The organism is Paraburkholderia sp. ZP32-5 (assembly GCF_021390495.1).
In the GTDB taxonomy this organism is placed as follows: Bacteria; Pseudomonadota; Gammaproteobacteria; order Burkholderiales; family Burkholderiaceae; genus Paraburkholderia.
The window spans coordinates 2,528,836-2,644,178 of the sequence record NZ_JAJEJP010000002.1; the positions used below are offsets into that span (position 1 = coordinate 2,528,836).

At 60.7% G+C, this 115,343-nt stretch carries 107 protein-coding genes and 1 pseudogene (2 of these 108 only partly in view); 38 read left to right on the forward strand and 70 right to left on the reverse strand.

Features of this window, described 5'->3' with window-relative positions:
- Positions 1-575 carry the 5' portion of a Bug family tripartite tricarboxylate transporter substrate binding protein gene (locus L0U82_RS30065; protein WP_233836769.1) on the reverse strand. 469 nt of this gene lie to the left of the window's left edge, so only the first 575 of its 1,044 coding nucleotides appear in the window; its start codon is at positions 573-575; its stop codon lies beyond the left edge, outside the window.
- A gap of 541 nt (positions 576-1,116) precedes the next feature.
- Between L0U82_RS30065 and L0U82_RS30070 the strand changes: the two genes are divergently transcribed.
- Positions 1,117-2,196 (forward strand): porin, encoded by a 1,080-nt coding sequence (locus tag L0U82_RS30070; RefSeq protein WP_233836771.1) that lies wholly within the window; start codon positions 1,117-1,119, stop codon positions 2,194-2,196.
- Positions 2,197-2,276: 80 nt separating this feature from the next.
- Here the strand turns inward: L0U82_RS30070 and L0U82_RS30075 are convergent, their stop codons facing one another.
- Positions 2,277-3,170, reverse strand: coding sequence for a LysR family transcriptional regulator (locus tag L0U82_RS30075; RefSeq protein WP_233836773.1), 894 nt, complete (start codon positions 3,168-3,170; stop codon positions 2,277-2,279).
- A 168-nt stretch (positions 3,171-3,338) separates the two neighbouring features.
- On the opposite strand from L0U82_RS30075, the gene L0U82_RS30080 reads away from it, so the two are divergent.
- The gene (locus L0U82_RS30080) at positions 3,339-3,584 is read left to right on the forward strand and encodes a hypothetical protein (RefSeq protein ID WP_233836775.1); all 246 of its coding nucleotides are present in this window, start codon (positions 3,339-3,341) and stop codon (positions 3,582-3,584) included.
- A 259-nt stretch (positions 3,585-3,843) separates the two neighbouring features.
- On the opposite strand, the gene L0U82_RS30085 is transcribed toward L0U82_RS30080, so the two are convergent.
- From L0U82_RS30085 to L0U82_RS30105, 5 genes are all read right to left on the reverse strand, one after another.
- Positions 3,844-4,338 carry a bacteriohemerythrin gene (locus L0U82_RS30085; RefSeq protein WP_233836777.1) on the reverse strand — a complete coding sequence of 165 codons (495 nt, stop codon included), beginning with the start codon at positions 4,336-4,338 and terminating at the stop codon, positions 3,844-3,846.
- A 98-nt stretch (positions 4,339-4,436) separates the two neighbouring features.
- Complete coding sequence (locus L0U82_RS30090; protein ID WP_233836779.1) at positions 4,437-5,816, reverse strand: MFS transporter; 1,380 nt, start codon at positions 5,814-5,816, stop codon at positions 4,437-4,439.
- A gap of 65 nt (positions 5,817-5,881) precedes the next feature.
- Entirely contained in the window at positions 5,882-6,874 is a 993-nt protein-coding gene (locus tag L0U82_RS30095) for an ABC transporter substrate-binding protein (protein ID WP_233836781.1), read from the reverse strand.
- 29 nt (positions 6,875-6,903) lie between these two features.
- Positions 6,904-7,941: a 2Fe-2S iron-sulfur cluster-binding protein gene (locus tag L0U82_RS30100; RefSeq protein WP_233836787.1), complete on the reverse strand. Its 1,038-nt coding sequence runs from the start codon at positions 7,939-7,941 to the stop codon at positions 6,904-6,906.
- Positions 7,942-7,957: 16 nt separating this feature from the next.
- The gene (locus L0U82_RS30105) at positions 7,958-8,761 is read right to left on the reverse strand and encodes an IclR family transcriptional regulator (RefSeq protein WP_233836788.1); all 804 of its coding nucleotides are present in this window, start codon (positions 8,759-8,761) and stop codon (positions 7,958-7,960) included.
- A 320-nt stretch (positions 8,762-9,081) separates the two neighbouring features.
- On the opposite strand from L0U82_RS30105, the gene L0U82_RS30110 reads away from it, so the two are divergent.
- The 5 genes from L0U82_RS30110 to L0U82_RS30130 all read left to right on the forward strand — a co-directional run bounded on the left by L0U82_RS30110 (position 9,082) and on the right by L0U82_RS30130 (position 13,395).
- Positions 9,082-10,125: an ABC transporter substrate-binding protein gene (locus L0U82_RS30110; protein ID WP_233836789.1), complete on the forward strand. Its 1,044-nt coding sequence runs from the start codon at positions 9,082-9,084 to the stop codon at positions 10,123-10,125.
- 14 nt (positions 10,126-10,139) lie between these two features.
- On the forward strand, positions 10,140-10,967 hold the full coding sequence (locus L0U82_RS30115; protein WP_233836790.1) for an ABC transporter ATP-binding protein: 828 nt from the start codon (positions 10,140-10,142) through the stop codon (positions 10,965-10,967).
- A 116-nt stretch (positions 10,968-11,083) separates the two neighbouring features.
- Complete coding sequence (locus tag L0U82_RS30120) at positions 11,084-11,755, forward strand: ABC transporter permease (protein ID WP_233836791.1); 672 nt, start codon at positions 11,084-11,086, stop codon at positions 11,753-11,755.
- Positions 11,756-11,787: 32 nt separating this feature from the next.
- On the forward strand, positions 11,788-12,441 hold the full coding sequence (locus L0U82_RS30125; RefSeq protein ID WP_233836792.1) for a class II aldolase/adducin family protein: 654 nt from the start codon (positions 11,788-11,790) through the stop codon (positions 12,439-12,441).
- Between the two features lie 18 nt (positions 12,442-12,459).
- Positions 12,460-13,395, forward strand: coding sequence for a CobW family GTP-binding protein (locus L0U82_RS30130; RefSeq protein ID WP_233836793.1), 936 nt, complete (start codon positions 12,460-12,462; stop codon positions 13,393-13,395).
- Between the two features lie 86 nt (positions 13,396-13,481).
- Here L0U82_RS30130 and L0U82_RS30135 read toward each other — a convergent pair whose 3' ends face one another.
- Positions 13,482-13,808 carry a non-heme iron oxygenase ferredoxin subunit gene (locus L0U82_RS30135; RefSeq protein WP_233836795.1) on the reverse strand — a complete coding sequence of 109 codons (327 nt, stop codon included), beginning with the start codon at positions 13,806-13,808 and terminating at the stop codon, positions 13,482-13,484.
- A gap of 152 nt (positions 13,809-13,960) precedes the next feature.
- On the opposite strand from L0U82_RS30135, the gene L0U82_RS30140 reads away from it, so the two are divergent.
- The 3 genes from L0U82_RS30140 (at position 13,961) to L0U82_RS30150 (ending at position 16,560) form a co-directional block, all read left to right on the forward strand.
- Complete coding sequence (locus tag L0U82_RS30140; protein WP_233836797.1) at positions 13,961-15,250, forward strand: aromatic ring-hydroxylating dioxygenase subunit alpha; 1,290 nt, start codon at positions 13,961-13,963, stop codon at positions 15,248-15,250.
- 203 nt (positions 15,251-15,453) lie between these two features.
- The gene (locus L0U82_RS30145; protein ID WP_233836799.1) at positions 15,454-16,023 is read left to right on the forward strand and encodes a chromate transporter; all 570 of its coding nucleotides are present in this window, start codon (positions 15,454-15,456) and stop codon (positions 16,021-16,023) included.
- Positions 16,024-16,560, forward strand: coding sequence for a chromate transporter (locus L0U82_RS30150; RefSeq protein WP_233836801.1), 537 nt, complete (start codon positions 16,024-16,026; stop codon positions 16,558-16,560).
- Positions 16,561-16,650: 90 nt separating this feature from the next.
- Here L0U82_RS30150 and L0U82_RS30155 read toward each other — a convergent pair whose 3' ends face one another.
- Positions 16,651-17,772: a porin gene (locus L0U82_RS30155; protein WP_267929854.1), complete on the reverse strand. Its 1,122-nt coding sequence runs from the start codon at positions 17,770-17,772 to the stop codon at positions 16,651-16,653.
- Positions 17,773-17,777: 5 nt separating this feature from the next.
- Positions 17,778-18,827 carry a HoxN/HupN/NixA family nickel/cobalt transporter gene (locus L0U82_RS30160; RefSeq protein ID WP_233836803.1) on the reverse strand — a complete coding sequence of 350 codons (1,050 nt, stop codon included), beginning with the start codon at positions 18,825-18,827 and terminating at the stop codon, positions 17,778-17,780.
- A 197-nt stretch (positions 18,828-19,024) separates the two neighbouring features.
- Here L0U82_RS30160 and nikR point away from each other — a divergent pair, with 197 nt between their 5' ends.
- Positions 19,025-19,459, forward strand: coding sequence for a nickel-responsive transcriptional regulator NikR (nikR, locus tag L0U82_RS30165; protein WP_233836804.1), 435 nt, complete (start codon positions 19,025-19,027; stop codon positions 19,457-19,459).
- 22 nt (positions 19,460-19,481) lie between these two features.
- Here nikR and L0U82_RS30170 read toward each other — a convergent pair whose 3' ends face one another.
- Positions 19,482-21,281: an ethanolamine ammonia-lyase reactivating factor EutA gene (locus L0U82_RS30170; protein ID WP_233836805.1), complete on the reverse strand. Its 1,800-nt coding sequence runs from the start codon at positions 21,279-21,281 to the stop codon at positions 19,482-19,484.
- A 313-nt stretch (positions 21,282-21,594) separates the two neighbouring features.
- Here L0U82_RS30170 and L0U82_RS30175 point away from each other — a divergent pair, with 313 nt between their 5' ends.
- The 10 genes from L0U82_RS30175 to L0U82_RS30220 all read left to right on the forward strand — a co-directional run bounded on the left by L0U82_RS30175 (position 21,595) and on the right by L0U82_RS30220 (position 32,474).
- Positions 21,595-23,331 (forward strand): ABC transporter permease, encoded by a 1,737-nt coding sequence (locus tag L0U82_RS30175; RefSeq protein ID WP_233836806.1) that lies wholly within the window; start codon positions 21,595-21,597, stop codon positions 23,329-23,331.
- Positions 23,332-23,362: 31 nt separating this feature from the next.
- A complete protein-coding gene (locus tag L0U82_RS30180; protein ID WP_233836808.1) occupies positions 23,363-24,463 on the forward strand; it encodes an ABC transporter ATP-binding protein in 1,101 nt (366 codons plus the stop codon).
- 26 nt (positions 24,464-24,489) lie between these two features.
- On the forward strand, positions 24,490-25,110 hold the full coding sequence (locus L0U82_RS30185) for a cupin domain-containing protein (RefSeq protein WP_233836809.1): 621 nt from the start codon (positions 24,490-24,492) through the stop codon (positions 25,108-25,110).
- A gap of 2 nt (positions 25,111-25,112) precedes the next feature.
- Positions 25,113-25,721 carry a cupin domain-containing protein gene (locus tag L0U82_RS30190; RefSeq protein ID WP_233836810.1) on the forward strand — a complete coding sequence of 203 codons (609 nt, stop codon included), beginning with the start codon at positions 25,113-25,115 and terminating at the stop codon, positions 25,719-25,721.
- Positions 25,722-25,799: 78 nt separating this feature from the next.
- A complete protein-coding gene (locus L0U82_RS30195) occupies positions 25,800-26,918 on the forward strand; it encodes a cupin domain-containing protein (RefSeq protein ID WP_233836812.1) in 1,119 nt (372 codons plus the stop codon).
- 96 nt (positions 26,919-27,014) lie between these two features.
- Positions 27,015-28,079: an ABC transporter substrate-binding protein gene (locus tag L0U82_RS30200; protein ID WP_233836813.1), complete on the forward strand. Its 1,065-nt coding sequence runs from the start codon at positions 27,015-27,017 to the stop codon at positions 28,077-28,079.
- Between the two features lie 301 nt (positions 28,080-28,380).
- A complete protein-coding gene (locus L0U82_RS30205) occupies positions 28,381-29,541 on the forward strand; it encodes a porin (RefSeq protein ID WP_233836814.1) in 1,161 nt (386 codons plus the stop codon).
- 76 nt (positions 29,542-29,617) lie between these two features.
- Positions 29,618-30,748: a zinc-dependent alcohol dehydrogenase gene (locus tag L0U82_RS30210; RefSeq protein ID WP_233836815.1), complete on the forward strand. Its 1,131-nt coding sequence runs from the start codon at positions 29,618-29,620 to the stop codon at positions 30,746-30,748.
- A 165-nt stretch (positions 30,749-30,913) separates the two neighbouring features.
- Positions 30,914-31,207 (forward strand): hypothetical protein, encoded by a 294-nt coding sequence (locus L0U82_RS30215; RefSeq protein ID WP_233836816.1) that lies wholly within the window; start codon positions 30,914-30,916, stop codon positions 31,205-31,207.
- An 82-nt stretch (positions 31,208-31,289) separates the two neighbouring features.
- Positions 31,290-32,474 (forward strand): MFS transporter, encoded by a 1,185-nt coding sequence (locus tag L0U82_RS30220; protein WP_326489780.1) that lies wholly within the window; start codon positions 31,290-31,292, stop codon positions 32,472-32,474.
- 91 nt (positions 32,475-32,565) lie between these two features.
- On the opposite strand, the gene L0U82_RS30225 is transcribed toward L0U82_RS30220, so the two are convergent.
- Positions 32,566-32,820 (reverse strand): DUF4148 domain-containing protein, encoded by a 255-nt coding sequence (locus tag L0U82_RS30225; protein ID WP_233836817.1) that lies wholly within the window; start codon positions 32,818-32,820, stop codon positions 32,566-32,568.
- Positions 32,821-33,166: 346 nt separating this feature from the next.
- On the opposite strand from L0U82_RS30225, the gene L0U82_RS30230 reads away from it, so the two are divergent.
- Entirely contained in the window at positions 33,167-34,225 is a 1,059-nt protein-coding gene (locus L0U82_RS30230) for an ABC transporter substrate-binding protein (protein WP_233836818.1), read from the forward strand.
- A gap of 48 nt (positions 34,226-34,273) precedes the next feature.
- Here L0U82_RS30230 and L0U82_RS30235 read toward each other — a convergent pair whose 3' ends face one another.
- The 18 genes from L0U82_RS30235 to L0U82_RS30325 all read right to left on the reverse strand — a co-directional run bounded on the left by L0U82_RS30235 (position 34,274) and on the right by L0U82_RS30325 (position 53,918).
- Positions 34,274-34,546 (reverse strand): DUF4148 domain-containing protein, encoded by a 273-nt coding sequence (locus L0U82_RS30235; RefSeq protein ID WP_233836820.1) that lies wholly within the window; start codon positions 34,544-34,546, stop codon positions 34,274-34,276.
- A 316-nt stretch (positions 34,547-34,862) separates the two neighbouring features.
- Positions 34,863-36,533 carry a methyl-accepting chemotaxis protein gene (locus L0U82_RS39935; protein WP_326489767.1) on the reverse strand — a complete coding sequence of 557 codons (1,671 nt, stop codon included), beginning with the start codon at positions 36,531-36,533 and terminating at the stop codon, positions 34,863-34,865.
- A 109-nt stretch (positions 36,534-36,642) separates the two neighbouring features.
- The gene (locus tag L0U82_RS30250; protein ID WP_233836822.1) at positions 36,643-36,855 is read right to left on the reverse strand and encodes a hypothetical protein; all 213 of its coding nucleotides are present in this window, start codon (positions 36,853-36,855) and stop codon (positions 36,643-36,645) included.
- 501 nt (positions 36,856-37,356) lie between these two features.
- Positions 37,357-38,220, reverse strand: a complete 864-nt coding sequence (locus tag L0U82_RS30255) for an isocitrate lyase/PEP mutase family protein (protein ID WP_233836824.1) — start codon at positions 38,218-38,220, stop codon at positions 37,357-37,359.
- 34 nt (positions 38,221-38,254) lie between these two features.
- The gene (locus L0U82_RS30260; protein WP_233836826.1) at positions 38,255-39,652 is read right to left on the reverse strand and encodes an FAD-dependent oxidoreductase; all 1,398 of its coding nucleotides are present in this window, start codon (positions 39,650-39,652) and stop codon (positions 38,255-38,257) included.
- On the reverse strand, positions 39,649-40,269 hold the full coding sequence (locus L0U82_RS30265) for a cysteine hydrolase family protein (RefSeq protein ID WP_233836828.1): 621 nt from the start codon (positions 40,267-40,269) through the stop codon (positions 39,649-39,651). The genes L0U82_RS30260 and L0U82_RS30265 overlap by 4 nt, the downstream gene beginning before the upstream one ends.
- Before the next feature lie 10 nt (positions 40,270-40,279).
- Positions 40,280-42,394 (reverse strand): hydantoinase/oxoprolinase family protein, encoded by a 2,115-nt coding sequence (locus L0U82_RS30270; protein WP_233836829.1) that lies wholly within the window; start codon positions 42,392-42,394, stop codon positions 40,280-40,282.
- Positions 42,391-44,097, reverse strand: coding sequence for a hydantoinase B/oxoprolinase family protein (locus L0U82_RS30275; protein WP_233836830.1), 1,707 nt, complete (start codon positions 44,095-44,097; stop codon positions 42,391-42,393). The genes L0U82_RS30270 and L0U82_RS30275 overlap by 4 nt, the downstream gene beginning before the upstream one ends.
- Positions 44,091-44,642 carry a LeuD/DmdB family oxidoreductase small subunit gene (locus tag L0U82_RS30280; RefSeq protein ID WP_233836831.1) on the reverse strand — a complete coding sequence of 184 codons (552 nt, stop codon included), beginning with the start codon at positions 44,640-44,642 and terminating at the stop codon, positions 44,091-44,093. Before L0U82_RS30280 ends, L0U82_RS30275 begins: the two co-directional genes overlap by 7 nt.
- 4 nt (positions 44,643-44,646) lie before the next feature.
- A complete protein-coding gene (locus tag L0U82_RS30285; protein WP_233836832.1) occupies positions 44,647-45,924 on the reverse strand; it encodes a 3-isopropylmalate dehydratase large subunit in 1,278 nt (425 codons plus the stop codon).
- Positions 45,925-45,927: 3 nt separating this feature from the next.
- Positions 45,928-46,638 (reverse strand): ABC transporter ATP-binding protein, encoded by a 711-nt coding sequence (locus tag L0U82_RS30290; protein ID WP_233836833.1) that lies wholly within the window; start codon positions 46,636-46,638, stop codon positions 45,928-45,930.
- Positions 46,635-47,429 carry an ABC transporter ATP-binding protein gene (locus L0U82_RS30295; RefSeq protein ID WP_233836834.1) on the reverse strand — a complete coding sequence of 265 codons (795 nt, stop codon included), beginning with the start codon at positions 47,427-47,429 and terminating at the stop codon, positions 46,635-46,637. The genes L0U82_RS30290 and L0U82_RS30295 overlap by 4 nt, the downstream gene beginning before the upstream one ends.
- Positions 47,422-48,435 (reverse strand): branched-chain amino acid ABC transporter permease, encoded by a 1,014-nt coding sequence (locus tag L0U82_RS30300; protein WP_233836836.1) that lies wholly within the window; start codon positions 48,433-48,435, stop codon positions 47,422-47,424. The genes L0U82_RS30295 and L0U82_RS30300 overlap by 8 nt, the downstream gene beginning before the upstream one ends.
- A gap of 3 nt (positions 48,436-48,438) precedes the next feature.
- On the reverse strand, positions 48,439-49,311 hold the full coding sequence (locus tag L0U82_RS30305) for a branched-chain amino acid ABC transporter permease (protein ID WP_233836838.1): 873 nt from the start codon (positions 49,309-49,311) through the stop codon (positions 48,439-48,441).
- Between the two features lie 4 nt (positions 49,312-49,315).
- The gene (locus tag L0U82_RS30310; protein ID WP_233836840.1) at positions 49,316-50,524 is read right to left on the reverse strand and encodes an ABC transporter substrate-binding protein; all 1,209 of its coding nucleotides are present in this window, start codon (positions 50,522-50,524) and stop codon (positions 49,316-49,318) included.
- A gap of 20 nt (positions 50,525-50,544) precedes the next feature.
- A complete protein-coding gene (locus tag L0U82_RS30315) occupies positions 50,545-51,345 on the reverse strand; it encodes a GntR family transcriptional regulator (protein WP_233836842.1) in 801 nt (266 codons plus the stop codon).
- Between the two features lie 186 nt (positions 51,346-51,531).
- Positions 51,532-52,686, reverse strand: coding sequence for a porin (locus L0U82_RS30320; RefSeq protein WP_233836844.1), 1,155 nt, complete (start codon positions 52,684-52,686; stop codon positions 51,532-51,534).
- Between the two features lie 416 nt (positions 52,687-53,102).
- Positions 53,103-53,918 carry an ABC transporter ATP-binding protein gene (locus L0U82_RS30325; protein WP_233836846.1) on the reverse strand — a complete coding sequence of 272 codons (816 nt, stop codon included), beginning with the start codon at positions 53,916-53,918 and terminating at the stop codon, positions 53,103-53,105.
- A 258-nt stretch (positions 53,919-54,176) separates the two neighbouring features.
- Here L0U82_RS30325 and L0U82_RS30330 point away from each other — a divergent pair, with 258 nt between their 5' ends.
- Positions 54,177-54,863 carry a GntR family transcriptional regulator gene (locus L0U82_RS30330; protein WP_233836847.1) on the forward strand — a complete coding sequence of 229 codons (687 nt, stop codon included), beginning with the start codon at positions 54,177-54,179 and terminating at the stop codon, positions 54,861-54,863.
- A gap of 33 nt (positions 54,864-54,896) precedes the next feature.
- On the opposite strand, the gene L0U82_RS30335 is transcribed toward L0U82_RS30330, so the two are convergent.
- A complete protein-coding gene (locus L0U82_RS30335) occupies positions 54,897-55,922 on the reverse strand; it encodes a porin (RefSeq protein WP_233836848.1) in 1,026 nt (341 codons plus the stop codon).
- A 213-nt stretch (positions 55,923-56,135) separates the two neighbouring features.
- On the opposite strand from L0U82_RS30335, the gene L0U82_RS30340 reads away from it, so the two are divergent.
- Genes L0U82_RS30340 through L0U82_RS30355 form a run of 4 tightly spaced genes read left to right on the forward strand, consistent with a single transcriptional unit; the run spans position 56,136 to position 60,807 of the window.
- Positions 56,136-57,011 carry an aromatic ring-hydroxylating dioxygenase subunit alpha gene (locus L0U82_RS30340; protein WP_233836849.1) on the forward strand — a complete coding sequence of 292 codons (876 nt, stop codon included), beginning with the start codon at positions 56,136-56,138 and terminating at the stop codon, positions 57,009-57,011.
- Positions 57,008-58,723, forward strand: coding sequence for a Rieske 2Fe-2S domain-containing protein (locus L0U82_RS30345; protein WP_233836850.1), 1,716 nt, complete (start codon positions 57,008-57,010; stop codon positions 58,721-58,723). Before L0U82_RS30340 ends, L0U82_RS30345 begins: the two co-directional genes overlap by 4 nt.
- A 13-nt stretch (positions 58,724-58,736) precedes the next feature.
- Positions 58,737-59,372: a glutathione S-transferase family protein gene (locus L0U82_RS30350; RefSeq protein WP_233836851.1), complete on the forward strand. Its 636-nt coding sequence runs from the start codon at positions 58,737-58,739 to the stop codon at positions 59,370-59,372.
- Between the two features lie 55 nt (positions 59,373-59,427).
- A complete protein-coding gene (locus tag L0U82_RS30355; RefSeq protein WP_233836852.1) occupies positions 59,428-60,807 on the forward strand; it encodes a nucleobase:cation symporter-2 family protein in 1,380 nt (459 codons plus the stop codon).
- A gap of 360 nt (positions 60,808-61,167) precedes the next feature.
- Here the strand turns inward: L0U82_RS30355 and L0U82_RS30360 are convergent, their stop codons facing one another.
- The 15 genes from L0U82_RS30360 to L0U82_RS30430 all read right to left on the reverse strand — a co-directional run bounded on the left by L0U82_RS30360 (position 61,168) and on the right by L0U82_RS30430 (position 79,731).
- Complete coding sequence (locus tag L0U82_RS30360; RefSeq protein ID WP_233836854.1) at positions 61,168-62,331, reverse strand: porin; 1,164 nt, start codon at positions 62,329-62,331, stop codon at positions 61,168-61,170.
- Positions 62,332-62,584: 253 nt separating this feature from the next.
- Entirely contained in the window at positions 62,585-63,370 is a 786-nt protein-coding gene (locus L0U82_RS30365) for an SDR family oxidoreductase (RefSeq protein WP_233836856.1), read from the reverse strand.
- Positions 63,371-63,480: 110 nt separating this feature from the next.
- On the reverse strand, positions 63,481-64,452 hold the full coding sequence (locus L0U82_RS30370) for a LysR family transcriptional regulator (RefSeq protein WP_233836857.1): 972 nt from the start codon (positions 64,450-64,452) through the stop codon (positions 63,481-63,483).
- A gap of 29 nt (positions 64,453-64,481) precedes the next feature.
- Complete coding sequence (locus tag L0U82_RS30375) at positions 64,482-65,255, reverse strand: SDR family NAD(P)-dependent oxidoreductase (protein WP_233836858.1); 774 nt, start codon at positions 65,253-65,255, stop codon at positions 64,482-64,484.
- Positions 65,242-66,579: a dihydroorotase gene (locus L0U82_RS30380; protein WP_233836859.1), complete on the reverse strand. Its 1,338-nt coding sequence runs from the start codon at positions 66,577-66,579 to the stop codon at positions 65,242-65,244. The genes L0U82_RS30375 and L0U82_RS30380 overlap by 14 nt, the downstream gene beginning before the upstream one ends.
- On the reverse strand, positions 66,572-68,377 hold the full coding sequence (locus tag L0U82_RS30385; protein WP_267929724.1) for a thiamine pyrophosphate-requiring protein: 1,806 nt from the start codon (positions 68,375-68,377) through the stop codon (positions 66,572-66,574). The genes L0U82_RS30380 and L0U82_RS30385 overlap by 8 nt, the downstream gene beginning before the upstream one ends.
- The gene (locus L0U82_RS30390) at positions 68,295-69,227 is read right to left on the reverse strand and encodes a polysaccharide deacetylase family protein (RefSeq protein ID WP_233836861.1); all 933 of its coding nucleotides are present in this window, start codon (positions 69,225-69,227) and stop codon (positions 68,295-68,297) included. The genes L0U82_RS30385 and L0U82_RS30390 overlap by 83 nt, the downstream gene beginning before the upstream one ends.
- A gap of 17 nt (positions 69,228-69,244) precedes the next feature.
- On the reverse strand, positions 69,245-70,270 hold the full coding sequence (locus tag L0U82_RS30395; protein ID WP_233836862.1) for an NAD-dependent epimerase/dehydratase family protein: 1,026 nt from the start codon (positions 70,268-70,270) through the stop codon (positions 69,245-69,247).
- A 51-nt stretch (positions 70,271-70,321) separates the two neighbouring features.
- A complete protein-coding gene (locus tag L0U82_RS30400) occupies positions 70,322-71,083 on the reverse strand; it encodes an SDR family NAD(P)-dependent oxidoreductase (protein ID WP_233836863.1) in 762 nt (253 codons plus the stop codon).
- A complete protein-coding gene (gene hydA, locus L0U82_RS30405; protein WP_233836865.1) occupies positions 71,080-72,516 on the reverse strand; it encodes a dihydropyrimidinase in 1,437 nt (478 codons plus the stop codon). Before hydA ends, L0U82_RS30400 begins: the two co-directional genes overlap by 4 nt.
- Complete coding sequence (locus L0U82_RS30410; protein ID WP_326489781.1) at positions 72,513-74,627, reverse strand: ABC transporter ATP-binding protein; 2,115 nt, start codon at positions 74,625-74,627, stop codon at positions 72,513-72,515. The genes hydA and L0U82_RS30410 overlap by 4 nt, the downstream gene beginning before the upstream one ends.
- Positions 74,615-75,466 (reverse strand): ABC transporter permease, encoded by an 852-nt coding sequence (locus tag L0U82_RS30415; protein WP_233836867.1) that lies wholly within the window; start codon positions 75,464-75,466, stop codon positions 74,615-74,617. Before L0U82_RS30415 ends, L0U82_RS30410 begins: the two co-directional genes overlap by 13 nt.
- A gap of 28 nt (positions 75,467-75,494) precedes the next feature.
- Entirely contained in the window at positions 75,495-76,514 is a 1,020-nt protein-coding gene (locus L0U82_RS30420) for an ABC transporter permease (protein ID WP_233836869.1), read from the reverse strand.
- A 71-nt stretch (positions 76,515-76,585) separates the two neighbouring features.
- Positions 76,586-78,046, reverse strand: coding sequence for an ABC transporter substrate-binding protein (locus tag L0U82_RS30425; protein ID WP_233836871.1), 1,461 nt, complete (start codon positions 78,044-78,046; stop codon positions 76,586-76,588).
- 668 nt (positions 78,047-78,714) lie between these two features.
- A complete protein-coding gene (locus L0U82_RS30430) occupies positions 78,715-79,731 on the reverse strand; it encodes a GlxA family transcriptional regulator (RefSeq protein ID WP_233836872.1) in 1,017 nt (338 codons plus the stop codon).
- A 434-nt stretch (positions 79,732-80,165) separates the two neighbouring features.
- Here L0U82_RS30430 and L0U82_RS30435 point away from each other — a divergent pair, with 434 nt between their 5' ends.
- Entirely contained in the window at positions 80,166-80,567 is a 402-nt protein-coding gene (locus tag L0U82_RS30435; protein WP_233836873.1) for a hypothetical protein, read from the forward strand.
- 52 nt (positions 80,568-80,619) lie between these two features.
- On the opposite strand, the gene L0U82_RS30440 is transcribed toward L0U82_RS30435, so the two are convergent.
- Positions 80,620-80,994, reverse strand: a complete 375-nt coding sequence (locus L0U82_RS30440) for an alpha amylase C-terminal domain-containing protein (protein WP_326489782.1) — start codon at positions 80,992-80,994, stop codon at positions 80,620-80,622.
- A gap of 380 nt (positions 80,995-81,374) precedes the next feature.
- Between L0U82_RS30440 and L0U82_RS30445 the strand changes: the two genes are divergently transcribed.
- Positions 81,375-82,265 (forward strand): terpene synthase family protein, encoded by an 891-nt coding sequence (locus tag L0U82_RS30445; protein WP_233836874.1) that lies wholly within the window; start codon positions 81,375-81,377, stop codon positions 82,263-82,265.
- A complete protein-coding gene (locus L0U82_RS30450; protein ID WP_233836875.1) occupies positions 82,265-83,650 on the forward strand; it encodes a cytochrome P450 in 1,386 nt (461 codons plus the stop codon). The genes L0U82_RS30445 and L0U82_RS30450 overlap by 1 nt, the downstream gene beginning before the upstream one ends.
- Positions 83,651-84,648: 998 nt before the next feature.
- On the opposite strand, the pseudogene L0U82_RS30455 reads toward L0U82_RS30450, so the two are convergent.
- A pseudogene (locus L0U82_RS30455) lies at positions 84,649-84,903 on the reverse strand (2Fe-2S iron-sulfur cluster-binding protein); the annotation flags it as partial.
- Between L0U82_RS30455 and L0U82_RS30460 the strand changes: the two are divergent.
- Entirely contained in the window at positions 84,895-85,545 is a 651-nt protein-coding gene (locus L0U82_RS30460; RefSeq protein ID WP_233836876.1) for an H-NS histone family protein, read from the forward strand. The pseudogene L0U82_RS30455 and the gene L0U82_RS30460 overlap by 9 nt on opposite strands.
- Before the next feature lie 333 nt (positions 85,546-85,878).
- On the opposite strand, the gene L0U82_RS30465 is transcribed toward L0U82_RS30460, so the two are convergent.
- The 4 genes from L0U82_RS30465 to L0U82_RS30480 form a co-directional block, all read right to left on the reverse strand.
- Positions 85,879-86,781 carry a TauD/TfdA dioxygenase family protein gene (locus L0U82_RS30465; protein WP_233836877.1) on the reverse strand — a complete coding sequence of 301 codons (903 nt, stop codon included), beginning with the start codon at positions 86,779-86,781 and terminating at the stop codon, positions 85,879-85,881.
- Between the two features lie 50 nt (positions 86,782-86,831).
- Complete coding sequence (locus tag L0U82_RS30470) at positions 86,832-87,842, reverse strand: tripartite tricarboxylate transporter substrate binding protein (protein WP_233836878.1); 1,011 nt, start codon at positions 87,840-87,842, stop codon at positions 86,832-86,834.
- A 58-nt stretch (positions 87,843-87,900) separates the two neighbouring features.
- Entirely contained in the window at positions 87,901-88,773 is an 873-nt protein-coding gene (locus L0U82_RS30475) for an amidohydrolase family protein (protein WP_233836880.1), read from the reverse strand.
- Positions 88,774-88,847: 74 nt separating this feature from the next.
- Entirely contained in the window at positions 88,848-89,828 is a 981-nt protein-coding gene (locus L0U82_RS30480) for a tripartite tricarboxylate transporter substrate binding protein (RefSeq protein ID WP_233836881.1), read from the reverse strand.
- Positions 89,829-89,961: 133 nt separating this feature from the next.
- Here L0U82_RS30480 and gcvA point away from each other — a divergent pair, with 133 nt between their 5' ends.
- Entirely contained in the window at positions 89,962-90,855 is an 894-nt protein-coding gene (gcvA, locus tag L0U82_RS30485; protein WP_233836882.1) for a transcriptional regulator GcvA, read from the forward strand.
- Between the two features lie 21 nt (positions 90,856-90,876).
- Here the strand turns inward: gcvA and L0U82_RS30490 are convergent, their stop codons facing one another.
- The 4 genes from L0U82_RS30490 to L0U82_RS30505 all read right to left on the reverse strand — a co-directional run bounded on the left by L0U82_RS30490 (position 90,877) and on the right by L0U82_RS30505 (position 95,349).
- Positions 90,877-92,091 carry an NADP-dependent isocitrate dehydrogenase gene (locus L0U82_RS30490; RefSeq protein WP_233836883.1) on the reverse strand — a complete coding sequence of 405 codons (1,215 nt, stop codon included), beginning with the start codon at positions 92,089-92,091 and terminating at the stop codon, positions 90,877-90,879.
- Between the two features lie 16 nt (positions 92,092-92,107).
- Positions 92,108-93,691: a tripartite tricarboxylate transporter permease gene (locus L0U82_RS30495; RefSeq protein ID WP_233836884.1), complete on the reverse strand. Its 1,584-nt coding sequence runs from the start codon at positions 93,689-93,691 to the stop codon at positions 92,108-92,110.
- Between the two features lie 2 nt (positions 93,692-93,693).
- The gene (locus tag L0U82_RS30500) at positions 93,694-94,191 is read right to left on the reverse strand and encodes a tripartite tricarboxylate transporter TctB family protein (protein ID WP_233836885.1); all 498 of its coding nucleotides are present in this window, start codon (positions 94,189-94,191) and stop codon (positions 93,694-93,696) included.
- A 192-nt stretch (positions 94,192-94,383) separates the two neighbouring features.
- Positions 94,384-95,349, reverse strand: coding sequence for a Bug family tripartite tricarboxylate transporter substrate binding protein (locus tag L0U82_RS30505; protein WP_233836886.1), 966 nt, complete (start codon positions 95,347-95,349; stop codon positions 94,384-94,386).
- A 383-nt stretch (positions 95,350-95,732) separates the two neighbouring features.
- Here L0U82_RS30505 and L0U82_RS30510 point away from each other — a divergent pair, with 383 nt between their 5' ends.
- From L0U82_RS30510 to L0U82_RS30530, 5 genes are all read left to right on the forward strand, one after another.
- Positions 95,733-96,527, forward strand: a complete 795-nt coding sequence (locus L0U82_RS30510; protein WP_442793706.1) for a class II aldolase/adducin family protein — start codon at positions 95,733-95,735, stop codon at positions 96,525-96,527.
- Positions 96,528-96,599: 72 nt separating this feature from the next.
- Entirely contained in the window at positions 96,600-97,577 is a 978-nt protein-coding gene (locus L0U82_RS30515) for a Bug family tripartite tricarboxylate transporter substrate binding protein (protein ID WP_233836889.1), read from the forward strand.
- A 68-nt stretch (positions 97,578-97,645) separates the two neighbouring features.
- Positions 97,646-99,016 (forward strand): MmgE/PrpD family protein, encoded by a 1,371-nt coding sequence (locus L0U82_RS30520; protein ID WP_233836891.1) that lies wholly within the window; start codon positions 97,646-97,648, stop codon positions 99,014-99,016.
- 56 nt (positions 99,017-99,072) lie between these two features.
- Complete coding sequence (locus L0U82_RS30525) at positions 99,073-100,167, forward strand: isocitrate/isopropylmalate dehydrogenase family protein (protein WP_233836893.1); 1,095 nt, start codon at positions 99,073-99,075, stop codon at positions 100,165-100,167.
- Between the two features lie 135 nt (positions 100,168-100,302).
- Entirely contained in the window at positions 100,303-101,178 is an 876-nt protein-coding gene (locus tag L0U82_RS30530; RefSeq protein WP_233836895.1) for an amidohydrolase family protein, read from the forward strand.
- A gap of 684 nt (positions 101,179-101,862) precedes the next feature.
- Here L0U82_RS30530 and L0U82_RS30535 read toward each other — a convergent pair.
- The 3 genes from L0U82_RS30535 to L0U82_RS30545 all read right to left on the reverse strand — a co-directional run bounded on the left by L0U82_RS30535 (position 101,863) and on the right by L0U82_RS30545 (position 103,343).
- A complete protein-coding gene (locus L0U82_RS30535) occupies positions 101,863-102,408 on the reverse strand; it encodes a hypothetical protein (protein ID WP_233836897.1) in 546 nt (181 codons plus the stop codon).
- A gap of 76 nt (positions 102,409-102,484) precedes the next feature.
- The gene (locus tag L0U82_RS30540) at positions 102,485-102,787 is read right to left on the reverse strand and encodes a hypothetical protein (RefSeq protein ID WP_233836899.1); all 303 of its coding nucleotides are present in this window, start codon (positions 102,785-102,787) and stop codon (positions 102,485-102,487) included.
- Between the two features lie 148 nt (positions 102,788-102,935).
- On the reverse strand, positions 102,936-103,343 hold the full coding sequence (locus L0U82_RS30545) for a carboxymuconolactone decarboxylase family protein (RefSeq protein WP_233836901.1): 408 nt from the start codon (positions 103,341-103,343) through the stop codon (positions 102,936-102,938).
- A gap of 638 nt (positions 103,344-103,981) precedes the next feature.
- Between L0U82_RS30545 and L0U82_RS30550 the strand changes: the two genes are divergently transcribed.
- Positions 103,982-104,254, forward strand: a complete 273-nt coding sequence (locus L0U82_RS30550; protein WP_233836903.1) for a hypothetical protein — start codon at positions 103,982-103,984, stop codon at positions 104,252-104,254.
- Positions 104,255-104,438: 184 nt separating this feature from the next.
- Here L0U82_RS30550 and L0U82_RS30555 read toward each other — a convergent pair whose 3' ends face one another.
- The 11 genes from L0U82_RS30555 to pxpA all read right to left on the reverse strand — a co-directional run.
- Positions 104,439-104,870 (reverse strand): hypothetical protein, encoded by a 432-nt coding sequence (locus L0U82_RS30555; protein ID WP_233836904.1) that lies wholly within the window; start codon positions 104,868-104,870, stop codon positions 104,439-104,441.
- 718 nt (positions 104,871-105,588) lie between these two features.
- The gene (locus L0U82_RS30560; protein WP_233836905.1) at positions 105,589-106,950 is read right to left on the reverse strand and encodes an acetyl-CoA carboxylase biotin carboxylase subunit; all 1,362 of its coding nucleotides are present in this window, start codon (positions 106,948-106,950) and stop codon (positions 105,589-105,591) included.
- 8 nt (positions 106,951-106,958) lie between these two features.
- Positions 106,959-107,204: an acetyl-CoA carboxylase gene (locus L0U82_RS30565; RefSeq protein ID WP_233836906.1), complete on the reverse strand. Its 246-nt coding sequence runs from the start codon at positions 107,202-107,204 to the stop codon at positions 106,959-106,961.
- A gap of 15 nt (positions 107,205-107,219) precedes the next feature.
- Positions 107,220-108,233: a biotin-dependent carboxyltransferase family protein gene (locus tag L0U82_RS30570; protein WP_233836907.1), complete on the reverse strand. Its 1,014-nt coding sequence runs from the start codon at positions 108,231-108,233 to the stop codon at positions 107,220-107,222.
- A 4-nt stretch (positions 108,234-108,237) separates the two neighbouring features.
- The gene (locus L0U82_RS30575; protein ID WP_233836908.1) at positions 108,238-109,095 is read right to left on the reverse strand and encodes a 5-oxoprolinase subunit B family protein; all 858 of its coding nucleotides are present in this window, start codon (positions 109,093-109,095) and stop codon (positions 108,238-108,240) included.
- Between the two features lie 32 nt (positions 109,096-109,127).
- Complete coding sequence (locus L0U82_RS30580; protein ID WP_233836909.1) at positions 109,128-109,982, reverse strand: ABC transporter permease; 855 nt, start codon at positions 109,980-109,982, stop codon at positions 109,128-109,130.
- A complete protein-coding gene (locus L0U82_RS30585; protein ID WP_233836910.1) occupies positions 109,979-110,893 on the reverse strand; it encodes an ABC transporter permease in 915 nt (304 codons plus the stop codon). Before L0U82_RS30585 ends, L0U82_RS30580 begins: the two co-directional genes overlap by 4 nt.
- A gap of 33 nt (positions 110,894-110,926) precedes the next feature.
- Positions 110,927-112,132: a substrate-binding domain-containing protein gene (locus L0U82_RS30590; protein WP_233836912.1), complete on the reverse strand. Its 1,206-nt coding sequence runs from the start codon at positions 112,130-112,132 to the stop codon at positions 110,927-110,929.
- A gap of 31 nt (positions 112,133-112,163) precedes the next feature.
- Positions 112,164-113,360: an ABC transporter ATP-binding protein gene (locus tag L0U82_RS30595; protein ID WP_233836914.1), complete on the reverse strand. Its 1,197-nt coding sequence runs from the start codon at positions 113,358-113,360 to the stop codon at positions 112,164-112,166.
- Positions 113,354-114,853, reverse strand: a complete 1,500-nt coding sequence (locus L0U82_RS30600; RefSeq protein ID WP_233836916.1) for a TCP-1/cpn60 chaperonin family protein — start codon at positions 114,851-114,853, stop codon at positions 113,354-113,356. The genes L0U82_RS30595 and L0U82_RS30600 overlap by 7 nt, the downstream gene beginning before the upstream one ends.
- 19 nt (positions 114,854-114,872) lie before the next feature.
- Positions 114,873-115,343, reverse strand: the 3' portion of a protein-coding gene (pxpA, locus tag L0U82_RS30605; RefSeq protein WP_233836918.1) for a 5-oxoprolinase subunit PxpA. The gene runs 255 nt beyond the window's last position; only the last 471 of its 726 coding nucleotides appear in the window; its start codon lies beyond the right edge, outside the window; its stop codon occupies positions 114,873-114,875.

The following is a 115,343-nucleotide window of genomic DNA, read 5'->3' on the forward strand; positions in this document are numbered from 1 at the left end:
TAGCCGTTGACGATCTTCGAATGCAGGCCGGTGGCCGCCGACAATACGGCGACGACATCGCTGATGTTGTCGGCCGGACCCGTGGCGGACCACATCAGCTTCGGCGCGTGCAGCGCGTCGTCGAAGTTATGAATCTTGCTGTTGCGCGCGACGAACCAGACCTTCGGTTCCGTCGACACGCGCGCGAGCCAATTGAGCTTTTGCAGATCCCAGCGCGCGCCCGGACGGTCGGTGAGCTTGCTCATGATCGCGCCTTCGGCGCTCGCGTTCATCAGCGTCAGGCCATCGGGGCGCGACGAATTCAGCACGTTCAGCGCAAGCAGGCCGCTGCCGCCCGCGCGGTTCTCGATGATCACCTGCGCGTCGAGCTTCTTCGCCAGATACGGCGCGATCAGACGTGCGTACAGATCGTAGCCGCCGCCCGGCGGCGAGCCGACCAGGATCGTGACGGTCTTGCCTCGATAGAAATCAGCGGCGGACTGCTGCGCGAACGCCGATCCGGCAGGCAGCAGTAACGCGATGAAAAGCATCGCGAAGCCAGCGCAGGCGCGTACCGCGCGCAGCGACGCGAACACGCTGCGCCGCGTCGTTGATGTCCTCCGATTCCGACTCGACTTAACCTGCATTGCTCATCCTTTTTTATAAATAAACAGCACTGTCCGGGGCGTCAAACAGTCCGGATTCTACATTTTAAAAAATGACCGTCAAAGGATTTTTCATTTAAACAAATTTCATTCTTTAAATAGATATCGCGTATTCCCTTGAGGAATTGGATGATGAATACCGCCAGACGGAAAGATATGTCAGCGAATCTCCATCCCGTTATTCCGCAGCGGCATAACAGCGTGTGCCAGGCACCGCCGAAATGCCTGTCAGGAATGGCTGGATACGGCTTCCAGCCGAGTTATCACGTCAAGCATAGGTAAGCGGAGCAATTCACTACGATGTCCCGGCGGATATAGCAAATAGATTTTTTTCAAACTATCTCGGCAATTTACTCTCCCTTAGTATTCGACGCACACCGGATTGATTCGACATCGCTGCATTCCGGTTTCCCTCAAAACCGCAGACAAATATTTATTAGATTCAGCGATAATCCGAGATAAAAGGGATGAAATGAAACATCTGATAGCAGGCACGGCACTTCTCGCGGCGGGTTTCAGCGGCGCGGCATGCGCGCAGAGCAGCGTCACGCTCTACGGCAGCGTCGATTTTGGGCTGGGGTACAACAACAACATCGGCGGACACTCGCAGGTGCAGGCGGTCAGCGGCAATAGCCAGCCGGACCGCTGGGGCCTGATCGGCACCGAGGATCTCGGCGGCGGCAACAAGGCTTTTTTCAGGCTCGAAAACGGCTTCCAGGTGATCAATGGCGTATCGACGCGCAGCGGTTACATGTTCAACCGGTCCGCGTACGTGGGGCTCTCGTCGGATAAGCTCGGCACGATCACCGCCGGTCATATGACGCCGTTCTCACAGGCGTGGATCAACCCGCTCGATGCAGCCGTGGTGGCCTTCATCTATCAGGACTACCATCCGGGGAATATCGACGAGCTGTCCGACAACTCGAACACGCAGGTCGACAACACGGTCCGCTACGAAACGCCGAGGTTTTACGGCTTCAAGGCCGGCGCGCAGATCAGCCTCAGCAATTCGACGAACTTCGCCGCCGGGCGCAATACCAGCTTCGGTCTACGCTACGATCGCGGTCCGCTCAAGGCGGCGATCACCTACGCGGACGAAACGCAGCGGACCACCCAGATCGGCAGCGCGATCGGCTTTACGCATTTCCAGGGCTTGCCGCTGACATCACCTCTCGTGGCCGACCATCTGAGGAATATCGCGGCGGCGGCCAATTACAGGCTCGGCGACTTCCGGTTGCATGGCCTCTATACGAACGTGAAGATCACCTATGAGGGACGCTCGGACACGTTTCAGACCTATGAGGGCGGTGTAACGTGGTGGACTTCGCCGTTCAACTTCATCGATGCGACGGCGTTCACCAGCACGCTCGGTGACGTGCGTTGGAACCAGGCGAGCCTGATCGACATGTATTTCCTGTCGAAGGCAACGCAGGTCTATGCGGGGATCGTGGGCCAGCGCGCGATCGGCGGTGTCGCGGTGATCTTCTCGAACTCACCGTCTTCGACCAATAGTCAGGTCGCAATCCGGATTGGTCTGCACCACTCGTTCTAAGCGATGCCGGGCGATAACCGACTGCGATCTGTGCGCGCAGTCGGTCGCAATACAACGCAACGCAAACGCTAACGCAATGGTCAGCCGATCGCGAACGTATGCGTGAGTACTTCCTTGATCAGGCGTGTTGCTTTCGCCTGTAGCGGCATCGGCGCCTCGTCCTGGCGCGACGCGAGTGTCAGGCGAATCGAAAGATCAGGATCGACGATCTGCTGCACGCGGAGCGTCTTTATATAGCGCGTGCCTTGCAGGATGACCTTCGTCGCGACCGCGTAGCCGTAGCCGTTTTGCACCAGTTCGAGAATCGTATCGGTCGCGCCGATCTCCTGAGTCACATCCAGTTCGAGACCCGCGAGCGCGGCGGCACGCGCGGTGACTTCACGCACCGGATTGCGCGCATTCGGGAAAATCAACGGCAACTGCGCGACTTCCGCGAGCGTGATCGTGTCGGGCAACGGGTCGGCGGATTGTTTCGGCGATATCAGGCAGATCGACTCGTCCGCGATCGCCTCGTAAGTAAGGTCGTCGCACGCTTCCGGCAAATGCAGCAACGCGAGATCGACACCGCCATCCCGTACGCGCGAACGCAAGTTGCTGGAGCGGTCTTCGACGATGGTCAGCCTGGCCGGCGAGAAACGCGCTGCAAACGCCCGTGCCAATCTGACTGCCAGCATGCGCCCAAACGACGGCGGCACGCCGACCACAATGCGACCGCTATCGCTTTCGAGGCCGCCTTGAGCCGCCGTATCCAATTGATGCAGCACGTCGCGCGCAACACTCGCGAATCGCTCGCCGGCATCGGTCAGCACCACGCCGCGCCCATGCCGGTGCAGCAGATTGCGGTGGAGTTCAAGCTCGAGGCGCCTGATCTGCCGGCTGAGAGCCGGCTGATTGAGTCCGAGTGCAAGTGCCGCACGCGTGAAACTTCCGCGATCCGCCACCTCGATGAAATTTCTTAACTGTACGATCTCCACTACGCTCTCCGCCTGGTAGTGCCATCAATCTCGTCGGACCTGACTCGTCAAACCGGTGCGGTAGTGAACCTCAATCGTCGACGTGCCGTCACACTACTCGTCTTGACAAAGGAAAAACGGTCACTCACCGTATGCGCGACTCAATGCGTGTCGCATGCTCAGAAGCGCATGTCGTTCCGCATTAGGAACACCTGTCCGCATGTGGTCGATTATAGGATGATCTTTCTGGCGGTCGATATGTTTTTTGTCACGAATCCGGGAAATCTCCAGGGCGATGCGGAGGGTCTTGCTGCTGAGTCGCTGCCAACGTCGATCAGCGCCGAAGATGTTGGACAACCAAATAAATTCGCCTGCTTTCGGTTTACTAATAGTGAAAGCATGCGTGCGCGCGGCGCCGCTTCGCGTAAGCAGTAGCCGCAATCGCAGGTTGGTATTGACCGAATGATTTGCTGATTGGCGGTACGGAGTCTGGACGACTCGCGCATCGCGGCTACCCACGATGATCGATCAGGAAAGCCAATTCTTCAGCGGAGAGAGCGAATACAAGCTCGGCAAGATTCGTGTGCTGCGTCAGTTGCTCGCTGGAACTACGCGCTCGTGAATTGCAACACGGGATAGCTTAGTCGCGTGACGCAAGCGCGACGACATGACTCAGTAGCGAATACCTCGATACTCAAATCGTGCGCCGGAACACGACGGGCTTTCCGCCCATGGACTGCTTCGTCATCCATGCCGCCAGTGCCGAATCCAAATAATCCGCGTGTCCGGGAAACCAGCTGAACAGGTGCATACCGATACTGCACACCACGTCGGCTCCAGCCCGGCCCTGCTCGACGGCTTCCTTGACTTCACGCACGGACTTCAACACGGCGGAATGTTCATCGATATGGCAGTCGCGCGGCGGGAAATTCGTTGTGCGCATCCACTCGTCTTCCTGCTCGAAATGGCTGACCGCGTGCTTTTCGAATTCGTCGATCGCGGCCAGCGCATTGGCATCGGTACAAGTTACGAGTCGTAGCACGACCTCGTAAAACTCCTTGTGTACATCATCCATCGGCGTGAAACCTAGCAGCCGTGCGTCCGACCAGACCATGCTGGTGTCACTTTCCCGCACCGGCGCTTCGACGTCTTCCGTTACGGATGCGTGTGTCAAATTTTTCGCGTTCATCAATTTCTCTCAAAGCAACGCCAACAACAATAGTACGAAAATAAGGGTGCAAAACAACCCTTCAAAGACCTGTCAAAAAGCCTCTGTAACAATCTGGACTATATCAAACGAGTCAGACTGAGGCACGCTGCAACGGCGGCGAAACTTGCCCCCGTGATCAACGCGACGACGCCGGCATGATGAGGCTCGATCAGCAGGATGAACGCCGTCAGCACGGCCCCGAACGTTTGCCCAAGTACGCGCGCCACGCTAATCATGCCGCTCGCGTTGCCGGTGCGCCCCGGCGGAGCAAGCGCGAGAAGCGATTTGTTATTAGGCGTCTGGAACAGCCCGAAGCCAACTCCGCACATCGCCATGCGCCAGCTGATATCGAACGAGGCAGGATCCGGGGGCAGTAGCGCGAGCAATGTCAGACCCGCCGCAAGAATAGCCAGCCCGGCGCCGCCGAGCGCGCCCGCGTTGAAGCGGTTCGACAACGAACCCGCCAGCGGTGCGATGAAAAGGACCGCAATCGGCCACGGTGTAATGAGTGCGCCGGTTTCCATTGCATTGCGTCCGAACGCATCGTGCAACATGAACGGCAGCGATACGAACGCAAGCATTTGCGCGGTGAACGAACAGATGGATGTCAGAACGGCCAGCAGAAATGCCGGCGTAAGCAGCAAATCCACCGGCAATAGCGGCTTGGTTCGATGCCGCTCGCGACGCACCAGCAGCCACCCGCAGATCGCCGCCATCGATAACTGGATCACGACGCTCGCGCTGAGGCCATTACTGTGGCCCATTTGATCGACGCCGATCACGAGCAATCCGAACGTCGCCGCATTCAGTAGCGCGCTGAAATAGTCATAGGGCGCCTTCGACACAGGCGGCCGTGGTATCGCCTTGAAGCCGACGAAGAATGTGATAACGCCGAGGGGTACATTGATCGAAAACAGCCACGGCCATGTCGCGACGGAGAGAATTGCAGCCGCAATCGTCGGCCCGGCCGCGGTTGAAATGGACACGACCGATGCATGAATACTGACACCGCGCCCGAGTAGCCGCGATGGATAAATCATCTTAAGGACGGCGGTGTTCACGCTACTAATGCCCGCCGCGCCTAGTCCCTGCAAAGCACGTGACATGATCAGCATGTCGAGTGATTGCGACATCGCGCACATCAGCGACGCGAATGTAAAGAGTACGAGACCAACCATGAAGATGCGTGCATAGCCGACACGATCACCCAGTGACGACAGCGGCAATAACGCCATGATGATCGAAAACTGGTATGCGTTGACGATCCACACCGAATCCGAAGGACTGACCTTTAACGTCGTTGCAATGGTAGGCAACGCTATATTGGCAATCACGCTATCGAGCATGCTGAGCGTCGTAGCAAGCGATATTGCCAGCACCCCGAATACGAGCTTACTGCCGGTCAGTCCATCTTCTTTTGTCGCAAAACCGCCCTGCTCTACTGCGATCCGTTGCATGATGAGATTTGTACGCGATCTGAAACAAAAACGCCGGGGTTCTCCCGGCGTTTCCTGATGACCGATTAAATGCTGAAGCTTTCGAGGCTCGCCGGATGGAACAGATCCTTCGCTTCCAGCAGTCGGCTCGACAGCCCTTCCGCGTAATGCTGCGCGAGGAACCGGTTCAGCGTATGTTCGTTCGTGGCGAAACCGTACGGCCAGAAATCTTCGCCCATCAGCTCACGCGCGGCGCGAAGCTGGGTCTCGATGAACGGCAGCGTGACCTTCGTCGCCGACGTATCGGTCAGACGGTGAAGCGCGATCGCTTTCGATTTCTCGAAAGCCTTCATCACCGACATCGGCAGCCACGGATGCTGTTCGACAAGCGTGCGCCGGATGCCGAGCGTGTGCATGATCGGGAACAGCTTCGTTTTACGATACCAGGCAGCAGCTTCCGCCTGCGGATCATCGAACAGATACTTCACGTTCGGCGAACCACGATCGAAACATGACGGTGCGCGCGGGCCGATCAGCGCATCGATTTCGCCGGCTTCGAGCATGCCGGAAATCGTTTTGCCTTCCGGCGCATTCACCAGCTCCACATCTTTGGGCAGATTCAGGCTGATCTTTTCGACGCGCGTCGGGTCTTCGTAACCACCGCGCACCCACGTGACATCCGATGCCTTGACACCGTATTCCTCTTCGAGGAACAGGCGCACCCACACGTTTGCCGTCAGCTGGTACTCCGGCACGCCAATGCGCTTGCCTTTCAGATCTTCCGGTTTGTTGATACCCGCATTCACGTTCACATACACCGACGTGTGACGGAATGCGCGCGACGGAAATACCGGAATAGCAACGTAAGCCGACGTACCCGCTGCCGTCTTGACCGAATAGCTGCTCAGCGACAGTTCACAAATGTCGTAATCCGCATGGCGGAGCGCGCGAAAGAAGATTTCCTCCGGTTCCTGCAACATGAACGTCGGATCGACGCCCTCGATCTGCACTTCACCGTCAACCAGAGGCCGCATCCGGTCGTAGGGGCCGACCGCAACAGAAAGCTGCAACTTGCTCACACTGTCTCCTTAAAGGGAGTGAAGAAAAGTCAATAAAACTGATCGAAGTGCACCTGCCCGAACGACACCTTGCGCGCCAGCAGCATCTTCTGGATCGCCTGCCCCATCGCGGGCGGCCCTGCAAAATAGATCTCCATGTCGCGCAGGCCGTCACCGAATTTCGACTCGGCCAGTTCATGCACAAAGCCAGTGTGACCGCCCCATTGCTCGCCACTTGCATCCGAAACGGCCGCGTCGAAGTGAAGATGCGAGCCGAAATTCTCGAGCGCTTCGAGCATGTCACGTCCGCACACATCCCGTGGCGTACGGCCTCCGTACAGGAAGTGCAGTTTGACGCCTTGCATTTCAGGGGTTTGCGCAACACCGCGCGCGATTGAAATCATCGGGGCGAGGCCCGAGCCGCCAGCGAGACACAGAATGTCGCGCTTCACGTCACGACGCAGATAGGCCATGCCGTAGGGGCCGTCGATCTCGACCTGTTCGCCGGTCGCCAACCTGTCGAATAGCGCGTTGCTACCCTGACCGTTCGGTACGCGACGCACCTGGAAATCGAGCACTCGCGCTTGCGAGCCTTGCACGATGTTGCTCATCGAATAGGCGCGCTGACCGCTGACACCGGGCAGCGTTAATAGCGCGTATTGGCCGGGCTCGAATCGCATGTCATCCGAAAGCTCGAAACGGAACTCTTCGATGTCATGCGTAATCGAGCGGCGCGACGTGAACGTACCCGTCACACGTTTCGGCTGATGCAAAGGCGCGTAGTGCTGATTCGGCCGCAACTTGATCGTGCAATCGCCTCGCGGCATGCTCTGACAGCCAAGATAGCGACGCCGTTCGCGATCCTTCGCGGTCCAGCCAGGTGCTTCCGGCCACCTGGCATCAACGTCGCCCTCGATCAGTTCGAATTTGCAATTGCCGCACGCGCCTACGTTGCACTCGTACGGAAACGCGATGTCGTTACGAAGAGCCGATCGCAACAGCACATCATCGCTATCGCATTCGAAAGACTGATCAGTACCCGCGAGCGTGATGCGATGTTTCTGGTTATTCACAAGAGTCTCATCCATGTCCTGATCGGCTATCTCATGGGTGATAGCCAAGAGTTGCGGAAATACCGTCTGCCGCGGCGATCAGATGCGGTACCGCCGCGCGCAGTGCCTTCTTCGTGAGACGCTGTACAGGTCCACCGAAACCAATTGCCGCGACGACAGTACCCGTAGTGTCACGCACGGGTGCAGCAATACCGCGCATGCCTACTTCAGATTCCTCATCGTCGATCGCGTAACCGTCGCGACGCACTTCCTCCAGCATTTTCAGGAACACCTGCGTATCGGTGTTCGTCTTCGGTGTGCGTGCAACGAGCCCTTGCTTGATTGCGCGCGACACGACATCCGGCGTGCTCGACGCGAGCAGTACATGCCCTTCCGCGGTGTAGCTGGCGGGTTTCCGCACACCGATATACGAGCGCATACGGATCGCCTGCTGGCTTTCCAGGTTGAACATGTAGACGACGCTCGTATCGTCGAGAATCGCGAGCTGTACGGTTTCATCCGTCTGACTGCGCAATACATGCAGGAACGGCAGCGCCTGTTTCGTCACGTCGAAACGACGACGCACGAGCGCACCGAGTGTGAACAACTGGATGCCGAGGCGATAACGGCCGTTATCCGGGTTCTGTTCCAGCAATCCCTCGGCAAGCAACGCGGCGCACAGACGATGCACGGTGCTCTTTGCGACGCCCATGCGCTTTGACAATGCGCTAATGCCCAGTTCCGGTTCCTCTTCGGAAAATATCTTGAGTAGCCGCAATGCCGCCGTTACCGATGACAGCCTGCGCGGGCCCTCCTGTTCCTCTTCCGTTTCAATTTCCGTTTCGTTATTCCGCATGGTTTTCGCGTCCAGGTTTCCAAACTCGTTAAATTTAGCGCCCCGCAGTTGTGGAACGCAATTCTATTTATAGGCATGACCGAGCATATTCCGGTGGCTCATCCTCCCGACACATGCGGACTAACCCTAGGTCTCTCCCGTTTCACCTTGACTTTTGCATCTGATCAAAGGGAAACTTCAGTCGTTCCATTATACCATACATAGTTCCATATATAGGAACATTTTTTTGCGAGGCGGCCAAGGGCGGCACGACTTGCGCCGGATCCCAAAACTGATAGAGCGCGCGCAATAGCCGTGAAGTCAGATCAAGGAGACAGGCAGTGAAAGGCATCAGGATGATGGGCGCGGCGCTGGCCGTATGTTTCATGCTGGGTTCGGCCGCGGCAATGGCCGCGGGCTTGCAGACCGTTCACGTGGGTATCGCGGATGCGAGCAGTGACGTCGTGTTCTTTATTGCCGACAAGAAGGGCTACTTCCGCGCCGAAGGCATCGACGCGAAATTCATTCCGTTCGATTCCGGCGCAAAAATGGTTGCGCCGCTGGGCTCCGGGCAACTGGAGGTCGCGGGCGGTTCGCCATCCGCGGGGCTTTACAACGCAGTGACGCGCGGCATCGGCATCAAGATCGTCGCGGACAAAGGATCGACGCCGGCGGGATACGGCTATCAGCCGTTGCTGGTGCGCACGGATCTCGTCAAGAGCGGTCGCTACAAGACGCTCGCAGACCTGAAAGGCATGAAGGTTGCCGGCAGCGCGACCGGCAGTGCTTCTACATCCACGATGAATGAAGCGCTAAAAAAGGCAGGCCTTAAGCCGAGCGATGTCGAGCGCGTCTATCTGGGCTTTCCTCAGCACGTGATGGCACTCGAAAACAAGGCCGTCGATGCGTCTCTGACAACCGAGCCCTTTGCAACGCAGGCTGTTCGCCGTGGCGCGGCAATTCGGGTGATGGGCGATGACCAGATTTACCCGAATCATCAGCTTGCCGTGCTGCTCTATTCGGACACCTTCATCCACGATCATCCGGATACGGCCAAGGCGTTCATGCGCGCCTATCTGCGGGCAGCGCGCGATTACAACGATGCGCTGAAGGACGGCAAGATCGCGGGTCCGAACGCGGACGAAGTGATTTCGATCCTGACTCAGTACACCTCGATCAAGGATGCTTCGCTCTATCGCAACATCGTTCCTCAAGGCACGAATCCCGATGGCAAGCTCAACATCGCGAGCCTTGAAAATGATCTGGCGTACTTCAAGAGTCACGGCGATGTGAAGAGTGACATTACCGTTGCCCGGGTCGTTGATCCGTCTTTCGCGCAAGCAGCAGACGCAGCGCTTGGCCCGTACACGCCGCGCACGAAATAACAGGAACGTGGTTCATGGCAACGATCGATTCACCCGTGATGCAAGATGTATCCGCGAAAATCCGGCTCAGGAATCTGACGAAGTCGTTCGAGACAGCGGGCGGCACGGTCACCGCGCTCGACAATGTTTCGCTCGATATCTCGGCCGGCAAATTCTTCATGATCGTCGGGCCGTCCGGCTGCGGCAAAACCACGCTGCTGCGTATCCTCGCGAATCTCGAGACCCCTACCAGCGGAACGGTCGAAATCACGTCGCCCGCGCAGAATCGGCCGAGCAATTCGATGGTCTTTCAGGGCGATTCGCTGCTTCCGTGGATGACGGTGTTCGACAATGCCGCTTATGGATTGACGCTTCGCGGTGTACCGAAAGCGCGAATTCGCGAAACCGTCGACTACTACCTCGATCGCACCGGCCTCACGCGTTTTGCGAAGGCCTATCCTCATCAGTTGTCGGGCGGTATGCGGCAACGCGTTTCTATCGTCCGTGCGTTTGCGAACGATCCCGACATCCTGTTGATGGACGAACCATTCTCGGCGCTCGATGAACAGAACAAGCTTCTGTTGCAGGAAGAGTTGCTGCGCATTTGGGACGAAACACGCAAAACGGTGTTGTTCATCACACACAGTGTGGACGAAGCAGCGACGCTAGGCGATCACATCATGATCATGACCGCGCAGCCCGGCCGCGTCAAACGCATCATCGATGTTCCGTTCCAGCGCCCACGCTCGGTGCTCGAACTGCGCGCACAGCCGGAATACGGCGAATTTGTTTATTCCATCTGGGGCGAATTGCGCGAGGAAGTCGAGCGCGTGCGTTCCCGCGACCTCGGTGAGAAAGCATGAGTACCATCAGCGCAACACCGTCAAGAAGACGAAAGATAGGCAAAGGACAACGCGATCGGCTGATCAGTATCGCGTCACCCATTCTGTTACTGCTGCTCTGGCAGGCGGCGGCGCAAATGGGCCTCATCGACATACGCTTCTTTCCCGCACCTACGCATATTTTCAGCACCTTTATCGCGCTCGTCGAGGACGGCTCGCTGTGGGACAACACGTCGGCAACGCTGTTGCGTCTGTTGTGGGGCGGCTTGATCGGCGGCATTCCTGCCCTGCTGCTGGGCGTTGCAACGGGTCTTTCCAAGCCGCTGCGCGCCGTATTCGAGCCGCTGATTGCCGCGACCTATCCGGTTCCGAAGAGCGCCATTTTTCCGCTGCTGATGCTGATTTGCGGCCTCGGCGAAGCGTCGAAAATCGCGATGGTCGCTATCGGCGTCTTTTATCCGATGCTGATCAATACGACGACGGGTGTGCTCGAAATCAACAAGATCTATCTGGAGGTGGGCCGCAATTTCCGTGCGAACCCATGGCAGGTATTTCGCACGATCGCACTGCCCGGTGCCGTGCCGCACATCATGAGCGGCATCAAGCTCGGTTTCGGCTTGGGTCTGATGCTGATCGCCATCGCCGAAATGATCGGCTCGAAGAGCGGTCTGGGCTACATGATCTGGAATGCGTGGGAATTGCTGTCGGTCGAACAGATGTATGTCGGCCTGATCGTTATTGCCGTGCTTGGCTACGGCATTTCCCTGCTGCTGAATGAAATTGAACGCAAGCTGATTCCGTGGAAGTGAACATGATGAGTGGCTACATCCAACAGAAACAAATGCTCGTTGATGCAATCCTGATGCTCGAACGCGCGGAGGTGATCGACTTCAACGGTCACTTTAGCTGGCGTGTACCCGGTCGGGATCAGATGTTGATCAATTCAGGGGCCTCGGTGCGCAGCGCGCTTACCGCGGACGACATCGTAACGATCGACTTCGACGGCAACCTGATTGAAGGCGACGCAGTCCCGCCGATGGAATTCCATATCCACTCGGAAATCTATCGAAAGCGTGCCGACGTCAATTCGGTCGTGCATACGCACCCTACCTGGTCCACGCTGTTCAGTATGACCGGAAATGTCGTGCAACCCGTGATCATGCAGGCGTCGGTACTCGGTGAGATCCAGCAGTTCCCTAAAACGGCCTCGATCAACAAAAAGCCGCTCGGTGAAGAGCTCGCGGAATGTCTCGGCAGGCACCGCGTCGCAATGCTCAAATCGCACGGCGCAGTGATCGCGGCCGAAGGCATTCTGGAGACGTTCGTGCTCGCGTTTTATCTCGAGGAGAACGCGCATCGTCAGTATCTCGCGCAGCAGATCGGTGAACCGATGGTGCTGTCGCCTGAACAGGTCGAGACGATCAGTCGCAATCTGTGGAAGCCCAATCTGCTGCAAAAGGTGTGGGACTATCACGCCGGCAAGCTTCGCGCCTAACGGAATACAGCGTCAAACATGCATCACGAACGTATTCCAATCTATGTGATGACCGGGTTTCTCGGTAGCGGCAAGTCGACGCTGCTGGCACGCTGGATGAAGGAGACGCCGTTTTCCAATGCGGCGCTTATCGTCAATGAAATTGGTGAAGTTGGCCTCGATCACGCGACGCTTGGATTTGCGGGCGATACATCGACGCTGCTCGCGGACGCCTGTGTATGCTGCAACGGCCTGCCGGCGCTGAACGAAGCACTCGAAACGCTATTCTGGGCACGCCTGCATCGCAGCATCCCGCGTTTCGGCATGGTTGTGATCGAAACGACCGGGCTTGCCGATCCGGGTCCGCTTGTCGCGTCACTGAGTCTGAATTCGCTCGTGAAAGAGCGCTATTGCATCGCCGGTACGTTCACGACGATTGCCGCACATCATGCGGCCAATACGCTCGCACGCTTTGATGAAGCACGCGCGCAGCTGCAAGGCGCGGATGTGGTGGTCCTGACACATACGGATATTACGGCGCCATCGGAAGTCGATGCGGCGGAGTCGCTGATAGGAAAGTACTACGCGGGTTCGCACATCCTCCGCTCGGCGAACGGCAATCTCTGGCTACGCGAAGCACTGACGCAGCTTTCGCGACCCGTGCAGCGTGCTGAACGCGAGCCCATTCCTGACAAACCCCTTTCGCGATTGACTCGTAGTCACGGGGCTGTCACGCGTTTCATCGAATTGGACGACGTGCCGGATAGCAGCGCACTGTGCGCGCGTCTACACGAAATTACATCGCAGTACGGCGAGTCGCTTTTGCGGTTAAAGGGTTGCGTTCACCTGAAAAATGGACGTTCACCCGTCATCGTGCAATTCGTACTGGGCGACAGGTTCGCGCAGATTACCGAGGCGACATCGAACATGGCCGGCGTGAAAAGCGGGCTGACATTGATCGTGAAGAGAAACTAGAGGTTAGGTTGTGGACTAACAAGCTACCGAACGTAGTGGGAAAAATGTGCGCCGGGCGTTTCCTGAATACGCCCGGCGCATATTTTTCATTCGCCGTCCGTTTCGATGACAACTACGCCATCTTCAACGTGCGTCCTGTACGTCCGGAGCGGAATCATGCACGGCGGCGCGACCACCTCGCCGGTCTTGATATTGAACGAGCCATTGTGGAAATCGCATTCCACCGTGTCGCCATCGATATAGCCTTCCGACAGCGAACCCGGACCATGCGTACAGGTGTCGTCCGTTACGAAATACTCGCCCTGGATGTTGAAGACGGCGAGCGTCAGGCCGTTCTTTTCGACCTTGATCGCTTTACCTTCAGCGACATCTCCTGCGTGGCACAGGTGGGCAAATGCACAAGCGTGACTCATCGGGAATCTCCTTCGTTGACATGTTGTGGGCCCAATGATAACTTTGTTCTTACTCATTGAACAGCGTTCCTTATATCGGAACAAAAACAAGTAGATTGAAAACCGCACCGAACGGCATCGCGCAACAACAGCAACCCTGAGGCACACATACCATGTTGAGAAAAGAACAAAACGATCTCGTTACCCAAACCGGTCCCGGCACGCCGATGGGCGAACTGTTTCGTCGTTACTGGCTCCCGGCGCTTCTGTCGGAGGAGCTTGCGGAGCCTGGTGGCGAACCGGTTCGTCTGCAACTGCTGTCGGAACGCATGCTTGCGTTCCGCGACTCGGAAGGCAAGCTGGGCCTGATCGACGAATTCTGCGCACACCGTGGCGTGTCGTTGTGGTTCGGCCGCAATGAAGAAGGCGGTATTCGCTGCCCGTATCACGGCTGGAAATACGACGTGACCGGCCAGTGCGTCGACGTACCGTCCGAAGCAAAGGAAAGCGGCTACGCGGAAAGAATCAAGCTGAAGTCGTATCCACTCGTCGAGCAGGGCGGCGTCATCTGGGTGTACATGGGACCGGCCGACCAGACGCCGCCACTGCCGGCGTGGGAATTCTCGACCGTGCCCGCAAGCCAGTCGTTCATGAGCAAACGGATTCAGGAATGCAACTGGCTGCAGGCACTCGAGGGCGGCATCGATTCGAGCCACGTTTCGTTCCTGCACAGCGGCAGCCTCAACTCGGATCCGCTGTTCAAGGGCGCGAAGGGCAACCAGTACAACCTGAACGATCTGGCTCCCGTGTTCGAAGTCGTCGAAGCGTCGGGCGGTCTGGCGATCGGCGTGCGCCGTAATGCGGAGGACGATCAATATTACTGGCGTATTACGCCGTGGGTCATGCCCTGCTTCACGATGGTTCCGCCGCGCGGAGATCACCCGATACACGGCCACTTCTGGGTACCGATCGATGACCACAACTGCTGGGCGTGGAGCTTCGACTACCATCCGACGCGCGATCTGACCGAACACGAAGTGCAGGCGATGAACGACGGCAAGGGCATCCACGTGCGCTACGTGCCGGGCAGCAACTACGTTCCCGAGCAAAACAAGACGAACAACTATCTGATGGACCGTGCCGCGCAGAAGGCAGGCATCACGTACAGCGGTATCGACGGCATCGCGATGCAGGACGCCTCGCTTCAGGAAAGCATGGGGCCGATCCAGGATCGTACGAGAGAGAACCTGGTGGGCACCGACAACGGCATCATCATGATGCGCAGCCGGATCATGAAGTCCGCGCGTGCACTCGCCGAAAACGGCACGCTGCCGCCGGGGCGCGATCCGGAGTCGCAGAAGGTTCGTTCGGTCGCGATTCTGCTGAAGCGTGAAACGCCGTTCAGCGAAGGCGCGCGCGATGCGCTGATCGCGGAAAAAGGCAAGAAGCACCAATCGATCTAAGCCGTTGCAGCTCCGCTATTCAAAGCGCCGTGTCCTCACAGACACGGCGCTTTTTTATTTTGCGTAACACAACGGGCGTAGCGATCACGTAAAACCTGATTGCGTGGCATATAAACAGCGTGTTAAAAATATCAACTAAATAGGAATGACGTTCTGTTATATGGAACACACATAAACCCGCTAACTCCTGCTCATTTCGTGCCATGTCTACCATCGAAGAATCCACTGCCGCGCCCGTGACTCAAAAAGTCTCGTTATGGGACATATTCGCAACCTTCGTGCGCATCAGCGTGATGTCGTTCGGCGGTAGTACTTCCGCATGGTCCTATCGTGCCGTCGTGGAAGAACGCAAATGGATGGATAACGATGCGTTCGTCGCCGGTATGACGCTGTCGCAAATCTTGCCGGGCGCAAACCCGGTCAATGTCTCGCTTTATATCGGCCAGCGTCTGCGTGGGTCGCTCGGCGCGCTCGCCGGCGCGCTCGGCATGATCTCCCCTGCGCTGATCGTCGTGCTCGTGCTGGCGGTGCTCTATACGCGTCTGTCGGGCTATCCGCTCACGCACTTTCTGCTGTTCGGCATCGCCGCCGCCGGCGTAGGTGCGACGTTCTCGATGGGTGCCAAGGTGGCGGTGCGTATCGAACGCAAGCTGCTCCGCTATGCGTTCGCCATCGTCGCTTTCGTCGCGGTGGGCGTGCTGCATTGGCCTACCGTCCCCGTCGTGCTCGTGCTCGCGCCGCTCAGCATCCTTTGTGCCGCTATAGGAAACTAAATGGATAACGTCCTGCTAAGAATCATTCTTCTATTCGCACCGCTTTCCGCACTGTCGTTCGGCGGCGGCCAGACCATCATCGCCGATATCCAGCATCAGAGCGTGACGGTTTATCACTGGCTGTCGGGTCAGGAATTCGCTGACCTGTTCGCTATCTCTCGCGTATCTCCTGGGCCGACCACGCTGATTTCCGCGCTGATCGGCTGGCATATGGAGGGCCTCGTCGGTGCGCTCATTGCGACGCTCGCCATGTATATCCCGTCGTCGGTGGTATTCGTGACCGTGACGCTGTTCTGGCACAAGAGTGAAGGTACGCGCTGGCGTCGCGCCATCGAGCGCGGGCTGGCACCTGTTGCGGTTGGTCTGATTTTCGCCGGGGCCGTCGCCGTGATGGAATCGATGCACGCGACGATGTTCGCGTGGGTAACAACGGCTATTGCAGGTGGCATCGTCTACTTCACGAAGCTCAATCCGTACGTTCTGATGTCGGGCGTGGCGCTGATTTATGTGGCTGCGTTCTACGTGCCGCTTTTTTAGAGCGAAACGCGTCATAGAAAAACCCCAAGGCCGGATCTGCTTCCAGCTCTTGGGGTTCAGTTCAAATACAGCGCGCTTTGCGTTGAGATTTCAGAAATGGTGGCGAATGCCCGCCGCGAACAACAACTGGTTGCTGGTACTCGAAGGCATCATCGAATTGATGACGGCCGGCGCGCCAGCCGAAGCGTGCTGATAGATTGCTTCGATGTAGGTATCGGTGCGCTTTGACAGCGCATAGTCGGCTTGCACGGCGCCCTGATGCCAATGCGCGTCCGTACCCTTTGTGTACGTGTACATACCGCTCAGAGATAGCGTAGCGCACGCCTGCCATGTCCCGTTGATCTCGTAGTTATCGAAGGCTATGGATCGGGCAGGCAACCCCGTTTCCGTATCGGTTAGACCGCTGTAAATCGAGCGCGTCCAGGATGCCGCCAACGTGAATGGACCCAGCGCCTGACTCGCGCCGACACCGAAAGTGTTTTGTGTCTGCACTGAAGCATCGAACGTGTTGCGATTCGTGCCCGGCAACGTGACTGCATCGTAAGCGCCGCTTTCCGTGCTACCTCGGCCGTTCGCGTGCAGCCACGCCGCACCTGCGTTGAAATCGCCATTGCTATAGTTCGCGCCCATACTGTAGGCGCGATTTTTCGCAAACTGCCCTGCTGCGTTCGAGAATGCGTACATTCCACCAAAACTCAGCCCATCAAACGATGAACTGCTGTATTTGACCGAGTTGCGCGCGAGCCATGAGTTATTGGCGTTGTCGTTGTCGAATGGATGCGCGAATGCCGTGCCGCCATTGCCGCCGGTCAACGTGAACGGTGCCAGGTAGTCGTGGATCGAATCGTATTGGTGCCCGAGCGTCAGCGCGCCATATCGGTCATTCGCGAGACCCACGTAGTAGGGGTGATCGTTCTGATCCGCGCCCGTTGTGATGCTGAAACCACGCTCAAGACGAAAGATTGCGTGATTACCGCCGCCCAGGTCTTCGGAACCTTGCAGGCCCCAAAAACTACCGTCGATCAGACCTGAGGCCAGCTGAAATTGACGCCCGCCGCCGGCATCGTTCAACCAGACGGCACTCGCATCGATTTCACCGTATAGAGACACGCTGCTTTGAGCGAGTGCGTCCGAACCGCCCGCGGCAAGTGCTGCGATTAGACCGAGACGAGCGACGCTGCGAGGAAAGTGTTTATTCGGCTGTCTCGTCAACACGACTACACCTCTACTTCATCGAAACGCCGCCATTTGTAGAAGATTGTAGAGGCCAGCCAGATAAACGCGCACAAGCCGATAATTGCATACCCAACCATGCCGAAGTTATCGCCGATCGCACCGATTTCATCCCAGAACGCACCGTTCAGATGCAGCTTGTCCGCGATCAGCCCGAGTGCCTCTACGCCGCCCACGCCGATCGCGACAGCCGCCGACACCAGCGTAATCGTCATGTTGTAGTACAGCTTGCGGATCGGCTTCATGAACGCCCAGCCGTAGGCGCCCAACATCAGAATGCTGTCGGTCGCATCGATCAGCGACATGCCTGCCGTGAACAGTGCGGGAAACACCATGATCGACCAGATCGGCACGCCATGTGACGCCTGGGTCGTCGACACACCCAGCAAGCCGATTTCGGATGCCGTGTCGAAGCCAAGTCCGAACAACACGCCGAGCGGGTACATATGCCAGCCGCGCGTGATCAGTCGGAACATCGGTTTGAAAATTCGCGCGAGCAGGCCGCGATTTGCAAGCAGCAGATTGAAATCTTCCTCGTCGTAGCGCTCGCCCCGGCGCACGCGCCTGAAAGTAGCGACGACGGATTTCAGCACGATCAGATTGATTGCAGCGATCACGAACAGGAAGCCAGCCGATACCAGCGTGCCGATCACGCCACCGATTTCCCGAAATTCCTCGAAACGATGTTGCAATGCCATGGCCGTAGCGGCGATCGCGGCGGTCGCGGCGATGACGATGGTCGAATGCCCCAGCGAGAACATGAAACCCACCGTCACCGGCCGCTGCCCTTCCTGCATGAGCTTGCGCGTCGCGTTGTCGATGGCGGCGATATGGTCGGCGTCGACAGCGTGACGCAGCCCAAAGCTGTAGGCGAGAAAGGCGGTACCGAGCAGCACCGGCCGGCCCTGAAACGCGATAAATGCCCAAGCCCACGCACCGAGATTGAACACGGCCAGCAGCGCGTACATCGCGGCAATACGGCCTCGAATATTCGGGCCGGCATCGTTAAACAGAAACTTCAGGAATCGAATCATTCACGTCTCCACCGATAGATCGCCAATGTACGGATCGTACATCGCTCATACTTTTCTAAAAAATCCTCATACTCCTGACCGTATCACGTCGTTCCTTATAAAAGAACATCAAACCTTTATCTGGAACACTTTGAAAGAATAATGAGGGCTATGCTATGGTGGTGTCAAGACGCAATTACCGCGAATGGATAGCCGACATGCAACGCATCACGATTACGATCGACGATCACCTGCTCGCGACGCTCGACGACACGATGAAGCAGCACAGCTACAACAGCCGCTCGGAGGCTCTGCGCGACATCCTGCGCGCCCATCGTTCAAAGGAATTATTGGCTGACGCCCACGTGCAATGCGTCGGCACGTTGACGATCGTATTCGAGCACGGCGTACGCGAACTCGCGCAGCGTCTATCGGACGCGTATCACGAACAACACGCGCGAATTGTCAGCAGCAGTCGCATTTATCTCGACCACGACAATTGTCTGGAGATGATCGTGTTGCGTGGTGAAGTGGGTACGATCCAGCGATTCGCATGGTCGCTTGCGGCACAGCGTGGCGTGCGCAACAGCAACCTGCATCTGATGCCGTTGATGGAAGAGAGTGCGCCGCCACACGAGCATTTGCACGTGTGACGGCGGCTTTATGCTTTAGCGCTTAGTCGTGGCCATGCGAGTGGCCATGCGTGTGATCCGCATGGTGGTGATGCCCGTGATCAGCGCCGTGGCTATGGTCATGATCGTGATGATGGTGATGGCCGTGTGCGTGTGCATGATCGTGATGTGGGTGCTTGCCCGCGGTGACGTGATGGTGGTGACGATGTACGGTGCCATCCTCGTGTGCATGCCATTCCGACGCGTCGGATTTACCGTGCAAGCTCGGGTCTTCGCTGAACACGAGTGATTTGACTGTGACCGGAACGGTGCGTGACGGCATACGGATACGGCCCAGGTCGACATAATCGAGCCCTCGCAGCGACACGCCGTCGATCACGAACAGATCATTTCCATCCAATGTTTCGCGCAGCAGGTTGCCGAGCGAATGGGCAATGTCACCATCGGCGATAACGTATAGCGGCTTGCCGGCGGCAATCGTCAGCGGATTACCGTCGATCAGTCCGCGCGCGAGCGCAGCCAGACGCGAATATTCCGGCGGCCCTGCCCAGCGCACCACGATTGCCACGTCCTGATCGCCCTCCTTCAGATCGTAGCGTTGAAAGCTCTTGCGCAACGACTCAGCGATCGCCGCCGGATCGATCACTTCAGGCATGCGTTCTTCGATCGGCACGACCTGCATATTCTTGCGCGGCAGCAGATTGCGCGGATTCGAAATGAAAGTCGTGTTGCCGCTCAGCTGGATGCTGTATTCGGACGCACCGAGAACGGTCGCGCGAATGCATTCGATAGCAGGCAGCAGCGGCCACGACACCTCTTTCGCAAGCAGGCGCCGACGCACGGCGGAGCCGAAAAGTTTGCCGAGATCGAGAAAGTCGCGCGTTTCACGCTCATACACGTATTCGCCGACACCGCCCGAGAAGATCAGGCCATCGAGCTTGCCCAAATCGGCAATCGGATCGGTCAGGAACATTGAATTCAGATCGTCCGCGGTGAAGCGCTCGCCCAGTACGCGCATCAGCGTCTGCGCCATCCAGTCGGCCACCTGCTCGAGTTGCTCGCGTGTCGTCTGGCTGCCGATTTCCCAGACGAATCCCGCTGCCCGCGCGTGCTCCTTGCCCGCCGGATCGAGGCGCGTGATGCGGCCCTGCTGATCCGTCACGATCAAGCGTCCACCGAGGTGAACCGCGGCCGTGCCGATCACATTGCCGGAATCCACGAGGCCGAGCTTCGTCGTGCCGCCGCCGATATCGACATTGAGCACGCGCTTCTTGTGCTCGTGTGAATACTTTGCCGCGCCCGAACCATACACGGCCAGCATCGCTTCCATGTGATGCCCGGCGGTCGCGCAGACGAACTCGCCGCCCTGCTCCGCGAGCATATCCGCGATGCCTTCGCTGTTCTCGCGACGCAGCGCTTCACCGGTCAGAATCACGGCCCCCGTATCGATGTCGTCCGGACCGAGATTGGCTTCCTTATAGGCCGCGGCAACGATGCGTTGAAGCGCCTGCGTATCCATCTGCGTTTCGCTCAGATACGGCGTCAGCGAGATCGGGCTCTGATAAATCGGTTCGCGCCCCACGATGATGTAGCGGCTCGATAGTTCTTCGGCGATGCGCCGCATATGAATACGCGAGAACACCAGTTGAGTGCCCGACGAGCCGATGTCGATACCGACGCTGTTCAGAACGACGTTATCGAGTAGCCACACCGCCTCCTGATTCGTTTCGGACTCGGCGAAGTCATGGTCGTGATCATGATCGGCATCGTCACCGTGCTCATGGTCAGGATCGTAACCGTACAAGTGATCGTCAAGCGAATGAACGGTTGCATCGTTCGGCATAAGGCGTCTCCGGTTTGTATGGCGTATTGACATCGATCATACCGTAGCTTGCGGAACGGCAGTAGCTGAAAATGGAACGACTCTCCACATAAAAGAATTGCTTCCTCCGAAATATTGACGCCCTCCATGAGCAGCGCGGCTGCCAGGGCGGCCCAACAGTCAACGGAAGCCCTCATCCTAGGGCTAACCCGCACCCCTCAATGTCTTGACAAAAATCAAGCAGACGCGCCCAATACGGCAACTGCACCTGTAAATAGAAACGGTGTTCTATATACAGGAACACCCGAAATGAAGTTACGCAAGGAGACAGTTGGTGGAGCTTCAACTTGATGTCACCAATACGCCGCCTCGATTCTGGAAGCGGCTCGAATCAAAATGGCTGGTGATCGGCAGCGCAATCTTCATCGTCGCTGTGCTGGCGTTGATTCCGCTTTGTTTCCTGCTGTGGCAGAGCTTCATGACGCCGCAGGGCGCGGATACACCATCGGTATTCACGCTCGACAATTACCGGGTTGCGTTCGGTAGCGCGGACTCCTGGTCGGCTTTCGCGAATTCGGTGGAATTCGCGATTGGTGCGGCACTCGTTTCGTTCGTGATCGGTTCGGGCCTTGCGTGGATCAACGAGCGCACCAATACGCCATTGCGCCGTTTCTTTTCGGTTGTGACGGTCGTGCCGCTGATCAATCCCGCAATCCTCTTCACTATTGCGTGGATTCTGCTTGCCAGCCCGAAGATTGGCGTACTGAACGTCGCGCTGATGCACTGGTTCGGTCTTGCGCATCCGCCGTTCAACATCTACAGCATGGGCGGGATGATCTGGATTGACGGCTTGCAGTACTCGCCGATGGCTTTCCTGCTGATGTCGGCGGCGTTTCGCGGCATGGACCCGTCGCTGGAAGAGTCCGCCATCATGAGCGGCGCAAGCCTGTTCAGAACAACGTTCAGCATCACATTCCGCCTTGCGGTGCCTGCCATCGTTTCGACGGTGCTGATTCTGTTTGTGCGCGCGGTCGAATCGTTCGAGGTGCCCGCGCTGATCGGTCTGCCGGTAAAGATTCAGGTACTGACGTCATCGATTTACGAGGCGCTGCAGCAATATCCGACACCGACAGGGCTAGCCTCTTCGTATTCGACCATTCTGCTGCTCATTACCTCCGTCGGCATCTTTATCCAGAGCCGCCTGCTCGCCAAGGGCGGCAAGTTCACGACGGTTACCGGCAAGGCGTTCCGTGCACGCGCAATCGATCTTGGCGCGTGGCGCTATCTGACCGCGGCCATCTTCGTGCTGTATGCGCTCGTGATCGTGGTGTTGCCTCTGCTGGTGCTGCTGTGGTCGTCTTTCCAGAAGTTCTACGCGCCGCCGTCGATGGAAGCGCTGCGCCATCTGACGCTCGATTCGTACCGTTACATCTTCAGCTATCCGGAACTCAAGGAGGCGGTCGGTAACAGTCTGATTCTCGGGCTCTCGTGTGCGACTGCAGTGATGCTGCTTTCCACGCTCGTGTGCTGGATCGTGATCAAAACAAAGATTCGGGGCCGCTGGCTGCTCGATAACCTCGCTTCGCTTCCGATGGTATTTCCAGGCCTGGTGCTGGGTCTGGCATTCATGATCTTCTTCCTGAACGTGAACGTCGGCATCTACGGCACGCTGTGGATCCTGCTGATCGCCTACGTCACACGCTTCATGCCCTACGGGATGCGCTATACGCAGACCTCGATGGTTCAGTTGTCGAAGGAACTGGAAGAGTCGGCGGAAATGTGCGGCTCCGGCTGGGGCACGACTTTCTTCCGTATCGTTTTGCCGCTGCTCAAGCCGGGTCTGATGGGTGGCTGGATTTATGTGTTCATCGTATCGATCCGTGAACTGTCCGCTTCGATTCTGCTGTACAGCCCCGGTAGCGAAACGATTTCCGTCGTCGTGTGGGAGCTGTGGCAAAACGGGCAATACGTCGAGCTGTCGGCGTTAAGTGTGATGTTCGTGATTGGTCTGCTCGCGCTGGTGTCGCTCGCGCAGTGGGTGGGCAGCAAGTTCGGCGTGAAATCGGTCTGAACTCCCCATAACAGAAATTATTGAGACGGCAATGCTGAATATCCAGAATCTGAACACGGTGTATCTCGACAGTCACGGCGCGAAAGTCGCGGGCATCGAGAACGTGAGCTTCGAAGTTCCCGAAGGCAAGCTGTTCACGCTGCTCGGCCCGAGCGGCTGCGGCAAATCCACTACCCTGCGTTCGATCGCGGGTCTGGAAAAACCCGACGGCGGAAGAATCACGGCGAACGGCGTGACTGTGTTCGACGCGGCTCGCAAGACCTTCGTGCCGCCGAACAAACGTCAGTTCGGTATGGTGTTTCAGTCATACGCGATCTGGCCGCACATGACCGTCTTCAAGAATTGCAGCTTTCCGCTCGAAGTCGGCACGAAGAAATTCTCGAAGCAGCAGATCGCCGACAAGGTCATGCGCGCGCTCACCGCGGTCGGCCTCGATCATGCGGCGGATCGCGACGCGACGAAGATGTCCGGTGGTCAGCAGCAACGTCTGGCGCTCGCCCGCGCGATCGTGATGGAGCCGAAGCTGCTGCTGCTCGATGAGCCGCTGTCGAATCTCGACGCCAAGCTGCGCGACAAGATGCGCTTCGAACTGAAGCGCTTGCAACGCGAATTGAACGTCACGACGATCTACGTGACGCACGACCAGGAAGAAGCGCTCGCGATGTCGCACGAAATCGCGATCATGAAGGACGGCCATATCGTGCAGAAGGCGCGGCCTCGCGATATCTACGAGCAGCCTGCCAACCAGTTCGTCGCGGATTTCATCGGCACGACGAGCTTTGTCGACGGCACGGTCCGGGACACGAATGGCCAGACTTTGACCGTTAATTCGAGCATCGGCCCGATCACGGTGGCCCACAGTGAAGGCATGAATGTCGGTGCGAAAGCCGTCGTGTCGTTGCGCCCGGAGAACCTGGAAATCTTCGCCAGCAAGCCGACGACCGAGCACGGCAATGTATTCGAAGGCACCGTCTATTCCAAAGTATTCCTTGGCGAAACGCTTGATTTGCAGATCAAGGTCGGTGAACAGATCCTGCTCGCGCGCGCGCATCCGTCGCATCGCGAGCCGGTTGGCGCGAAGATCTGGGTCACCGTTGATCCAGCCCGTTGTATCGCGTTGAACCCGCAGTAATTTCGCTGTATCAACAAGGAGGCACTATGTCTGAAGCAAACATCGACACGAACGCGATGTATGAGGAAGATCAGCGCGCTGAAGAGTCGCATCACAGCACCGCTGGCAATGTGAAAAATCGCATATTCGTACGCGGCATCGAAGGCGCGTACAACCTGAACGCGGAACTGGAGCGTCTGCGTTCGGTTCCGCGCGTGCGCAAAGGCAAGGAAGTCAAGTTCAGCAAGGGACCGCAGACCTTCAGCCGTCACTATGTGCAGCCGAAGAACGGCATCACCCAGACGTTCCACATCCACCTCGAGGAATACTCGCCGGGCGGCCATTCGCAGAAGCACGGCCACGTGAACGAAGCGGCGTTCTACATTCTCGACGGCATCGGTTACGAAGTACACGACGGCGTGCGCTACGACTGGGAAGCCGGCGACATCGCGATCGTGCACAACAACTGCGTGCACCAGCACTTCAACCGCAGCCTGGACAAGCCGGCTCGCGCGCTCGTCATCAAGACGAAGCCGATGTTCATGTTCATGAACATGCTGTTCCAGAAGACCGTCGAACCTCGCCCCGACCAGCCGTCGCCGACAGGTGAAGGTTTCGTCGCACGCATGGAAGAAACTGATTTCAATCATCCGGAAGGAGGCTACTGATCATGGCATGGACCGAATCGGGAAACTGGCTGGCAGGCGAACAGAATCAGGCGCTTTACAAGGGCCTGCTGGAGAACGCTGAACAGGCCTCGGAGCGCAACGCCAAGCGCGCCAAGATCGTGCGGCCGGAGAACATGCCGTGGGAAATGTCGCGTCAAGGCCTGCTCAAGCATCTGCTGAACGAAGGCATGAATACGCGCATGGAGACGGTCGATGCGTACATGCAGATCATTCCGCCGGGCAGCAAGTCGGGTAAGCACCGTCACCTCGCGGAAGAGTGCCTGTACGTGCTCGAAGGCCGCGGCTATGACCTGCATCAGGACTACGACGTCGAAATCGTCGATCAGTACGCGTGGAAGCCGGTCGGTGAAGTCAAGCGCTTCGAGTGGGAAGCCGGCGACGTGATCTACATTCCGCCCGGCACCGCGCACCAGCATTTCAATGCGGACCCGGATCGTCCCGTGCGCCTGATCTCCGCGATCAACCGCATCTTCTGGAAGAGCGGCCTGAACGATCTGCAGCAACTCGAAGACGCACCGGAATACGATCCGGGCGTCACGCTCACGGCCGAGAAGATTCGCGAGTATCTGAAGAACACGGCAACCGTTTAACGAATGCCTGAAACAGTTAGCTCGCAGAGCTGCGAGCTACCGTGTTGTGTACGCAACGAGCATCGAATGGAGAAGTAAATGAGCAAGAATGCAGTTGTTTCCGAGGACATGGCGAAGAAATTCGCTACCGAGAAGGAAACGGCGTATACGCGCTGGATTGCCCAACAGGGTCTGGACATTATCGACGGGCACTACGTTCAGGACCTGCGTACGGTCGATCTGAAGGATTGGGCACGTCGTGGCGGCAAGGGTGTCTACATCAACCACGAAGCGTCGCGCACGTCGAACGACTGCTACGTCTGCGAAATTCCGCCGGGCAAGTCGCTCGCGCCGCAGCGCCAGTTGTTCGAAGAAATGATCTATGTGCTGAGCGGCCGGGGATCGACTACCGTGCGCAACGAAGCCGGCGCGGAAGTCACGTTCGAATGGCAAGCCGGTGCGCTGTTCGCTATTCCGCTGAATTGCTGGCACACGCACTACAACACGTCGGGCAAGGACGCCGCGCGTTTCGTCGCGGTCACGAACGGCCCGCCCACCATCAACGCACTCGAAGACATCGATTTCATCTTCGGCACGGCATACGACTTCAAGAACCGTTTCAACGGCGAGCCCGACTACTTCGCGAATGGCGGCGAACAGAAGGGTCTGCTGATGGAAACGAACTTCGTCGCCGATGCGGTGAATCTGCCGTTGATCAGCGCGGCTGAACGTGGTGCCGGCGGCGGTCACATTCGCTTCAACATGGCGCGCGGTTCGCAGAACAGCCACATTTCGCAGTTCCCGACCTCGACGTACAAGAAGGCTCACTCGCACGGCCCCGGCGCGCACGTGATCATCATGAGCGGCTCGGGTTACTCGATGATGTGGCGTGAAGGCGAAGAGCCGAAGCGTTACGACTGGCAAGCCGGCTCGCTGATCACGCCGGCTAACGGTGAATTCCACCAGCATTTCAACACCAACCCGAATCCGTCGCGTTACCTTGCGCTCAAGCATGAAGTCGTGTCGCAGCGTAATTCGCAAGGCGTGCCGAAGGCGTGGATTTCGCGTCGCATCGGCGGCTGCCAGATCGACTACGCGGATGAAAATCCGGTCATCCGTTCGACGTTCTCGTCTGAACTGGAAAAGATCGGCCTCTCGATGCAGATGGATGCCGCGTACGTGAAGGAACTGGAAACGCTGCCGGCGCTCGCGGGTTGAGCCGCCGCGACTGAACCGTCAATCCGGTCCGGCTGAAGGTGCGGGGTATATCAGACCGATGTACCCCGCCAAGAATAAACACATCAGAGACTCTTGATGAAAACGAAATTCCGCCTCGCAGCAATTGTTGGACTCCTCGGTGCCGCGCTGACCTTCGTGGATTCCAGTCCCGCCATCGCGGCCGGTTATGTATCGAGCGAATCCGTCGCGCAATACACCGGCGCGGATCGCATGCAAAAGCTGATCGCCGGGGCGAAGCAGGAAGGCACGCTGACGGTCTATGCATCACTGCCGCCTGATGATTTCAATCCGGTCGTACAGGCCTTCGAAAAGAAATACGGCGTGCACGTGACTGTCTGGCGTTCGAGCGCTTCGGGCATTCTGCAGCGCGCGATCTCGGAAGGCCGTGCCGGCCGCCACGAAGCGGATGTGTTCGAAACCAATGGACCGCAGCTCGAAGCGATGTACCGCGAAAAGCTGTTGCAGCCGATCAAATCGCCAGTCCAGAAATCGCTGATTCCGCAAGCAATCGAGGACAACAACGCGTGGACGGCGACGCGCCTCAATGTATTCACCGTCGCGTACAACACGAACCTGGTCAAGAAGGCAGATCTGCCGAAGACGTACAAGGACCTGCTCGACCCGAAATGGAAAGGCAAGCTGGGTGTAGAAGGCCAGGATTCGATCCCATGGTTCGCGGACACCGTGCAGAATCTCGGCGGTCAACCGGGTATCGATCTGTTCAAACAGATCGTTGCCAGAAACGGCGTATCGGTGCGCCGCGGCCACACGCTGCTGGCGAATCTGGTCGCATCGGGCGACGTGCCGATGGCTTTTGGCATCTACAACTACAAGGTCCAGTCCATGAAGGAGGCCGGTGCGCCCATCGACTGGTTTTCGATCGGACCGGCCATCACGCAGCCGAACGGCGTGGGTGTTGCGCACATGCTCAAGCATCCGAATGCAGCCGTACTGTTTTATGACTTCCTGCTGACCGAAGGTCAAGCGATGTATGCCGACCACGATATGGCCGTGACGAACACGGCGGTCAAGCACAAGCTGCCGGACGTGGCAATGCAGATCATTTCGAATAAAGACATCATCGACAATCAGGCGAAGAACCAGGCGCTTTTCGACAACGTATTTAATGGCATGAACTGATCTCCGATCAGAAAGAGGTGCGCCGGATCCACGCACCTCTGCTTCCACCGAAAGCTTCACCACTATACAGACTGCTTTCCACACGGCGAATTGTGAGCCGTTTGGAGTCGTATTCCCGTTGTTCTTTTAAAGCGGGACAGGCAGCACATGCGGCGCCGCATTCCACAAGAGGTTTGTTTTAAATCGCAGAGCGTGGTTTTTTCAATTAACCATACTATTTATTTTCTACAAATCGCGGCACTCCCGCATGTAAGCATCGGCCAATTCAGGTCGACGCTTATTAAATCAACATTGGAGACTCATGAAAAAGAGAACTCTCGCATTGATGACTTTCCCTGCTCTCGCAAGTTTTGCGAGCGTCGCTCACGCACAAAGCTCGGTTACGCTGTACGGCATTGTGAATGAGGGGATCAACTACATCAATAATCAGAGCGGCGGCTCAGTGGTCGGCCTCATCAAAGGGCAAACCAATGGCAGTCGCTGGGGTCTACGCGGTTCGGAAGATCTTGGCGGCGGTATGAAAGCCGTCTTTGATCTGGAAAACGGTTTCGATGGTTCTGCCGGCACGCTCTCGCAAGGCGGTCGTCTGTTCGGCCGCTCGGCCTACATGGGTCTGCAAACACCGTACGGCAGGCTCACGCTCGGTCGTCAGTACGACGCGATGCACGACGATGTCGGCGAACGTCTGTCCGCGACCGGCATATGGGCATGGGTCGGCAGCCACCAGGGCGACTTCGATAACCTGAACGCCAATTTCCGGATGGATAATTCGATCCGCTATATCTCGCCTACGTATGCAGGCGTGAAGCTCGATCTGTTATTCGCACCCGGCGGCGCACCCGGTAACTTCGCGACCAACCGTCGTTATCAGTTGGCGGCGACGTACGATTCCGGCCCGATTCTCGGCGCAATCGCGTACGAGAATATCAACAACCCCGCGGTTTCGGTTTACGACAGTGCTGCCGCACCGGGCACGTCGGCATTCTCGTCACCCGGCAAGTCGCCGTCGTTCAGCGGCTTCCTGTCCGCGGCCAATCAGGCCATTTTTGCGGCAGGTATCGGCTACAAGTTCGGCACCGGTGGTCAGGTCAGCTTCGTGTACACGCGAACCATCTTCGGCGACATGCTGCCAACGAAGACGACACCGAATACCGGAACGGCGACGCTCAGCAGCTACGAAGGCAACATTCGCTATCGCGTGATGCCGACGCTGCTGCTTGCGGCCGCGTATGACTACACGACAGTGCGTGCGCCGGGCAGAGCCGCGCACTATCAGCAGGTCAACGCCGGACCGGATTACTTCCTTTCCAAGCGAACCGATATTCAGCTGAGCGGCATCTGGCAACTCGCCTCGGGTATCGATTCGACTGGCAAGCCCGCGGTCGGAACGATCGGTTCGCTCGGCGCCTCGACGACGCCTACGCAGGTTGCAGTCAAACTCCTTCTCCGGCATCGCTTCTAAAGCCAGTTGATGGATGGGCGAGGTTCTGTAGCACGGAACCTCGCGTTTCTTCTGAAATTTCGCACGCGCACTACGTATGAACGCCACGACCCAATCTATCCCACGCACTTTCAAGGCGGCTGTTGCTGTCGAACCGTCACGCACGGAAATTCAGACGTTCGAACGCCCGGCCATTACATCGTCCACCGGATTGCTTCGTGTTGCGATAACGGGCGTATGTGGCAGCGATGGCCCTTACTACAAGCAACTGCCGCAAAGCCGTGGGCCGTTGATCCTCGGGCATGAGACAGTCGGCCATATCGAGGAAGTCGGTGAGCTTGCCAGTGCGCGTTGGGGCCTCAAGGAAGGCGATTACGTCGCGCTCGAAGAATACGTTCCGTGCGGTCACTGCGAGTACTGCCTGTCGAACGAATTCCGCCTGTGCAATGCGACGGATTGGCGATTGAATGGTCTGCGTTACGGCGCAACCGGTTTGAAAACTGCGCCCTCGTTCTGGGGCGGCTTTAGTCAATACCAGTACCTGCAACTGAATACCGTATTTCACCGCGTGCCCTCGACTGTCGCGCCGAAACACGCAGCACTTGCGCTGCCGCTTGGCAACGGTATCGAATGGGCTTATTTACAGGGCGGCGCGGGTCCGGGCCAGGCCGTTGTCATTCAGGGACCTGGGCAACAAGGCTTGTCATGCGTCGTGGCGGCACGTGAAGCAGGCGCCGAGAAAATCATCGTCACGGGGCTTTCGACGCACACCGACCGCGAACGTCTTGCGCTGGCCAAGCGACTCGGCGCGGATCACACGATCGAGGTCGATCAGGAAGACGTGCTCGAACGTGTCGCGGATCTCACGGGCGGCTCGATGGCCGACCTCGTGATCGATTGTGCGTCCGGTGGTCCAGCAACTGTTGTTTCGGCAATCCAGCTTGCACGCAAGCGCGGAACGGTCGTGCTCGGCGGACAAAAGCGCGTGCCGATTCCCGAATTCAACAGCGACATGATCATCGCGCGCTTTCTCACGGTGAAGGGCATGCGTGGTCACAGCTATCAGTCGGTCGAACTCGCGTTGCAGCTCATCGCCGCGAACCGCCACGACGTCACGCAGATGAGCACGCACACATTCGGTCTCGATGAGACCGACCTCGCGCTGCGCACGTTGCAGGGCGACGGTGTCGACGGCGCGATTCACATGACGATCGATCCGTGGAAGTAAGCCATGCCTGACTACCCGACTCCATCCGAAGTGCGTTACAGGATCAAGACGCCGAATTCTTCGCCTCGTCGCATTCGTGTGATCGCGTTGACGGATAACGATCCCGAAGTTGCAAGCTGCCGTACGTATGCCGATGTCGAATTTGCAATGGCGAGCGATTTCGCCATGCTTTGGAAAGACTCCAATGCAAACGAGAGTCTCGATTCCGATGCGTTGAACAAGTGGCTCGGCACGCCCGATACCGTCGTGATTTCTGGCCGTGATGGTGACGACGCTCGCGCGATTGCCGTCGCGGCAAAAACGTATCGGATGAATGGCGTCACCGTATCCGTCGTGATCAGCCCTTCCGACCGCGAAACGAACAGCACGGCCGATACGTTGCGTCCGTACAGCACGATGATGGTTCTTCCGAAGAAGGACGGTTACCTCGGCGATCTGCTTTCTGCACTCGGCGCGTAGCAAGGAGACTATTTTGAAGCGCGACATCAATCGATGGTGGACGGTATTCGGCGGCGCGGTCTGTGTTTCCGTCGGCGCCGGTGTGTTGTCGGCATTTATGTTCGGGATGTTTATCAAGGCGATCGCCGCGGAGAATCACTGGAGCCGCGCGCAGGTTTCGCTCGGCTTGACCGTCTTCGAATTTTCGATGGGACCGGGCACCATTCTTCTCGGCTCGCTCATCGACAAAATGGGTGTGCGACGCCCTACGCTGCTATTTCTGATTCTGTTCGCCGCATCCACGGCGCTCGTGGGCGTGTTGCCGGCGTCGCCATTTATATTCGCGCTGGCATTCGTGGCGGTCGGTCTGTTCGCGCCCAGCACGAACGCATTGCCTTATGCGAAGGTAATCTGTGCCCGCTTCGATCGCCAGCGAGGCCTGGCGTTGGGGTTGATGGTCGGCGGTACGGCAGTGGGCGCGATGTTCATGCCGCACTATGCGGGTTACCTGCTGAAGCACTTCGGCTGGCGTGCCGGTTATTTCGGAGTCGCCGCGTTGATGGCAACGTTTTCCGTTCCCGCGCTCTACTTCCTCGTCAAAATGCCACCAGGCGTCGATGAAGAACTGGTGCGCAAAGCGCGTGAGGCGAAACGCGAACTGCCGTCGCTGTGGTCGCTATTCCTCGGCGATCAGACATTCCGTCTGCTGGGCCTTTCGATCTTCTGTGTGTCCGGCGTGCTGCTCGCCTTGCTTTCGCAGCTCGTGCCGATGATGACCGATCGCGGCGAAACGGTATCGGCCGCGGCAACGATGCTGTCGATTGCAGGCTTAACCTCGGCGCTCGGCCGTCTGTTCGCTGGCTGGTTGATGGATCGCGTTCATGCACCCTATTGCGCAGCGATGTCGTTCTCGCTGACGCTCGTTGGCGTGCTGATTCTCGCAACAGGCGCAACCGGTTACACAGCAATGATCGCCGCCGCGCTGATCGGCGTTTCAATCGGCGCGGAAGCAGACATCATTACGTTCATCGTAAGCCGCTACTTTGACCTGCGCCTGTTTGGGCGAGTGAGTGGTGCGATGTGGATGGCGTGGGGATGGGGGGCCGGCATCATGATCTTCGCATCTGGCCTATCGTTCGACCTCACGCACTCTTACAGGACCGCCCTCTGGACATTCTCCGGCTTTGTTTCGATCGCCGTCATCTCGATCATGCGACTCGGGCCATACGTTTATCCGGAACAACGTGATCCCAAGCGCACCACACTCGAGGCGAGCGCATCGGCGTGATTCGTGTCACAGCCTTCCCACTGTCGAAACAATAGCCGTCTACTTGTACGCAGGTCAGTTCTGAAGCGGCTTCGCCTGCGCGAGGCCGCCTTTAATGACCTGATTGCGTGGTGCCTCGCGCATCGGAACCGTAGGACGTTGCTACGTTCTTGCGCTGCTGGAGAACTGCCTGTGCTTGCTCCAGGTTCTCCGGATAGCTGTCATCAGCAACACCGGGGTTGTAGCCCGCCGCTTCCAGCTGTTCCAGTTCCGCAATCACCTGCGCCCGCGTGACGGGCTCAGCCGCATTCGACAACATCGGAACAAGAATGACAGCAGCGCAAACAGCATTGATCAGGAGTTTCATGGTCTTACCTCTTGGTTGTGAATATTGGATTTGTCAAATCAGTATACACCCATTTACAAGACAGATTGGGGAAACCACTAATTTACACATTACAAGAACCATAGCCCTCAAATTGGAACGCGCCAATTCTGAATTCGAGTAGGGAGTTCCAAATGTCGGAACGGAGAACTTGAGTAGAAATTGCAGTGCTTCGCTCGATGCGCGGATGCGTGAAGTACGCCGAATTCATCGAGTGCGCTGATTAAACACGGCACACGATCGGGCACGACGTACGTGCATCACACGAGAAGACAGATCTCTGAACGAGGTTGCTTTCGGGACTTTTTATTTCAAGAATGGAGACAGGATGATTACCCGACGTACCATATTGAAAGCCGGTTTTGGACTCGCATCGAGTGCGGCATTCGTGCCATTGCATGCCAGATCGGCCGAGGAAAATTCGCCAAATCTTGCACTGGCGACCTATGCCGGAACGGATCGCGCAGCCCGGATTCTCGCAGCGGCAAAAAAAGAAGGGCAAGTCAATTTCTACACGACGATCGCAAAGTCGGACCTCGAACCATTGCTCAAACCATTCGAGAAAAAGTATGGCGTCAAGGTCAATACATGGCGCGCAGGGGATGAGCAAGTTGTGCAACGTGCCGTTTCAGAAGCGCGAGCCGGCCGCTATATGCCCGACAACGTACATGTCGGTTCTTCATTCCTCGATAATCTGCGGCAAGAGAACCTGTTGCAGCCTGTCATATCGCCGATGTTTGCAGACCTGATTTCAGGATCGGTGCCGGACCATCACATGTGGGCATCGACACTGCTGTCTGTCTGGGTTCAGTCTTACAACACGAATACCATCAAGAAAGAAGATTTGCCTTCTTCCTTTGCCGATCTACTACTGCCGAAATGGAAAGGCAAGCTCGGTATCGAGTCTAAGAGTTCCGACTGGTTTGCAACTGTTTGCCAGCAGATGGGCAACGAAAAAGGCATCGCCTTCTTCAAGGAATTGATTGCCACGAATGGCGTATCCGTTCGCAACGGCAACTCCCTACTGAACAATATGGTTGCCTCAGGCGAAGTGCCGCTTGCACTCGAGACATACAACTACATGCCGATGCAGGCAAAGCGCAACAACGCTCCTATCGACTGGTTCCTGTTGCAGCCAGCGGTGGCGCGAGCGAATGGCATTGCCCTGTTCAAACACGCACCCCATCCTGCCGCGGGTATGTTGCTCTACGACTACATGCTCTCAATCGACGCGCAAAAAATTCTCGCGAGCATGGACTATGTGCCGACGCACCGGAATATCCCGTCACCTTTCCAGAACAGCCAGATAACGCCTGTCGATCCCGCGATGTCAGCGGCTGATCGCAATAAATGGAACGACCTCTTTAACCACCTGTTTCTGGCTTAAAGCTCACGTTGCGGCAATGAAAAGCTGCCCTGGTTCAGGGCAGCTTTTTCACTTTTCACCGGCTTGCGTGATGCTGCCGGATTGCGATGCGCCGTTGATGTCCGAACCGTACGCGGTATTAGCTGCGTTCTGTTGCGCGACGATAGCCTGTGCGTGCTTCAGGTTCCGCGGGTAGTCGCTTTCATCGGCCGGGTTGTAGCCTGCGTTTTCCAATTGAATCAATTCCGCGCGGACCTGCGCGTGCGTAAGCGGCTGAGCAGCATGCGACAGCACCGGAGCGACAAGAGCAACTGCAAGGGCGATATTGATGAGCGATTTCATATGAGCTTCTGTAGTGGTTCGTGGGCGGCGCACCGAGGCAACCCATGGAAAGCATTATACGGGTTTTTACCTACTTTGTCGTTACTTATAAAAGAAAGTTGTTCCTATATGAGGAACGAATTCCAAGACCTGTTGCACGGGTTGCGATAACCGAGATCAATCTCAAGTCTGCACGCCACGCAAAAAAGCCCTGCCAGAAGTGGTCAGGGCTTCATCCAGAGCGGTCGCCGCCGTCGCTTTCTACCAAACAGGCGGTGCAACGGTGGTGCCTGGAGCGCCGGAATACAGCGTCCAGTGTCTCGCTATGTTTGACGTCTTACGCAAATTGCGCAGTGGTGGAACCAGATATCGGACCCTTCGCAATTGGGTTCTGCGAAGAGGTGTACCGTTCACTCACATGCAAGGTATCGCCGCCAGCGAGCGACGCACCATCGCTCGCATCGAGCCTGAAATTCGCCACCAGTTGCTGTAGCAATGCGGACTGCTCGCGCACGTTCTGAGCCGCCGCCGATGCCTGTTCGACCAGCGCCGCGTTGTGCTGCGTAACCTCGTCGATCTGGACGATTGCCTGGTTTACCTGAACGATGCCGGTGTGCTGCTCGTCGGAAGCAGCGGCGATTTCGCCCATCAATGCAGTTACGCGCCGCACCGCGTGCACGACTTCTCCGATCGTGCCACCCGCTTCACCCACTTGCCGCGACCCGGTATCCACGCGTCCGACGGATTGCCCGATCAGCTCCTTGATTTCCCGAGCCGCGCTCGCGCTGCGCTGTGCGAGGCTGCGCACCTCCGAGGCAACCACCGCGAATCCGCGCCCCTGCTCGCCCGCGCGCGCGGCCTCTACCGCAGCGTTCAGCGCCAGAATGTTGGTTTGAAAAGCGATGCCGTCGATCACGCCGATGATCTGCTCGACACGCTCCGAGCTGCTGGCGATGCCCTCCATCGTTGTTACGACGTCGCGCATCACGTCGCCGCCGCGCTGAGCGATATCCGCAGCGCTGTTCGCGAGCGTGTTGCCTTGCCGCGCGTTTTCGGCGTTCTGCTTCACGGTTGCGGTCAATTGCTCCATGCTCGCGGCCGTCTCTTCGAGCGAGGCCGCCTGCTCCTCGGTGCGCTGGCTGAGATCCGTGTTGCCCATCGCGATTTGCGCAGCGCCCGTCGCGACGCTCTCGCTACTCGCGCGCACCTGCGTCACGATATCGACGAGCCGTTCATTCATGTGCCGCAATGCGCCCAGCAATTGACTGAGTTCGTCCCTGCCGCGAACTTCGATATGGGAAGTCAGGTCGCCGCGTGCAACCGTCGCGGCGATGGTGACGGCCCGATCGATGGGCACGGTGATCGAACGCGTAATCGCGTAGGCGACCGCGATGCTCAGCACAATCGCCACCACGATCGCCGCTATCGCCAGTCGCAGTGCAAAGCGATACTCGTCGTTAGCTCGCGCGCTCGCCTGTGTTGCACCTTTACGGTTGAACTCCACGTGAGCGTCGACATTGTGGGCATACTCGCGATAGTCACGCGACGATTCAGCGGCCAGCGTGCGCACGGCGGCGAAATCGCTGTCGCCGGCCGTGGCGAGTTTCACCAGCTTGTCGTCGATCTTCTGATACTCGGCCCAGCCCGCGCGATCATGTTCTAGGAGTTCGCGTTCGGCGGGCGAATCGATCAGCTTGTCGTAGTCCGCGAATGCGCGGGTTATCTTCGACAACGCGTGGTTGCGCTCGCTAACCGCGTCCTGCTTGCCTTGCGGATTAACCTCCAGCACCACGCGCAGCGTCGCACGGCGCGCCGAATCCGTCGCCGAGCGCAGATCGCCCAGCACCTGGACACCCGGCAACCAGTTTCGCGCGAGATCCTGCGTACCCGCCTCGATTCGCGACGCCTGATACAACGCGATGGCGCAGGTCGCGCACAGCACGATCAACACAACGGCAAAACCCGTCAATAGTCGGGCGCCGACTTTCAGATTGCCTAGCGCAAGCATCGCATTTTGGTTGTTATACCCAGGCGCACCGTATCAACTGAATGCAGCGCAGCGGGTGGATTTGCAGGAAAGGCGTCGGTATCCAACCGGCACCGACGCGGCTGAAACTTCAGAAGGCGTTTGCCTTTGCCTCGCGGGCTACGCAACCAACGTGTACTGTGCGCTTCGAGTGTGGGATCGACACGCACTGAGCCGCGAACGCATCAACGATCGGAGAGACTTCTTCGGATTTCAGCGCGCGGGTATTGCCAAGCGCCTGAATGGTGGTCTTCAGCGGATGATGAAGCATGGCGATGTTGTCTCCGTGGGCCGTCGCTTGCATGTCGCGGCCTCGTTCTTGAATGGTTCACCTGCGGTCGTCGAAGCGTTCCGCGGCTTTTCTAACGATCCCTGCAGCGCATCTACATGCAAGATAACGCCATGACTCAAACGTTCTTATATACGGACCGTCGATCCTTAATTGTGAACACACGATAACACCTGCTCTTGAAAGGTGTCAACGCTTGAGGAACGTTGGTGCCAACCCTGTCCATAACGCAACGGGGAAATGTCGGCTTTATAGGACTATCGAGCGGTGTGTTGGGTACTTCTGCTGGTTGCGTGGGATTAACCAGACTTGATGCAAGCCACGAGAACCGGGCTAGACGATGGTTTGAACCCCGCCTGCACGCGGCAGTGAGGCTAAAGGCTTCTACAACCGTTATCGGTGAGAGATTGCCGTCAAATTTGCCATAGGGCACTCGGCATTGGCAAACTCGGCGGCATTGAGCATGCCGAGCCCGCAAAACCAAAGCGGCAGACCACGAGGCCTGCCGCCGTTCTACTACTCGTAGCGTTTGCCATCCTCCAACAATTCCGGCGTACCAATCACCGCATTCAAACGGTCGAAATCAAGCATGCGCTCGCGCCATCCGACAGTCGACCCCGACGCATGCAGCCCGGCATAGTAGCCCTGCAGCGTATGAGCAACCGCGCGTGCCGTACCGCCCGGAAAGATGACGATCCCGAACCCGAGCGCGCCCAGTTCCCGCGCGCTTTGTACCGGCGTCTTGCCGCCCTCGACCATGTTGGCTAGCAACGGTGCGCGGCCGGCAAAACGGCTGCACGCGGCCGACATCTGCTCGACGGACCGCAGCGCCTCGATAAAGAGTGCATCGGCGCCGGCCTCCAGGTAGCGTTCCGCGCGCTCGAGCGCAGCCTCCAGCCCTTCGACAGCCACCGCGTCGGTGCGCGCAAGGATCAGCGTATTCGCGTCGTGCCGCGCATCGACGGCCGCGCGCACCTTGCCCACCATTTCGGTCGTGCTGACCACCGTCTTGCCGTCGAGGTGTCCGCAACGCTTCGGAAACGCCTGGTCTTCGAGCTGAATCATCGCCGCGCCCGCGCGCTCGAAACCGCGCACCGTGCGCTTGACGTTGAGCGCATTGCCGAAGCCCGTATCGGCATCGACGATGACCGGCAATTCGACGCGCTCGGTAATGCGCGCGAGCGTGTCCTCGACTTCGGAATAAGTGGTCAGGCCCACGTCGGAACGGCCGAGTCGCGTATAGGCGATCGACGCGCCGGAAAGGTAGAGTGCGTCGAATCCCGCTTGCGCGGCGATCAGCGCGGAAAGCGCGTCATAGACGCCGGGCGCGAGCAGAACCCCTTCCGCGAGCCGCGCCTTCAGTGTCGGCGATGTCGTCATGCAGTTGTCTCCGGTCCCATATAAAAGATGGTTGCTAATTGATCGCCAAGGTACGTTGCGAAATCACCGTATGCGCCGCAATGTGACCGCCCGCGACCGCCGACAGCAGACCGTTGCCGGACAGATAGCCCCACACGGCGTTGCCCGACACACCGCGTGCGGCACCACCCGCCGCCAGCAGATTCGGCAGCGCTGTGCCGTCCTCGCGCAGCACGCGGCACTGTGCGTCGATGTCGAGACCGCCCTGCGTATGAAACAGCGCACCGGTGACCTTGATCGCGTACCACGGCGCGGCAAGCGAGCGCGTGAAGCGACGGCCATCCGGCGCGGTAACGTCGGGCGCGATCCCGTCGAGCGTGCCGCGCAGCGTCGCCGCATCGCAGCCGATCAGCGCGGCCAGCGCGTCGATGTCAGTCGCGGTCTTGATCGCGCCGGCGGACTCGGCTTCACAAAAGTCCGGGAACGTGCGCGCGAGCGCGAGCGTCTGCGCATCGAACACGGTCCAGGCAATCCCATCGGGTTGCGCGAGCACATGTACCGCCGCTTCCGAATATCCGTGCGTCTCGTCATGAAAGCGGCGGCCCGTGCGATTGATCTGCACACCGCCATCCATGATGACCGCCCACGTGATCAGGATGCCGTGCGGGCTCGCCCACGAGCCGTGCCCCTGGTAGCCGCCCAGATCCGCTTGCGCCGCGCCGAGCTGGCGGCCCCATAGCAGCGCACTGCCGTCGTTGCCTTCATGGCCGCCGTAGACGGCCTCGGCCATCTCCGGCAGCAAGGCCGCGCGCAACTCGGGGCTGCCACCGAAGCCATTGCACGCGAGCAGCACGGTGTCGCACCGCAGATATTCCATCACGCCATCGGGCCGCTCGCCGCCCACCGCGACGATGCGCTGGTTCTCGTCGACCCACAGTTCGCGCGCCAGCATGCGCGTCAGAATCGCGGCATCGGTTGCCGCGACCGCGCGTTCCAGCGCGGCCATCAGCGCGGCGCCGGTGCGCTCGGGCAGGCTATGCATGCGGCGCGCGGTATGACCGGGGTACAGGAAGCCGTCGAGAATTTCGAACGCGAGACCGTGGCGCGCAAGTGCGTCGATCGCCGCGCCCGACGCTTCGCTATAGGCGCGCACCAGGTGCGCCGCCGCCGTGCCCTCGGTCTTGCCGAATATGTCGGCGGCAAAGCGCTCGGGGCTGTCGTCGATACCCGCAGCGCGCTGCGCCGCACTGCCCGCCGCCGGAATAAAGCCGGAAGACAGCGCGGTCGAGCCGCTCGGCACTGCGTCGCGTTCGAGCAGTACGCAATCGATGCCCGCGTCCTGCAGCGCGAGCGCGGCGGTCAGCCCGCACGCGCCCGCGCCGACGATCACCACGCTGACGTGCGGCGCGTCATCGGCCGGCGGCAGCCCATGTTTGACGATCGGCGCGCTCATGATGCGAGCCGGCCCGCGAAGGCCTCGCAGGACATCACGTCGGCAACGCTGCGCAAGTCGGTCAGCGCGGCATCATGCGCGGCCTCCGTTGGCGCCGCGCAACCATCCGCGAGCACCAGCACGCGATAGTCGCGCATATGCGCATCGCGCACCGTACTGGCCACGCCGCCATTGGTGACGATCCCGCAGATGGCCACCGTATCGATGCCGGCGCGGCGCAGCAGCCAGTCGAGCTGGGTATTGAAGAACGCCGAGTAAGCGACCTTCGATACCGACGCATCGGCGTAACAGGCCAGCTCCGGAACGGTCGCATGGCCCGGCGAGCCGGCCACGAAATCGCCGCGCGCGAGGAACGGGCGCAACTGCTTCAGATGCGGCGAGATCATCGGCTCGCCATGCGCGTCGGGCCACAACGTGAACTGGCTGGTCGCGACGTAGCCGCCGCGCGCCTTCAGTTCACGGGCAAGCGGCGCGATGCGCGCAGGCAGCGCGCGCGCCGCGGGCGCGACCGCGCCGCCACGGTCGTACGCGCCGCCCGCGCCGATGAAGTCATGTTGCAGATCGACGATCACGAGCGCGGTGCGCCGCGTGTCGACAAAGAGGTCATGTGCGCTCATCGCGGGTTCCTCAGCAAGCGTCGCGGGTGATCAGCAGATTACCGAGCGCATCCACGCGCGCGGAGAATCCCGGCTCCAGCCAGATCGTCGTGTCCGATTGTTCGAGAATGGCCGGACCGCTTACGCGCGCATCGACCGGCAGCGCAAGCCGCTCGTAGCGCGTCGCCTGCCACCACTGTCCGGCGTGATAGACCTGCTGCGTGCCGAGCGGCGCCGGCATCTCGCGCGTCTGCGGCGCGAGCACCGCGAGATCGAACTTCGGACGCACGCCGATGCGTGCATAGCGCAGATTCATGATGCGGACCGGAATGCCGTCGAGCGTGCGGCCGAACGCGTCACGGTAGACGCTCTCGAACGCGCGCGCGATACCCGTGCGATCGAGCGCGTCGCGCACCACCGGCACACGCACGGTATGGCTTTGCCCCACGTACAGCATGTCGAGTTCGATCGCCTCGCGCACCGCGTCGAAGCGCACGCCCGCCGAGTCGAGACGCTGCTGGCACGCTTGCGCCATCGTATCGACGCGCGCGCGCAGATCGTCGATGTCGAGCGCGGCGAGCGGCTGGTTCAGCGTCTGCACGCTGTCGTGGCGCATGTCCGCGATCACGCAGCCGAGCGCCGAGGTCACGCCCGGATAGCGCGGCACGATGCCGGTGGTCGTGCCGACTTCGCGCATCATCGCGCACACGTGCAGCGCGCCGCCGCCGCCGAACGGCATATAGGCGAACTGGCGCGGATCGTGCCCGCGTTCGATCGACACGAGACGAATCGCGCCGGCCATGCGCGCGTTGGCCACCGTCAGAATCGCCTCGGCCGCCGCGAACGGATCGAGCCCGAGCGGCGCGGCCACGTGCTCGCGAATGGCCTCGGCGGCACGCTGCGTATCGAGCTTCGCGAGCAGGCCGCCACCGAGCGGACGGTCCGCGGCGATGCGGCCAAGCAGCACGTTCGCATCGGTGACGGTCGGGCGCGTATTGCCACGTCCGTAGCACGCGGGGCCCGGATTGCTGCCCGCCGATTCGGGGCCGACCTGCAGCAGCCCGCCCGCATCGACCGACGCGATCGAGCCGCCGCCGGCGCCGATGGTCTCGATCTGGATCATCGGCGAGCGCACCACCATGCCGAAGTCGATCGAAGTCTGCGCCGACAACGACGCTTCGCCGCCCGACACCAGCGACACGTCGAACGACGTGCCGCCCATATCGCCCGTCACGACGTTCGGAAAGCCCGCGGCGCGCGCGATCGCCGCGCAGGCGATCACGCCGGCCGCGGGTCCCGACAGCGCGGTGCGCACCGGCACGTCGCTCGCGGTCTGGCGGGACATGATGCCGCCGTTGCTCTGCACGACCAGCAGTTCGCCACCAAAGCCCTGTGCCTGCAGATCGCGTTCGAGGCGCGCGAGATAGCTGCCGACCACTGGCTGCAGCGCGGCGTTCAGCGTGGCCGTCGAGCAGCGTTCGAATTCGCGGATCTCGGGCAGCACTTCGGTGGCCGCCGTGACGTTCGCGTTCGGCCACAGCGCGCGTACGGCCGCGACCGCGCGCTGTTCATTCAGCGGATTGGCGTAGGCGTTCACGAAGAACACACAGACCGCTTCGCAGTCGGCATCGAGCAGCGCCTGCGCGGCCGCGCGCACCTGCTGCAGATCGACGTCGGTATGCATAGTGCCGTCGGCCAGCACCCGTTCATCGACCTCGATGCGCAGATTGCGCGGCACGACCGGCGTGAAGTCGCCGCGCAGTCCCCACGTGGCGGGACGGTCGCGGCGGCGCATTTCGAGCACGTCGCGAAAGCCCGCGGTGGTGATGATGCCGGTGCGCGCGATCTTGCGTTCGAGCAGCGCATTGGTGCCGACCGTGGTGCCATGCACGATCGTCGCGATGGCGCTGGCACCACGCGCGCCGCTACCTGCGCCCGCGTTCGTATCGCCGGCCACGCGTTCGATCCCGTGCATGAAGCCGCGCGCTTCCTCGCCGCGCGTCGACGGCACCTTGACGATGCGCGCCTGTCCGGCCGCTTCGTCGAGCACGAACAGATCGGTGAAAGTACCGCCGACATCCACACCGACGACGAGCGGCGCCGCATTATTCGCCGTGCCGTTGACCGCTTTGATCTCTGTACTCATGCCTGTTGCTCCTTGCTGCGCGGGGTGCTATCCGCACCACGGTCCGCGTTGTCCGGCTGGGTCACGTAGCCCATCGCGCGATCGTGCCGGCGGGCCGCTTCGCTGCGCCGTGCCGGATCGCCGTAACCGCCGCCGCCAGGTGTTTCGAGGCGCACGCGCTCGCCGCGCGCGAGCCGGATGCCGAGCATCTTCGACGCCATCGGCGGCGTATGCCATTCGCCCTCGTGCTGATAGCGGAACACGTTGGGCACCGAGGTGCCGCCGCCCGCGATGCCCTGCGGCGCGGAACGGCCCCGTTCACCGAACACGAACGCTTCGGCGTTTTCTTCAAGCAGCTCGATCTCGTAGATCGCACCGAGGCCGCCGCGATGCTCGCCGTCGCCAGCCGAGTCGGGGCGCAGCGCCCATTGCGTGAAGCGCACCGGATACGCGGCTTCGAGAATTTCCAGCGGCGGAATCGTCGCGGTCGAGATCGGCGCGTTACCGTGTGACAGACCATCGCCATCCGAATGACCGCCGTGGCCACCGCCGAAGAAGCTGAACATCACCCAGCGCTGCCCTTCGCGCCCCGGATCGCTGCGATAGCCGGCGATCGACAGTGCGTTGATCGTGCCGTACGCCTGCGCCATCGCACGCTCGGGCGCGGCCTGTGCCATCGCGCAGAAGATCACGTCGATCATGCGCAGGATCGTCTCGGTGTAGCCGCCCACCGGACGTGGCCGCTGCGCCGAGATCAGCAGGCCGTCGGGCAACGCGAAGTCGACCGCGTCGAGCACACCCGCGTTGGCCGGCACGTCCGGAAACAGATGTTTGAGCGCGACATAGCACGCGGCAATCGCGGTGGCGCGCGAGATGTTGACGGGCCCCCGGCACGCGGGCGACGTACCGGCGAAGTCGAGCGTCAGCGTGTCGCCGGCCACTCGCATCGACAGCGCGATGGTCAGCGGTTCGTCGCGCACGCCGTCGTTATCGAGCGTGTCGCGGTACGTGTATTCGCCATCGGGCAGCGCCGCGATATGCGCGCGCATCAGCTTCACCGCGCGCTCGCGCAGCAGCCCGAGCGCGTCCTGCACGGTCGCGTCGCCGTATTCGTCGAGCAGATCGGTGAGCCGCCGCGCGCCGAGTTCGAGCGCGGCGAGCTGGCCGTTCAGATCGCCCCACAGGCTGTCGGGCAAGCGCGTATTGGCCTTCAGGATCGCGAGCACGTCGGCTTCGAGTTCGCCGCCGCGTACGATGCGCACCGGCGGAATCTGCACCGCTTCCTGCCAGCACTCGGTCGCGGCCGGGTTGTAGTTGCCCGGCACCGCGCCGCCCACGTCGTGCCAGTGCGCGGCCGACGCGAGAAAGCAATACAGCTTGCCGTCGCGAAACACCGGGCGCACGAGCTTGAAATCGTTCGCGTGCGTGCCGCCGTCGTACGGATCGTTGAACAGCCACACGTCGCCGTCGCGCATGCCGCCGCGCTCGGCCGCCGCATGCGCGGCCGCCTGCACCGCGAACGCCATCGCGCCGACGAACACGGGCAGGCCGGATTTGCCCTGCACCAGCGTCGCGCCGCTCGCGGCGTCATAGATGCCGTGGCAGGCGTCGTGTGCCTCGGCGATGATCGGATTGAACGCGCTGCGATACAGCGTCGCGTCCATTTCGTCGGCGATCTGTTCAAGCCGGCCTTTCAGGACCGCCAGCGTGACGGGGTCTAGCATGAGGAAGCTCCGTGGTTGAGCGGATAGCGCTGTTTGAGCAGATTCAGCAGCCCGCCCGCGTCGGCCATGTCGAGAAGAAATCCCGGCACGCTTTCGCAGACGAGCCGGCTGCCGTCGGCGCGTTCGATATAGCCTTCGCGTGGCGCAAGCGCGAGCGATTCGCCCTCGGCAATGCGCTGCGCGTCGGCGCAGGTGAGCAGCAACAGCCCGACATTGAAGGCGTTGCGGAAATACAGACCGCTGAACGACGGCGCGATCACCGCGCGTACGCCCAGATGCACGAGCGCGGCGGCGGCCTGCTCGCGCGACGAGCCGATGCCGAAGTTCGCGCCGGCCACCAGCACGTCGCCCGCGCGCACACCGGCGGCGAATTCCGGACGCACGCGTTGCAGGCAATGACGCGCAATGTCATCGATACCGAACTTCATGTACGCGCCCGGCGCGAGCGCATCGGTGTCGATGTCGGCGCCGACACACCACGCGCGATGGCGCGGCGGAACGTGTTGCCTATCCGGCGAGGAAGAAGATGGGACTGCGATGGTCATGGTCTCAGGCAAGCAGGTCGCGCGGATCGGCGATGCGCCCGGTGAGCGCGGCGGCGGCGACGGAATAGGGAGAGCCCAGATACACCTGAGCCGTTTCGGCGCCCATGCGCCCTTTGAAATTGCGTGCCGTGCTCGACAGCACCGTCGCGCCCTCGGGAATCGAGCCGCCATAGCCCGCGCACGCGCCGCACGAATTGGCCAACACCTGCGCGCCCGCGTCGCGCAGCACGTCCATCACGCCTTCGCGCGCCGCCTGTGCCTCGTCGCGCGCCGAAGCGGGCGCCACCACGAAGCGCAGGCCGTCGGCCACGCGGTGTCCCTTCAGCACGCGCGCGGCGGCGCGCAGATCCTCCAGCTTTGCGCCGGTGCACGCACCCAGATAGGCGACCTGTACGGCCACGCCGTCGAATGCATCGATCGACTGCGTATTCGCGGGGCTATGCGGCGCGGCGATCTGCGGCGCGAGCGTGCGCGCGTCGAACTCGTGCAGTTCGGCGGCGGCGTCCGCGTCGCCGTGCCAGCGCGTCACGTCGCGCTCGCCGCTCGCGTCACTGATGCCGACCGAACGCAGATACTCGACCGTCAACGCATCGGGCGCAACGAGGCCGACCTGCGCGCCGAGTTCGGCGCTCATGTTCGACAACGTCATGCGTTCCTGCATCGACAGCGCGCGCACGGCCTCGCCGCAAAACTCGACGGCCTGGTAGCGGCCGCCGTTCATGCCGAAGCGGCCGATCATGTGCAGCATCATGTCCTTCGCGGTCACGCCGTCGGCGAGTTGCCCGTGCCAGCACATCTGGATCGTCTCGGGCACCTTCACCCAGATTTCGCCCGACACCGCGACGCCGAGCATTTCCGTCGCGCCGATGCCGAACATGTATGCGCCCAACGCGCCGCCAGTGGGCGAGTGCGAATCGCCGCCGACGCAGAACATGCCCGGACGCAGATGGCCATGCTCGGGCAACACGACGTGGCAGATACCCACCGAGTCGTAGACGTTCGGCAGCGCCTGCTGCGCGGCCCAGTCGCGCGCGATGCGCACGATACGGCGCGATTCGTCGTCTTGAGCCGGCACGTAGTGATCGAGCACCAGCACGATCTTCGACTTGTCCCACAGCGTCGCGCCGAGCGTCTCCAGCATCGGCTGCAGGCGGCGCGGGCCGCTCGAATCATGGAACATCGCCAGATCGACGCGGCAGGTGACGATTTCGCCAACAGCGACCGTGTCGCGGCCGCACGCGGCGGCCAGCAGTTTTTGTGTCAGCGTTTGTGCAACGGACATCGATTACATCCCCAGATAGGCGCGGCGCAATTCGTCGCTCGCGAGCAGTTCGGCGCAGGTGCCGCCGTGGCGGATCGCGCCGTTTTCCAGCACGTAGCCGCGCTGGCCGGTTTCGAGCGACTGGCCGACGTTCTGCTCGACGAGCAGGATCGACAGCCCGTCGCGTTGCAGCCGCGCGATCAGCGCGAACAGTTCCTCGACCATCAGCGGCGACAGACCGAGCGACGGTTCGTCGAGAATCAGCAGGCGCGGTTCGGCCATCAGACCGCGGCCGATCGCGAGCATCTGCTGTTCGCCGCCGGACATCGTGCCGGCCGGCTGCGCGATACGTTCGCGCAGGCGTGGAAACAGGTCGAGCACGCGTTCGAGGTTGCGCTCGCGCGCGGCACTTGCCCGCGCGAAGGCGCCGAGCGCGAGGTTTTCGCGCACGCTCAGGTTCGGGAAGATGCGCCGTCCTTCCGGTACGTGAATCAGACCCGCCTGCACGACCTCGCGATAGTGGCGTCCGGTGAGTTCGCGGCCGTCAAAGCGCACGTGGCCGCTCCATGCCGGCACGATCCCGGACAGCGTGTTGTTCAGCGTGGTCTTGCCCGCGCCGTTGCTGCCGAGCAGCACGACGATCTCGCCTTCGTCGACTTGCAGGTCGACGCCGCGCAGCACCTCGACGCGGCCATAGCCGGTGCGCAACCCTTCGACTTCGAGCAGCATGCTCATGGCGCACCTCCAACGCGCGCGGCGCCGGGCGCCATGTTTGTTGCGGTCGCATGCGCCGCGAGCCGCTGAGCGGTGCCATGGCCCAGATACGCTTCCACCACGGCCGGATCGGCGGTGACTTCGCGCGGCGCGCCCGCCGCGATCAGGCGGCCTTGCGCCAGCACCCACACATGCTCGGCAAGGCTCATCACCGCGCGCATCACATGCTCGATCATCAGCACGGTGACACCGCTCGCCGCGATCTCGCGCACCACCGGAATCATTTCGTCGATCTCGCTCGGATTGAGGCCGGCCAGCACTTCGTCGAGCAGCAGCAGACGCGGACGCGTCGCGAGCGCACGCGCGAGTTCGAGACGCTTGCGTCCGGCCACTGTCAGATCGGCAGCAGGTTTATCGAGTTGTGCATGCAGATGGACGCGCTCAGCGATCGCTTCCGCTTCGCGCAGCGCCGCGCGCCGCTCGCGCAGATGCAGATGCGCGCCGACTGCGATGTTCTCGCGCACTGTTTGCGCGCCGAACGGCTGCACGATCTGGAACGTGCGCGTGAGCCCCTGGCGCGCCGTCAGATGCGGCGCCTGACCGGTGATGTCGCGGCCGAGGAATTCGACGCGGCCCGCGGTGGGCCGGAGAAAACCGGATAGCAAGCCGAACAGCGTCGTCTTGCCCGCGCCGTTCGGACCGACCAGCGCGCCGAGCATGCCCGGCCTGATCGCGAGATCGACGTCCTGCACGGCCTTCAGGCCGCCGAATGTGACGGACAGCCCTTCGGCTTTCAATAGTGGCTCAGACACGGGCCTTCTCCTTCGCGGTGACGGACCGGGTAGCCGGATCCTCGGGCTCGTCGCGCCGGCCGGCAAAGATCCGCCGCACCGACGCGCCCGCGCCCGACAGACCGCGCGGCAGGAACATCACGATCACGACGAGCACCGCGCCGTAAATCACCATCGACAGACCGGGCAGTTCGCCGAACAGATTGCGCGTCGCTTCGCCGAGCAGATAGAGCACCGCGGCACCGAGCACCGGCCCCCACAACGTGCCGAGTCCGCCGACGATCGCGCCGACCAGCGCCTCGACCGAGATCGTCGCGCCGAACGCGATATCCGCGTCGATGTACTGGAACATCTGCACATAGCACGCGCCCGCCGCGCTCATGAAGAGCCCCGATAGCGCGATCGCGCCGAGCTTCACGCGCAGCGGGTCCACGCCTACCGCGCGCGCCGCGTGTTCGTTATCGCGGATCGCCTGAAGCCACGCGCCGTAGCGCGAGTGACGCAGCCAGGCGGTAACGGCGAGCGCGGCCGTCACGAACACCAGCAGCACGAGCGCATAGCCGCGCGGCGACGCGAATTGCAGATTGCCGAGGCGCTGATGCAGCGGCACCATCAAGCCGACGCCGGCGCCGGTGAACGACAGCGATACCGCGAGGATGCGAAACACTTCCGCGAACGCCAGCGTGACGAGCGCGAAATAGGAACCCTTGAGGCCGTAGCGGAATGTGATTGCGCCCATCGCGAGCGCCGTCACGACGCCGACCAATAGCGCGAACGGTATCGCGAGCCATGGATTCCAGCCCCACTGCAACTGCGCGATCGCTTGCGCATAGGCACCGACGCCGAAAAACAGCGCATGGCCGAACGACAACTGACCGCCGTAGCCGCCGAGAATGTTCCAGGCCTGCGACAGCAGCACCGAGTACAGCGTCATCATCACGAACGTCAGCGCGACGCCGGATTGCAGCATGAACAGCGCGGCCGTGACGACGACGGCGAACAGAACGATTGAACGAAGATCGCGCATCGCTTACGCCCTCGCGCCGAATAGGCCCTGCGGACGCAGGAGCACCACGATGATGAACAGCGCGAAGATGCCCATCTGTCCGAGCGAATCGCCGAGCCACAAACCGCCGAGCGACTCGACCACGCCGATCAGCAGACCGCCGAGCAACGCGCCGACGAAGCTGCCCATGCCGCCGAGCACGACGATCGTGAAAGCGATCAGCACGAAGCCATTGCCGACCTGCGGATTCACGTAGTAGGTCGGCAGCAGGAAGCACGCGGCCGCGCCCACGCAGGCCATGCCGATACCAAACGAGATCGCGTACACGCGCTCCACGTCGATGCCCATCAGCTTCGCGCCGTGCTTCTCGCGCGCCACCGCGCGGATCGCGCGGCCGAGACGGGTTGCGCGCATGATCCAGAACAGCAGCGCGGAGACGGCCAACGCGCCGCCGAGTGCGATCAGCTTGGGCACCGCGAGCATCACCGGACCGATATTGACGGTGGCGAGCGTGTAAGGCGTGTCGATCGTGTGCGTGTCCGAATGGAACACCACGAGCGCCAGGTTCTCCAGCACGATCGCGATGCCGAGCGTGACGAGCAGGATGTTCTCGTCCTTGCCGTGACTCGCGCGCTCGATCACGCAGCGCTGCAATGCATAGCCGAGCGCAAACATGCCGAGCGTGACGAACGGCAATGCCACATACGGGTCGATGCCGAGCTTCTCCCTGGCGAGCCAGACCGCGTAGAGCGCGACCATCAACGCTGCGCCGTGCGCGAAGTTGATGATGTGCAGCACGCCATACACGAGCGTGAGGCCGAGCGCGATCAACGCGTACACAGCACCTGTCGTCAGGCCGTTCAGCACGGCGGACAGCAGAATGACCGGGTCCAGCATGACCTCAGGCCTTCAGCGGAAAGACCGGCGCGACCTGCCGGTAGGTATCGGGCAGGATCACCTTGATATCGTTGCCGGACACCTGCGTGAGCAGCGGCTGCGCGCCGGTGTTCTGACCGTTGCTGAAGTGGGTCGGACCGTAGGGCATGAAATGGTTGCTGAACGTGCTCGCGGCGAGTGCCGCGGTGATCGCCGCGCGATCGGTCGAATGCGCGCGTTCGATCGCGTCGGCGAGCAGCATCATCGACGTGTAGGTCATGAAGACCTCGTAGCTGAAGAAGGCGCCCTTCGCATCGACGCGTTGCTTGAGCGGCGCGACGCGTGGATCTTTCGGATTGAACCAGTGATTGCAATCGATGATGCCGTCGGCGATATCCGGAAACTCCTTCAGAAACTTGTAGCTCGACGCCGCGCCGCCGAGTACCGAATAGATCGCTTTCGGGCGAACCTGCTGCTGCTTCATCGCGCGCAGCAGCAGCGCGTATTCGTTGTAGTAGTTCGCGGGAATCACGATATCGGGATTCACCGAGCGCATGCGCAGCACGATGTTGTTGAAGTCGCGTGTCGGGTTCGCGTGCTTGACCACTTCCTTGACTTCGAAGCCGTGCGCCGGCAGTTCCTTTTGCAGCAGTTGCGCGGTACCGGTGCCGAACAGCGATTCCTCGTGCACGATCATCACCGTCTTCGCAGGCTTGCCGGCGGCGGTATTGAGCGCGGCCAGACCCTCGACCGCCGCAGCCGAACAGATCCGGTAGCCCGGTCCGAAGCGGAACGTATTCGTGAGTCCGCGCTCGACGATCTGGTCGGCGACGCCGACATCGACCACATGCGGCAGCCCGTATTTCGCGGCGGTTTGTGTGGTCGCGAGACAGATGGCCGACGCATACGCGCCGAGCACCGCCGATACCCCCGCTTCGTTCATCCGCTCGACCTCGGCGGAGCCCGCTTCGGGACGCGATTGCGCGTCGCCGAGAACGGCCTCGATCGGCGCGCCGCCCAGCGACTTGATACCGCCCGCCGCGTTGATGTCCTCGATCGCGAGCAACGCGCCCAGCCGGCACTGCTGACCGGAATAGGCGAGCGCGCCGGTGACGGGATGCAGCACGCCGATACGTACGGGCTTGCCGGCGGCGCGCGCCGTCAGCGAGACACCCGAGGCGGTCATAACGGCGAGTGCAGTGGACTGGCGCAGGAACGCGCGACGCGAATTCATGGGCGATTCTCCAGGCGGGATCAAGAGGATTTCGTGGCCAGCTCATCGCTGACCGATACTTTGGCGTCGATGCCACCGACGCGTGAAAGCTGCATCTGATACTGATAGCGGTCCGGCCGGTAGAGGCCCTGCAGCAGTTGCACCGGGCGCTCGTTGACGTCGCGCACGAGCCGCGTGACGGCCAGCAGCGCGGAACCTACCGCGACTTCCAGATGCCGCGCGACCACCGCATCGGCAAGCCGCGCGCTGATGGTTTGCGTCGCCGCACCCAGTTCGACGCCGGCTTCTTCGAGCAGCACCAGCATCGGTTTGCGTTCGAGATCCTTGCGCGTGATCTGCGCGAGGCCTTCCGGCACGTGCGTCGTGATGTAGGAGATCGGCCCGGTCTGCGCGCTGCGTACGCGAATGCACTTGAGAACGGACGCACCGGAATCGAGCGCGAGTGCTTCCGCAATCGCCTCGGTTGCATTCACCACGGTGCTGTCGATCACGTGGACACGCGTGCGCAGACCCATCGTGACGATATTGCCGAGCAGGCCGTTCAGATGCGCCTTTTCGCGCGATATGCGGCTGCCCTTGCCGTCGCCGGTGGAGCGTCCCTGCTGCAACGGCCATGTGCCGAGACCCGGGCGGCGCACGATCAGGCCGTCGGCAACCAGCATTTCCATCGACTTGCGAATCGTGATGCGGCCGACACCGAACTGCTCGGCCAGTTGATGCTCACCAGGCACGCCATCGCGATCGAAACGTCCCTCCTGCAACTGTTCACGCAGGACGAGGTAGATCTGGTGATACTTCGGCAGGGGCAAGGACATATCCATGGCGACGATTCTCGAAGTGTCATAATGTCCCGTCAATGGAACAAACTAAGCGGCAAATGTTCTATCGGGGAAACACCTACGCGAAACGATCAGGCTTGCAAACAGGGATCGCGCACCGCGCTCGTGCCTTGAATCGGTGCACACGCAAGCGTGGTATCCGCGTACCGCGAGAACCGTCCTGCGTGCTCAGAAACGATGCCGCAGACCGACGTAATAGCTCATCTGATTGTCCGCGCCATTGAGCTTCACGCCTGAGCCGCCGGTCCAGTTGGTGGTCGTGGTGCCGAAGAGTCCGGACCAGTCACCGTCGACGCGCTCATAAGCAGCAGCGAAATAGAGGTCGGTGCGTTTGGACAGGAAATAGTCCACCACGCCATATAGCGTTTGCCGCTTGCCGCCGAAGTTGCTCGCGGTGGTGTTGTTGTACATGTACGCGCCGATCAGTTGCCAGGCCGGCGCGGGCAAGTAGCTCGCGGCGAGCGTGAAGAACTGGTCGCGCCGCGCGGCCGAGAACACCGAGCCGATCGCGGCGACCGTGGTCGGCGTGGCTGGCGTGCTCATGTTGGTGATCGAGGCGGAATCCACGCCGCCATTGGTGGCGTCGAAGCCGGCGTCGCGCTGGCTTTGCAGATAGTCCGCATGCAGCGTCACCGCACCCAGTCCAACTTTCGCACCCAGCGACCAGGTTTTCGCCGAGCGGCTCTGCGAATCTCGCGTCTGCTGCACTTGCGCGGTGGCCACGCTCTTGCCGTGCGTATACGACAGACCACCCGACGCCGATGAGCGCGCCGAGTTATGACCAGCGATGCCGCCGAACGCGTACTGCAGGTTCACGCCGAATTCGCCGAACTTTCTGGTCCACGTAATGGCATTGTCGTAACGCTGGCCGGTGAGGAAAACGAGCCACGAATTGGTCGGCGGCGCGCCGATAAAGATCGGATCGACCGATGAAATCGCGACCACCGCGCCGGTGTACTGGCGGCCCAGATCGACTTCGCCCCATATCCCCTGAAGCCCGACGAACGCCTGGCGGCCGAATAGCTGGCCTTGCTGATCGAAGGTGCCCTTGTCCGAATTGAAGCCGTTTTCGAGCACGAAATGCGCCTTCATGCCGCTACCGAGATCTTCGAAACCCTGCAGCCCGAAGCGGCTGGCGGAAAGAAAGCCCTCGCCGGCCTGGTTCATCGACACGACGTGGCCACCATTCGGATCCGCATGATTCTGGAATACAACGGCGCTTTCGATCACGCCATAAAGCGTGACGCTCGACTGGGCATGCGCAGGTACCGCCGCGGTAGCGAGAAGCGTGGCGGTGCAGGCCAGCACGGGTATTCTGTTCAATAACGTGTTCATGTTCTTTTACTTGTGGTTGGAGAAGAAGGCCATTGGTAACGAGCTGCGCTTTCGCCGCGCACGAGCGTGCTCCACCCTGGTGCGCGAAATCGCGCACCAATGGCAGGCGTCGGAAATAGATGGAAAATCACGCGGTGAAATGCGAGAACGCACCGCGTCAAATGAAATCAACCGTGCTTAATGCACGTCATTCGATCGATACGGGAATAGTCATGAGCGGCACCATGGGAGTCGGCTAGATGCGACTCTATGAGGCTCAATTTGTAGCGTCAATGGAACAAATGACGGGGAAAATGTCCTATCGGGCAAATCCCTAGCGGGTAGAAGAACTCGATTGTCTTTCGGAAAGTTAACTGAATACCTTCCGCTTTTGGCAATGAGTAGTCAGCAAAGAGGGCATTTCGCTAATCAAGCTCAATCCGCGGCACAGCCGCCACTAGCCTCTGCGTATACGGATGCTGCGGCGTCGTCAGTACGTCCTGAGCCGGACCGATTTCCACGAGCTCGCCTTTCATCATTACCGCGACGCGATCCGCAAATGCACGCGCGATCGAGATGTCATGCGTCGTCATCAGATACGCGACGTCGCGGCGACGCTGGATCTCAAGCAGCAGATTCAGCACCTGGCCGCGAATCGATACATCGGCGCCCGACAGCGGCTCGTCGGCGATGATCAGGCGCGGCTCCATCGCGAGCGACCGTGCGATCGATACGCGCTGACGCTGGCCGCCGCTCAACTCGTGTGGAAAGCGGTCGAGAAACCTGGCCGCCGGCAGCAAACCGACGTCTTCCAGCAGCGCGGTGCAACGCGCGTGCTCGTTGCCGGGCTGCTTCCACAACGCTTGCGTCAGCAACGCACGCACGGTCTTGCGCGGATTCAGCGACGCTGTCGAATCCTGAAAGATCGGCTGCATGTCGGTGCGCAGCCGGCGGAACGCGTCGGGGGTCAACGCGTTCAGGTCCTTCCCATCGAACATCACGCGGCCCGCATCCGGTTGCAACAGACCGAGCGCGATGCGGCCCAATGTCGATTTGCCCGAGCCGCTCTCGCCCACCAGCGCAACGATCTCGCCGACATGCAAGTCGAAGCCCGCTTCCACGCGCGCCACGTACTGCTGGCCGTTGAACTGACCCGACGCTGCCCCCTCGGCGCCTGGCACGCTGCTCACCTGGCGGGTCTCGTCGTAGTGCTGCTGGACAACAGCGCCCGACAGGTTCACGTACCACGGGCTGCCCGTATAGCCTGGAAGTGAGGGGGGCGGTTGTATTGTTTGACGCTTCGTGCTGTCAAGGGACGATCCACGCGATAGATGCTTTGGTCTTTATCGTTTGTCCTTCAGGATCGATTGATCTGCTTTGGTATACAGTTTAAGTACACGACTGGCTGCGTGTTCAGACATGATGGTTATCCGGCAATGCACATAGCACGCGTGGTACGCTTGTCGCCAGGTATTCAACGATGCAGACAACGAGACCCGATGAAGAGGATGACCAAGAGCGAAGCTATCGTCGACAGCATCAAGCAGGCCATCATTGGCCATCAACTCCAGCCCGGTACGAAGCTGCGAGAAGAACACCTGTCCCAGATTTTTGGTGTCAGCCGCACCTTGGTGCGGCCGGCGTTGCTCAAGTTGTCCCAGGATGGGCTGGTCACGCTCGAGCCGGGCAAGGTGGCGTCGGTATCTGAAATCACGCCGCGTGAAGCAAACGATATCTTCGAGGCGAGACTGATGCTCGAGAAGCAGGTCCTCGCCCGGTTGTGTACGCACGCTACGCCGCAAACCATTACAACGCTACGCGCCCATGTCGCGAAAGAACGATCGGCGCTCAAATCGGGGATACAGGAAGATATCGTTCGATTGGGCTCGGGTTTCCACCTGCTGATGGCGAAGGAGTGCGGAAACAGTCTTCTCGCCGAATGGCTCGAAGAAGTGTTGAATCGCGTCGCACTGATTTTCATGCTTTACCGTCACACCTACGCGGAACACACCGCGTGTCTGATCGACGAGCATGAAACGATGGTCAAGCACATCGAAAAACGTCAACTCGGCAAAGCCATCGAACTCGTCGAACCACACCTGAAAATCGTGCAAGGCAGTTTGATGAGTGACGACACACCGGCCGAGTTCGACGCGCTCAAGCATGCGCTGATTCGCGAGCGCTGACATCGACGTGCCGCGCTCGGTGCAATACCAGGCTCAAAATTGCTGGCGAATTCCGACGCCAAAGCCGCTTCCTGAACCGGCAGCCGATACCTTGTCGTAAAGGTATGTCGCATATACCGAAGTGCGCTTCGAAAGTGGCTGTACATACCCCAAAGCGCCGGTATTCCAGATCTTGCTGCCGACCGCAGCGCGCCTTCGGGTATACGACCATGAAACCAGCGCGCTGCCGCTGCCGATCGGGGCGCTAATGCCAAGCTGGCCCGTGTCGTCGTGCACGTCGTCGTTGTTGTCGACGTGCTGGTATTGCGCGTAAGCCTTTGCGTAGGTGAAGTCGTACGACACGCCCGCCTGATAGGCGTCCTGCCGCGACGCGCCGTTGAACAGCAGCGCGGTCTCCTTCACCGACTGGAATGCCGCGGTCGCCGCTAACCGGCCACCGAAATACAACAGGTTGCCGCCGAAATTCGCTTCGCCCGGGTGCCCGGCGATGCCCGCCGTTCCATAGATCAGGCTGCCGCTCAGGCCACCAAAGTTCGGCGTCGAATAGAGGACGGAGTTGTCCCAGCCCGTATCTCCTTGCACCGAGGCAGGGCCGATGCCCGAGTCGATATAGGTGTGCAACACCATCGGCGAGAAGTTAAATGAATCGACGAAGGGGTTGAACAGTATCGTCGATACGAATAACGGCACGGTGTTGCGGCCGAGCGTCAGCGTGCCTAGCGTCGATTGCAGGCCGACATAGGCATTGCGCGCGAAAAGCGATTGGCCATCGAACGATCCATAACGGCCATTGTTGATTCGAAAAAAGTCCTCGAGCGCGAAAACAGCCTTCAGGTTTCCACCCAGGTCCTCGCTGCCCTTCAACCCCCAGTACGAAGTGCTCATCCCGCCGCCCGAAACTGTCCAGGCCGTTCCCGGTGCACCGCTAGGGTGTACAGCCCCGGCAAACGCATCGACCAGCCCGTACAGCGAAACGCTCGACTGCGCCCTTGCGGCAGAGGCCATTCCGCCGACTGCCAACGTAATGGTCGCGGCTACGACGCTCATTCTTCTGCTCATTCCCGTCTCCTCAGTAAGGATGATGCCGGGGCATGCGATCTGCCAACCGGTGCGTCGAATCTAACCGGTCAAAATTCCGAATGAATACAATATCGGTATACACGATATACGACACTTTGCATACCAAACGGAGGTAGACTGCTTTCGTCGATGTCGGAATCCAATCGATGCAATGCTGGGCCGGCGCAAGGCCCGCCCACGAAGGAGACAACAATGCACATAGAAGCGATCACGCTTGACGAGTGGTATCCGGTCGCGCTGGAAGACGATCCGGTGCCGGGGCGGGACTATAGAACGCAGTTGCTGGGGACGGAGATTATTTACCGCCTGGATCAGCAGGGAAATCCCACGGTACGCGTGGCTGGCGACGGGCGCCCATGTCCTGTCGAACGTCGTTACCAGGCCTACTGGACATCGTTGGGGCAACCCGGCAATGCATTCTTCGATATTCCCGAATTCGCCGAGCCCGACCGCCGGATGATCTCGCTAGGGTCCATGCGCATCCATGTGGCGGGACTGCGTGCAGTCGAAAACTTCCTCGACATGGCGCACTTCCCGTTCGTACATGGCGGATTGCTGGGCGAGGTTCCGCACACACAGGTGCGTCCATACAAGGTCACGCACGATTCGCAAAGCGGCGACCTGTACGCGCTCGACTGCGCTTTTTACCAACCGATGGCAGCCGCATCCGCGAGTGGCGGCATTGACGCACAGTATGTGTACAGAGTTATGCGACCACTGTCAGCGATGCTTTACAAGACCTGTGCAGCCGATCCGCAGCGGCGCGACATCATCTGCCTGTTCACGCAACCGCTCGACGACGAATGGTGCATCGCTCATCTCGTCCTCGCGTGCATCGACGCAGAACACTCCGACAGCGAATTGCGGCTGTTTCAGCAAACCATCGTCGGTCAGGACGTCACGATTCTAAATAACCACTGGCCGCGCATGCTGCCGCTCGATCCAAGGTTCGAGGTGCCCGGGCGCGCGGACGCGATGTCCAGTGCGTACCGCCGATGGCTCGCCGACAAGGGCGTCGTCTACGGAACCTATCGCCCTGTATCGCAAGCGAGCGAGGTGAGCGCATGACGAACAGGCAGAACTGGTATCCGGTCGCGCGTTCGGGCGATCTCGCTCCGCGGCACATATTTCATGGCGAATTGCAGGGAGTCGAACTCGCACTGTGGCGCACCGACGCCGGCATCGTCAACGCGTGGGAGAACCGCTGTCCGCATCGTAGCGTGCGCTTCACGCTGGGCGTGAATACCGGCACGGCGCTGCAGTGTCAGTACCACGGTTGGCGCTACCGCCACGGCGACGGTCAATGCATCTACATGCCGGCAGCGACGAACGGCGTCGCGCCGCCGAATGCATGCGCACGTCCATTCGCGATCACGGAGGCGAGCGGCTACGTGTGGGCCAGTATCGACGCGGCACCCGATGCGCGGCCTCCGACGCTGCCATTCGTGCCTTTGGCAGTGGTGCTGCGCAGTGTCGTCGTGCACGCAGACGAGGAATCGGTGCGTGCCGCGCTCAAACGCTATGCCCAACTCGACGCCGGCTTTGTGCGCGGCACTGCGAGCATCGTCAATAACGGGGGGATGGTGGAAGCGGCCTGGCAGTCCCGCGATAACGGAGCACAGCGCGTGCGGTTCGCATTGCAGCCGGCCGCCCGTGGCAAAACTGTCATTCATGCGTCGACCGAGCGGTCGGTGGTCGGCAGCGAGTTGGCCACTCGCTGGCACAACCGGAATCTGATGATATTGCGCCGGCAAGTGGAAGAAACATGCCACGTCTTCAAGGACGAGCCGCGCTACATCCCGATCGCGCAGGTACACAACGGCACGCAGCGGCACACCACCGCGCTGTATACCGCGACCGTTTCCGCGCGGCGCCATACCAGCGAAGACATCGTCGAACTGCGGCTTGCGCTTCCGGCCGGCGTCGAACTGCCGTTCGAGCCCGGAGCACACATCGACGTGCATACGCCCGCGGGATTCGTCCGTCAGTATTCGCTGCTCAACGCGCCCCACGAGCGCCGTGAATTCGTGCTCGGCGTGAAGCGCGAACCGCAATCGCGCGGTGGATCCGCGTCGATCCATGATCAGGTGAAGCACGGCGATACCTTGACCGTATCGGCGCCAAAAAACCACTTCGGCTTGTCGCCCGCGAAGGGCGCTTGCCTGATCGCGGGAGGGATCGGAATTACTCCAATCCTCGCCATGGCGCAGTCGTTGCAGGCACAGAAACGTCCTTATCGGCTGCACTATTTCGCTCGGAGCACCGCACACGTCGCATTTAGCGACCGCCTCGACAAGCTCAACGCAGTCGAACACCATTGCGGATTCGATCCGGCACAGACGCGGCTCGCGTTAGCCCAATTATTCGTTGCGCTACCGGCCAATCACGATGTGTACGTATGCGGCCCTAAGCCGTTGATCGACTGCGCGATCGAACTCGCGCGCAACGCGGAGATTGCAGCGTCGCGCGTGCACGTCGAGCGCTTCGCGAACGATGTCGAAACGTCGAACGACCGGCCTTTTCGCGTCCGTCTTGCGAAGAGCGGCACGGAACTGAGCGTACCGGCAGGCGTGAGTGTCGCGACAATGCTGCGCACGCATGGCACACCGATCGACACGTCGTGTGAACAAGGTGTGTGCGGCACCTGCAAGATTGGCGTGCTCGACGGCGAGCCCGAGCATCGCGACGTTTATCTCACGGATGCGGAAAAGGCCAGCGGACGCTGCATGATGGCGTGCGTGTCGCGTAGCCAGTCGGCGCTGCTGGTGCTCGACCTGTAAAGGAACCCTGACGATGATTCTCTACGACTACGAGCTGTCGGGCAATTGCTACAAGCTTCGTCTTCTTCTGAACATTTTGAACGTGAAGTACGAGCGCCGCGGCGTCGAGTTCTATCCGCGCCGTGAACACAAGGAAGAGGCATTTCTGGCGATCAACCCCCTCGGTCAGCTGCCGGTACTCGACGACGACGGATTCGTGATCCGCGACGCACAAGCAATTCTGACCTATCTGGCAGCCCGATACGATCCGACCGGCTCGTGGTATCCGGTCCTTAATCCTCGCGTGCTCGGCGAAATCAATCAATGGTTGGCCTTTGCAGACGCAATCACGTCCACGGCGTCGGCAGCGCGCCTGCACGACCTGTTGCGATACGAACTCGATGTTGAGCGCGCTCGGGCCGGTGCGCATGCGCTGTTTCGCGTGCTCGACGAACATCTGTGGTTCTCCGAACGGGAATACGCCGGCTGGTTGTGCACGCCAGATCACCCAACGGTTGCCGACATTGCGTGCTTTCCGTACGTGATGCTCTCCGACGAGGGAGGTATCTCGCTGATCGACTATCCGGCAATCAGGCGCTGGACCGACCGCGTGAAGCAAATCCCCGGATTCATCGTGATGTCCGGCATTTTCGACACTTCGACTTGCTGAAGATATTTGACCGATTTATAAAGGCTCTCTCAAGGAGCCGCCACGGAGACAAAGCATGCCCTCTTATCGTTATCTTCCCGCGGCGTCACGCAGTCCTGCTGACCAGCTACTGCCGTTTGGCCGCCTCGCCCTGCTCGGGTTCCAACACGTGCTCGTGATGTACGCCGCGGCCATCGCCGTGCCGCTGATCATCGGCGGCGCGTTGAACCTGCCGAAGGATCAGACCGCTCACCTCATCAGTGCCGATCTTTTCGTATCCGGTCTGGTGACGATGGTGCAGACGATGGGTATTCCACTCTTCGGTGTGCGTTTGCCGATCATGATGGGCGTATCGTTTACCGGTATCGGCACGATGATTGCAATCGCAAGCAATGCGCAGCTCGGCTTGCCCGGAGTGTTTGGCTCGATGCTGGCCGCGGGCGCAATCGTCATCCTGCTTGCGCCGCTGATTGCAAGGATCCTGCGTTTCTTCCCGGCCGTGGTGGTCGGCACGATTCTGCTCGCAATAGGCGTGTCGTTGATGCAGGTCAGCGTGATATGGGCGGCCGGGGGATTCGGCGTGAAAGATTTCGGCAATCCGGTCTATATTGCCGTCGCTTTCGCGGTGATGCTATTCATCGTACTGATGGCCAAGTATTCGCGCGGGTTCATCAATAACGTTTCCGTACTGTTCGGTATCGGCTTTGGCATCGCGGCGAGCATGCTGCTCGGGAAAGTGGACTTCAGTGGTGTCGGCGAAGCGCCGTGGCTCGGCCTTGTTCTGCCCTTTCATTTCGGCGCGTTCCGCTTCGATCTGTGGTCCATCGTCAGCATGACAGTCGTGATGATGGTCAATGTGATCGAAACCGCGGGTGTATTCGTTGCGGTAAGCCGGATGGCGGACAAGCCGGTGAGCCAGGACGACCTCGTACGCGGTTTTCGTGCCGATGGACTCGGCTCGGTGCTCGGAGCGGTGTTCAATATTTTCCCGTATTCGTCATACTCGGAGAATGTCGGATTGCTCGAAGTGACTGGCGTGCGTAGCCGCTGGGTATGCGCGACGGGCGGCGCGATCCTCGTACTGCTTGCACTCGTGCCGAAGCTGTCGGCGGTGGTCGCTTCGGTGCCCGTGTTCGTTCTGGGTGGCGTCGGCATGATCATGTTCGGGATGATCAGCGTGACGGGCATCAAGATGCTGAGCAGGGTGGATTTCGTCAAACAGCCTTTGAACGGCTTTACCGTTGCGATCAGCATTGGCGTTGGTCTGACTCCGGCATTCGCGCAACATTTCTTCGACCGCTTCCCCGCCGAACTCGCACCGCTGCTGCAAAGCGGCATTGTGTTGGCGGCGATCTGCGCCGTGGGGTTGAACGTGCTGTTCAATGGCTTCGGCAGTAGCCGCGAAACGGTGGCAGACAATGCTTCGACTTCGGAGACAGCGCTCGTGAACAAGTGATGCACGTCACTATGTGCGACGAGTCACGACAACCTGGGCATGCCGCCGCGTTTTCGCTCGTCAGCAAGTACAGTTGCCAAGCGCGATCTGGTCATGCCGAGGTGGCCACACTCAATTGGCGTGCTTCTCGAAGCAAGCATGGTGCAGGCAGCGCTCAAGTCACGGGTCGCATTGGATATCGAGAGCATTGCGGCGATCCTCACTCTTGTGCGCGACGAGGAGCATGGTCCAGGATTGCTACTACCGCCCTTAGCGAAAATATCGCGTGTGTCTCGCGTCAGCTGAAGCGAGATGTCCAAACTCCGACGGCGTATCTCCGCGACCAGGCCGTCAGAGTCTGCATTCGCGCGACGATATCGCTTAGAACAGGTGCCTGAAAGATACGAGAACAGCGGTCTGATTCAGACTCGACGACGGTGCATCGGTACCAACCAGCACCGCCTGCCCGAGCGGAGCGGCAAAGTCAGGGGTATGCGAGGCACGCTGATAGGCGACCTGCATATAGACGTCGGTGCGCTTGGTCAGGTTGTAGTCGATCATCGCGCCGAAATTGCCCCAATGCGGGTGAGCCTGACCGGCAGCGCTGTCATAGCTGGCCATCGTGTACGTGTACATCAGACCGCCAAAGAACGTCGGCGTGAACTGATATTTGGCGTTGATCTCGAAGTTGTTGAACCGGAGTGAATCGGCCGGATTGGCAAGATTGCCAAAGTATTCGCTTCCAGTGACGTTCGTCAGGTTCGTGTGCGTGTAGATAAAGCCTACCGTGGCCGCGGACGTCAGCGCATAGTTGATACCGCCACCGAAGATCTGGTTGCGCTCGGCGCTGAAATTGGTGTCGGCGGAAGAGACCGCTCCGCCCGCATTCGTCGTGGCATTTCCATTGACCTGCAGATACGCGCCGACGACTGTGACGGCTCCGTTAGCGTACTGCCCGGCAAGTCCATACAGACGATTGTTGGCAAATTCACCAGCCGCGTTACTGAACGCGTACATGCCTTCAAACGTGAAGCCTGCATATTTGTTGCTGACGAACTTCACCGAGTTGCTCACGCGGATCGAGTTGTCGGTATTGTCATTGTCATACACGTGCGAGAGCAGACTGCCTGCCCAGTTTCCGTTGGCGGTCAGAGGACCCAGCATGTCAACCAGAGGATCGTACTGGCGCCCCATGGTCAAGGTTCCTAAATTGGCAGACTGAACTCCGACATACGCCTGACGTCCGAAGATCCGGCCGCCATTGTTGAGATTGCCGGTATTGAGGTTGAAGCCGTTCTCAATCTGGAACAGCGCCTTCAGACCTCCGCCGAGATCTTCCACGCCTTTCAGGCCCCACCGGTCTCCGGAATCCTGGCCCGACGTCGTTTGAATATTGCTCTTGCCTTTGACGTTACTCGTGTACTGCAGGCCTTCATCTATCGCACCGTAGAGTGTCACGGTGCTCTGCGCAAACGCCTGCATCGGCGTAGCGACAACACCGGTGGCCGCCAACGCAAATAGCACCTTCCTTGTCTTCTGTTTCATCTTCCTGATTCCCCTGCTAAAGGATTGATTTGGCTTCGTACCTGCCCCGGTTGATCGCATGATCCCGGCGACAACGAGAGACTAAGTTGGACGAAATAACGCCCCAATGAAAAACAGTTTTGATACAAATGCGTTGCTGACGCCCCACATCAAAACTGGCCAAATCAATCCACATCGCTGTTGGCTTTTTTTACTTTTCTATTTTCAGACCAACTGGATGCCACGAACCGCAGGTCGCCCTACGGTTCATGGATTACACGCTTGCGATCAGTCCGCCGTCCACCCGCACCACCGATCCAGTCACGTAAGATGCCGCTTCACTCGCGAGGAAAGCTGCGGCATGCGCGTATTCTTCCGGTCTCCCGTAACGCCCAAGAGGAATCGAGCCGGTACTTTCCGCCGATACTTCCTCAACGGTGCGGCCTTCCCGCGTGGCCTTGGCTTCATCGAGGAAGCGGATACGATCGGTCCCGATACGGCCCGGTATGATCAGGTTGGCCGTAATGCCGTCACGACCGACCTCCCTCGCGAGCGTTTTAGACCAGCCGACCAGAGACATGCGCAGCGCGTTCGAAATGGCAAGCCCCGGAATTGGTGCGACTACGCCGGAGGATGCGCTTGTTACTACGCGCCCCCACTTTTTTTCTTTCATACCCGGCAGTACACGATCCGTAATTCCGATGACCGAAAGGACCATGGAGCGGAAATGCTTTTCCCACAGATCCGCGGGCTGGCCGGAGGCCGGCGTGGGGGGCGGCCCACCTGTGTTGTTCACAAGGATGTCGACACTGCCGAATCGAGCCTCGATCGCACTGATTCGAGTATCGATAACAGACAGGTCGCCAAGATCCCATTCGACGGACATTTCTTCGCCGCCTTCCTTTCGGACGTTTTCGGCGACGCTCGCAAGCGCGGCAAGGTTAATGTCCGCCAGCACGACCTTGGCCCCTTCGCGGGCAAGAGCCAGCGCGATCGCGCCGCCGAGTCCACCACCCGCTCCAGTAACGAGCGCGACCTTGTTTTTAATTCCTAGATCCATGTTGTATCCATTCTGCCCAGCATTGCTGCCGAGCCGGGTTGAAAATGCGGCCTTACGGCCGGCCGTGTTAACGTGAAGTAGCCGTTTCCCGCCAACGAACCACCCGCTCTTCAGGAAGCGTCGACAGTCATCGAACCGGCATGGGAAGAATGCATCGCAGAGTTCAGCGACAGGTTCTCCAGATGCGGAACATCACGTCTGTAGTGAGTCACCGAAAAATCGATGAAGCGACGCACTCGCGGAGTCATATAGCGATGACCGGAGTACAGCATCCAGAGCGTACGTACACTGTTTTCCAGCTCGAAGCCTTCGAGAAGCGGTACGAGTGCCCCACCCTGAATCTCGGCCGAGATCAGTGACGCGGGTAGGCGCGCGATGCCAAGGCCGGCTTTGGCAGCACGAATCAGAGTCAGCAGATTCGACGAACTGAGAACCGGCCGTAGTAGTACGCGCTGAGTGCCATAGGCATCGCCGAACTCCCAGGAGCGCACGCACGGATCGGAAGTGACCAATACGTCGTGGGTCGTCAAATCCGATGGTTGCTCGGGCGCTCCTCTTCGCATCAGATAAGCAGGGGACGCCACGATGACATCCTGCACCGGAGTAAGTGGACGACACACCAGCGAAGAGTCTCGGAGTCGCCGCTCGGCGACGAAGCACACGTCGTACGTGCCGACGGCAAGATCCTGCGTCGACGCAAAAACGGTGAGCTCAAAATCGACACGAGGTTCGATCTCACGAAATCCGGCGATCAGGCCGCTCAGGTCGGCTGCCGCGAAGGACTCGTGCGCGGCCACCTTCAGAGACCCGCCGGCTTCGTGCGCGGACGAGCATACGTTGGCCTCCAGCGCATCCAGATGCCGTAGCAGTTCCCGGCAGCCGTGCCAGTACTCGTGTCCCGCTTTGGTGAGCGACACATTACGGGTAGTGCGGTTGAGCAATCGCAGGTTGAGATGCGTCTCCAAAGTCGCGACGCCGCGAGTCACCATTGCGGTTGAAACTCGCAATTCCTTGGCGGCGACGGTGAAGCTCAGCGACTCGGCGACCTTGGCGAACATGCGCATGGCGGAGAGTTGGTTCATGTTCCTGCGACCCCCAATAGAGCATCGATCTAGCCGGCCATCCAGCCACCATCGACCATCAGATTTATGCCGGTCACGAAACTCGCGAGAGGACTGGCGAGAAAGAGCGCGGCACCCGCGACGTCTTCCGGTCGTCCAAGCCGAGGCCACGGTGTACGCTGACGGGAATACTCGAGAGCGCGAGGATCATTGGCGGCACCAGGCTTGCCCGTTATTATTTTTCCGGGTGCGACCGCGTTGCAGACAATCAGGTCACGTGCGTGATCGACGGCCACCTGCCGGGTGAGCTGCACCGTGCCGCCTTTGGTCACGCCGTACGGAAAATCGCCTGGTGAGGCGACCATACCGTGCTGCGACGACACATTGACAATACGCCCGCGCACTTCGTCAATGGGCGCCTGCATGAGCATCTGTTGAACGGCCCGCTTGCAGCCATGGAACATGCCGGTGAGATTCACCCGTAGTACCTGTTCCCACTGTGCTTCGCTCGTTTCGACGAGATTGGTACTGGTATAGGTCGCGGCGTTATTGACCATCACATCGAGACGCCCAAAGCGCTCCACGGTCATGGCGACGAGCCGATCGACCTGCTCCCAGCCCGATACGTCAGTGGGAATACTGATCGCCGTCCCACCGGCGGATTCGATCACGACCTGCGTCGTCTCGCCCCCTTCGATCGGTGCCTCGCATAAATCCGCGAGCACGACACGCGCGCCTTCATTCGCATACCGGATAGCTATCGCCCGGCCCAGTCCGGAACTCGCACCAGTGACGACAGCAACCTTGCCCTCAAGCAATCCCATGATTCGCAGCTCCTATGATCTTCCCCGCCGGCGCAGGCGCGACCAGCTGTCCGTCCTGGTAAATAAGTTGGCCTCGCAGAAACACGGCGGTGAGCCTTCCCGATACCTGCATCCCGTCAAACGGCGTATAGCCTGCGCGCGAAAATTGCTCGGCATGACTGATACGTGTAGGGAGTCGCGGGTCCAGTACAAGAATGTCGGCGTCCCGTCCTCGGGACAGCGTGCCCTTGCGATCGCCAATTCCGAATCGCTGCGCGGGATTCGCCGAACACATGCGAACCAGCGCGGGCAGGTCGATGTCGCCCGTCTCTACAAAGTGCAACATCGTTGCCAGCAAGGTCTGCACGCCGGGCATCCCGCCGGGTATGTCCGCGAACGCGTCGTAGTGCGCTTTCTTCTCGATACGAGCGTGTGGCGCGTGGTCAGTCGCCACAATATCAATGAGCCCCTCACGCAAGGCAGCCAGCAACGCGTCGCGATCCTCCGCCGATCGCATGGGCGGCGATGCCTTGATATCGGCGCCGAGTTCCGCATAGTCGTCCGCGGTGAATAGCAGACACTGTGGAGTGGTTTCGATGCTGACATCCGCGAGGCTTCGCATGCGGCGGAAGATATCGATGCCGAGCCGCGAATTCGTCTGCCGTATGTGAACGCGAGTCCTTGCTTCGGCTGCCGCAAGGATCGCTCTCGCAATACCGCTCGCTTCGGCGAGAGGCGGCCGGCTCGCGAGAAACGCATCCACGCCGCCCTTTTCGACCGACTCCAGCAGAGACTGATCGCCGGGAGAAACACAAGCGAGAATGTCCAGCGATCTCCCCGTCTTCAATGCATGCACCAGAGAGAACTGAGTGTCATGCAAATAGGCTTCCGGCACATCGGCCGTGAATACTTCGACGGACACCGGCCTGAGCGACCGGAGTGTCTGCAATTCATCGGCGTCACGACGTAATGCAATCTGAAGCCCGACATCGACATGCAATCGCCCAGCGGCCATTCGCTGTTTGTCGATATACGATTCGACGCTATCAGTCCAGGGGTCATCGGTGGGCATGTCGAGCAGCGTCGTTACACCACCCGCTGCAGCCGCGCGCGTGCCGGACTCAAAGTCTTCCTTGTGAGTCAAGCCCGGTTCGCGAAGATGGACATGCGCATCGACCAGCCCCGGCAACAGATAGCACCCATCGACTCTGCGTTCGATCTTCGCGCTGGCCGGTGTCTCCGGATCGAGCAAAGCAGCCACGCGGCCGTCGCTTACGCACAGGTCCGCGCGCAAAGTCCCGCCTGCCTCTACTATCGTTGCACCACGCAACACCAGATCAAACATCTTGATTTTCCGTCAGGTGACTCATCATCCCGAGCCCCGCGAGACGCCCTTCTTCATGCGTCACGACTTCGAGCAAGGCCGCGCGACCGTTGCGCACCGTCGCGACGCAACGCTGCAACGCTTCGCGCAACTGTTCCGGATCGACGACGCATTCACCATGTCCGCCGAGAGCCTGGGCAATCGGCGCGTACTCGCCCGATACACGGTTCGCCTCGTACTTTTCCGTTGCCACCGGCATGCTCGCCGCGTAGCCACCGAGCACATGGTTGCGCAGCACGATGGCCAGAACCGGCAATTGACAACGAATGGCTGTCTCGAAGTCGATACCGACCATGCCGAACGCCGATTCGCCCATCACGGCAGCGACTATTGCGTCGGGCCGCGCGAGTTTCGCTCCCATGGCGAAACCGAGGCTGCTGCCGAGCTGAGTGGTTTTGCCCCAGCCGAGGTATCCCCGGGACTCAGTCACGTCGTAAAACGGAATGAATTGATCGCGCGGATTACCGGCATCGTGGGTAACGATGGCTTTTTCCCTATCGAGGACCTCCATGATTTCCCGCACTACGCGATAAGGAGAAATCGGACTGCCGCCGGCATTCATGAACGGCATCCACCGGGCCAGGAAATCTCGGCGACAAGCTGCGATTTCCTGCGCGAGTTCGTCGCCGCGTCCAGCGCGTTGCGCCAATGCTTTTGGATCCGCCTGGACGCGAGCCAGCATCTGACGCAGCACGGACCGGCAGTCGCCGACCACACCTAGCGCGACCGGATAATCCTTGCCGAGGTCATTCGGGTCGATGCTGACCTGCAGGACCTGTTTGCCCGGAGGCACAGGCCGGATGTAATACGAGCGGGTAAGACTGCTGCCCAACGCCAGAATGACGTCCGCCCGCTCGATGAATCTGTCCACAGTCGCCGGACGCGCCCGCCCTGCCGTACCGAGCGCAAGCGGATGCCTCTCTGACATCGCGCTCTTGGCATTCGGCGTAGTCATGACGGGGATATTGACGAGTTCCGCGAATTCAGCCAGTTCCTTAGAGGCATGCGCATTGAGAACCCCCTGGCCGGCGAGAATCACCGGGTGCCGGGCCCGCAGTAGCGCTTCCACGATCTCGTCGATTTCGGCTGCGTCAGCCTGCGGACGTGCACGGCGCACCCGCTGATAGCTCGGCAGATCCAGCTCGAATTGCTGCTCGAGCAAGTCCACCGGCAACTCCAGCAACACCGGCGCGGGCGGACCATTTCGTACGCGCGAAATGGCGCTGTAGAGCAATTGCGGCAGATCCTCGATACGTGTTACCGATTCGCACCACTTGGTGATGTGCCTGAAATTTCGACAGGCCTCGAAATTCGGAGCCACTGCTTCCGATCCACGCGGATAACCCGTCGGCAGAAAGAGAACTGGCGCACGGTCATTCCATGCCTGAGCAACACCAGCAAATGCACTCTCCGCGCCGGGACCGTACTGAACGGTCACGACCGACAGGTCGTCGCTCAGCGTCGTGCGAGCATGTCCTTCCGCGATATTGACCGCTACGCGCGGCGTACGGGCAATCACCGGCGGGATGTCCAGTTCTGCCGCCGCATCGAACAGGCCACTGCTCGGAAAGCCGATGATGTGTTTCATGCCTTGCTGCTTGAGGATTGCCGCTACGATTTGCGCTCCCGTCATTGCGCACTCCGCCGCGTCGACCACATGACTGACACGATCACGTTCATGCTCCTTTCCGAAACAGTTCGTGATTGGCAAGCCAATAGCGCGCAATGTCCTCACGCCGCATGAAAGCAGCGTTGCCATTCGATCGGCCGACGTGTTCGATGACTTCCCGCAGACCCGAGGCCCGATTCGGCTGGCCACTCCAGCGGGCATGCGCCGCGATGGTCAGCATCTTGCCGCCCGCGTCGTCCGCTTCGTCGATCAGGTAGTCGATCGCCGAGCGGCAGTCTTCCGCGAAATCTCTCGGGTTGCTATAGCCCGGCGCAATAAGGTACCGACTGTCGTTCAGCGTCTTCGAATACGGGACGACCAGCAATTCGCCATCGTCATGTTTGACGAAATACGGAATGTCATCATTGCAGGGATCGGAGTAGTAAAGAAAGCCACCCGATTCGATGATCAGCTCGCGAGTATTCACGCTGGGAAACGAACGGCAATTCCAGCCGGCTGGATGTACGCCGAGTACTTCACGATATAGGGTGATCGCCTCCCGCAATTGCCTGCGCTCCTCGTCGCGGCTCATGCCAGGATAGTCTGTCCACCGCAACCCGTGACCGAGCAGGTCGTGGCCTCGATCCTTCATCCACGCGGCGACATCGGGATTACGCTGTAGCGCGACAGCACACGCTGAGACCGTGACTGGAATCCTGTATCGGTCGAACAGTCTGGCCAGTCTCCAGACACCCGCGCGGCTACCGTACTCGAAATGAGTTTCGGTGCCGAGATCTCTCAGGTTCGGACTCGTGCTGAGGTTATATTCGCCCCAGTTATCGTTGCGGCCATCCTCGAGCCATGAATATTCCGAGCCCTCCTCGTAGATCAGTACGAGATTGATCGCAACCTTCGCACCGCCCGGCCACGTAACGAACGGCGGCGTACGGCCATAGCCAACAAAATCCCGTGCTGGGCCCTGCGTCTGAATATCGGTCATGAGTACATGTCTCTGGTTCAGGAACGACTGGCGACGAGCCAATCCATATAGTCGTGAAAAGCTTCGCGCCCCTCTCGTGGCCGCCAGCCTGTATCGCGTTCGAGACGGGAAATGTCATAGGCTCCCCACATCCCGGTAGCCATCGCGGGGTCCTGGATGATATTTGCGCCAGCTTCGCCGGTCACTTCAAAGCGGAGATCGGGGATCCGCTGCCTCGCCCAATTGATGATGTCGCCGATGCTCGTGGTCACGCCGCTCGCCACGTTGTAGTGCCGATAACGCAATCTGGCCGCTTCGGTCAGCGCAAGAATCGCCTCGGCTGCGTCAACGGAATGCAGGTAGTCGCCGATCGGCTTCAAACTATTGGGCCGAATGACTTCGCCATCCAGCGCCATTTGCGCCACCCGGTTGGGCACATGGCGGAAATTCCGGCTTTCAGTGGCGCGATCCATCGGGCCGTAAATCGATGACAACCGCACCGACGCGGCCGAAAGACCAAACAGATCGGCGTAGCGATTGACGATCATCTCCGAGGCGAACTTCGAGATGCCGTACAGCGTGAGAGGCGCGACATAGCCGTCTTCCGGCAACGGCTCGGGTGACCAGTCAGGTCCCTGATGCCGGTAGACAGATCCCGAACTGATATAGATGAAGCGCGTGATGGCCGGGTTTTGCCGTGCCCATTCGAGCAGTTGCACGGTACCCATCAGATTGACGTCCACGATCCTGGCCGGGGTCACCGCCTCGGGCGGCACACGCGCCGCCTCTTCCGCGCTGCCACGCGAGATCGGTGTCACCGTGGCGCCATGCACGACCGCCGAGATTTCGTGGCGATCGAGTTCGGCGGCCCAGCCTGACGGATCGCGCACATCACCTTCTACAACGATGAGCCGATCCCGCACGGGAGCGAACCAGGCTTGCGCGGTTTGGTCCAGTCCGGCCCGGTCGAGAATAACGGCTCGCCGGTCAGCATGTCGCTCAAGCCACTGGCGGGCAACGACGCTCATTACGAAGCCCGTGCCCCCGGTAATCAACAGGTTCATCTATGTTCCTGACAAAGAAGAGTTACTTCCCGGAAATGCGATATCGGCGAATCAACGCGCGGTGTAGCCGCCGTCTACAAGCAGGTCCGTAGCGGTCACGAAGGACGCGTCGTCGCTTAGCAGAAACGCCGTGCTCGCGCCGATCTCGTCGGGGCGGCCAATGCGCCCCAGCACATGCGCCGGGCCGAGTTTCGCATCCGCCTCGTCGAGCGAAGACCACGAGCGCAATAGCCGGCCCGTGCGCACGGCGCCCGGAGAAAGACTGTTGACGCGAATGCCGTCCGCCGCATGATCGACGGCCATCAGGCGGGCGAGATGGATCAGCCCTGCCTTGGCCGCGCAATAGGCAACCGAACGGGTAGCCGCGACATGGCCCAGTTGTGAAGCCACCAGCACGATGGAGCCTCCCCCGCTCTCGCGCATCATGGGCACGACGAATCGGCTCATCAGAAATGCACCGGTGAGCGAAACATCGATTTCCTGATGCCAGTACTCGGGCTCGAGATCCTCGACCGATCCGTCGTGCCATGGCGCGGCCGCGTTGTGAACATAGCCGTCGAGCCGTCCGAACTTCGAACGCGTCAGCTCGACCACGGCGCGCGCGGATTCGAGGTCGGTCACGTCGCAACGCGCGTCAAACGCAGCGGGACCCAGTTGCCGCGCGGTACGTGCCGCCGCGGCCGGATCGAGATCCGCGCACACCACGAATGCACCCTCGGCGATACATCGGTTAGCAATCGCCACACCGATGTCGCTCGCGGCTCCGCTGATCAGTACAACCTTGCCTTCAAGTCGATTGCCAGGGGCTGTCATGACTCAAGCACCGATGGCAAGGTGGACTGTCGCGGGAACGGGCGCTCCGCGGCAATGAAGCGGCCGCGTCCCGGCTTTGAAGTCACGTTGCCCTCATGCCAGACGATCTCGCCGCGAGAAATCGTGGTCACGGGCCAACCGCGCACCACCATGTTTTCGTAAGGCGTGTGATCGGTAGCGTGATGCAACATGCTGTTCCTGATCGTTACTTCGCGCTCGGCATCCCAGATCGCAAAGTCGGCGTCCGAACCGACCGCGATAACGCCCTTTTGAGGAAAGAGCCCATACAACCGAGCCGGCGTGGTCGCCGTCACTTCCGCAAATTGCTTCAGCGACATGCGTCCTCCATTCACGCCCGCGGAAAACAGCAACGGCAGCCGTGTCTCGATGCCCGGCACGCCGTTGGGGATGCGCGTATAAGGCGTATCCGGTCCGCCCGCGATCTTGTCCCTGTAGTGCCACGGCGAGTGGTCGGACGAGAACACTTCGAGCGTACCGTCCAGCAGGCCACGCCAGATCTCTGCCTGATTCTCGCGCGGCCTCGGTGGCGGCGTACATACGCACATCGCGCCGGACAGATCCGGCGTATCGATGTCCTCCGCGGCAAGAAACAGGTATTGCGGGCAAGTCTCCGCATAAACCGGCAAGCCGCGAGCCTTCGCGCGCCGGATTTCTTCCGCGGCACTCGCCGCGGAAACGTGGCAGATAAGGATCGGTGTCTCGATGACTTCGGCCAGACTGATCGCGCGGAAAGTCGCTTCACGGTCGCCAATGGCCGGGTGCGACATCACGTGATAACGCAGCTGCGTTTTACGCGCCTTCAGGAAATGGTCGGTCAGCCAACGGATGCATGCGTCGTTCTCCGCATGCACCATGACCATGGCGCCCTCGTGCCGCGCGACGTTCAGCACTTCGAGCACTTCGTAGTCGTCGAGCTTCAACCCTTCGTAAGTCAGATACATCTTCACCGACGTGCAGCCTTCGGCAATCAGCCGCGGCAGTTCTTCCTCGAGAAGATGCTGGGTCGGGTCGCCGACGATGAGGTGAAACGTGTAGTCGATGTGCGCTTTCGGGCGCGCGCGTTGATGGTAGTCCGCCACCACTTCGGAAAGTGATTGCCCCCGCATCTGCACGGCGAACGGAATAATCGTCGTCGTTCCTCCGCACAGCGCGGAAAGCGTGCCGCTCTGAAAATCGTCAGCGGTGGACTTGCCCTCCCAGGGCTGCTGGTCCATATGACAATGGGCGTCGACTCCGCCAGGCAACACGATACGTCCCTCGGCGGAAAACTCTTCGCGCCCCGCGGGCAGATCCGCGGCAAGCGCGGCGATCCGCCCGTCGCGCACACCGATATCGACTCTGGACGGCCCTTCAGGCAGCACTACCGTGCCGCCGCGAATCACAAGATCGAAGGGAAGATTGCCAGCGCTCATGCGAGGTTTCCTCCCGAAGTGCTTTGCTGGAAAACGGGGCGCATCGTACGCAGTTCCTCAAGACTGATATGGCAGGCGATTTCATGCGTCGCGGACGCCTGCCGTACCGGTGGCGCCACGGTGTCGCAAATCTCGCCGATCTTGCGATGGCAACGCGAGGCAAAACGACAGCCCGCTGGCACGTTGATCGGGCTCGGTGTTTCGCCGGTCAAGCGGATTCGCTCCTGCTGTTTGACCGACGCGTCCGGACTATGGACGGCCGATAGCAGCGCTTCCGTGTACGGGTGATACGGAGGGGCGAAGATTTCTTCGGCCAGCCCCTTTTCCATCACCCGTCCCAAGTACATCACCACGATGCGATCCGCGATATGGCGCACCAGCGCAAGATCGTGACTGATGAAAAGTAGCGTGTTCTGTTGCTCTTTCTGGATTGCCAGCAGTAGCGTGATCACAGCGGCCTGCACCGAAACATCCAGTGCCGAAACCGGCTCGTCCGCTACGATCAGGGATGGATTGGTTGCAAAAGCGCGGGCGATGGCAATACGCTGCTTCTGTCCGCCGGATAGTTGCGACGGACGGCGTTGAGCCAGTTCAGCCGGTAGCCGCACGAGTTGCAACAACTCCTGCAGGCGCTGCTCGATTGCAGCCTTGTCCTTGTAGCCGCCGAACTTGCGTAGCGCGCGACGAATCGGCGTAGCCACGGAATGCGACGGGTTCAACGTGCTGTCAGGATTCTGGAACACCATCTGAATCGACTTCAGCATGTCGCGAGCGCGCTTTTTCGCGGGTACCTGCGCCAGCTCGACACCTGCATACTGGATGGAACCCGACGTCGCGCCCTCGAGGCCGACCAGCATGCGTGCAAGACTCGACTTGCCGCAACCGGATTCGCCGACCAGCCCCATGATCTCGCCCTTGCCTACGTCGAAGGACACGCCTTCATTCGCCTGCACGGTCCGACGTCCGCCATTGAGCAGGTACTGTTTGGATACGTTGCTCACCGACAATGCGGATTCGTATCCGGTCATACCCGCAACTTCGCCGTTCAGAGCGACGCTGTCGCGCGTGAAGTCTTGCCAGCGGATGCATCGAACCAGATGTTCGTCGTCCATTGCGGGAGCAAGCGCGATCGGCGCGGCGCCGCATGTCTCCTTCCTGAAATGGGCGCAGCGCGGACCGAACCAGCAACCTTGCGGACGCTCCGCCGGCGACGGCAGATGGCCGGGGATCGGTGACAGCGCGCGTGCGCCCTTGGCACTGCCAATCCCCGGGATGCAACCGAGAAGGCCCTGGGAGTACGGATGACGAGGCTGCCGGAACAGCGTCTGCGTGTCCGCTTCCTCGATCATCTCGCCGGAGTACATGATGCCAACCCGGTCGCACGCACTCGCGATGAGGCCGAGATTGTGCGAGATGTAGAGAAGACTCGTACCGTACTGTTTGCGAAGATCCGCAATCAGGTCGAGAATCGCGGCCTCGACGGTGACGTCGAGACCGGTTGTCGGCTCGTCGAGCAACAGCAATGCGGGCCGGGCAAGCAATGCCATCGCGATGACAATCCGTTGCTGCTGACCACCCGATAGCTGATGCGGAAAACGCTTGAGCATCGCCAACGGGTCGGGCAGCCGGACGTTTTCGAGCATGCTCGCGCACATGTCCCGCGCTTCGGCTCGCGACGAGCCCAGATGGCGCATCGGCACCTCCGCGAGCTGCGCACCGATGGTCTTGACCGGATTCAGCGCGCTCATCGGCTCCTGATACACCATCGCCACGCGACGGCCGCGAATTGTCCGCAACTTCTCCGCACTGGCGCCGACAATTTCTTCACCCTCGAAGCGGATGCTACCGCCCGTCACACGCCCGGTACCGCCCAGATAACCCATGATCGCCATGGCGGTGGTGGTTTTTCCGCAGCCTGATTCACCGACCAGGCCATAGCTTTCTCCCGGCGCGATGGTCAGCGACACATTGGGCACGGCCACGACCGATTCATAGCGCCCACGATATTCAATGCGAAGGTCACGGATTTCCAGCAGAGCCTTGCTGTCCGATGGCGGAACACTGCGACTTTCGCGCAGGCCGGCATCAATGATTGCGTTCATGGCTTCCATGCCTCCCGCACTCCATCGGCCAACAGATTGAATCCAAGCACGAGGCTCACGATCGCGATCGACGGTGCGATCGACATCAGCGGCCAGACGTTGATTACCGTTGTTGTTTCCCGGACCATGCCTCCCCAGTCCGGGTTCGGCGGCGGAAGACCCAGCCCCAGGAAGCCGAGCACGCCGATCGTAATGATCGTGTAGCCGATGCGCAGACACGCGTCGACGAACAAAGGCCCGCGACAGTTGGGCAGCAGCTCGCAGACGATGATGTAGAAAGTACTTTCCCCGCGAAGACGCGCCGCCGCGACGTATTCCTGCTGCTTGAGATCGAGCACCAGACCTCGCACGATGCGGCCAATGCCAGGCGCCGACGCGATGGTCGTCGCAATGACGATGTTGACTACCGACGCGCCGACATTGGCGATCAGAATCACATACAGAATGAGCACCGGAAACGCGAGTACCAGGTCCGAAAAGCGGTCGACGATCGCTTCGGTCCAACCACCGAAATAGCCCGCGAGCATGCCGAGTATGATGCCGGCAATCATCGCGACGGCTACGGACAGCGGCGCCACGACCAGCACCGTCCGGGCGCCGAATATCAGGCGGGAAAGAATGTCCCGGCCGAGAATGTCCGTGCCGAGCCAGTGCGCTGCCGACGGCGTCGGGTCCGCCATCGCCATGGCGTCCTGAGCGGTGGGCGACGGCAGCGGCAACACCGGTGCGAGCACGGCCACCACGATCCAGAAAACGATCAACGACAGCCCGACTACGGCGGTAGGAGAGCTGAAAATGCGTGTCCATGCACGTCTTGGGGCGCGGGCAGTACGCGCCGCGAGCGGCACGAGGCCGGGATCGATCGAAGACATCGAATTACCTCACACGAATGCGTGGATTGAGCAGCATGTAGCCAAGGTCGCCGAGGAATTGTGTGAGAACGGCGACGAATACGGTGACCAGGGTGGCTGCTTCGAGCGTGGCAATGTCACCGAACATGCTTGACTCGAGCAGCATCCGCCCGAAGCCCGGATAGGCAAAAACCGTTTCCGTCACTACCACGCCGCCAATCAGGAAGTTGATTTGCAAAAGCAATACAGTGAATGGCGCAATCATTGCGTTTCTCAGCGCATGCCCCAGAATGACCTGCCGGGGACTCAGCCCTTTGAGGATTGCCGTGCGGATATACGGCTTTTCCATAACGCCGATCATTGAAACGCGGATCATCCGCGCTACATAGCCGAAGTCGTAAAGCACGAGAACCGCCACCGGGAGTACCAGTTGCGATGCAGTCGACCAATGGCCGCCTTCGCTGTTATCGAGTGGGCTCGTACCGGGCAATATCGGCCAAAGAATGACGAAAAGCGTGACGAGAAACACGCCGGAGGCGAACTCCGGAACCGATGTAAAGGTGATGCAAAGAACAGAGAGGATGCGATCGAGCGCCCCGCCTTCTTTAAGACCTGACAGGATGCCGAACAGCATTGAGAGCGGCACGATCAGAGCAAACGCAATACCGGCCAACACCGCTGTGTGTCCGAGGCGCTTCCACATCACATCGTTGACCGGAACCTTGTAGAGGGTCGAAAAGCCGAAATTTCCAAAGTACTGGGATCCCCGCGGATCGCTAAAACCGAGTCCGTTACCAGGATCTTCGAGAGGGTCGGGCATGGCGCCCACGAGTACACCGAGCCAATGCCCGTATCGGATCATAAGAGGCTCATCGGCATGCATCTGCTTCGAAAGCAAATCGACCTGCTGCTGCGTCGCATAGGGACCGAGGGTACGGCGCGCGACACTTCCTGGGGTGAACTCCGAAACCGCGAATACGACAAAAGACGCGCACAGCATCGTGACTATCATCAACGTGATGCGCTTGGCGAGAAATGAGGCCATCGGGACAAGACTCTCTGTTAGACCTTACAGCGACGTCAATATGCCGCGCCTCGACGGCGCGGCCTTCAAACTCAGGCGCCCACCGCGTACTGATTCGCGAAAATGTACTGCGAAGGATGAACCGAAAAGCCCTTGACCTTCTTGTCCATGACAGTCGAAAACGCACGCCAGAACGGCTGTACGATGGGACCGTCCTCCTGCATCAGCTTTTCGATTTTTTCCATCACGAGGCTGCGCTTCTTCGGGTCCAGGATGCCGTCTGCCTGATCGAGCAGCGCATCGAACTCAGGGTTGGAATAACCCGATTCGTTCCATGCGGCGTTAGACCGATAGGCGAGCGAGAGCGTCATCACGCCGAGAGGACGATGTCCCCAGCCGGTCAGGCTGAACGGCACCTTCGTCCAGACTTCCCAGTACTGCGCGCTCGGCAACGGCTTGATATTGACCTTCACGCCGATGTCCTTGAACTGTTCGGCGAGAGCCTGAACGGTATTGAGTTCCCAGATAGGATCGGGACGCGTCACCATGTCGATCTCGAATCCATTCGGATAACCCGCTTCGGCGAGTAGCTTCTTCGCCTGCGCGACATCCCGGCCGTACTTCGGCAACGGGAAATATTCCGGATGCACCGGGGCGACGTGATGATCCTCGGCCGAAGTGCCAGCGCCTAGCAAAGAAGTGGCGATGACTTTCTGATGGTCGATTGCAAGCTTCATCGCCTTGCGCACACGCTTGTCGCCCAGAATCTTGTGATCGACCCGCATCCGTGCCACACCGGTCTGCGAGGTCAGCACACTGTAGGGCTGCACGTGAGGCAGGCGCTTCATCGCATTGACCTGAACCGCGTCCGCTTCCGACAACCCGTCGACCTGATGCGAAGCCATCGCCGAGATGCCGGCGCCCGCGCTGTCGCCAAGGTCGACAAACTCGAATGTATCGAGGTAGGGGCCCGTGCCCCAGTAGTCTTTGCGCGCCTTGTACATCGCGCCCTTTCCGACGGTGTACGAAGTCAGTTCGAACGGCCCGGTACCATTGAAGCCTGCTCCGAACATGCCCTTGTCCGCGGGGTCGGTGATGAACATCGCGTAATGGAACAGATGTTCGGGGACCGCGATCTGCGGAGCGAAGCAGTTCAGCCGCACGGTCAGGTCGTCGACCTTTTCGATCGCGTGATCGGACCACAGGCGGCTCGCCTTTTTCGGCTTCCCGCTCGCGTCTTTCTCGCCAGACTCGTATTCCTGAACGAGGTAGCCCGTGAACAATCCGAGCTGGGACGAACCGACCGCCGGATCACAGACCCGTTTGAGGTTCCACACGACATCGTCCGCATTGAGCAAACGACCGTTGTGCCATTTCACGCCCTTGCGGATATGTAGTGTCCACGTCTTGAGGTCGTCGCTGGCTTCCCATTTCTCGAGCAGGTAGGGTCGCGTGACGTTGTCGTTGCCGGTAAATGTCAGGAACTCGCAAACCTGTCGAATCACATTCGACTTCTCGGCAAAATCGGCCTGGTGCGGACTCTTGATTTCCATGCATCGCATCCCGATGCGCAGATGCCCTCCCTTGGGCAACGACTCGGCCGCGCGCGCTTCGTCAATAAACGGATTCGTCTCACCGCTCAGCTTGTACGCCGTAACAGCCGACAATCCAAGCAAAGTCGCAGTGCGTAGAAAATGACGGCGAGAGATAGTTCCTTTCTTCAGGTCTTCAACGAGGACAGGAATATACGGATGCTGAGGTTGTTTGGAATCCTTCACTGACTCTCCCGAATGATGATTAAGGTTCTCGACGAACAACTAGGTATCGAAGGCCGCTCAACACGAATTGGCGGCTGAGTGTAGAGCGGAAAAATTCCGGCGTCTTATCGCTTTTTGTTGCGAACACGTAACATCGTGCTATGTGGTGGTCCATGAGGATTTCGCGCACCCGAAGATGCGGGGGGAACCTGTCCGGGCACGAGTCCACTCACAACGTCCAAAGAAGAAAGATGCTCTGGTATCTCCGTGTCGACGCCCAAGGTTACGTGACCGCTACACGGGTGCCGCGTTTCTTCGATCAAAGATCGCTTGTAGTGGACGACTGACGCAAGGTTACGGCGATTCAATTTTTTGCAAAAAAACGCAATGCGACATTTCGGGTACAAAAAGCGACATGCGATAAATCGCACAGCCGCCATCCAGAAATGCGCATGAATCTGACGTTAATTTGCCGTAGTACGCCGTGTTAACCCGCCTTGACGCACCTCTCTGGGAGTGTGCCCATAGTGAGCGCGATACATGCGCCCGAAGCGCGATGCCGACATATAGCCGCAACTTTCGGCGACGTCCGCGATGGGCATGTCAGTCTGCAAAATAAGGTCGTGAGCACGAGCCATTCGAAGACCCGCATAGAATGCGGAGGGGGTTTTGCCAAGATGAGTAACGAACAGGCGCTCGATCTGACGAGTCGACAGTTGCACCCTCCGCGCGAGAACTTGCAGGTCAACCGGGTTCTGGATGCTCGACTCCATCACCTTGACTATTTCCAGCAATTTGGGGTTTCGTATGCCGAAGCGCGTCTGTGCCGGCAAGCGTTGCGCGGAGTTCTGCTGGCGAATCTCTGGATGGTTGAACTGATCCGAAATGGCGTCGGCAATATCGCGCCCTTTGCTGGCCGCGATGACGTAAAGCATCATGTCGAGGGTCACGGTACCGCCGGATGACGTGATGAACGGCCCGTCGACGGCGAAGATTGCATTGGAGGCCACGCTGCGAGGGAACTCTTCCTGGAAAGCAGCCAGTAACTCCCAATGGACCGCACACCGACGCCCATCCAACAATCCAGCCTTGGCTATCAGAAACTGACCTGCGCAAATTCCGCCAAGCACACACCCCTGACCATGCAACGACCGCAACCACCTGAATACTGTCGGCTTGTAAGCCTTTGTATGGTTCAGCCCAGCGCATAGAACCACGACGTCGCAAGCAGGCGCATCGCTAATCGAGTAATCGATCGGAATCGGCACCCCTGCGCTCGAATGAACAGGCATTCCGTCTGTAGATATAAAAATCCATTTGTAAAGTGAACGTCCCGCGATGCGATTCGCCTGCCGCAGCGGATCGAGTGCCGCGCCAAAAGTCATCATCGGGAAATCGGGTACGAGGAAAAAGCCGACACGCAGTGGTTCGCTTGCCGCCGCGATCATTTCAAGGGCGTTATCAGAGTCTTGTTGCATCATCAGATGGACTACGGGCGTTTTTGAGGTGACAGCTAACTTGCATCCAGACAAGTCGGGCTGTCAACGGTCGATTTTGAAGGGGTGTGTTGCAACCGCGCCCTTACTATCGGCCTCGCCCAGTATTACTGGCGTGTAAGCGCGCATCGGCATCATCATGGCCGGAAAGTATCCGCGCGAATCGGCCTGAGTTGTCCGTATTGCAAAGCAACTGCATTTCGTATCAGGCGCGCATGGCGATCCATGCCTCTTCCTGATCATTCAGGGCGTCGGCCAGTATAGCTACGTGCCATTCGAAATCGCGCAACTGGCCAGCCGATTCAGTAGACCAGAGCTCGCTCGGGCAGGCGGCTGCGAAACGCGCCGCTCACGATCGTCATCGCTTCAAACCGCTTTGGGATAGTCCGTGTAGCCGCGAGGTGACGATCGATTCCATCATGGTTGCCGAAGACTTAGCGCGACGTAATCTTTGTGAAGTAGAAGATACGATCATGGAAGGTCCATTACTTCCGACGCGCATCTTACCTACTCCGATCAAGATTGAATGGATTCTCGTTGGTATCGGGTCGGATATGAATTTACGTACGTTGCGGTGGTCAGAGGGAAAATTTGAAGAAGCGGCGTGGCGTGCAATGTTGGATCCGCTCTACTACCGGCCTGCTGAGGTCACTGCAAATGGCCGCCCCCCCTTGATGCAGTCGGGCGTCGGTTCCGGTCAGGAATCGGCCATTGGAGCCTGCCCTCTTACTTTGAAATGGCAGTCATATCTGAGTGTCGATGCATCATATGGCTCATGCGGATCGCGCGAATTAATCGAGCCGTGCGGTCGGTATAGGTGATGTCGTGGCCATCCGCCATATGTGAAAACGGCAAAGCCGTTAGCGGGATTTACTATCTCGGCTGAGCAGGGCAATCCATGTAAGGGTGGCCCGAACGCCTCGATTTTCCCGCCATTTCCATGGACTTCGGGTTGACCCAATTTTCGTACACGTCGCTATTGAAAACTTCGCACCAACGGCCGGGGCGAGGAACGCCGAGCCTGTAAGCGAACCAACTCGTTTCGCGCATATTCGCAACGACAACGACGTCCTCAACCTTGGTGGGCAGCCAGCGATGGAAGGCGAGTACGCGATTGTCCTGGTGAACGTGAAAGACGTTGACTTCTCCCGAGCGCAGTGCCGAGAGGCGGCGAAAACATCGACGAAAAACGCAATCAAGATGAAAGAAAACCGATAGCCCATCTTCATATCGGCCATCAAACGGAATAAATCCCCTCCCACAGGTGTTGTGCCAACAACGATCGTCGCTCGATCAGGGAAGCACACCATCAGCCGTACTTTCACCTTCCCTTCGATGCCTTTCATCACAGCGCCGCCCGGATAAGCCGTCCCGTTACCACCCCATCACCAACCTGCGACCAAGTCACCGTGAACAATCCTGCCTGTGTAGAAACGGCGATCCCCGCTCTGCTTGATGCGATACCCGAGTTCTACTGTCCGATCGCACCCGCAACGTCGCCCGCAAGCGTTATCGCCGAGGCGGACGCTCAAGTCCTCGCATGGACCGATCGTTTCGAGCTCTACGTGGATACGCGCCAGCGCGACTATCTGGCCCGCGCTCGATTCCCTCTGTTTCCAGGCAAATCGATGCCGGACGCAGACCCGCAATTACTACCGCTCGCCGGCAAGGAGGTAATGTGGCTCCAGTCGTTCGACGACGTCTATAGCGACGAAAAGCCCGGAGGCACGCCACTGCATGAGTACATCGTGCTGCTCGGCAAGCTCGCGCGTATTCTCGAAGAACCCCGGGCGAACCTGCTGCCGGATAACCCGTGGGCATCCGCGTTGCGCGACCTGCGGCTCGACGTCGAGGCGCATTCGAGTTCCGCGCAACTGGACCGCTGGGTGCGAGCGCATATCGATTATTTCGATGGGCTTCTGTGGGAAGCCGTCAATCGCGCGGAAGGCCGCAGTCCGAGCATCGATGATTACGTCACGATGTGGCTGAAGCAATCCGGCGTCTATCCGTGCATCGCGTTCACCGATCTCGCCTGCGGCTACGAAGTTCCGGCCAACGGCTGGCACGACCCGCGCGTGCGGATGCTGCGCGAAATGACGGCGGCCATCATCGGATGGGACAACGACCTGACTTCCTACAACAAGGAGGCTATGCGCGCCGAGCAATACGGCTTCCCGACCATCCAGAACCTCATTGCCGTTATCGCCGAAGAACGCGGTTGTCCCGCCACCGAAGCCGCAACTCTCGTGAGTGCCATGCGCAATCATGCGATGGCGCGCTTCATCGCAATGCGCGAGCGTGTCGTCGCCGACAGCGACCCGGCCACGTCGCGTTACGTACATGGACTTGCACAGTGGATTCGAGGCTATCTCGACTACAGCGCGCTTTCACCGCGCTATCTTCAGCCATCCGACGCATTCGAGCACGTCCTTGCGCACGGTTGGCCTATCAGCGATATCCGTCCGACCGGCAGCCATGGATGCTTGCCGGCACCGGCCTCACTTGCGGGATGGTGGTAATGAACGTCGACCTGATTGACAAGCAAACTCAGCTGCCCACGATGGATGTGCCGGAAGCGCCGATTCCTCGCGCTCCCGGCAGCATGCCGGTCATCGGCCACGCGGCGCAGCTCCTTTTTCGGCCGCTGACTTTCCTCGGCGGCCTGGCGCCCCTCGGCGGCCTCGTCCGCGTCGACCTCGGGCGATTGCCCATGCTGCTGCTCACCGACCCCGAGTTGACGCGCCAGGTGCTCAACGACAGCCGCACGTTCGACAAGGGCGGCGCGCTGTTCGATAAGGTACGCGAGCTGACAGGCAACAGCCTGCTCACGAGCCGCTACGACGATCACAAGGTGCAACGGCGCCAGATGCAGCCGGCGTTTTCGCGCAAGCGCATCCTGACCTACATCGACGTCATGAACGATGCGATCGGCGGCGTGCTCGGCGACTGGCGCGACGGTGCAACCGTCGACCTGACCACGGCCTGTTATGACATCACGGCCCGCACGGCATCCCGCACGATGTTCGCGGCCGACGTCGCCGGTGACGCAGCGGCATCGCTGGTCGAAGACCTGTCCGTTTATCTCGGCGGTCTGTTCGTGCGGATGATGCTGCCAGGTGGCGTGCTCGGCATGTTGCCGACATTGGGCAGCATCCGCTATGACCGTGCAGTCGAGCGCCTGCATGCGGCAATCGACGACATCATCGAGGCATACCGGAAATCGGGCGTCGACCACGGCGATCTGCTGTCGATGATGCTTGCCGCGCGCGACGAGCATGGCCAGCCATGGTCGCATCAGGAGGTCCACGATCAGGTCATCACGCTGTTCCTCGCAGGTATCGAAACGACGGCGGGCGTCATGAGCTGGACACTGTACCTGCTTTCGGGTCATCCGGAATTTGCAGATCGCGCGGCTGCGGAAGTGCGAACCGTGCTGGACGGTGCAACGGTCCCGCAGGCAGACCATCTGCAGCATCTGGGACAAACGCGCCGCGCCATGATGGAGGCGTTACGTCTTTATCCACCAGGATGGATTTTCACGCGCGTCGTGACGCGCGATGTGACACTCGGTCCATACCGCCTGCGTCCCGGCGATGGCGTTGCCTATAGCCCGTATGTGCTGCATCGAAATCCGGCGCTGTTCGAGGCGCCCGAACAGTTCGATCCGGACCGTTGGCTACCGCAACGTGCAACGGCACTCCCGGAGCACGGTTTCATTCCGTTTGGCGGCGGCGTGCACAAGTGCATCGGCGACCAGTTCGGCACGACCGAGGTCCTGCTCGCGCTGGCTACCATCCTGTCGCGTTGGCATCTTCAACCTGTGACGACGAAGGCCGTTCAGCCCATACCGCGGCGCGCGACGCTCACGCCGTCGCGGTTTGACGTGCGGATTCACGAGCGGTAGAACAAAAAATGGCGCGATGCCTGAAAGCATCGCGCCATTTGTATCGACCATCGTGCAGAAGCGCATCAAGCATTGGGTAGCGATTTTCACTAGTTTCCAGTGCCGGCCGCACCGGCGAATTTTCCTGCCTTTGGCGCCTTAGTCGTCGCCGTCGTCTATACCGATCGTAAATCGGCTACCCCCTATGCCCGGCTCCCAGGGTCCGATTGCCACGCAGATCAACACCGGAGAGCTTTACATAGACGCTATGAATGACCTTATTGCACTCGGCGGCAAAGCGATTTCGAATCGCCATGAATCTTATTTATGGGCAACTTTCAGTTCGACCACACCCAAGATTGCTGAGTTGGGAGCGTCTCGGTAAAGATATCTCAATCCGTAGCGTACTTCAGTCGGGAAACCGGGCCAGCACTCGCCTTCGCCTTACGTAGACCGCACACCACGTCCACCTGGGCGGAACGAACCGGCTCCCCATTGATCTGTGCGATCTGCATTGAGCGCCAATCGACATTCTAGTCACCAAAAGCGTCAGGTTCACGAAGCAATGCTTCAAATTCGTACGCTCCGCCCTGGTAAAATTTTCCCTCCAGCGCGGAGGGCATGCGGATGAGTGATTGCCGATCAAGCGGCGTGACAAGCCTCATGGGTGTTTCCCGTGGTAACTATTAATGCTCGACGTCAACACTTTGCAGTACGCGGCGGCCTTCTCCGACGACCTTGACCTGCGTACTTGACGGGCATGCTCCGGTGCAGACCGGACACCATCGGTCACCGCGCAAAGAACGCGCTAAGGCCCGAGCTTCCCACGTAACGCGTGTCGACACTGTCGACAGGCCTGGGCGCATACTTGCGGCTTAGCAAATGCCGTTTAAGGGGCTTACGAGGGTTCGAGACACGTCGTTATCGAGTTGAACGGCCAGCATCGGTCCGAATGCGATCGGACTGGGAAGCCCTGGAATATCCATCAAAAATTGGGCGACCTCTGCTTGTCGCTGCACCCGCATCGGATGCAGTTTTTCGACGTTGCCGATTCCTTCGATCGTCGTAATCTGGTCGCCTTCGTGCGTGCCTGCCAACGATAGGCATGCGTTCACGCGGCGACCGTTCACGTGAACGGTGCACGCACCGCACTGGCCGTGATCGCAGCCCTTCTTCGTGCCTGTCAAATGCAGGTGCTCGCGGACAATTTGCCGTGTCCCACTCACGCGCAAACCCCGTGCCTCACAGAATAACGCTGCAGGCTTATGCGCCATATGGTTTTAGTGCGGCCACTGCAAACAAATACGAGGAGGCAATATGGCACGCTCGAAAACCTGCAAGCAAAGATAGCGGCACTGACAGCACAAGCTGAGGCGATTGTTAAAAGGGACTCGACCGGCGTCATCGCGAAAATTCGAGGCCCGATGGAAAAGCATGGACTCACGACCGTCGACATCGACGCTCACATTGGTGGTGCCAAGAAACGTGGTCGCAAGCCGGGTGTTGAAGCTGCCGCTAAGTCGTCTACTTCGGCTGCGAAGTACCGTGACCCGAAAACTGGTGCCACCTGGACTGGTGAAGGTCGCGCGCCGACTTGGATTGCAACCGCGAACGCGCCGCGTTGGGTATCTCTGCGTACCGCGGCAATGATACGTTGCCGCTCGACATGGACGTCCGATTCTGTGGCGACCGAGCTCATGACCTGGCCACCAGCGCAATCGAATTTTACGAAGAACTGCGTGACGGTCCGTTTAAAGAAAACAATGAGCGAATCGCGGGTTTGGAAAATACCCAGCGAACGACTGATTGCTCCTTCGGGGCCTGCAGGCTTTCGGGTGGTAACAAAAATCCATCCGTTTTGGAACATCTACCTTAACGGGTTGGCCATATCACTGGTGGAGGCGCTGGAGCCTTGACGTCATGCGGACGTGTCCATCAGCATCCCGGGGTGTTCGTGGAGAGCCGTTCGACCGACAACAAACAGTCCGTTTGAAATCTTTTCTGGCGGAAGACAGCCAACTCACACTACCGTCAGTAATGCCCCGCCAAGTTTGACTCCCACCGTTACGGATCGCCGCCTACCCATGACCCTACCCATTCTTCGTCGGGCCCCGAAGGTTGGAAGTGGCCGCGCAAATTCGGTAAGCCGGATAGGGAAACTGCTGGAGCCTTAGCCAGCGATAACGCCGCGATGGAACCCGCCATGCTCGCGCGATGCACCTCACAGGCTTTTCCGACCTCATCGAATGTCACGCCAGCACACCCGATGCCGCGGAGTCGGCGTTCAGTATCGTCGTGCGATGCATGCGCCTGCGTTGCTCGGGCGTGAAGTCGCAGGTAGCAAGATGAATCGACGAGCAGTTGTCCCACAGCAGCAGATCGCCTTCGCACCAGCGATGCCGGTAGACGAATTCAGGCTTCGTCATGTGCTCGAGTAGCCCGGCCATCAGCGCATCTGAATCGGTCTCGCTCAGTCCCTCGATGCCGGCCGACAGCCCCTCGCTCAGATACAGGCATTTGCGTCCCGTAATTGGATGCTCACGCACGAGCGGATGCAGCACGTCGGGAAACTTGTCGCGCGCTTTCTGACGCTCTTCCTGAGAAAACTCACCCACATGATCGCGCTTGAGCCTCTGCTTGCGCTCGACGCTCGCGGCATAGCTGTTGCGCACCGTCAGACCATCGAGGCGACGCTTCGTGTCCTCGGGCAGCGCGTCGTACGCGCTCTGCGTGCTCGCGAAACAGGTATCGCCCAGCGGCTCGCCGTGATCGTCGCGCGGCACTTCGAGCGCGTAGAGCAGCGAGCAGCGCGGCGGATTCGGCACATAGCACATGTCGCTATGCCATGCGCGTCCCGCGTCGGCCATGCCGATCGGCTTGCCGTCTTCGACGATGTTGGAGACCACGAAAATCTCGGGATGTCCGGGCAGCAGATATGACGCGATGCCATAACGCTCGGTTGGCCCGAAGCGACGACTAAACGCGATGTGCTGCTCCGGCGTGATCCGCTGGTTGCGCAGCGCGATCACACCGTAGCGGTTGAACGCGGTTTCGATCGCGGCGAATTGCGGCTCGGACACGCCAGCGGCGATATCGACGCCCATCAGATGATGGCCCAGCGGCGCCGATGCGAACGCAATGGGTTGATTCATGTTCTGCCTCTCCTGAATGACATCCGATGCGGCGGGCCCGTGCGTTCGGCTCAATCGATCTTCGCCCCCGAAATCTGGATCACGCGTGCATAGCGTGCCGTTTCGGACTGGATGTACTGCGTGAATTCGGCGGGCGTGTCGCTGTCGGGTTCGACGCCGAGCTTCTTGAGCTTCTCGATCAGATCCGGCATCTTCATCACGTCCTGCAACGCGTCGTGGGTCCTGTCGATGGCGATCCGCGGCGTTTGCGCCGGATACAGGAATCCCAGCCACGAACTCGCGACGACGCCGGGATAGCCAAGTTCGGTCGTCGAAGGCAACGCAGGCAGCAGCGTCGAGCGACTCCTGCTCGCCACGCACAATGCCTTCAGTTGGCCCGATTTGACGTAAGGCAGCGCGGGCGGAATCGTCGTGAACATAAACTGCACGCGTCCGCCGAGCAGATCGACCAGCGCGGGCGATGCGCCCTGGTAAGGAACGTGCGTCATGTCGAGTTTGGCCTCGATCTTGAGCATCTCGCCAGCGAGCTGGATCGAACTGCCATTGCCGGTCGACGCGAAATTCACCTTGCCGGGATGCGCCTTCACGTACGCGACCAGTTCCGGCAGCGTATTGGCGGGCACCGAGGGATTGAGCACCAGCATCAGCGGCAGATTGGCCGCGAGGCCGACCGGCTCGAAATCCTTGATCGGATCGTAAGGGAGGTGCTTGACCAGCGACTCATTGATCGCGTGCGTCGTCGCGGTGCCGAGCAGCAGCGTATAGCCGTCCGGCTTCGCGTGCGCGACGAATTGCGCGCCGATCACGGTGCCGCCGCCCGGCTTGTTTTCCACCACAACCCGTTGCTTCAGACGTAGCGAGAGTTGCGCGCCGATCAGGCGCGCGACGATGTCGGCACCACCGCCGGCCGGAAGCGGCACGATCAGCCGGATCGGACGATCGGGCCACGATGTGTCGCCGGCATCGCCGGCGGCGAGTGCCCTCGCCGGCGCGACAGCAAGGTTGCTGGCCAGCAGCGCCGCCGCGGCGATCAAACGGCGCCGCGCATGATCGACAGACATCTGCGTCTCCTTGTCTGCTTCTGGCCCGCTCTTGTGGCTGGCCTCGGTGTGACGGTGTTCAGAAACCGTATAGCCGCGCCGGATTGTCGACCATCACCGTGCGCATCAGCGCGGCATCCGGCAGCCAGCGCGCGAGCAGATCGCACAGATCGCCGTCGTTCGGCATCGCGCCTTTCAGTGTCGTGTGCGGCCAGTCCGTGCCCCACACGAGACGCTCGGGCGCGACATCCACCAGCGCGTCGACGAACGGCAGCACATCGTCGTACGGATGCGCGAGATTCGACATGCGCATCGGCGCCGACAGCTTGACCCAGCATCGGCCCGTTGTCAGCAGATCGAGGATCGCGCGAAAGCTCGGCCCGCCCACGCCCTCCTGCACCGGCACCGCGCCGAAATGGTCGATCACCACATCGACGGGTAGCGCCTCGATCATCGGGCGCGCGGCGGTAAAGTCGTCCGGACGGATGCGGAACTGCAGGTGCCAGCCGAACGGCGCGACCCGCGCGGCGAAACGCGGCGCGATCTCGGCAGGTGAACTCGATCCCTTGCGCAGATTCAGACGCACGCCGCGCACGCCGGCCGCGTTCAGCTTTTCGAGTTCGGCATCGCTGATATCGTCATCGACGACCGCGATGCCTCGCAACGGGAATGTCTTGCTCGCGAGCGTATCGACCAGCAGCGAATTGTCCGTCCCATACACGCTCGGCTGAACCAGCACCGCGCGTTCGACACCGATCGTCCGCAACATCTCGAGATACGACGGCAACGGGCAATCAGGCGGCGTATAAGAGCGCGCGGCGGCGAGCGGATAGCGCGACTGCGGCCCGAAGATATGCGCGTGGCAATCGCAGCAGCCCGGCGGCAACGCGAGCTTCGGGCGACGGGGCGACGGGTCGGGCCCGGGAATTGTCGGGGTGGCGAATGGGGTCATCGTCGAGTCTCCAGGGTCCGCTTACACGCGCGCTTCGATCGGCATGCACGCGCGTCGCGTGTACGTATCAAGCGTCATTGACCACCCGCCAGCGCGATGTGATTCTGTTTGATCAACGTCGCCCATTTCGCCATGTCGGTATTGATGCGCGCCGTGAACTCGGACGGTGTGCTGCCGACCGAATCGAGCCCGAGGTTCGCCAGCACTTTCTTCACGCTGGGGTCTTGCAGCGCGCGCACGAACGCATCGTTGATCTTCGCGACGATCGCCGGGGGCGTCTTCGCGGGCGCGACGACGCCGTACCATGAGGTCGCCTCGTAGCCGGGCAAGCCCGCTTCGGCGATCGTCGGAATATCGGGTGCGGAGGGTGAGCGTTTCGCGCTCGTCACGCCGAGCGCGCGCAGCGTACCGTTTCTTACGTAGGGCATCGCGGAAGGCAAGGTCGGAAACGAGAACGCCACGCGTCCGCTGATCAGATCCGTGAGCACCGGTGCGTTGCCCTTGTAGGGCACATGACCGACGTCGATGCCCGCCATGTTCTTGAACAGTTCGCCCGCCAGATGCGGCGGTGTACCGATGCCCGCCGACGCAAAGAACAACTTGCCCGGCTCGGACTTCGCAAGTTTGATGAGCTCGCCCACGTTCTGCACCGGCAACGACTTCGTCGTCACGAGAATGCCGGGTGCCGCGACGAGTTGCGTGACGGGCGCGAAGTCGCGCACGGTGTCGTAGGGAAGATGCGGATAGATGCTCGGGTTGATCGCATGGCTGCCGCTCACGAGACCCAGCGTGTAGCCGTCGGGATCGGCGCGCGCAACGAACTCGGTGCCGATGGTGCCGCCCGCCCCCGCGCGATTGTCGACGATGATCGAACCGCCTAATAGCTGACCGGCCTTCGCCGCCACGGCGCGCGCGACGAGGTCGGTGCCGCCGCCCGGCGTGAACGGCACGATCAGATGGATCGGGCGCGCCGGATAGTCCTGCGCCTGAGCCGGCGCCACGACACAGGCGATGCCCGCCGCAAGGCAGGCGAAAGCCAGCCATTTCCTCAGCATATCGTCTCCTGAGTGTAGTTATCGTGCGCGAGGCGTGGCCTTCGAACGCTATGCGACAATCATAAGAGAATGAAGGTAATGCAGCGAGCGAGAAATACTCACTTCCCTATTACTTAATCTAAATGCGCGGCCTATGAATCCCGAGTTCCCGCCCCTCAATCCGCTACGTGTATTCGAAAGCGTCGCGCGCCATCTGAGCTTCACGGGCGCGGCCGAGGAACTGCACATCACACAAGGCGCGGTCAGTCATCAGATCAAGGCGCTGGAGACATGGCTCGGCTTCGAGCTGTTCGATCGCACGAGCCGCCGGCTGACGCTGACGCGTACCGGCGAAATCTACGCCACGCAATTGGGCCTGGCGTTCGCGCGCATCGTGCAAGCCACGCACGAACTGCTCGCGTCGAGCTCGCATCAGATCCTGACGATTCGCGGCCACACCGCGCTCTTCGTGCGCTGGCTGATCCCGCTGCTGCCGCACTTCCAGTCGGCGCATCCAGACATTCGCGTGCGGCTCGTGTCGAGCGTCGAGGGCGTCGATTTTCGCCGCGAGCAGGTCGATTTGGGCATCGTCTATGGCGATGGACCCTGGAACGGCCTGCGCAGCGATCTGCTGTTCTCCGACGCGCTGACGCCCGTGATGGCGCCAGGACTCGCGCGCGAACTGCCTGATCCGTGTACGTCGGAAGCGCTGCTCGCGCTGCCGCTGCTGCACTCGAACCGTCGCCCGCAACACTGGGCGGAATGGATGGCGGCGGCGGGCGCGAGCCGCGAGAAGTCCGCGAAGGACACCTACTGCGAGGACCTGAGCATCGTGTATCAGTGCGCGATCGAAGGGCTCGGCGTCGCGCTCGGCCAGCTCGTCTATGTCGAGCGCGACATCGCACAAGGCAGGCTCATCGCACCGCATCCGTTCGTGCTCAGGCGCACGCGCGGCTATCACCTCGTCTGCCCGCTGGAACACGCGGAAGAAAACAAGATCACGCGCTTCCGGCAATGGCTCCTCGCCGCTATCGGGACCACCCGCTGACTCATCCGCCCGTTGAGCCCGTCAGGCCAGCGCGCTCCTGAGCGCTCGGTCCACTGCATCGAGGAAGTGCCGTGTACTCGCCGCGGGCTGGCTCGCGCCGACGAGACTCGCGAGATCACGCGTCATCACGCCGCGCTCTACCGTAGCAATGCAAGCGGCTTCCAGATGTTTCGCGAACGCGACGACATCGGCCGTGCGATCGAGCTCGCCGCGCCGGATCAAGCCGCGCGTCCACGCGAAGATCGATGCGATCGGATTGGTCGACGTGTCGCGGCCGGCCTGATGCGCCCGATAGTGACGCGTGACCGTGCCGTGTGCGGCTTCCGCCTCGAACGGTACGCCCCGCGGCGACATCAATGCGGACGTCATCGCACCAAGCGAGCCATAGCCTTGCGCGAGTGCGTCCGACTGCACGTCGCCATCGTAGTTCTTGCATGCCCACAGATAGCCGCCGGTCCACTTCAGATTCGACGCGACCATGTCGTCGATCAGCCGATGCTCGTAGGTCAGCCCAGCCGCCGCGTAGGCGTCGGCGAATTCCGTTTCGAATACGTGCTGGAACAGATCCTTGAAGCGCCCGTCGTAGACCTTGATGATGGTGTTTTTGGTCGACAGGTAGACCGGATAGCGGCGCAGTAGTCCGTAATTGAAGCAGGCGCGCGCGAAGCCGATGATCGAAGCATCGGTGTTGTACATCGCGAGGCCGATGCCGTCTTCGCCGCCCGAATAGACCTCGCGTTCGATCGGCTCGCCGCCGTCGTCGGGCACGAACCTGAAACTCAGGCGACCCTTGCCCCTGAAAGTGAAATCGGCGGCGCCGTGCTGGTCGCCGAACGCGTGACGACCGATCACGACCGGCTTGTCCCAGTGCGGCACGAGGCGTGGAACGTTGCGGAACAGGATCGGCTCGCGAAACAACGTGCCGTCGAGGATCTGACGGATCGTACCGTTCGGGCTCTTCAGCATCCTCGGCGAACCGTACTCGAGCATGCGCTCGCGATCGTGCGTTACCGTTGCGCATTTCACCGCCACGCCGTGTTTCAGCGTGGCATGCGCGGCTTCGATGGTGGCCCCGTCGGCGGTGCGGTCGCGCGCTTCGATGCTGAGATCGTGGTAGTCGAGGTCCACGTCGAGATACGGCAGGATCAGCTGCTGCCGTATCCATTGCCACATCACCCGGGTCATCTCGTCACCGTCGATTTCGACGATGGGATGTAGAACTTTGATCCTGGACATAGCTTGCACGTCCCCGCTATTTCGACATCGATGGACGATGCGCGTCGCGCTGGCTGCTGTCCGCGCGCGGCGCTTCGGACTGCGCGCCCCGCGCAACGTCTTTGCGTCTGCGCGCCGCGGCGCGCATCGCAAAGTACGCCTGCAGCAGGATCAGAAGCGCGCTCGCGGCGACGAAACAGGCGCTGATCGGCTGTGTAACGAACACGGTCAGATCGCCATGCGAGAGCAACAGCGCGCGGCGGAAATTCTCCTCCACCATCGGTCCAAGCACGTAGCCGAGCAGAATCGGGGCAACCGGGAAGTCGAACGCGACGAACAGCGCGCCCACGAGCCCGAACACCAGCACTTCGGCCACTTCAAAAAGGCTGTTGTTGGTGCTGTAGACGCCCACCGAGATGAAAAACAGCGCCGCCGGAAACAGGAAACGGTACGGCACCTGCAGCACCTTCACCCAGATCTGGATCAGCGGTACGTTGAGCAGCACCAGCAATACATTGCCGATCCAGAAGCTCGCAATCAGCCCCCAGAAAATATCCGCGTGTTCGCTGATCAGTTGCGGGCCCGGCTGGATGCCCTGAATCAGCAGCGCGCCGAGCAGCAGCGCCATCACCGGATCGCCGGGAATGCCGAGGCTCATCGTCGGGATGAAGTCCACCTGGGTTTTCGAATGAGACGAAGCCTCGGGCGCGGCAACGCCTTCGAGCGCGCCCGAACCGAAACGCTCAGGTGTGCGCGAGATCTTCTTTTCGAGCGCGTAGGCGATGAACGTCGTGATGGTCGGCCCCGTGCCCGGCATCGCGCCGAATAGCGTGCCGACAGACGTGCCGCGCAGGATCGGCAGGAACGCCTGCTTCAACTCCTTTACGCTCGGCCGCATGTCGCGCAAGCGCACCTTGACGCCGCTGCCCACCGCGTGCAGGCGATTCACGTTGCGCAGAAACTCCGTCACGCCGAACAGCCCCAGCGCGAGCGCGACGAGCTGGATTCCATCGGAGAGTTCGACAAAGCCGAACGTGAAGCGCATCGTGCCGGTGTTCACGTCGGTACCGACCACGCCGACGAGCAAGCCGATCACCGTCATGGAGACGCCTTTGAGCGGCGAGCCGCTCGACATCGTGCCGCCCGCGACCAGCCCGAGCAGCATGATCGAGAACAGCTCGCTCGGCCCGAACTTGAACGCGATCGATACCAGCAGCGGCGATGCGAAGATCATCACGATGATGCCCACCGACGCCGCGAAGAACGACGCGATCATCGTGATGCCGAGCGCGGTGCCACCCTTGCCGGCGCGCGTCATCGGATAGCCGTCCAGGCACGTGACCGCATGCGGCGGATGGCATGGCAGGTTCAGCAGGATCGCGCCGATCGCGCCGCCATACTGCGAACCGTAGAAGATGCCCGCGAGCATCAGGATGGCCGGCACCGGATGCATCGTATAGGTCAACGGCAGGAGGATCGAGATCGCCGACAGCGGCCCCATGCCGGGCAGCACACCGATCAGATTGCCGACCAGCACGCCGAAGAACGACCACATCAGGTTGTGCCATTCCAGCGCGACGGCGAAGCCCTGCCACAGATCAGCGAGTGAGTGTCCGATCATGGTCAGCCCCACGTCAGCAGCGGAAACTGCAATTGCAGCAGCCACCAGAAGATCACCACCGACAGCACCGTGATGACCGAGGCGAGGATCAACGCGCTTTTCCACGTATTGTCGCGATCACCAAACGCCGAGATGAAGGTCACCGCGAATGAAGCCGGCAGCAGACCGCCCCATTTGCCGAGCACCACGAAGGCAACGATGCTCAGCACGATGCAGGTCCAGCCGCGCCATTCGGGGCCGCCCGCTTCGCGCGCGCCGCCTTCGTGTACGGTCGCGCGCAGCGCCGGCCGCTTCGCAGTGCCGGCGATGGCCACGCCGAGCAGAATCAGGATTACACCCAGGCAGGTCGGGAAAAAGCCCGGCCCCATGCTGGTCAGGCTGCCGAAGCTGTAGTTGAGCCCTTGCACGGCCGCACCGAGACCGATCAGGCACATCAACGCGCCGCCATAATAGTCGCGCCGGTAGCCGCTCAGAAACGCGCGCTCTGCAGTGTCGTTCATCCATGTCTCCTTGTTTCTATACCGTCCCGGCTTGTGGTTTTCGCTGATGTGCCGGAGTATGTGCGTCGCGCGTGACGGGTGAGCGACGGCGAACCGTCACTGTAGCGAGAACCTTCGCGCTGCGCATCGACTACAAAAAAACCGGCGGCCCGCGGTACGTACCCAACGCCGCCTGCCGGTCACACGCACTGGTCAATTCGCCTGCGAGGCGGCCAGCTTCCTGTAGACCTGCGCGTATTCCCTGAGATAGTCACCGAATGCCTGCGGCGACGCGCTGATCTTGACCTCGATCCCCTGCTTTTCCAGTAGCGCCTCGTTCGCCGCGGTGGTCATCACATGGGCGATCGCGTCGTGCAGCACACCCACAACGCTCGATGGCGTACCCGCCGGCGCCAGAATGCCGTTGAACGTGGTGTGCTGGTAGCCGCGCAAGCCGGCCTCCGACAACGTCGGCACGTCGGGCAGCAGCGGCGAGCGTGTGGCGGTCGTCACCGCGAGGCCGCGCACCTTGCCGGACTTCACATAGGGGCCCGAGGTGCTCACCTGATCGAAGATCATCATCACCTGTCCACCGAGCACGTCGGTCATCGCCTGGCCACTGCCCTTATAGGGAATATTCGCGAGCTTCACACCCGCCTGCTGGCTGAACAGCGTCGCGGCCACATTGCCGATCGATCCCACGCCCACCGACGCGACGGTCACTTCGCCGGGGTGCGCCTTCGCACGCGCGATCAACGCCGGCACGCTGGTTTCCTTCAGCGCGGGACCGGCCACGAGCACCATCGGAATTTCGCAGGTCTCGGTAACCGGCATGAAATCCTTGATCGGGTCGTAGCCGGCGTCGGGCAGGAAGGAGGGCGCGGAGACGACGGTGTTGGCAACGGCGAGCAACGTGTAGCCGTCCGGCTTCGCGTGCATGACATAGCGGGCACCGATCAGCGCGTCGACGCCCGGCCTGTTGTCGACGATCACCGGTTGCCCCAGTTCGGCCGTCAGGCCTTTGGCGAGCAGCCGCGCGATGATGTCGACGGTGCCGCCGGGCACCGTGCCGACGACGATATGAATGGGCTTCTCGGGGAACCTGTCGGCCGCGTACGCATGGCCGACGGTCAATGCGCAACACACGAACGCCGCGAGGGCAACTGGCGCGCGAATCATCTAGCTGGCGTGTGGATCATGGTGTCTACCTGTCCCTGTCCTTTCTTCAGCACCGTGAGGCGGAACACAAACCTTCGATTCAGTATCGTGCGCGGACGCGGAGGCGGTCCAACGAGATATTTTCAAACGCGCATTAGTTTTTCTAATCGGGATACACGTCGGCACGCGCGAGGCCAGACTGGGCCGAGTCTGAACGAAACATCGGCACTCGTTCACTCACCTGTCGCGAACCAGCGGTTAGGTAGAAACCAGAACGGGATCGGCACCTGCTTGCAAAGGTATTGATTTAGATAATGGATCAGTGAGATTTTCTCGTTCGCCTTCACCGTTTCCCTCTCGTATGATTCGTCGCAATCGATCCTGCTTGCGGAGGGCGCGTGTCCATAAGTCGATTTTCCACCAGCTTCGTTTCACTGAAAGACCGGCTCAGCGATGCCGAATGGCAGACGCGCGTCAATCTCGCTGCCTGCTATCGCCTGCTCGATCGCTTCGGCATGACCGATCTGATCTACAACCATATCACCGCGCAGATTCCCGGCAAGCCCGGCAGCCTGCTGATCAATCTATACGGACTTCTGTACAAGGAAATCACCGCGTCGAGCCTCGTCGAGATCGACTACGACGGCAACATACTGCACAAGCAGGACACCGATTACGGCATCAACAAATCGGGCTATGTGATTCATGGCTGCATCCATCGCGCGCGACCGAATGTGCATTGCGTCATTCACACACACACGCGCGCGGGCATGGCCGTTTCGGCGATGCGCGGCGGCCTGTTGCCGCTGACGCAAACGGCGACCCGCTTTCATGGCCACCTCGCCTATCACGAGTTCGAAGGGCCCGCAGTCGATCTCGCCGAGCAGGAGCGCCTCGTGCGCGACCTCGGCGAGCACAATGCGATGGTGCTGCGCAATCACGGGCTGCTCGTCGCGTGCGCGTCGATTCCGCAAGCGTTGAACCTGATGTATCAACTGGAAATGTCCTGCCGCGCGCAAGTCGATGCATTGAGCGCCGGCGGCCTGGAGGCCGTGTCGCTGCCCTCGCGGGAGGTGCTCGAACGCTCCGCGCATCTGTATCAGCCGGGCACCCGCCGTCCCTACGGCGAGCTCGAATGGCACGCGATGCTACGGCTTCTGGAGAGCGATCCGGGCGGCTACCCGCCCTACGACAGTTGACGGTCTGAACACCCCCGCGACGCCCGGCGGTTCCCGAACAGAGGCGATGAAACCGATATCAAGGAGACACGGATGAACCGGAGACGACTGGCCGCGCTGATAGGCGGCCTCACTGGCCTGTTGCTCTCGGTTCAGGCGATACCCGTTGCCGCGCAGAACGATAGCTATCCGGATCATCCGATTCACTTTGTCGTGGGCTTCAGTCCGGGTGGCGATACCGATATCGTGGCGCGCGTGCTGGCGCGCAAGATCACCGAGAAAACCGGCCAGTCGATCGTCGTCGACAACCGTCCCGGCGCCGGCGGCGCGATCGCGAGCCAGTATGTGGCGCAGGCGAAGCCCGATGGCTACACGATCCTCTTCGCGTCGAGCAGCTTCACGATTGCGCCCAATTTCCAGACGCTGCAATTCGATCCCGTCAAATCGTTCACGCCGATCACGCAGGCAACCGCCGCACCGTTGCTGCTGGTGGTCAACCCGAAGCTGCCGGTCCACTCGGTGCAGGAGTTGATCGCGATGGCAACGAAAGAGCCGGGCAAGCTCAGCTATGCATCGGCGGGCGTCGGCAGTGGTCTGCAGATCGCAGGCGAACTGTTCAAGAGCATGGCGCACGTGAATATCCAGCACATCCCGTTCAAGGGCGCGGAAAACATCACCAGTGTGATTGCCGGCGTCGTGCCGATCTCGTTCGCCGGCATTCCGCAAACGATCCAGGCCGTCAAGGGCGGTCAATTACGCGCGCTCGCCGTCACGTCGGCCACGCGCTCGCCGACGCTGCCGGACGTGCCGACCATCGCCGAGTCCGGCGTGCCGGGCTACGACATGAGTTCCTGGTATGGCGTGCTCGCGCCGGCCGGCACGCCGCAAGCCCGCGTCGACCGGCTGTATGGGGAATTGAAGACCGCGCTCGCGGATCCCGAAGTGAAGAAGCAGCTCGCCAATGTCGGGCAGGAAGCGCGCGCGACGTCGCCACAGGAATTTGCCACCTACATTCAGAGCGAGTTGAAGAAGTGGCACGACCTCGTGCAGAGCGCCGGCATCAGCCACTAGCACCGTAGCTCGCGCGCGACTCGCCCGTATTCGCGAATTGCCGTTGCCATCGACAGGACTTTTGCGTCATGACCTTCATCGCCGAATCTCTCGCCGCCTTCGCCGCCGATCTCGATCACGACGACATCCCGGCTTCCGTGCGACGTCATGCGGCCCATCTGATGCTCGATGGCGCCGGCATTGCGTTCGCGTCGGGCAGCTTCGATTTCGCCGCGCAGGCGCATGGCGCGCTGGCGAGCTTCGAAGCCGGCCACAGCCCGGTCATCGGTCAACGTCGACGCCTGCCGTTGCGCGACGCGGTACTGCTCAACGGCATCCTCGTGCACGGCCTCGATTTCGACGACACGCATCTGACGAGCGTCGTGCATGTCACGTCGAGCTGTCTGCCGACCGCGCTCGGCGCGGCGGTCGCCGGCAAGTGCTCGGGACGCGAGATGCTGACCGCCTATATCCTCGGCATCGAGATCGCCGCGAGAATCGGCAACGTCGCCGCGGGCGAACTCAATCAGATCGGCTTTCATCCGACCGGCGTGGCGGCCGCGTTCGCGTGCGCGATGATTGCGGGCAAGCTCGAAGGCGCATCGGCCGAACAACTGGTGATGGCGCAAGGTATCGCACTGTCGATGGCGGCCGGCACGCGCGAATACAGCGCGGACGGCTCGTCGACCAAGCGCATGCATCCGGGCTGGGCTGGCGCTTGCGGCATTACCGCCGCGCGGCTCGCGAAGCACGGCTTTACCGGCCCCCGCTCTGCTTACGAAGGACAGTTCGGTTTCTTCGCCACGCATCTGGGTCCGGCCCTCGACAAATGGGACATGGCGGCGGCCACCCGCGATCTCGGCAGTGTCTGGGAAAGCGCGCGCGTCGCGATCAAGCCGGTGCCCGCGTGTCAATTGAGCATCGCCTGCATCGACGCGGCGATCGCACTTCACCGCGAGTATCACGTGAACGCCAGGATGATCGAAAGCGTCGAGGCGCTGGTTCCCCCGCATGCGGTGAAGATCGTGTGCGAACCGGTGGAGCGCCGGCGGCGCCCGGCGAGCCGTTACGCGGCCCAGTTCAGCATCCAGTTTCAAGTGGCGTGCGCGCTCTTGCACGGCCGTTTCGGCCTCGCCGAACTCGATCGCTTCGCCGACCCCGAGATTCTCGCGCTCGGCGATCGCGTCGGCTATCGCGTCGATCCGCACACCGGCTATCCACAGCATTTTTCCGGCGAAGTGATCGTCACGCTGAAGGATGGCCGACGCCTTGCTCATCGCGAGCAAATCAACCGCGGCGCCGCCGATAATCCGCTTTCCGAAGCCGACATCGTCGCCAAGTTCACCGACAACACCGCGCTCGCGCATGTGCGCAACCCGGACGCGGTGCGCGACATGATCGTCGGTATAGATTCACTCGAATACGCGAGCGCGTTGGGCGATATGCTCGCCGACGTCTAGCCCAGGGGCGGCGCACATCGCCGTCCATCTATTCAGCCAACCCAGGAGAGAACCGAATGTCTATGAATCAGGGACTGAAAATCGCGGTGATGAAGGGAGACGGCATCGGCCCCGAAATCGCCGACGCGACCGTCGAGGTATTGCATGCCGCGGCAGCGAAGGTCGATCTCGAGATCGAACTGAAGGAGTGCCTTGTCGGAATGAAGGCCTACGAGCGCTCGAAAAGCACGCTTCCCGAGGACACGCTTGAAACGCTCCGACAATATCCCGGCTGGATTCTCGGACCGACATCGGCCGGCGAGTATCCGAAAGACGATCCGATTCGCGGCCATCCGTCGGGCTATCTGCGCAAGAACTTCCATCTGTTCGCCAACGTGCGTCCGGTCAAGGCATGGCCGCAACTCAACCCGCTGATCCCGGATCTGGACATCACGGTGATTCGCGAGAACACCGAGGGCTTCTATCCCGATCGCAATCTGGCCTGGGGGTACGGCGAATTCATGCCGACCAAAGACGTCGCCTTGTCGTTGCGCGTGATCACCAAAAACGCGTGCGACCGCTTCGCGCGCTTCTCGTTCGAATACGCGCAGGCGACCGGCCAGACGCGCCTGTCGATCGCACACAAGCGCACCGCGCTGCCGCAGACAGAAGGCCTCTTTATCGGCGCGTTCGAGCAGATTGCCGATCAGTTCAAATCGGTCGAACTCGAACTGCTGCGCGTCGATACGTTCAGTTCGTCGATGCCGCGCGATCACAAGCGCTTTCCGCTCGTGGCCACCACCAACCTGTTCGGCGACATTCTGTCGGACCAATGTTCGGGGCTTGCCGGCGGCGTCGGCATCGCGCCATCGATCAACGCCGGCGCGGAGCAGGCGATGGCCCAGGCGGTGCACGGCACGGCGCCCGATATCGCCGGGCAGAACAAGGCCAATCCGTCGGCGCTGATCCTGTCGACGGCAATGCTGCTGCGCTGGTTCTTCCTGAAGAACGACAATGCGAAGTGCCAGCAGGCCGCTCGTCTGCTGGAGGAAGCGGTGCGCATGACGATCGATCGCGGCACGGTGACGCCCGACCTCGGCGGCACCGCCACCACCGCGTCGTTCACGAAGGCAGTCGTGCAGGCACTCGAGCAGGACATCGCGCCGCGCTGAGCGTCGGATCTGCATGACGACTTCGTCTTACGCCCGGCGGGTCCGGCGTGAGACGGAGCGGCTCGCGCCCGTTGCCGGCGCCTCGCATCATCTACACCATCGGCGACGCCTTTCGATCTCCATCCAGGGATGCCTATGAATTCCGCTGAAACAACGCCGACCATTCCGGGACCGGACCCGTATCCGCGCAAACCGGCCATCGTCTTGCCGGCGGGTTCGACCGATTGCCACGCTCATATCGTCGGGCCGCAACACCGCTATCCGTATGATCCGAAGCGCCGCTACACGCCGCCCGACGCGCTGCCGCCGCAATACCTGCAGATGCTGCGCACGCTCGGCGTGGAGCGCGGCGTGCTGGTGCAGCCGAGCGTCTATATGACGGACAACCGGCGCCTGATCGACGCACTGCGCGAGACCGACTTCCCGTTGCGCGGCATTGCGGTGGTCGACGAGAGCGTCACCGACGCGCAGCTCGACGAACTGCACGAGGCCGGTGTGCGTGGTCTGCGCGTAAACTTGCGCGTCGAGAACGGTGCGTCCGCCGATGCGGTGCCGCAACTGGCACGCCGGATCGCGCGGCTCGGCTGGCATTTGCAGTTCCGCATCGACCCGAAGGATTTCGCGAGTGCCGAAGCGATGATCTCGGCGCTGCCGGTCGAGACCGTTGTCGATCATATCGGCGGCGTGCCTGTCGACGAAGGCCTGCAAGGCAACGGCTTCCAGACGCTGCTGCGCATGCTCAGGAGCGGGCGCACGTCGGTGAAGCTGTCCGCGCCGATGCGCATGTCCAACCAAGACTATCCGTATCGCGACGTCGTGCCTTTCGTGCATGCGCTCGCCGACGCCGCGCCCGACCGGTTGATCTGGGCGCTCGACTGGCCGCACACTACGCTGAGCAAGCCGATGCCGAATGACGGTGACCTATGCGATCTGCTCGACACATGGCTACCGGATGAACCGATTCGCAAGAAGGTGCTGGTCGACAACCCGGCGCGATTATTCGATTTCTGATCGACTGGCTGGAAGCTGGCGGTTCTCTGGGAATTTCAGATTTCTCAAGGGATGTGGGGTGCCGATAGGGAAGGGGATGGTGGCGATCGCCAGGTGCGGGATTTGAAAAAATCCTCGAAATTGAACTGCCGGTAAAGGTCTTTTCTTTGTACCGAACTGACATACCACTCGATATAAGAGACCCGGCATTGATGAAAAGCGGCGCTTCTGCACAGAGCGGAGACCGGTTCCGCCGAACGTCGGCCCTCAAATCATCACGAGACAAGCTCAACCGAACGCCAACGCAGCAGCTCGTGTAGTGTCCAGCAATTGATGCCGCGGCGGGACAGCCAATTCTTGTCGCTATTGAGGTCGAAAACCACGCTAGTGTCGACGCGGAACGCTCAGCTAGGTTCGGTCAAACGCCATCAGCTATTCAGCTCATATTAAGTTCCGAATGACAGCTTTAATTATGTAAATTCACTGGAGCAGTAGAAAGCATCCTCGTGGCTCCTTCCTGCCTTAAGCCCGGCCCTTCAGCAACGTCGACTCGAGGCCCGTTCTAACCGGGAAACCCAGTTACTGCGACAGCGCACGAGCCACGCGGGTTGCACTGGCATATGAAGCGGGACGAAGCTACGGTGAGGGATGACAACAAATGTTACCCCCGGGTAGCGAATTCCTCTGGGGTGCCCCGTTAATACGTCAGTTCTTGTGGGCACCGAATAAAACGTACATTGACTCGACCCGTGGGCCATTCAGCATGGGGTATTTGCTGTCGACAATAGTCCACGTACCCAAGCCTCTTTCGCGATCGAGTGTGAAGACTGTTACGCCTCGTGCGTCAACCGGGTCGTCGGCTCTGGCAACCAGGTTCTCGCCGGCATTGTCGATGATCTGCATCGGAAACTCCTTCGATGCGCTACCGCTCTCAAAGTCCCTGCGTGGAAAAGTGTAAAGCTGCTGCTTCTCGAGCTCGACGACAACTCTGTCAGTGCCACGACGCGCAACCGCACTCAAGGCGGCCGGGCCGGCCGGCGACTGTACGTAGGCGCTATCCGGGCTCGCCGCCATTAGCTCGGTGTCTGCCACAGAGTCGCAATACAGGATCGACGCATGAGCATCAATGTGCCCTTGCGGAAAAGGGACTGTTACAGGCTTCTCTTCCGCGAGCCCGTGCGTCGATGTGGCTATCGCGAACAGGCCTACGGCGATAGCCGCAAAGAGCCGAAAAAATTCGTGGGGCGGCATTGTTTTCCCTGGCGTTCAGCGCCGCAGTTATTCAGGCCACGCTCGTACTCGTTCTATGACTATTGAGACCTCGTTCTCACAGGACCTTGACGAAGCCACTGCCCGGTAGCGCGACCATCCTCTCGAGGTTACCGCTGTAATTGCACTTCGCATCGACTAGCAGCGCCGGAGGGAACAGTTCCTCAATTGTCTTTTCCTGTCCGCGGATTTCTTCGGTAACGAACTTGCAATAGTCGTTCACATTGAATAGCCGACTGAACCCACCGGGGTTTCCGAACTGATGCAAAGCGCCAATTGCAATTTTCTTCATCCGGCGGTGCCCGGCCAACGAGGGCACCCCATAGGCGACCCAGCCGCCCGTGCAAATCCAGCGACCCAAGATCGACTGATGCAGACGTCCCGGTGTCATAGGTGGTGAAGTTGACTTATGACGGTTCACGGCCGACTGTACTCGTTCAACAACCGTCCACTCGAGCAGCCATTCACGCGTTCGCCCCGCGCCAATGGCGGCTTTCTGGCGTCATGGGTTACGTCCCCGAACCCACCATAAACGCTTCATCCGTCGGCACACCAAGCGCGGTCACCAACCGGTTCGTCTCCGACGCCATCCCCACGATCGCGAGCATTTCGGCATATTCCTCGTCGGTCATGCCCTTGGCCCGTGCGCCGGCCGTGTGCGAGTGGATGCAATAAGCGCAGCCATGCGCGATCGACACCGCCACGTACAGCATTTCCTTCGTCTTCGGATCCAACGCACCCGGCGCCATGACTTCCTTGATGCTTTCCCAGGTGCGCTTGAGCGTCTTGGGATCGTGCGCTAGCGCACGCCAGAAGTTGTTGACGAAATCGGAGTTTCGCGTTGCACGGATATCGTCGAAGACGGCTTTCGCGGCGGGCGACAGTTCGTCATCGGTAAGCAGCGTTACGGTGGTCATTGCATGGCCTTTCGAAGGGATTTCAGTAGAGAAGAGTTCGTCATGGATGCCTGACTGTCTGGCTGGAGCAGGACGAAACGAACGCGTCGATCAAATTCGAATTATGACAGCGCTGGTTGCCTCGCCCGGTCCTGCCGATGCGGGTCGCGCTGTTGAACCAACAGTTTCAGGTGAGGGATGCAGCAATCTCGCCGTGGCGTGCCCCGCTCCACGTCCTTGCCGACCTGCTCGAGTGGCGCGGCGCTCGCGGGCTTGCTCACCCAGCACGCCGGCCCCGATTCGAGCATCTTGCGGTACACGCGCCGCAGGCCTTCGCTGTTGCTCGACTGGGCTTCAGCCCATCCATCTGATCGAACAGGGTCATCGATAAACCGAGCGACAATGCCACCATCGTAGCCTCCTCACGCTGGAAAACACGAACGCAGCGAGGGGCGCTGCGCGGTGCGTATAGTGCTGTAGCGAACTTGCGATGCTTAGCCTCCAGCAGCACGCCTGTCGCGGTCATGCGCGCGTCACCTCTGCCTCCGTAGTCGCCCTGGCTCTGCACTGGTAGAGGTTCGCCAGGGATTTCACCAAGTTTTCGAACGATTCCCGCCGTGCGACTCTATGCCACAGTGCCATTCCCAATGGAGCCCGGCATGCAAGCAGAGACGCTTAAGAAAGCACGCGTGGTTGAACGCTTCCTGAAGTGGACGGCATTGTGCATATTGCTGCTGCCTGTCGCCTTCTTCCTTTGGGCCCTCGTGGCCTACTCGATATCGGATGCGTGCTGGATTTGCTTATCGCTGGCAATCTATATTTGGCCGGTCGCAGGCGTCCTCTTTGTCATCTCGGCGGGATTCCACCACGGCGCCACACATGAACGCCCCCAAAGTGGCAGCGCCGGATTTCGAGCTGCGCACGGGCACTAGCCCCTCCAAGTTCCTGACGGTCACTCCGCGGTCGCCGGTGCTGTTGCGCATATCCCATTGCGGTCTTAAATTGCGCTCTATGTTTCCGGTCTGAAAGTTCGCTATGACAACTGGAGCGCCACACTCTCACTGGCGTTCAAGGATCAGCCTCACCTGCATAGCGAACCTCGCGGCGTGCGCGTGATCAGTAGTACGTCGTCGTAGACGACTGCAGCTTCGTCAGCGCGCCGCGCTGGAAACGGAACCAGCCCTGTGAGCCTTGCATCACGACTTCATCGTCTAGCCAGAATACGCGCTTGACTGTCATGCGCGTGCCACAGCGCTGCACAAGTTGGGGAGTATGGCGAAAGTCATACAGCACCGGGCCGGAATCTGTTTGCACGAGCGTGCGCTTGACCGTGTCATTTGTGCTTCCCACGTCATCGAAATGCGTGAGCGTGTTCGCGCCGAAGCGATCGAAAATTTCCTTGTCGAGCATCGCCACGAAGTGGTGGTCGACGCTCACGAATTGCAGTGTGCCCGAGGGAGTATCGAGCGGGCCCGACGCGTTGCTTTGCGCATGACCGCAAGTCGCGATAGAGGTGGCCGCGAGCGCAGCGGCGAACAGTCGTCTCATGTTTCCTTCCCGGTTCAGCGGCGTCTCCGACGACAGTCGTGACTTGCGATGCTCCTCGCGAACATTGTCGTCAATTTTGGTCGACACCTCGAAGATCTGCAACTCGCCGCATTGCGTCTCGTGACCCGAGCGGCAAGCGTACCGGCGAGGCGCGTCATGCACCAGTCATAAGACGAGCCTGCCGCGTCATTCAAAGCCGCGCTCCAGGTGGCTGGAATGGAACCTATAGCGGTCCTTGGTCGGCGGTCGGCCCGATGACCGCAAAGGCCGAATAGCTGCCCGCTGTCGCCCTGCTCGTATTTCCTCGACGTCACATTACCCGTCCTCCCGCGATAACGCCGCTTATCGCGGCACGGTTCGGTGGGACCTGTGTCGTGATCTGCCGACGCGCCCTTCACGCTCCGGATCATGAAGGCCTCAGCATGGACCCACCTCGCGGCACGTCGCGTTGTCGTAGTCCAGCGGCAGATATCAGAATGGAACGGTCTTTCTACGCCTTCGTCCAGCGACTGGTCGTCGGCCATTGCTGACGCTGAACGAACGACTCCAGGTGGCCGTTTAAAGACCCAGACCGGTCATTGCTCACATATCCAAGGTCGAACGACAGCAAACCTTCTTGATCAGCGGGTGACATCGACGCTTTTCTGCCGCTCGCCCCCCCCCGGCAGCCTCAATGTCTCTCAGCCGCTTCCTCGTGCAAAGCTCGCCAACTTCGCATTCACCGAAGGATGCTCGCGAGGTGTTCCTCCAGAAAGCCGGTGTGATAATCGCCCGCGCGCACGGCTTCGTCGTCAAGCAGCGCGAGATGCAAGGGCTTTGTCGTCTTCAGACCGTCGAGTTCAAACTCGGCGAGCGAGCGCTTCATCCGCTGGATCGCCTCCGCGCGCGTCGAATCCCACACCACGATCTTCGCCAGCAACGAATCATAGAAAGGCGGCACCGTATAGCCATCGAACAGATGCGTTTCCACGCGCACACCCGGCCCGGCCGGTAAGCGCAGCGCGCCAATCTTGCCCGGCGACGGCATGAAGTTCTTCGCCGGATCTTCCGCGTTGATCCGACATTCGATCGCCGCACCGCGCGGCACGATATCGGCTTGCGTATAACGCAGTGCTTCGCCGGTCGCGAGTCTCAGCGATTCGCGTACGATGTCGATGCCGGTGATCATCTCCGTCACCGGGTGTTCGACCTGCACGCGCGTGTTCATCTCGATGAAAAAGAACTCGCGCGCGGCGGGATCGTAAAGATATTCGACCGTGCCCACGCCGCGATAACCCACCGATGCCGCGAGCGCCACCGCCGACGCGCACATCTCCTGGCGCACGTCGTTATCGAGCGACGGTGACGGCGCTTCTTCAACCAGCTTTTGCCGTCGGCGCTGCAACGAACATTCGCGTTCGAACAGATGAATGGCGCGCTCGCCGTCCCCGAGAATCTGCACTTCCACGTGACGCGCCATGCCGACGAAGCGCTCGAGATACAGTCCGCCATAGCCGAACGCACTGTGTGCCTCGCGTGCCGCAACCCCGTATTGCGCTTCGAGTTCCTGCGCGTTCGCGGCCACGCGGATGCCGCGCCCGCCGCCACCGGCCGCGGCCTTCAGCATGATGGGATAGCCCACCGCAGCGGCGGCTTCGAACGCCGCCGCGAGCGACTCGACGACGCCTTCGCTGCCGGGTACCGTCGGCACGCCCGCCGCTTTCGCGCAGACGCGGGCCTGCGCCTTGTCGCCCATTAGCGTGATCGCGCGCGGCGACGGCCCGACGAAGATCATCCCCGCATCCGCGACGGCCTGCGCGAACGCCGCGTTTTCCGACAGAAATCCATAACCGGGATGCACCGCGTCCGCGCCCGATGCCTTTGCCGCCGCGACCACGGCCGCGACATCGAGATAACTCTTCGCCGCCACCGCCGGACCGATGGTCACGGCCTCGTCCGCCATCCGCACGGCGAGACTATCCTCGTCGGCGGCACTGCATCCCACGACGGTCGTCATGCCGAGTTCGCGCGCGGCACGCACGATGCGCACCGCGATCTCTCCGCGATTCGCCACGAACAGTTTGTCAATGCGTGCTTGCATGCGCTGCCTCAATCCGGGGAGACGATGGCGAGCACCGCGTCGGAATCGACCGCTTCCGCATCCGCGACGACGAACGACATGAGCTTGCCGTCCACGCCTGCCACCACCTCGTTGAATTGCTTCATCAGTTCGATGCAGCCGATCACCGTCTCCGCCGTGACCATCTGCCCTTCACTCACGAAAGGAGGCTCGCCGGGCGCGGGACTGCGATAGAAGGTGCCGGGAATCGGGCTTTTGACATCGACATCCGCCATGCATGTTCTCCTTGTTCAGGCGTCGACCGTATCGGTGGTATCGGCTTCGACGAGTGATTGCGCCGTGCACAACCGGTCGAGCCTGCGGCGGCCTTCGTTGGCATCATCCATCGTGATGCGGCGAAAACGCAGCTTCGCGTGCGGACGTGCCTGCCCGAGGCGCCACAACTCGAAGCGCGGCACCGTAAACGGCACGATGAATCCGCCGGCGCTCGGCGAGTCGTGAATGAACACGATCGGCGTTTGTCCCGCGATGCTGATGCCGCCGACCGGATAGCCGTGGTCGAGGATGTTCGACGGCTCGCTACCGTGTTCGGCGGGCTTTGCGTAGGCTTGCGGCGAGAAGCTGAATTCCGGTCCCGACAGCCGCAAGCCGGTGCGATTGCTGTGCGTGCTGACCGTCCATTCGCTATCGAAGAACATCATCACCGAGCGGTCGTCGAGCCATGCGTCGTTCGGGCCGAGCATCGCGGCGATGCGGCTGTCGTGCGTGCCGCTCGCCGGTGTGGAGATCGGCGGGCGCGCGCTTGCCGGGACCATCCATGCCCTGACGGACGATGCGGCCTCGCCAAGCGCAAGCTGGTCTCCCGCCTTCAGCGCGCCCGCGCCCATGCCTCCGATACCGGCCATATGGAAGGTCGCGCGCGACCCGAGTACGCTGGCTGTGGCGATGCCGCCCGCCATCGCGACATAGCCGCGCGCGCCGGTCTTCGCCGCTGCAATGGCTAACGTCTGCCCTGCCTTCACATGAACGGTCCGCCACATCGGCACGGGCTGGCCGTCGAGCTTCGCCGCGGTCTCCGCGCCGGTCAGCGCAATCGCGCCATCGCGATGAAAACGCAGCGTCGGTCCGATGAACTGCCATTCGAGCGCCGCCGTATCGCGCGGATTGCCGACCAGCAGATTGGCGAGCCGGAACGACCAGGCATCGGCGGGACCCGACGGTGGGAAGCCCTGCTCCCAGAAGCCGATTCGTCCCGGCAGTTCCTGTACCGTCGTTTCGAGTCCGTGTTTGACGACTTCGAGCATCGCGTTACTCCTTGTCGATTTCGCGCAGCCAGTCGCGATAGCGCGTGACCGAGAACATCTGATAGTCGACCGACGGATGCTGGTAGGTGCCGTCGTTCACGCGCGCATCGAGGTAGTCGTATTCCTCGCGGTCGACCGGCGTGAAGCGCACGCGATCGCCGGGGCGAAACAGCGCGAGACTGTCCTTGAAGGCGGCGAGCCGCTGGTCCTTGTCCCAGCTCGGCATCGGCGTGCGCGCGAAAATCTGATAACCGCCGGGCGTGCGATCGGGATAGATGCACGTCAGCCCGCCACCGAGCCCGATGGTTCCGCGCGGCGTCCATCCACGCGGAGGGTTGTATTTCGGCGCATGGATGCGGCAACGCGGATCGAGTGGCACGAGCGAGCACAATCCCGGCCAGAAGCCGAGCGCGGCCACCCAGTATTCCGTCGCAATATGCCGACGCTGCAAGGCCGCACGATCCGCAATGCCATTCGCCTCGCACAGCAGTTCGGGATCGGGCAGTTTGTCAGGATAGGTCTTGCGATACTCGGCAACGCAAGCTTCCGTCCACGGATCGAAGTACATCACCGGCACCGTGAATAGACGGCTCGGCAGATCGGCGACGCCTTCCTGCTGCTGCGCGAAGATGCTCCTGATCTCGATGACGACATCGTCATACGCGATCCGGTCCGGGTCATACGACACGAGCAACGACGCCAGTTCGGGTACGAGTTCGACGACACCATCGATTTGTGCGCCACGAATCGAATGCGCGAGCGCCTGAACCTTCACGTTCAACTCGAAGCTCATCTCGTTGCCGAGTTCGACTTCGATGAACGAATCGCCTGCCGGGCTGAATTTCGGCTCGGAGTGATGCATGAAGAACGCCTCGAAGAAAGGATGAAAACGGCTCAGTTCTTGTCCATGCGAACGAAGAGCACCCAGAACAGCGCGGCGAGCGACGGCAGCACGACCGCCAGCACGATCGTCTCCAGACAGAAGATCACCGGCACCTGCGATTGCTGCGACGACGCCATCATCCAGTTCCAGATGGGCATGGTTTCCGCCGTACCGCGAAGGAACACCGAGCGCTGCACTTCGTTGAATGAAATGAGAAATCCGAAGGTCCCCGCACCGACGATGCCCGGGCGCAGAATCGGAAACTCGATATCCCAGAACGTGCGCCAGCCGGACGCGCCGAGATCCGCGGCGGCTTCGACCAGCCGGCTATCGAAGCGCGTGGTCAGCACTAGTACGATCAGCAGCGAGAACGGAAACGCCCAGACCAGGTGGCCGAGAAAGATGGACCAGTAGCCGAGCGTGAGGCCCATCATCGGGCGGAGAAAGATGAACTGCGCCGCGCCCATCGACATGCCGGGAATGAACAGCGGCAGCACGGCGAGCAGGACCAGCGTGCCGGAGCGCTTCGAGTGCGGCAGCACACGGCCGACCAGCGTCGCGGTCACGGCTGTCACCGCGCCGACCAGCAGCCCGATCAGGACACTGATGCCGAATGGCGCGAGCCAGTCGCCGGATGCGAACAGCGCGCGATAGTTCGCCAATGAGAAGGGCAGCGGCAGGCCGGACAGCGGCTGAGCGCTCACCGACATCAGCGCGAGCCACAGCAACGGAAAATAGATGAAGGCGAGCGCGCCGAAGCAGATGATCTTCGCGACGCGCGGCCAGCCCGGCCAATAACTCCAGCCACGGCTTCGAGCGTGCGACTGCATCGCCAGTGCGGGCATGTCGATGGCGTTCTGATTCAACTTTGCAGACTCCGGAAGGACGTGGACAGATCGGCGAAGCGTCGCGTGATGAAAAACAGCAGCGCGAAGATGGCGCCGATCATCAACACGACGAAGCTCGACAGCGCGGCGACCACCGGGTAGCGCAGCGCGCCGTATGCGCTATCCACCGAGTTGCTCAGCATGTTGACGAAGCCGCCGCCGAGCAGATTCGGCTCGACCCACGACGCGAGTGCCGGCCCGAGCGTGAACACCACGCCCGCCAGCACGCCGGGCAAGGACAGCGGCAGGATGATGTCCATCACGATGCGCGCGGGCGTTGCGCCCAGGTCGGCGGCGGCGGAAATCAGCGTGTCGTCGATCACGCTCATGGCCATGTAGATCGGCAGGATCATCATCGGGAAATACGACACGACCATGCCGAAATGCACCGCCGTCTCCGTGTACAACATGCCCTTGATCGGCGTCTGGATGATATGCAAAGCCATGAGCAGATGGTTGATCATGCCGGTTTCATCGAGAATGCCGCGCCATACGATGATGCGCGACGACTGATCGAGAAAGAACGGGATAGTCAGGAGCGCGAGCACGACCGCCCGCGTGGTCTTCGAACAGTTGCCCTTGGCCAGCCACAGCGCGGACGGAAACGCGAGCAGCAGTTCGATGACGGTGACCGTCAGCGCGATGCGCAACGTGCGCACGGTCACCTCGAAACGCCCGGACGTGAAGAGGCTTTCCCACGTCTTCAGCGACGGCTGGTACACCATCATGAAATTGCGGCTGTCGAAGAAGCTGTACGCGACGAGCACCAGCAGCGGTGCGATCACGACGAACAGCCACACACCGAGAAACCCGCGCAGCAGCCACGGCGAGCGGTCGAGCGGCGTTCGCATGCCGCCGCGCCGGGAAATCTTCAGCGTTGGTGTACTCATGATGTGTCCTCGTGCCCGCTCCGTTCAGCGACGTCAAGCGTTGAGAAAACGCTGCCACTCTTCCTCGATGGAATCGGCATGGGATGGCGTGGTCGTGCTCACGAACGGCTTGGCAAACTTGCGGTCCACTTTCTCTTGCGTCGCTTTCAGGTTCTGGATCTGATCCGGCGTCCAGTTGTTCGCGCTCGCGTATTGCACGGCCAGATCCATATTCGGACCCGCGTAGCCGCGATCGCGCGCCTGCATCGCGCGATACTCGCCGTCGAGGAAGTAGTTCAGCATCTTGTAGATATTGTCCAGATTGCCGCGGCCCTTCGCCTGCGACGCGATATACGCGCCGTGGCCCCACTTGTAATAACCCTCGTCCGTGTACGCATAGCGTGTGGTGCCATCGCCGAGCTTGAGGTTCGCTTCGCGCACGGCCGGTTCCCAGCAGTTCAGCACATCGACTTCGCGATTCGTAAGCAGCTGGATCTGTTGCTCGAAGGACGCGACGAGGGTGCGGAACTGCCCCGCCTTCTTGCGTGCGACGAGAAAGTCGACCACCGTTTTCGCCTCGGCGGCCGTGAGGTCGGCGGGGTCGACGATCTTCGCCTTGCCCGACGATTTCAGATATAGCGCCGCCACGCCGATCGAGTAATTCCAGGTATTGTCGTAACCGACGCGGCCACGTGTGCGGTCGTCTTCGAAGACGGTCTTCCACGACAGATCGGCCGTGCCGTCTTTTTTCACGCCGAGCTTGTCAGGGAAATAGCCGAAGCTGTCCGCGTTGCCGATCACCGGCACGCCGTATTGTTTGCCATCCTTGCCGACCACGACGGCCGAGCGCTTCCACACATCGGGTGTACGCTGCCAGAGCTTCAGATTCGGATTCTTTTCGTCGATGACGAGATACGCGCCCTGCGGCCCGAGAATGTTCTGCGTGCCGCCTTCGAAGATGAATATATCGGCCTTGTTGCCCATCTGCGAGGCGAGCACGTCGCGCATGAACACACCGACGTCGTTGTTCGAGCCGATGTATTGCATCTGCAGACCGGTGGATTTCGTCAGCGCCGACCAGTCTTTCAGTTGCGCGGTCGTCACGCCGTAGGCGCTCACGGTGTTCGACGCAGCCGCGTTCGCGAAGCGGCTCAGGCCCAGCGTGCCGGTGACGGCCAGCGCACCGGTAGCAGCGAGGCCCTTCAGCATGTCGCGGCGAATCAGATCCAGCTGCGAATGAGTCGAGTGGCGGTCTTTCATGGTCAACCCTCTTTGATGACTACCGGTAACGTTAGTGAGAAAGAATCACGCAATCCTGCGCGCGGCATGTCACGGCATCGAACTGGCCAGGTGTCGCGCTCTGATCCCAGCTACGGATCTTGAGCCGCGTGGCATCCGCCATGCGCGCCGTCTGATCCGTGTATTTACCGCGATAGATGTGATCGGCCGGCGCGCACGCGATGACATTCCCCGCGCGCTGCGTCTGCTCGTTGAGGATCGGCGCGAGGCGTTCGGCGCGAACGGCGAAGAGCGCGCTGTCGCCCTCCTTGAAATTTGCGCCCGACGCGCAAACGCCTGACAGCACCGTGCCGTTGAAATCGACACGTGCCTCGCCGTTTTCGGAAACGGCGAGCACCGTGCACGGCAGCACGTTGTCGAAGCCCATGAATTCCGCGGCGAAACGGCTCGCGGGCCGGTCGAACAGATCCTCCGGCGTGCCGCATTGCTCGATGCGCCCGCGTCGCATCAGCATGATGCGATCACTCATCGTCAGCGCTTCTTCCTGGCTGTGCGTGATGTAGATGAACGTCATGCCGAGTGCGCGATGGATATCCACCAGTTCCGCCTGCATGTCGTAGCGCAGCTTTTCGTCGAGTGCGCCGAGCGGTTCGTCGAGCAGCAGAATGGCGGGACGCGTGACGATCGCGCGTGCCAGCGCCACGCGCTGACGTTCACCGCCCGAAAGCTGCCCGATGCGGCGAGTGCCCTTGCCCGAGAGCCGCACCATCGACAGCGCATCGGTCGCCTGACGGCGCGCTTCGTCCTTCGGAACGCCACGCAGCTTCAATCCATAGCCGACGTTTTCCTCGACGGACATATGCGGGAACAGCGCGTAACTCTGGAACACCGTCGTGCAGTTGCGCTTCGCGGCGGGCACGTCGCGCACATCGACGCCATCCAGCGTCAACTGCGCCGCGTGCGACACCTTTTCCAGACCGGAAATCACGCGCAGCATGGTGGTTTTGCCCGAGCCGCTTTCACCGAGAATCGTGAGGAATTCACCGCGCTTTACATCAAGCGATACATGATCGAGCGCGGTGACGGTTCCGTATTGATGGACCAGATCGACAGCTCGCAGAATGAAATCGTCTGGCGCGTTCATACGTGCACGCGCGTCGCGGGCGCCCGTTTCCGCCTGAGCGGACAAACCCATCGAAGACACCAGCGTGTCGGCATATCCCGCGCCTTCGCTGCGCATTCTCAACATATCAGAACCTCGACGGTCAACATGGTCGCAGCGACGGATACCGCATGCTGCAGGATGGCAAGAGTGGTCGAAAGCGGGTCGACAGGCCGGTACCGGTCATGGCCTGTCGCCCCCGCGTTTCTGTCGATATGAAGCGCAACGGCCCGGCAGCCCACCGCGATGCAATCGAGCGCGGCGCGGCGAGCGTCGGACACGTGCTGTCCACGCATTGCTTCGAGAGATGCGCCGACTGCGCACAACGCCTGTCCGCCGCCTGCCACGACGCCGGATGCATCGGCGGCGGCGAGTGCCGCGAGCGCGGCGCGCGCACCGTCGGCGCGATGCTGCGCTTCCCAGCGTGTCGGGCCGCCGACGCGCAATATGGCCCACTCGCCAGCGAGGCGCGCAGCGCGGCGCTCGAGACGTTCGCGGTCGAGCGCGAGATAACGCTGCGCCAGGGCTTGTGAAGTCAGCAAGCTGCGCCGGCTACGGACGACCTCCTCATTGCCGTTTGCGCCTGAAAACACCGCGCGGCCGCTTTCGACAACGAGCCGGCTGGCGAAGCCCAGCATCGACGGTCGGACGAGCGATATCGAAGTACCGGTCTCTTCGCTGATGACGGTAGCGCCCGTCGCAGCACAAAGATCGTCGAGCAGATGCATCGCCTCGATGCCCGCTTCGGACGGCACGAGTCCCAGCACATGCATGCGCAGTCCCGCGCGATTGGCGATCAGCGTGTCGCGCGCCGCGCCTTCGAAGCCGCGCGCGACGATCACGAGTGACTTGCCGTGCAGCGCGAATTGTTCGAGGATGCGCGCGAGTGGGCCAAATTCGCCCAGCACTTCATTTACGACGAGCACATGCACGCTGTCCATTTCGAAGCGCAAGCCTCGCTCCTGCACCGATGCGCCGACGGCTTCGGGACTCACGTCGAGACAGTAGCCCGTGTACCGTTCGAAGCACAGTTGTGCATCGTCGCCTTGTTGCACGTCGATCGCGCCTTTTGCCGGCAACGTCGCGAAAGCGTCGCTCACCGCTCGCGCGATATCGTCCTGCGCACAGGCACTCATAGCGATGTCGTAGCGATCCGCGTTATCGGCACGCACGTCATCGACGAGCGCAGGCAATTCGAGCTGCAATTGCTGCATCGCTTTGTTGAGCAGCGCGGGGGATACGCCCGACGCGACATGCTTCGTCGCCTGCGCGTACGTCGCCGCCGCGATGCACGCGACGCGCGCCGTGCCGTCTTCGAGATCGCGCTGGACTTGCCACAACGCGTCACGCAGTATCCGCAGCGCAACCGACGCCGCGCCCGATTGCTCGGTCACGCGCCGCGCGATATCGAGTCCCGACGCGCTGTGCAACGGTCCGCCCGAGCCGCCGTCGAACAGCAAGCCGCGACCGCCCGGCCCGAGCGACGATCCGATCGCCCGCGCGCCGATGGACAACGCACGCGAAATCAGCGCGCGCGCTGGCGCGCCCGTCACGATGGTCGATGTGCTGGCCACTTGCATGGTCGCCTCGGCCCCGGATTCAAAGTTGATCGGCGACGGCTTCGTACACCGCTTTCGCGAGCGGCAGCGCGCCGGGCGTATCGCTGTGTACGCAGATCGAGTCGATGGCGATGGGTACGGAGTTGCCATTGACGGAAAGCGCAGTCTTTTCGCGCAATGCGCGGAGCACGCGTGTGACGGCATCTTCCGGTGCAACGGCCTCGTGGATCATCGTGATGATCTGACGGCCTTCGTCGTCGTAATCGAGGTCGGCGTAGAACTCGCACGCGTACTCGATGCCGCGCTTGTCGAATACACGCGTCATCTCGCTGTCCGTGCAGCCGATGACGGGCAACCCGAGTGCTTCGGCGGCATCGGCGACGCCTTCCGCGACCGCTTCGTATTTCATCGCCATGCCCATGAGCGCACCGTGCGGCTTGATATGCGACATCGACATGTTTTCGGCATCGAGGAACGCGCGCAACGCGCCAGTCTGGTACAGCACGAGCGC

Excerpts from the sequence above, each read along its gene's own strand:
- L0U82_RS30070 (WP_233836771.1), top strand. The coding sequence starts at position 1,117 with ATGAAACATCTGATAGCAGGCACGGCACTTCTCGCGGCGGGTTTCAGC.
- L0U82_RS30080 (WP_233836775.1), top strand. The coding sequence starts at position 3,339 with ATGTCGTTCCGCATTAGGAACACCTGTCCGCATGTGGTCGATTATAGG.
- L0U82_RS30085 (WP_233836777.1), bottom strand. The coding sequence starts at position 4,338 with ATGAACGCGAAAAATTTGACACACGCATCCGTAACGGAAGACGTCGAA.
- L0U82_RS30090 (WP_233836779.1), bottom strand. The coding sequence starts at position 5,816 with ATGCAACGGATCGCAGTAGAGCAGGGCGGTTTTGCGACAAAAGAAGAT.
- L0U82_RS30100 (WP_233836787.1), bottom strand. The coding sequence starts at position 7,941 with ATGGATGAGACTCTTGTGAATAACCAGAAACATCGCATCACGCTCGCG.
- L0U82_RS30105 (WP_233836788.1), bottom strand. The coding sequence starts at position 8,761 with ATGCGGAATAACGAAACGGAAATTGAAACGGAAGAGGAACAGGAGGGC.
- L0U82_RS30115 (WP_233836790.1), top strand. The coding sequence starts at position 10,140 with ATGGCAACGATCGATTCACCCGTGATGCAAGATGTATCCGCGAAAATC.
- L0U82_RS30120 (WP_233836791.1), top strand. The coding sequence starts at position 11,084 with ATGGGCCTCATCGACATACGCTTCTTTCCCGCACCTACGCATATTTTC.
- L0U82_RS30125 (WP_233836792.1), top strand. The coding sequence starts at position 11,788 with ATGCTCGTTGATGCAATCCTGATGCTCGAACGCGCGGAGGTGATCGAC.
- L0U82_RS30130 (WP_233836793.1), top strand. The coding sequence starts at position 12,460 with ATGCATCACGAACGTATTCCAATCTATGTGATGACCGGGTTTCTCGGT.
- L0U82_RS30135 (WP_233836795.1), bottom strand. The coding sequence starts at position 13,808 with ATGAGTCACGCTTGTGCATTTGCCCACCTGTGCCACGCAGGAGATGTC.
- L0U82_RS30140 (WP_233836797.1), top strand. The coding sequence starts at position 13,961 with ATGTTGAGAAAAGAACAAAACGATCTCGTTACCCAAACCGGTCCCGGC.
- L0U82_RS30145 (WP_233836799.1), top strand. The coding sequence starts at position 15,454 with ATGTCTACCATCGAAGAATCCACTGCCGCGCCCGTGACTCAAAAAGTC.
- L0U82_RS30150 (WP_233836801.1), top strand. The coding sequence starts at position 16,024 with ATGGATAACGTCCTGCTAAGAATCATTCTTCTATTCGCACCGCTTTCC.
- L0U82_RS30160 (WP_233836803.1), bottom strand. The coding sequence starts at position 18,827 with ATGATTCGATTCCTGAAGTTTCTGTTTAACGATGCCGGCCCGAATATT.
- nikR (WP_233836804.1), top strand. The coding sequence starts at position 19,025 with ATGCAACGCATCACGATTACGATCGACGATCACCTGCTCGCGACGCTC.
- L0U82_RS30170 (WP_233836805.1), bottom strand. The coding sequence starts at position 21,281 with ATGCCGAACGATGCAACCGTTCATTCGCTTGACGATCACTTGTACGGT.
- L0U82_RS30180 (WP_233836808.1), top strand. The coding sequence starts at position 23,363 with ATGCTGAATATCCAGAATCTGAACACGGTGTATCTCGACAGTCACGGC.
- L0U82_RS30185 (WP_233836809.1), top strand. The coding sequence starts at position 24,490 with ATGTCTGAAGCAAACATCGACACGAACGCGATGTATGAGGAAGATCAG.
- L0U82_RS30190 (WP_233836810.1), top strand. The coding sequence starts at position 25,113 with ATGGCATGGACCGAATCGGGAAACTGGCTGGCAGGCGAACAGAATCAG.
- L0U82_RS30195 (WP_233836812.1), top strand. The coding sequence starts at position 25,800 with ATGAGCAAGAATGCAGTTGTTTCCGAGGACATGGCGAAGAAATTCGCT.
- L0U82_RS30200 (WP_233836813.1), top strand. The coding sequence starts at position 27,015 with ATGAAAACGAAATTCCGCCTCGCAGCAATTGTTGGACTCCTCGGTGCC.
- L0U82_RS30205 (WP_233836814.1), top strand. The coding sequence starts at position 28,381 with ATGAAAAAGAGAACTCTCGCATTGATGACTTTCCCTGCTCTCGCAAGT.
- L0U82_RS30210 (WP_233836815.1), top strand. The coding sequence starts at position 29,618 with ATGAACGCCACGACCCAATCTATCCCACGCACTTTCAAGGCGGCTGTT.
- L0U82_RS30215 (WP_233836816.1), top strand. The coding sequence starts at position 30,914 with ATGCTTTGGAAAGACTCCAATGCAAACGAGAGTCTCGATTCCGATGCG.
- L0U82_RS30225 (WP_233836817.1), bottom strand. The coding sequence starts at position 32,820 with ATGAAACTCCTGATCAATGCTGTTTGCGCTGCTGTCATTCTTGTTCCG.
- L0U82_RS30230 (WP_233836818.1), top strand. The coding sequence starts at position 33,167 with ATGATTACCCGACGTACCATATTGAAAGCCGGTTTTGGACTCGCATCG.
- L0U82_RS30235 (WP_233836820.1), bottom strand. The coding sequence starts at position 34,546 with ATGAAATCGCTCATCAATATCGCCCTTGCAGTTGCTCTTGTCGCTCCG.
- L0U82_RS39935 (WP_326489767.1), bottom strand. The coding sequence starts at position 36,533 with ATGCTTGCGCTAGGCAATCTGAAAGTCGGCGCCCGACTATTGACGGGT.
- L0U82_RS30250 (WP_233836822.1), bottom strand. The coding sequence starts at position 36,855 with ATGCAAGCGACGGCCCACGGAGACAACATCGCCATGCTTCATCATCCG.
- L0U82_RS30255 (WP_233836824.1), bottom strand. The coding sequence starts at position 38,220 with ATGACGACATCGCCGACACTGAAGGCGCGGCTCGCGGAAGGGGTTCTG.
- L0U82_RS30260 (WP_233836826.1), bottom strand. The coding sequence starts at position 39,652 with ATGAGCGCGCCGATCGTCAAACATGGGCTGCCGCCGGCCGATGACGCG.
- L0U82_RS30265 (WP_233836828.1), bottom strand. The coding sequence starts at position 40,269 with ATGAGCGCACATGACCTCTTTGTCGACACGCGGCGCACCGCGCTCGTG.
- L0U82_RS30270 (WP_233836829.1), bottom strand. The coding sequence starts at position 42,394 with ATGAGTACAGAGATCAAAGCGGTCAACGGCACGGCGAATAATGCGGCG.
- L0U82_RS30275 (WP_233836830.1), bottom strand. The coding sequence starts at position 44,097 with ATGCTAGACCCCGTCACGCTGGCGGTCCTGAAAGGCCGGCTTGAACAG.
- L0U82_RS30280 (WP_233836831.1), bottom strand. The coding sequence starts at position 44,642 with ATGACCATCGCAGTCCCATCTTCTTCCTCGCCGGATAGGCAACACGTT.
- L0U82_RS30285 (WP_233836832.1), bottom strand. The coding sequence starts at position 45,924 with ATGTCCGTTGCACAAACGCTGACACAAAAACTGCTGGCCGCCGCGTGC.
- L0U82_RS30290 (WP_233836833.1), bottom strand. The coding sequence starts at position 46,638 with ATGAGCATGCTGCTCGAAGTCGAAGGGTTGCGCACCGGCTATGGCCGC.
- L0U82_RS30300 (WP_233836836.1), bottom strand. The coding sequence starts at position 48,435 with ATGCGCGATCTTCGTTCAATCGTTCTGTTCGCCGTCGTCGTCACGGCC.
- L0U82_RS30305 (WP_233836838.1), bottom strand. The coding sequence starts at position 49,311 with ATGCTGGACCCGGTCATTCTGCTGTCCGCCGTGCTGAACGGCCTGACG.
- L0U82_RS30310 (WP_233836840.1), bottom strand. The coding sequence starts at position 50,524 with ATGAATTCGCGTCGCGCGTTCCTGCGCCAGTCCACTGCACTCGCCGTT.
- L0U82_RS30315 (WP_233836842.1), bottom strand. The coding sequence starts at position 51,345 with ATGGATATGTCCTTGCCCCTGCCGAAGTATCACCAGATCTACCTCGTC.
- L0U82_RS30330 (WP_233836847.1), top strand. The coding sequence starts at position 54,177 with ATGAAGAGGATGACCAAGAGCGAAGCTATCGTCGACAGCATCAAGCAG.
- L0U82_RS30335 (WP_233836848.1), bottom strand. The coding sequence starts at position 55,922 with ATGAGCAGAAGAATGAGCGTCGTAGCCGCGACCATTACGTTGGCAGTC.
- L0U82_RS30340 (WP_233836849.1), top strand. The coding sequence starts at position 56,136 with ATGCACATAGAAGCGATCACGCTTGACGAGTGGTATCCGGTCGCGCTG.
- L0U82_RS30345 (WP_233836850.1), top strand. The coding sequence starts at position 57,008 with ATGACGAACAGGCAGAACTGGTATCCGGTCGCGCGTTCGGGCGATCTC.
- L0U82_RS30350 (WP_233836851.1), top strand. The coding sequence starts at position 58,737 with ATGATTCTCTACGACTACGAGCTGTCGGGCAATTGCTACAAGCTTCGT.
- L0U82_RS30355 (WP_233836852.1), top strand. The coding sequence starts at position 59,428 with ATGCCCTCTTATCGTTATCTTCCCGCGGCGTCACGCAGTCCTGCTGAC.
- L0U82_RS30360 (WP_233836854.1), bottom strand. The coding sequence starts at position 62,331 with ATGAAACAGAAGACAAGGAAGGTGCTATTTGCGTTGGCGGCCACCGGT.
- L0U82_RS30365 (WP_233836856.1), bottom strand. The coding sequence starts at position 63,370 with ATGGATCTAGGAATTAAAAACAAGGTCGCGCTCGTTACTGGAGCGGGT.
- L0U82_RS30370 (WP_233836857.1), bottom strand. The coding sequence starts at position 64,452 with ATGAACCAACTCTCCGCCATGCGCATGTTCGCCAAGGTCGCCGAGTCG.
- L0U82_RS30375 (WP_233836858.1), bottom strand. The coding sequence starts at position 65,255 with ATGGGATTGCTTGAGGGCAAGGTTGCTGTCGTCACTGGTGCGAGTTCC.
- L0U82_RS30380 (WP_233836859.1), bottom strand. The coding sequence starts at position 66,579 with ATGTTTGATCTGGTGTTGCGTGGTGCAACGATAGTAGAGGCAGGCGGG.
- L0U82_RS30385 (WP_267929724.1), bottom strand. The coding sequence starts at position 68,377 with ATGGCAACGCTGCTTTCATGCGGCGTGAGGACATTGCGCGCTATTGGC.
- L0U82_RS30390 (WP_233836861.1), bottom strand. The coding sequence starts at position 69,227 with ATGACCGATATTCAGACGCAGGGCCCAGCACGGGATTTTGTTGGCTAT.
- L0U82_RS30395 (WP_233836862.1), bottom strand. The coding sequence starts at position 70,270 with ATGAACCTGTTGATTACCGGGGGCACGGGCTTCGTAATGAGCGTCGTT.
- L0U82_RS30400 (WP_233836863.1), bottom strand. The coding sequence starts at position 71,083 with ATGACAGCCCCTGGCAATCGACTTGAAGGCAAGGTTGTACTGATCAGC.
- hydA (WP_233836865.1), bottom strand. The coding sequence starts at position 72,516 with ATGAGCGCTGGCAATCTTCCCTTCGATCTTGTGATTCGCGGCGGCACG.
- L0U82_RS30410 (WP_326489781.1), bottom strand. The coding sequence starts at position 74,627 with ATGGAAGCCATGAACGCAATCATTGATGCCGGCCTGCGCGAAAGTCGC.
- L0U82_RS30420 (WP_233836869.1), bottom strand. The coding sequence starts at position 76,514 with ATGGCCTCATTTCTCGCCAAGCGCATCACGTTGATGATAGTCACGATG.
- L0U82_RS30425 (WP_233836871.1), bottom strand. The coding sequence starts at position 78,046 with ATGGAAATCAAGAGTCCGCACCAGGCCGATTTTGCCGAGAAGTCGAAT.
- L0U82_RS30430 (WP_233836872.1), bottom strand. The coding sequence starts at position 79,731 with ATGATGCAACAAGACTCTGATAACGCCCTTGAAATGATCGCGGCGGCA.
- L0U82_RS30435 (WP_233836873.1), top strand. The coding sequence starts at position 80,166 with ATGGTTGCCGAAGACTTAGCGCGACGTAATCTTTGTGAAGTAGAAGAT.
- L0U82_RS30445 (WP_233836874.1), top strand. The coding sequence starts at position 81,375 with ATGCCGGACGCAGACCCGCAATTACTACCGCTCGCCGGCAAGGAGGTA.
- L0U82_RS30450 (WP_233836875.1), top strand. The coding sequence starts at position 82,265 with ATGAACGTCGACCTGATTGACAAGCAAACTCAGCTGCCCACGATGGAT.
- L0U82_RS30460 (WP_233836876.1), top strand. The coding sequence starts at position 84,895 with ATGCGCCATATGGTTTTAGTGCGGCCACTGCAAACAAATACGAGGAGG.
- L0U82_RS30465 (WP_233836877.1), bottom strand. The coding sequence starts at position 86,781 with ATGAATCAACCCATTGCGTTCGCATCGGCGCCGCTGGGCCATCATCTG.
- L0U82_RS30470 (WP_233836878.1), bottom strand. The coding sequence starts at position 87,842 with ATGTCTGTCGATCATGCGCGGCGCCGTTTGATCGCCGCGGCGGCGCTG.
- L0U82_RS30475 (WP_233836880.1), bottom strand. The coding sequence starts at position 88,773 with ATGACCCCATTCGCCACCCCGACAATTCCCGGGCCCGACCCGTCGCCC.
- L0U82_RS30480 (WP_233836881.1), bottom strand. The coding sequence starts at position 89,828 with ATGCTGAGGAAATGGCTGGCTTTCGCCTGCCTTGCGGCGGGCATCGCC.
- gcvA (WP_233836882.1), top strand. The coding sequence starts at position 89,962 with ATGAATCCCGAGTTCCCGCCCCTCAATCCGCTACGTGTATTCGAAAGC.
- L0U82_RS30490 (WP_233836883.1), bottom strand. The coding sequence starts at position 92,091 with ATGTCCAGGATCAAAGTTCTACATCCCATCGTCGAAATCGACGGTGAC.
- L0U82_RS30495 (WP_233836884.1), bottom strand. The coding sequence starts at position 93,691 with ATGATCGGACACTCACTCGCTGATCTGTGGCAGGGCTTCGCCGTCGCG.
- L0U82_RS30500 (WP_233836885.1), bottom strand. The coding sequence starts at position 94,191 with ATGAACGACACTGCAGAGCGCGCGTTTCTGAGCGGCTACCGGCGCGAC.
- L0U82_RS30505 (WP_233836886.1), bottom strand. The coding sequence starts at position 95,349 with ATGATTCGCGCGCCAGTTGCCCTCGCGGCGTTCGTGTGTTGCGCATTG.
- L0U82_RS30515 (WP_233836889.1), top strand. The coding sequence starts at position 96,600 with ATGAACCGGAGACGACTGGCCGCGCTGATAGGCGGCCTCACTGGCCTG.
- L0U82_RS30520 (WP_233836891.1), top strand. The coding sequence starts at position 97,646 with ATGACCTTCATCGCCGAATCTCTCGCCGCCTTCGCCGCCGATCTCGAT.
- L0U82_RS30525 (WP_233836893.1), top strand. The coding sequence starts at position 99,073 with ATGTCTATGAATCAGGGACTGAAAATCGCGGTGATGAAGGGAGACGGC.
- L0U82_RS30530 (WP_233836895.1), top strand. The coding sequence starts at position 100,303 with ATGAATTCCGCTGAAACAACGCCGACCATTCCGGGACCGGACCCGTAT.
- L0U82_RS30535 (WP_233836897.1), bottom strand. The coding sequence starts at position 102,408 with ATGCCGCCCCACGAATTTTTTCGGCTCTTTGCGGCTATCGCCGTAGGC.
- L0U82_RS30545 (WP_233836901.1), bottom strand. The coding sequence starts at position 103,343 with ATGACCACCGTAACGCTGCTTACCGATGACGAACTGTCGCCCGCCGCG.
- L0U82_RS30550 (WP_233836903.1), top strand. The coding sequence starts at position 103,982 with ATGCAAGCAGAGACGCTTAAGAAAGCACGCGTGGTTGAACGCTTCCTG.
- L0U82_RS30555 (WP_233836904.1), bottom strand. The coding sequence starts at position 104,870 with ATGAGACGACTGTTCGCCGCTGCGCTCGCGGCCACCTCTATCGCGACT.
- L0U82_RS30560 (WP_233836905.1), bottom strand. The coding sequence starts at position 106,950 with ATGCAAGCACGCATTGACAAACTGTTCGTGGCGAATCGCGGAGAGATC.
- L0U82_RS30565 (WP_233836906.1), bottom strand. The coding sequence starts at position 107,204 with ATGGCGGATGTCGATGTCAAAAGCCCGATTCCCGGCACCTTCTATCGC.
- L0U82_RS30570 (WP_233836907.1), bottom strand. The coding sequence starts at position 108,233 with ATGCTCGAAGTCGTCAAACACGGACTCGAAACGACGGTACAGGAACTG.
- L0U82_RS30575 (WP_233836908.1), bottom strand. The coding sequence starts at position 109,095 with ATGCATCACTCCGAGCCGAAATTCAGCCCGGCAGGCGATTCGTTCATC.
- L0U82_RS30585 (WP_233836910.1), bottom strand. The coding sequence starts at position 110,893 with ATGAGTACACCAACGCTGAAGATTTCCCGGCGCGGCGGCATGCGAACG.
- L0U82_RS30590 (WP_233836912.1), bottom strand. The coding sequence starts at position 112,132 with ATGAAAGACCGCCACTCGACTCATTCGCAGCTGGATCTGATTCGCCGC.
- L0U82_RS30595 (WP_233836914.1), bottom strand. The coding sequence starts at position 113,360 with ATGTTGAGAATGCGCAGCGAAGGCGCGGGATATGCCGACACGCTGGTG.
- L0U82_RS30600 (WP_233836916.1), bottom strand. The coding sequence starts at position 114,853 with ATGCAAGTGGCCAGCACATCGACCATCGTGACGGGCGCGCCAGCGCGC.